This window comes from Methylomonas koyamae (genome assembly GCF_019669905.1).
Classification (GTDB): domain Bacteria; phylum Pseudomonadota; class Gammaproteobacteria; order Methylococcales; family Methylomonadaceae; genus Methylomonas; species Methylomonas koyamae.
The window spans coordinates 4126664-4242006 of sequence record NZ_AP019777.1; the positions used below are offsets into that span (position 1 = coordinate 4126664).

Consider the following 115343-nt stretch of genomic DNA (forward strand, 5'->3'; position numbering starts at 1 on the left):
TTTCGTATTTGCCCCCCGCTTCCAGCGCGGACTGGACGAATTGGTTAATCGCATCCTGGATTTGCTGAGCGGACTGGAATCCACCGCCCAACGCCATTCCCGACGCCAACATCAAAATTCCGGGTAACATTCGTTTGTTCATATTCAATCGCCATTTTTTTGACTTGCCCTAAGCTTTCAGCATAAAACGTACCAGCAAATTTCAAGTAAACCCAAGTAATGCCGCTATAATTGAGCGAACGTTATTCAGGGGGTTATATGGCCGGAGTCTTAGACGGGGTAGATCAACGAACCAAGCTAGCAGGACACAACCGATTCGAATTGCTTTTGTTCAAATTGGTCAGCCGCCAGCGATTCGGGATCAATGTGTTCAAGGTCCAGGAAGTCATTCAATGCCCCCCGCTGACCCAAATCCCCAACTCGCATTCCGTGATTTGCGGCGTAGCCCACTTGCGCGGCAAAACCATACCGGTGCTGGACCTATCGATGGCGATCGGCATGCGCCCGCTGCAACGAGACTCGGGTTGCTACGTCATCGTCACCGAATATAACCGCTCCATCCAGGGTTTTCTGGTCGGTTCGGTGGACCGGATCATTAATATCGGTTGGGAACAGGTCAAAGCCCCGCCCACAGGCACCGGCAAGGAAAGTTATCTGACCGCGGTAACCGAAATCGAAGGCGAACTGATCGAAGTCATCGACGTGGAAAAAGTCATGAAAGAGGTGATCGGCGGCCGCGAGGAGGCTTCAGCGGAAACCATAGATCAAAACGTGATGAGCCAAAACGACCATATCCTGGTCGTGGACGACTCTTCGGTCGCCAGAAACCAGGTGAAGCGGGTTTGCGAACAAATCGGCATCGAGTGCACCCTGCTGAAAGACGGCCAGGAAGCCTGGGACCATTTATGCGCATTGGTTGCGGAAGGGACCAAAATCGAACAACGCTATTCGATGATCATTTCCGACGTGGAAATGCCGCGAATGGACGGCTACACGCTAGCGACCAAAATCAAAGCCGATCCGAACATGAAACACATCTACCTGATCCTGCACACATCGTTGAGCGGCGTCTTCAATACCTCGATGGTGCAAAAAGTCGGCGCAAACGAATTTTTAGCCAAGTTCGATCCGGACTCGCTGATGCAGTCCATCCAAAAACGGCTGAGAGTCAACCACGCCGGCCACGCCTGATCAGGGTAGCGCGGAATTTGTATCCTCCATGTTGAATTCGGCCGGCACCGACAAATCCCTGGGCATCTCCGGCAACCTGTCGCCGGCCGACTACCAAGCCATTCAGCAATTCCTCAGCCAAAACTGCGGCATCGAGTTGGGCGACAGCAAGCAGTATCTGGTTAAAAGCCGATTGCAACCGTTGCTGGCCAAATTCGAACTGCCGGGCTTTGCCGATCTGGCCGCCGCCCTGCAATCCAACGCGTTCTCGGCGCAAAAGTTGAAAAGCGCCGTGATCGACGCGATGACCACCAACGAAACCTTCTGGTTTCGCGACGAACGCCAGTTTTCCGAACTGCGCGACAACGTGTTACCGCAAGTGCTGGCACAAAGAAACGGCAGCATCCGGATTTGGTCCGCCGCCTGCTCTTCCGGCCAGGAACCCTACTCCATCAGCATCTGCGGCTTGGACGCCCTACGCGCCAGCGGCAAGAACCGGGCGTTGCAAATTATCGGCACCGACATTTCCGAGGCTATCCTCGAAGAGGCCAAGCGCGCCTGCTATTCCGACGCCGCGTTATCGCGCGGCATAGACGAAGCGACCAAAGCCAAATACTTCCAGAAAAGTTACGACGGCTACCAACTAAACGAAGAAGTCACGCGCCAGGTCCGGTTTCAACAATTCAATTTGTTGAAATCCTTCGCCGCCTTGGGCCGGTTCGACGTTATTTTTTGCCGCAACGTGTTGATTTATTTCTCCGACGCCATCAAACGCGACATCCTGACCCGGATGGCCGACAGCCTGGAACCGGGCGGCTATCTGTTCCTGAGCAGTACCGAAGCCATGCCTCCCGGCATCGGCGCCTACGAAATGGTCCGTTCCGGACTCACCAATTATTTCCGCAAACCCAGCTAACGCCGCCGAATTCTTGACGGATTCGGCAACCGGCAAGTTTTTGCCGCCCACCGCCCCACACCGGTTTTTGACGCCAAAACCAAGCCCATTCAAAGCCAGACAACTGAAAATTAACTAATTTTTTTTTCAGGCACGCTTACTGCTTTTTCAGTTAAAAAACCAGTAAGGTGGCAACCATGTCAATCAATTTCGACAACGCTTTGGGCATACACCCGCAAGCCCTGGCGCTTCGCGAAAAACGCGGGGAAATTCTGGCGTCCAATCTGGCCAATGCCGACACGCCCGACTACAAGGCGCGCGACCTGGATTTCAAAGCCGTATTTCAACAAACCCTGGCCGACCGCGGCGGCGAATTAAAACGCAGCCAGAGCGGACACTTGGCCAGTCAACACCACGTGCTCGGCGCCGACCTGCTGTACCGCAATCCGCAACACGCGTCGCTGGACGGCAATACCGTGGAAGCCCACATCGAACAAGCCAAATACGCCGAAAACGCCGTGCAATACGAAGCCAGCCTGCGCTTCATCAACGACGACTTTCTAGGTTTGATGACCGCCATCAAAGGAGAATGACCATGAGCTCTTTACGCATCTTCGATGTCGCCGGCAGCGGCATGAACGCCGAGAACCTGCGCCTGAACCTGGTGGCCAGCAATATTTCCAACGCCAACAGCGTCAGCAGCAGTATCGACCAGGTTTACAAATCGCGGCAGCCGGTATTTGCCGCCGAATTGAAGAACATTATGGATAAGAACAACACCGCCAGCGGCGTCAACGTGCTGGGCGTCGTCGAAAACCAGGCACCGCCGATCATGGAATACAACCCTAACCATCCCATGGCTGACGCCACCGGCTACATCTATAAACCCAACGTCAACACCGTCGAGGAAATGGCCAACATGATGTCCGCATCGCGTTCCTACCAAAACAACGTCGAGGTGTTGAACACCGCGAAAAACCTGATTTTGCAAACCCTGAAAATGGGCCGCTGAGGTGAACCATGAGCACAAGCGCAATCGACACGTTTAACAGCCTGGGCTTGGCCACGACCGCCACCGCTTCGGCCAGCACCCAAAAACAATCGCTAGGCCAGGATCAGTTTCTGAAACTGCTGACCACGCAGCTAACCCACCAGGACCCTTTGAAACCGATGGACAACGGCGAATTTCTGGGCCAAATGGCCCAATTCAGCACCGTATCCGGCATCCAGGATTTGCAGGCGTCGTTCAAGGATTTCGCCGGTTCGATCAGTTCGAACCAGGCGCTGCAAGCCTCCGGTCTGGTCGGCCGCCGGGTGTCGGCGCCATCCACCGAAGCGCTGCTGGGCGCCGGCGGCAGCGTCTCCGGCGATTTCGAATTACCGAGCAGCTCGCCGGAAGTCACCGTGAAAATCATCGATCCGGAAACCGGCTCGACGATCAGAACCATAGACAAAGGCGCCCAGTCGGCCGGCACCACGACTTTTACCTGGGACGGCAAAGACGGCAACGGCAATCTGGCCGACCCCGGCGTCTACAAAATCGAAGCCGCCGCCAAAATCGACGGCGTCAATACCGTATTGGCTACCAACATCCAGTCGCTGGTCAAAAGCGTGACGATGGGCAGCAGCAATAGCAGCATGCAAGTCAACCTGGACGGCCTGGGTCCGGTTAAATTCAGCCAAATCAAACAGATACTGTAGGAGAAATCGACATGCCCTTTACCACAGCACTCAGCGGCCTGAACGCCGCATCCAACAATCTGGCCGTGACCGGCAACAATATCGCCAATGCCAACACCGTCGGCTTCAAAAAATCGCGTTCCGAATTCGCCGACGTTTATGCCGCCAGTCTGGGCGGGGTCAGCAGCATCACCCCCGGCGCCGGCGTCAAAGTCGCCAACGTCGCCCAGCAATTCAACCAGGGCAATTTGCAATTCACCGACAACAACCTGGATTTGGCAATCAGCGGCGAAGGCTTCTTTACGCTGGCGAAAAGCCCGACCGAAACCAACGACCTGTCCTACACCCGGGCCGGCGAATTCAAACTGAACAAAGAAGGCTATCTGGTCAACAACCAAGGCAAGGCACTGCTGGTCTACCGGCCCAATACCACGAAAGTCGAGGACGGTTTCAGTACCGGCGTCACCACGCCGGTGCAGATCAATACCCTGACCGGCTTGCCGTCGGCGACCGATACCGTCAACATGCAATTGAACCTGGACGCCCAGGACGACTTCACGCCCAGTACGCTGCCGTTCGACCCGACCGACAGCAATACCTATAACTCGCAGACCTCGACTACGGTTTACGACACCTTGGGCTCGCCGCATATTCTGACCACCTACTTCGTCAAACTCGATCCGGCTACCGCCCCGAACCCCGGCACTTCCGAATGGCTGGTCTACCACTACATGAGCGAACCGGCCACCCCCAATACCCGTACGGCGGTGCCGGTGACTTCCGGCACCCTGGGCGGCACCACGCCGGAATCGGCCAAACTGACCTTCGACTCCGGCGGCAAATTGACCGACCCGGTAGACGGCAAATTCGGCTTGTCCAGCTATGTCATCACGCCGCCGACCGGCGCCGCCGATGTCGAAATCGACACGATCAATTTTTTCGGCACCACCCAGGTCCAGCAAAAATTCAGCGTCAACGGCATGACGCAGAACGGTTTGCCGGCCGGACGCCTGACCGGCATCGACATCGACGACGAAGGCGTGATCTTCGCCCGCTTCAGTAACGGCGGCTCGCAAACCATGGGTAAAGTGGCTTTAACCCGTTTCGCCAACAATAACGGCCTGGCGAAACTGGGCGACACCTCTTGGGGCCAAAGCGCCAATTCCGGCGAACCGATTCCGGGCCAGGCCGGCGCCAACAATTTCGGTGCGATTCAGGCCGGCGCGCTGGAAAGCTCCAACGTCGACTTATCGGCGCAATTGGTGAATCTGATCGTCGCCCAACAGCATTACCAGGCCAACGCCCAGACCATCACCACCGAAAACAGCATCATGCAAACCATCTTGCAGATTCGTTAATTGAAGGAGGCCGCTCATGGACCGTAGCCTTTACATTGCGATGAACGGCGCCAAACAAACGCTGATGGCGCAATCGGCCAATGCCAATAATCTGGCGAACGCCCAGACCACCGGCTTCAAGTCCGACTTCGAGCAGTTCCGGGCCATGCCCAGCTTCGGTCCGGGTTACCCGTCGCGGGTGTATTCGATGACGGAACGCCCCGGCACCGATCTGTCGAACGGTTCGATCTACCATACCGGGCGCGAACTCGATGTCGCGGTCGAAGGCCAGGGCTGGATCGCCGTGACCGGTAAAGACGGCAAGGAAGCCTACACCCGGGCCGGCGACTTGCGGCTGACGCCGGAGGGCCTGCTGCAAACCGGCGCCGGCCTGTCGGTGCTGGGCGAAGCCGGCCAACCGATCGCGGTACCGCCGGCGCAGAAGGTGGAAATCGGCAAGGACGGCACCATAAGCATCGTGCCGCAAGGCGTCAACGCCACCAACACCGTGCTGGTGGATCGGATCAAACTGGTCAGCGCCGACCCGGCCAATCTGGAAAAATTGGAAGACGGCCTGATGCACCCGAAACAAGGCGGCGTGTTGCCGGCCGATGCCAACGTTACCTTGATCCAAGGCTCGCTGGAATCCAGCAACGTCAACGCCATGGCAGCCATGGTGGAAATGATCGAGCTGTCCAGAAGCTTCGATATGCAATCTAAGGTCATGAAAGATATAGACGAAAACGCCGCCGCCGCCGCCAAGTTAATGCAAGTGGCATAAAACCTGCTTTACTCCTGATAAGACAAAAAATCGTCAGATCAGGAGGCTGTCATGACAGAACGAGCATTATGGGTCGCAAAGTCCGGATTGGACGCCCAACAAACCCGCATGGCGGTTATTTCCAATAACCTGGCCAACGTCAACACCACCGGTTTCAAGAAAGCCAGACCGATATTCGCCGACCTGATGTACCAAAACATCCGTCAGGCCGGCGCCCAATCCACCCAGAACACCCAGTTACCGACCGGCCTCCAGCTCGGCACCGGCGTACGGACCGTCGCCACCGAGAAAATCCATACCCAGGGCAATATCTTGCAGACCGGCAACTCGCTGGACATCGCCATCAGCGGCCGCGGTTTCATCCAAATCCTGCAGCCCAACGGCGACATCAATTACACCCGCGACGGTTCGTTCAAGATGGATTCCACCGGCCAGTTGGTGACCTCCAACGGCATGCTGCTGGAGCCGGCCATCACCATCCCGCAGGACGCTCTCAGCATCACGATAGGCCAGGACGGCACGGTTTCCGTAACCCAGCCCGGCGCCGCCGCGGCCAACCAGATCGGCCAGATCCAGATCGCCGATTTCGTCAACACCGCCGGCCTGGAACCGATAGGCGACAACCTGTTCCGCGAAACCGTCGCCAGCGGTGCGCCGATTATCGGCAATCCCGGCGAAAACGAACTGGGCCAGATGATCCAAGGCTCGCTGGAGACTTCCAACGTCAACGTCGTCGAAGAGCTGGTCAATATGATCGAAACCCAGCGCGCTTACGAAATGAACTCGAAAGCCATCTCCACCACCGACCAGATGTTGTCCTTCGTCACGCAACAACTCTAATTCAGGACCAAGGCCATGAAAAACCCAACTCAGATCCAGCGGCAAACCGGCGGCAAATTTTTGCTGCTGGCGGCAACGCTAGCCATACTGACCGGTTGCGACACGCTGCCGAAACGCGACCCGGACTTTGCGCCGGTACAACCTGCCGACCTGCGCCCGCCGCAACAAAACAATGGCGCCATCTATCAGGCCGGTTACGACATGCGCTTGTTCGAAGACCACGCCGCACGCCGGGTCGGCGATATTTTGACGGTAACCTTCGACGAAAACACCAACGCCACCAAGCAAGCCAATTCCAAAGCCAGCAAGAACAGCGATATCCAGGCCAGCGGCAGCGCGCCGACCATCTTCGGTCTGGCCAGTTCCGCCCTGCTTGGCCACGACCTTGCAACTTCGCTGGATTACAGCATGGACCGCTCGACCGAGGGCAAAGGCGACTCCCGGCAAAGCAACCGTTTGACCGGCGGCATCAGCGTCACGGTGGTCGATTTGCTGCCCAACGGCAATCTGCGGGTACGCGGCGAGAAACGGGTGACGCTGAACGACGGCAGTGAGTACATCCGCCTGTCCGGCATCGTCAGGCCGATCGATATCAACGTCGCCAACACGATTCCGTCCAGCAAGGTAGCCGACGCCACCATCATGTATACCGGCGACGGCGCACTAGCCGACAGCAGCAAGCCCGGCTGGATTACCCGAATTTTGTCCAGCCCGATCTTCCCGTTCTGATCCGGCCGCCCAGGAGAAACGCCATGAAACGCTTAATTTTTCTGCTTCTGCTGCTCGGCGCCGGCCAGGCGCAAGCCGAACGCATCAAAGACATCGCCTCGATTGCCGGCGTGCGCAGCAACCAACTGGTCGGCTACGGCCTGGTGACCGGCCTGGACAAAAGCGGCGACAAAACCAAGTTCACCGGGCAAAGCCTACGCAGCATGATGGGCAAACTCGGCATGACTTTGCCGCCGGATATCGATCCGAAATCGAAAAACGTGGCTTTGGTCAGCGTCCACGCCGACCTGCCGGCCTTCGCCAAGCCCGGCCAAAAAATCGACGTCACCGTATCGTCGATGGGCGACGCCAAAAGCCTGCGCGGCGGTTCGTTATTGATGAGCCCGTTGCGTGGCGCCGACGGCAACGTCTATGCCGTGGCGCAAGGCAATCTGGTGGTGGGCGGCCTCAGTGCCGGCGGCCAGGACGGTTCCAAGGTTACGGTCAACAACCCGCTGGTCGGCCGAATCCCCAGCGGGGCGACGGTCGAGCGTATCGTACCGACCTCGTTCGACCAAAGCCCGGATATGGTGTTCAATTTGAACACGGCCGACTTTACCACCGCCCAGCGCATGGCCGATTCGATCAACAAAACCTTGGGCGCCGATACCGCGCAAACCATAGACGCCACCTCGGTCAGCGTCCGCGCCCCGGTCAACCCTGCGCAACGGGTCGGCTTCGCCTCGGTAATAGAAAACATCGAACTAGCGCCGGACGATGCGCCGGCCAAAGTGATCGTCAACTCGCGTACCGGCACCGTGATCATTAACAGCAAGGTGCGGGTGCAGCCGGCCGCGGTATCGCACGGCAGCTTGACGGTGACGATCAGCGAAAATCCGCAAGTCAGCCAGCCCAACCCGTTGTCCGGCGGCAGTACCGTGGTGACCCCGCAATCCAACGTCGAGGTCAAGGAAGATAAGAACCACATGTTCGTGTTCAATCCCGGCGTGTCGTTGGACGAAATCGTACAGGCCGTCAACGGCGTCGGTGCCGGCCCCAGCGATTTGGTGGCCATTCTGGAAGCTCTGAGATCGGCCGGTGCGCTACGCGCCGAATTGATTGTGATTTAACGCTAACCGGCACGTCGTTTTAAACCGGTTTAGGGGGGATTCGTTATGTTGAACGTAGACAGCGCCGCGGTATACACCGACTTCAATCATCTGGCGAAACTGAAACAAAGCGCCCGCGAACAATCGCCCGCCGCCGTCAAGGAAGTCGCCAAGCAATTCGAATCCTTGTTTCTAAGCATGATGATGAAGAGCATGCGCGAGGCCAAACTGGCCGACGGCATACTCGACAGCCAGCAAAGCCAGTTTTACCGCGACATGTACGACCAGCAAATGGCCATGCACCTGGCCGGCAAGCCGGGGATCGGCTTCGCCGACTTGATCGCCAAACAACTGTCGCCCAAAGCTGCGGAAGAAGACGAAAAAGATCCGAAGCTGGCCACCAACGAAGTGTTGAACCGGGCCGCCGGCACCGGCAGCGCGTCGCAACCCGACCGCCACCAGACCATTGCCGGGGCCGGCGCGAGCGACGGCGAACCGCTGGAAAATTCGGGCCTGGACAGCCTGGAACGCAGTCTGGCCATGCTGGAGCGCAGCCAGAATGCGATGGCCGACCGCTGGCAACATCTGGAAGACGACTTGCAGGCCGCAGCAAGCGCCGGCACGGAAACCTTATCGAGCAAAGAAGAGTTCATCAGCCAATTGCGCCCGCACGCCCTCGAGGCGGCCCAAGCCCTGGGCGTCGATCCCAATCTGCTGCTGGCACAAGCGGCATTGGAAACCGGCTGGGGCCAAGCCGTGATTAAAAACGGCCACGGCGAGAACAGTTTCAACCTGTTTAACATCAAAGCCGACAAATCCTGGCAAGGCAAGCAAGCCAAAGCGTTGACGCTGGAATTCGACGGCTCCAGCGCCAGGAAGGAAATGGCCGGCTTCCGCGCTTACGGCTCGTATAAACAAAGCTTCGACGATTACGTGAATTTCATCAAGAACAACCCGCGCTACAGCGAGGCCCTGAAAAAAGCCGGCAACGCCGGCCAATATATCCGCGAGCTGCAACAAGCCGGCTATGCGACCGATCCGCGCTACGCCGACAAAGTGATGAGCATCTACCACAACCAGAACGCCGCCGAAGCGGCGGCACTGCGCGACGCAGGCTAGGAGGCGATCATGTCGATGGGCATCTTGGGCACCGCACTTTCCGGTTTGACCGCGTTCCAACGCTCGCTGGAAACCACCAGCAACAACATCGCCAACGCCAATACCGACGGCTACAGCCGGCAACGGGTGGAACTCGCCACCCGGCCCGAGCAATTCAACGGCGCCGGCTACATGGGTAACGGCGTGGAAGTGGCCAACATCACCCGCAGTTACGACCAATTCATCACCAACCAGGTCCGCACCAGCGCCGCCACATTCAACGACGTCAACAGTTTTTATAAGTTGTCCGCCCAAATCGACAATATCACCGCCGACAACGCCACCGGCCTGGCACCGGCCTTGAAAAGCTTTTTCAATGCGGTGGACGACGTGTCCAACGATCCGACTTCGATCGCCGCGCGGCAAGTGATGCTGACCCAGGCCGAGTCGCTGACCCAGCAGTTCAACACCATGAACCAGCGCTTCGGCAACCTGCGCACCCAAGTCAACACCAATCTGGCCAGCGCGGTCGACGAGGTCAACGGTTACGCCAAATCGATTGCCGAACTTAACGTCAAAATCGTCGCCGACATCGGCCGCTCCACCGGCAAACAGTTGCCCAACGAACTGCTGGACCAACGCGACCAGTTGCTGACCAAAATCGCCGAGAAAGTCGACGTCAGCTATGTCGCCCAAAGCGACGGCTCGATCAACGTCTTTATCGGCAAGGGCCAATCGCTGGTGCTGGGCAATTACGCCGCCGAACTTTCGTTGCAAGGCGACGCGCTGAATGCCGACCAAAAACAATTGGTATTGAACGGCCAGGACATTTCCAACCAAATCTCCGGCGGCAGCATCTACGGCAACCTGCGCTTCCGCGACCAGGTTCTGGACCCGGCGCAACAACAGTTGGGGCTGCTGGCAACCGGCATCGCCACCGAATTCAACAACATCCACCGCAACGGCTACGATCTCAGCGGCCCGCCCGCCGCCACCGGCGTGGATTTCTTCGAGCTGGGCGCACCGAGCGTGCAAGTAAAAGGCCCTCCGGGCAATAACGCCGGCGCCGTGGCCAGCTTCGTCGCACCGACCTCGGCGGCCAATTTGGGCGCATCCTACAAACTTGAAGTAATCAGTACCGCGCCCGACCTGTTCACGCTGACCAATCTGAGCGACAACACCGCCTATACGCCGCTGAGCGCTGCCGATTTGAGCGATCCGGCACCGGCAGTGGCGGCGGCCAACGGCTTTAACATCAGTTTCAGCGGCACATTGACCATAGGCAACAGCTTTACCATCAGCCCCAGTTTCAACGCCGCGGCGAACATTAAATTGAACAGTGCGATCACTAACCCGAAACAAATTGCCGCGGCCAGCGCCGCCGATTTGCCGGGCGACAACAGTAACGCGCTGAAACTGGCCGAGCTGGAAACCAAAACCAGCATGCTGGGCAGCAAAGCCAGTTTTACCCAAGTCTATGGCCAGTTGGTGGCGGATGTCGGTTCGGAAACCCATGCGGCGTCGGTCAGCCGCGACGCCCAGGATACCTTGCTGAAACAAGCCACCAGCGCCAAGGAAAATATTTCCGGGGTAAATTTGGACGAGGAAGCCGCCAATCTGATCAAATTTCAAAATTCGTATCAGGCGGCCGCTAAAGCGGTATCGGTGGCCAATGCCATGTTCGATACCCTGATCGGGGCCTTTCGCTAGGAGATTATCATGCGTATTTCAACATCCTGGAACCATCAGTTGGGCCTGACAGCGATGCTGGACCAGCAATCCAAGCTCAACGAAACCCAATTGAAGCTGTCGTCCGGCAAAAAGTACCTGAACCCGGCCGAAAACGCCGTGGCGGCGACCAGCATGCTCAATTTCGAGCAAAACATTAAGGAAAACCAACAGTATCAAACCAACATCGGTGCGGCGCGGCAACGGTTGGGGCTGGAAGAGAGCAATTTGGCCAACGCTACCGATGTGCTGCACCGGATCCGCGAACTGACAGTACAAGCGCTGAACGACACCAACACCCAAACCAACCGTCAGCAAATCGCGATGGAAGTCGACGAGCTGAACAAACAATTGCTCAGCATCGCCAACACCAAAAACGCAAACGGCGAGTATTTGTTTTCCGGCTACGCCAGCGACCGGCCGGCCTTCACCGACACGCCGGATTACGCCTACCAGGGCGACGCCAACCAACGCCAAATCGCGATCGGCCCCAACCGGCTGGTCACCGACGGCGATCCGGGCGAGGCGGTATTCGGCACTATCCAATTGGCGCCGCTTAGCGCCGGGTCCATCGACAACGTGTTGCAGGCAGTCGCACAATTATCCAGCGATTTAAAGAGCAACACGCCGAATAAGCTTTCGCTCGACGACCTGGACCGGGCGATGGTCCGCTTCGACAACGTTCGCGCCTCAGCCGGCGCCCGCCTGAACGCGTTGGACGATCAGGAAAACCTGAATGCCGACTATATTCTGGACAATAAAGCCACCGCGTCGGACATCGGCGACCTGGACTATGCCGAGGCGCTGAGCAAATTCAACCAGCAACAGATCGCGTTGCAGGCCGCGCAACACGCATTCACCAAAGTACAAAACCTGTCGCTGTTCAATTACATTTCCTAAGCGCCGATCCGCCGGCAACCGCCGCAGCCTAGTCGAAGAAACCGGCGGCTTTCAGCTTCGCCACCAAGCGCCGGGTGAATTCGGCTTTGTCGCGCCGATCCAGATGCGCGCCGTCCGGCAATTCGAAACCGAATTCCGGATAGTCCCAACAATTGACGGTAAGCGCCGGACTATTCGCCGCAAACACGTCCCAGCCGGTCGCTCTGGGATAACGGTATTCCTCTATGGTTCTGACCAAGGCTGTGGATGGGAAATTGATAAAAGCCAGTTGAGCTCCTTTATTCTGGATTTGCCTGCCAAGACTATTGGTATAAGCGAATTGGTCGGCGCTAAATTGCACGGCGGCCGACTGCCTGAGTTTTTCGCCGACGGCTTGCTCGAACTTCTCCCGGCTATCGATCCCGTTCATGTCGAGCGGCTGGCCCAAACTACGCAACACCCGGTTGATATAAAAAGCCGGCTGTTGCACCAATTCGTAGTCGGCGTCGCGCTCGCGGTTGGCATAGGTCGTCAAATAAAACAGCCGGACCATGCCGGGAGAGGTCAGCCGCGTGAACAATACCTGCGGCGGAATTCCGCCACCGTACAACGCCAACTGCTGTTGCACCTGGCTTTTCAACAGGGTTTCCAATTTGGCCGAAACCAGATCCTTGTATTTGCGGTGGTAAAATGCCACCCATTCTTCGCCGCGGTCGTGCGGCCGGTCCGCGGCCAGTTTCCAAACGTCGCCGGACACCAACAATTTGCCGGTGATTGCCGGATCCTGCGCCATATCGGCCAGTACCGGTAAAAACTCCGACCCGTCTATCGCCAATTGCACCGGCGCCAGTCCGGTCTCGGCAGCCAATACGTCCAAATCCATGCCTAATTGCATCCTGGAGTCGCCGACCAAAATCAAGGCCTGCTTACCCAACAAAGCCGCTCTGCCGCGTTGCGCCGCCCAGAGCTCTTTGCTGTCCTGCACCGTCGGCCGAAAGCCGATTTGCCGCAGCCTGAGTTCGACCACAGCCAACAGCACAACGGCCGCCAACAAACCGAAGACAAACGCGCGCTTAGCGGCGGGATTCGGCAACCTATCGCTAGAATTGGAAATAAATGAAGGCACGGCTGTCACCGTTGGAAAATAGCACGACGGAAATCGTCAACCCGGCAATCACCGAGCCGCGGACCATGGGCGAAAATCGTTCGAACAACTGCTCCAGCCGAATTTCCCGGGCCAGAATGTGCCATACCAACATCGCCGATACGATACCGGCCACCGCGATGCGGCTGGACTGGTCCAGCACAGCGGCACCATCGCTACGCACCAACGCGGCCGCCATCGCCGCCAGGTTTTCGAAGCCCTGAGCCCGAAACGGCATCCAGGTTAACGACACCAACAAAAATGTCGCCAACATCAGCGCCAGCCTGGCGGCAGAACTTTCAGGGCGGAAACCGGCGGCGTGCTTGACGCCGTGTTCCACCGCCAACAACCCGCCATGGATGATGCCCCATAAGGCAAAAGTCCAGGCAGCGCCGTGCCACAAGCCGCCCAGAACCATGACCAACACTAAATTGAAAACGGTCCGCAATGGGCGGACGCGGTTACCGCCCAGACTGAAGTAAAGGTAATCGCGCAGCCAACTCGACAGCGAAATATGCCAGCGCCGCCAGAAATCGGAAAAGCCCAAAGCGCCGTAGGGGCAATGGAAATTGTCGGGCAGGCTGAAGCCCAAGGTCATCGCCGCACCGATGGCACACAGCGAATAGCCGGCAAAATCGAAAAATATCTGCCCGGAAAATGCCAACACCGCCAACCAGGCATCCGCCGCAGCGAAGGCTGCGGGATCGGCATAAACTCGGTCCACGACCGGCGCCAAACCGACATCGGCCAGTATGGCCTTGGCGAACACGCCAAACAAAAACAAGGTCAAGCCCCAGACGAAATGGTCGGCTGCGGTTTGCCGCGGCGTCTTGCATTGCGGTAGGAATTGCGGCGCCCTGACGATAGGGCCGGCCACCAACTGCGGAAAAAATGTCACGAACAACGAGAAGTCGAGCAAGCTGGTTTCCGCGGCGATTTTGCGTTGGTAAACGTCCAGGGTGTAGGACAGGCTTTGAAAGGTATAAAACGATATGCCGATCGGCAATACGATACCTAAAGGTTGCGGCTGGTAGCCTATTCCGAACCACGCCAAGATTTCGGCAGCGGTCTGGTTCAGGAAATCGGCATATTTAAAAAACCCCAGAAAACCCAGATTAACCAACAGGCTTAGCGCCAATAACGCCTTACGCCGCGGCTGATTCTGCGCCGCGCCGATCAGTTTGCCCAGACAAAAATCGACATTGGTCGAAATCCACAGCAACACAACGAACGGCGGGTTCCAGGCCGCGTAAAACAAATAACTGGCGATCAACAGCATCAGCTTGCGGCTGCGCCAATCCGGGATCGAGTAATACAAGGCCAGAACTACTAGCCAGAAAATCAGAAATAAAAATGAATCGAATTGCATAAAGACGTTGCTGGCCGAGGCCGGAACGGGCGGCCGCCGAAAAAGTTTCGGCTAAGAGTAGTCCATAGCCGCAAATTCGGTAGCTCGCGAGCCGAATAATCCACCCCGACCCGGTTAGCTGCCCAGCAGATTACGTCTTGCGTGCGGCGATGGCCTGGCTCAGTTGGTATACCGCCATCGCGTACAGCGGACTGTGGTTGTAGCGGGTAATCACGTAAAAGTTATGCAGACCGATCCACAAGTCCTCGCCGGTTTGCTGCTGGTAGCTAAGCAGCTTGGCCTTTTCGGCGCCGGCCAAGTGCGGCGGCAATTCGACCTGTAACTGGCGCAGTTCGGCCACGCTGACATCGGGTTTGACGCCTTTGCTCAGAGCCTGCCGATACGATTCGCCCTTGGCCGAGACCGGAAAAGCCACCGGCGCACCGGGCTGCCACTGGTTGCGCACGAAATAATTGGCAACGCTGGCGATGGCGTCGGCCGGATTGCTCCAGATATCGCGTTTGCCGTCGCCGTCGAAATCCTTGGCAAAGCTGCGGAAACTGCTGGGCATGAATTGCGGGAATCCCATCGCCCCGGCATAGGAACCCATCGGTTGCAACGGGTCCATGTGCTCTTCCCGCGCCAGCACCAGGAATTGTTCCAGCTCCTTCAGAAAAAACTCGCTGCGCGGCGGATAGGCGAAGCCGAGCGTGGCCAACGCGTCGATGACCCGGTATTTGCCGGTATGTGCGCCGTATTTGGTTTCGACGCCGATGATGGCGACGATGATTTCGGCCGGCACGCCGTACTGGCGCTCCACCGCCTGCAAGGTGGCGGCGTTGTCTTTCCAGAATTGCACGCCGCCGGCGATGCGGGCTTCGGTCATGAAGATTTCGCGGTACTGAAACCAGGGCTTACCCTCGGCCGGCTTGGACATCGCATCCAGAATCGGCTGCTGGATGTTGACGGCTTTGAACAGACTGCGCAATTCCGCTTCGTTGAAACGGTGTTGCTTGGCCATCTGTTTGACGAAAGCGTTAAAAGAGTCGGTCGGCGCGATTTCGGCGGCAACCGGGCCGATGCCGATCAGCGACAACAGCAGAACCGCGAATTTGGTTTTCATAGTCATGTCAAAGTTGGATAAAAATGGCCCGGCCACCGACCGGGCGGGCGTTATACCGGCAACAACTTCCGGTGGGTATGGATCGACATCAAAATACCGAAACCGGCCATCAATGTCACCATCGACGTGCCGCCGTAACTGACCAGCGGCAGCGGCACGCCGACCACCGGCAAAATGCCGATCACCATGCCGATGTTGACGAACACATAGACGAAAAACGTGAACGACAGGCTGCCGGCCAGCAAGCGGCAATAGGTATCCTGAGCTTGCACCGCGATGTAAAAACAGCGGCTGATCACCAGTAAATACAACAGCAGCAGGCCGACGCAGCCGAACAGGCCGAACTCCTCGGCAAATACCGCGAAGATGAAATCGGTGGAACTCTCCGGCAGAAAATCCAATTCGGCCTGGGTACTGCCCAGCCAGCCTTTGCCGTTGATACCGCCGGAGCCGATCGCAATTTTGGATTGAATGATGTGGTAACCGGTGCCCATCGGATCGGCCTCCGGATTGAACAAGGTCAACACCCGATTGCGTTGGTATTCGCGCATAAAGTGCCACAGAATCGGCGTCGACGCCGCCAGCCCGACTACCGCGCTCAGCATAAACCACCACGACAGTCCGGCAAAAAACAACACGGCCGCCCCCGAACTGGCCACCAGCAATGCCGTGCCCAAATCCGGCTGTTTGGCGATCAACAGCACCGGCACCAGCAGCAACCCGGCAGCGATCATGACATGCTTGGGTTTGGGCGGCAGCGAATGTTCGGCCAGATACCAGGCCACCATCATCGGCGCACTGATTTTGGTGAACTCGGACGGTTGAAACCTAAAAAAACCCAAATCCAGCCAGCGCTGGGCACCCATGCTGATCTGACCGATTACTGCAACGGCGATCAGCAACAACACGCACACCGAAAACAAAGCGACGGAAAAAGTCTGAAACCGGCGCGGATTGATGTGCGCCAATACCGTCATCAAGCCGATCGCCAACCCGGCACGGCTGGCATGGCGTACCAGCATTGCCACTTCCTGGCCGCCGGCGCTGTACAAGATCACGAAACTCAGTACCAAAATCATCAACAAACCGATGAATAGCGGAATATCGATATGCAATTTGCGCAGCAGGTTGCCAAGCAGCGACGGCGTTTGAAATTGTTCGTTGCGCATTTCGTGTCTCATGGCGCAGCGTCCTTGGTTTGGTTAAGGTAAGCGTCGATGATTTCGGCGGCGATAGGCGCGGCCACGGAACCGCCGTGGCCGCCATGCTCGGCGATCACCGCGACGGCAATCTGCGGGTCGTGCACCGGCGCCAAGGCGATAAACAAGGCATGGTCGCGCATTTTGAAGTCGACCGCATCCTCGTTGTATTTTTCCTCCTGCTTGACCGTGAACACCTGTGCGGTTCCGGTTTTGCCGGCGATCTGGTAATTGATATTTTTTGCGATCAATTTCGCGGTGCCGCGCGGGCTGTGAACCACGTTGGTCATGGAGCGGAGGATGTTGTCGACATTGGCCGGTTTCAACGGAATGTCGGGGACGATACGCAGTTCGGGCGGCGCGGCGTAATCCGGCGTGATGATTTCCTGCACCAGGTGCGGGTTGACCACTTTGCCGTAATTGGCCAGCGTCGCGGTGGCGCGCGCCAATTGCAGCGGGGTCACCTGGGTGTAGCCTTGGCCTATCCCGGTAATCACCGTCTCGCCGGGAAACCAGACCTGGTTGCGGTAACGCCGCTTCCATTCCTTGGACGGCATCAAGCCGTCGACCTCTCCGACTAGATCGATACCGCTTTTCTCGCCGAAGCCGAATTTATGCATGAAGCCGGACATCTTGTCGATGCCCAAAGCCATCGCCAGATCGTAAAAGTACACGTCGCAGGACTCGGTGATCGCTTCGTTCATGTCGACCATGCCGTGTCCCCATTTCTTCCAATCCCGGTATTTGTGGTCGACGTTGGGCAATTTGTAATAGCCGGGGCAAAACAGGCGGTGGCCGTAATCGATCACGCCGTACTCCAGGCCGGCCAAGGCATAAAACGGTTTCATCGTCGATCCCGGCGGATACAGGCCGCGCAAGGCCCGGTTATACAAGGGCTGGTCTTCGGAATCCTTCAACGCCTTGTAATCCTTGGCCGAAATACCGGAGACGAACGGATTCGGGTCGAAGCCGGGCCGGCTGGCGAAGACCAATACCCCGCCGGTCTTGATTTCGATCGCCACTGCCGCGCCGTTGTATTCGTGCAGCGCGTCGTAGGCGATTTTTTGCAGATCGATATCCAGCGTCAAATAAATGTTGGAGCCGGCTACCGGCTCCACCGTCGACACGGTACGCAAGGCTCGGGACTGGGCGTTGGTTTCGATTTCCTCGTAACCGGCCGTTCCCAGCAAATGGCTTTCGTAATATTTCTCGATGCCGATTTTGCCGATCTGGTCGGTGCCGCGGTACTGTTCCAGCGGCAACTTTTTCAGCTCGTCCTCGCTGATTCTGCCGACGTAGCCGACGACGTGGGCGGCCAGATCGGCGTAAGGGTAATGCCGCACCAGGCGGGCGTAGACGTCGACGCCGGGAAAATACGGCCGCACCACAGCAAATTTGGCAACGTCCTCGTCGGTCAGATTTTGCAGTAACGGCGTCGTGGTAAAGGATTTATTGCGCTTACGCAACTTTTGGAAGGCATCGATTTTTTCCTCGGAGATATTCAGCAACTGCTGCAAACGCTTCAGCGTATCGTCCAGGTCGGCGATCTGTTCCGGGATCAATTCCAGGCTGTAAGTCGGCACGTTCTCCGCCAACATCCGGCCTTTGCGGTCGTAAATGACGCCGCGGGTCGGCGGCAGCGGCGAAATTTTGATGCGGTTGTCTTTGGACAGCGTGGCGTAATGCTCGTGGCCTACCACTTGCAGGTAAACCAGGCGCACCACCAAGCCGACGATCAGGAACAATATCAAAATAAAAGCCGCGACGATGCGGCTCAAAAACAGGCGGCTTTCCGCCAACGGGTCCTTGATCGCGAATTTTCTATCCATGCCCGATCAGACGATGCGCGCCATGACCCGGATATAGCGCAGCACCACAAACACCAGCGGCCACGCCAGAGTGCCGCTCAGCACCGGATACCAAAACTCCAGCGGCAAACGGTTGCCGGCGCGCATGCTTTCCAAACCGAAAACCACGCATTGCGAACCCAACAAACAGAAAAACACCCACAGGCACTGCTGCACGATCGGAAATTGGCGCAGGCGGCGATGCTCGTTGATACTGAAATAACAGATCAACGCATAGATCAGCGCATATTGGCCCAACAAGCGGCCGGTCAGCACGTCGGCCAATAGCCCTACCGCCCAGGCGGAAAATACGCCGAAGCGCTCAGGCAGGGCGATGGCCCAGTAAATCAATACCAGCACCACCCAATCGGGGTTGAATATGTCCATCGCCGGAAACAAGGACATCACCCGCAACACCATCGCCGCGGCAACGGTCACGGCGAAATAGGAACCGGCCAACACATCAAGGCGCGCCATTGGCACTTTCCCGCGTATCCGAAACGTCCGCCGCCGGCTTGCCCGGCTCGCCCAACACTACCGGCGTCGAATGACTCCAGACGATCAAAAATTCCCGGCTTTTTTCCAGATCCGCTTTCGGCGTGGCATAAATGTTGGCGAAGGATTTGTCCGGCCGGGCTTCGAACTTGTCGACCACCGCCACCGGATAACCGGCCGGGAACACGCCGCCCAAACCCGATGTGACCAGCAAGTCGCCCGGCACGACGTCAGCGTTATTCGCCAGAAACGGCAAATGCAAGCGGTTGGGTTGGCCGGTCCCGAACGCAATGGTACGCAGGCCGTTGCGGTTGACTTGGACCGGGATGGCGTGGTCGGGGTCAGTGATCAACATTACCTCCGAGCTGGACGGCAAGGCCCGGACCACTTGGCCGACGATACCGTTGGCATCCAGCACCGGCTGTTCGGGGTGAACGCCGAACCGGGTGCCTTTGTTGACGACGACGGTATGCTCGTAAGGCGCCAGTTTGACCGAAACCAATTCGGCAACCAGCACTTGCTCGCCGAGTTGAAACGAGTTTTCCAACAGCATGCGCAGCCGGGTGTTCTCCTTCTCCAGCGCCGCCAGTTTCAATAATTTGGCATCGTTGACGAATTGCTGCTCCTTCAGGCGGCGGTTCTCTTTTTGCAGCTCGACGAACGAAATAACAGTGTCGGAAAAGGAATGGGACAAATCGACTGGCAACGAAGCCAGCGCTTGCAACGGATAGGTCAGCACGGACAGCAGCGACCGCAAGCGGCTCAGCCGCTCGCTGCGGTAATCGACTACCAGCATCGAAACGGAAACCAGCAACGCTACCAATAAACGGGTGTTAAGCGAAGGACCTTTGGCGAATAAGAGTTTGATGGCAAACCTCTAATGTCTAAACGCAACGATCAAAATCGCCGCCAACGCGTGCGGGCGTGGACCGACCCAGTCTGCGGTACACTGCCGGGCTAGATACAAGCCTATTTGGTTAAGACGGCTGGGACTAGGATTTCCCCACCGGTCCCGGAGAGAATTGTGGCGGATTTTATTCCAAAGAAAAGGCCGAGGCGCCTTTGGCGTCGAGCATTTCCAGTACCATTCCGCCGCCGCGGGCGACGCAGGTCAACGGGTCGTCGGCAATATACACCGGCAGGCCGGTTTCTTCGGAAATCAAGCGGTCTATGTCTTTTAACAGTGCGCCGCCGCCGGTCAACACAATGCCGCGGCTGGCAACGTCGGCGCCGAGTTCGGGCGGGGTCTGCTCCAATGCCACCTTGACCGCGCTGACGATGCCGGATAACGGCTCCTGCAGCGCTTCCAGAATTTCGTTGCTGTTCAGCGAAAAGCTGCGCGGCACGCCCTCGGCCAGATTGCGACCGGTGACCTGCATCTCCCGCACTTCGCTACCGGGATAGGCGGCACCGATTTCGTGTTTGATTTTCTCGGCGGTGGCTTCGCCGATCAAGGTACCGTAGTTGCGGCGCACATAGCTGATAATCGATTCGTCGAAACGGTCGCCGCCGATCCGCACCGACGCGGAATAAACGATACCGTTCAAGGAAATCACCGCCACCTCAGAGGTGCCGCCGCCGATGTCCAGCACCATGGAACCGTGCGCCGCATCGACCGGCAAGCCTGCCCCTACCGCAGCCGACATCGGCTCTTCGATCAGGTACACTTCGCGGGCGCCGGCCATCGCCGCCGACTCGCGGATCGCCCGCCGCTCGACCTGGGTCGAGCCGCAAGGTACGCAGATCAGGATGCGCGGGCTGGGCCGCAGCAATTTGTTTTCGTGTACTTTTTTGATAAAAAACCGCAGCATGCGCTCGGTCACGGCAAAGTCGGCGATCACGCCGTCTTTCAGCGGCCGAATGGCGGTGATGTTGCCGGGTGTGCGGCCCAGCATGTTTTTGGCGTCGGCGCCGATTGCGGCGATGGTTTTCTGGCCGCGAATTTTGTCTTCCTTGATTGCGACGACGGAAGGTTCATTGAGTACGATGCCCTGGCCCGGAACATAAATCAGCGTATTTGCCGTACCCAAATCGATTGACAAATCGTTGGAAAACAGGCCACGAATTCTTTTAAACATTTTGAGCAGTACCCTAAGCGCACACGGAAAATCCCGCTACTTTATCAATCAAGCGGGTATTTGAGCAAGATATAAAGTATCATAGTTTTACTAAGAAAACCTGGAGTTAGAAGAATGTCCTTAACGGCGAATGACGTTAAAAAAATCGCTCACCTGGCTAGGTTGGGCATTGCCGAACAAGACGTCGAACACTATGCAAAAGACCTGTCCGGAATCCTGGACCTGATGACCCGAATGGGCCAACTCGATACCTCCGGCATCGCGCCGATGGCGCATCCGCTGGACCAAACCCAACGCCTGCGTGCCGACCAAGTAACCGAATCCAACCAACGCGAGCATTTCCAGGCAATCGCCCCGCAAACCGAAGCCGGATTGTATCTGGCACCCAAAGTCATCGAGTAAGGACGCCCCATGCACAACAACAGTTTAAGCGAGCTGGCCGCCGGCCTGCGCGGCAAGCAATTTTCCAGCGTGGAGCTGACGCAAACCTTCCTGGCGCGGATCGATCAACATCGCAATTTAAACGCCTTCGTCACCGTTAGCGCGGAAACGGCTTTACAACAAGCCCAGGCCGCCGATCAACGCTTGGCGGCCGGCAACGCAACGGCCTTGACCGGAATCCCTATCGCCCAAAAAGACATTTTCTGCACTCTGGGCATTAAAACCAGTTGCGGCTCGAAAATGCTGGACAACTTTATCGCGCCTTACGACGCCACGGTGGTCGACAAATTCAACCAAGCCGGCGCCGTATGCCTGGGCAAATTAAACATGGACGAATTCGCGATGGGTTCGTCCAACGAAACCAGTTTCTACGGCCCGGCCCGTAACCCCTGGAACACCGATTGCGTGCCCGGCGGCTCGTCGGGCGGCTCGGCGGTCGCGGTCGCCGCGCGCTTGGCACCGGCAGTGACCGGCACCGACACCGGCGGCTCGATCCGCCAGCCGGCAGCCTTGTGCGGCATCACCGGCCTGAAACCGACCTACGGCCGGGTGTCGCGCTACGGCATGATCGCCTACGCCTCCAGCCTGGACCAGGGAGGACCGATGGCGCGCAGCGCAGAAGACGCGGCCTTGCTGTTGCAGGCCATGGCCGGTTTCGATCCCAAAGACTCGACCAGCGTCGATCAACCGGTACCGGACTACAGCGCCACGCTAAACGATAGCTTGCAAGGCTTGAAAATCGGCCTGCCGAAGCAGTTTTTCAACAGCCAGCTCGACAGCCAAATGGCGGCGACAATTCAGGCGGCTATTGCTGAGTACCAAAAACTTGGCGCCACGGTGCAGGAAGTGGACATGCCGAATCTGGAACTGGCAATTCCGGCCTACTACGTCATCGCTTCGGCCGAATGTTCCTCCAACTTGTCGCGTTACGACGGCGTACGCTTCGGTTACCGCTGCCAGAATCCGGCCGACCTGACCGATCTCTACACCCGTTCGCGCGGCGAAGCCTTCGGTGCCGAAGTCAAACGGCGGATTTTGATGGGTACCTACGCTCTCTCGGCCGGCTACTACGATGCTTATTATTTAAAGGCGCAGCAAGTACGCCGCCTGATCAGCGACGACTTCAAACGCGCGTTGAGCGAAGTGGACGTGTTGATGGGTCCGGTCACCCCCGGCACCGCGTTCAAAATCGGCGAAAAAACCAGCGACCCTATCCAAATGTATCTGGAAGACATTTACACCATCGCGATCAACCTGGCCGGTCTACCGGCACTATCGCTGCCGGCCGGTTTCATAGCCGGCTTGCCGGTCGGTTTGCAGGTGATCGGCAACTACTTCAGCGAAGCCAAATTGCTGAACATCGGCCACCGCTACCAGCAAGTGACCGGCTGGCATCTGCAAAGTCCGAAAGGTTTCGAATAACACGGGAGGCAACATGGCGCCGATCACGCAATTGTCGCAACTGGACCCCGAAGGCACTTATAGCTACGCCGATTATCTGACCTGGCAGCTCGAGGAATCGGTCGAGCTGATCCGGGGTAAAATCATGGCGATGTCGCCGGCACCAAACCGCAAACATCAGAGTGTCTCCGGCAATCTATTTCTTCATTTAGGAAACCATTTCAAACGCAAAAGTTGCCAAGTGTTTGTAGCACCCTTCGACGTCAAACTCTATGACCGCCGAAAATCCTTGCTTCAGGATCGTGAAGTTTTCAGCGTCGTGCAGCCGGATTTATGCGTTATCTGCGACAAGGAGAAGTTAACAGAACAAGGTTGCGACGGCGCGCCGGACTGGATTATCGAGATTTTGTCGCCGAGCAACAGCCGCAAGGAAGTGCGCCTGAAGTACGAACTGTATCAAGAATGTGGCGTCGGTGAATATTGGTTGGTATTCCCTTACGAACAAATCGTGCAGCAATTTGTGCTCGACGATGGCGGCAAATACCAGCTGCGCGCTTTGTATCCCGGCAACGAAACCGCCGCCCCGCACTTATTCCCCGACCTGCAAATCGATTTGAACGACGTTTTTGCCGAATAGTTTTTAAAGGAACGCAACATGAGCTCACAATGGGAGGCCGTCATCGGCCTGGAAATCCACACCCAACTCTCGACCAAATCGAAAATCTTTTCCGGCGCGGCGACCGCCTACGGCGCCGAACCCAACACCCAAGCCTGCGCGGTCGATTTGGGACTGCCCGGCGTATTGCCGGTACTCAACGAAGACGCCGTGCGCAAGGCCGTGACTTTCGGCTTAGCCATCGACGCCGAAATCGCCCCGCACTCGGTGTTCGCCCGTAAGAATTACTTCTACCCCGACTTGCCCAAAGGCTACCAGATCAGTCAGTTCGAGTTGCCCATCGTCGGCAACGGCCACCTGGACATCGAAGTCGACGGCGTCGAAAAACGCATCGGCATAACTCGCGCTCACCTGGAAGAAGACGCCGGCAAATCGCTGCACGAGGATTTCCACGGCCTGACCGGCATAGACCTCAACCGCGCCGGTACGCCGTTGCTGGAAATCGTCTCCGAGCCCGACATGCGTTCGGCGAAGGAAGCCGTGGCTTACATGCGCAAACTGCACGAACTGGTGCGCTATCTGGAAATTTGCGACGGCAACATGCAGGAAGGTTCGTTCCGCTGCGATGCCAACGTCTCGGTGCGCCCAAAAGGTCAAAAAGAGTTCGGCACCCGCGCCGAAATCAAGAACATCAACTCCTTCAAGTTCGTCGAAAAAGCCATCAATCACGAAATCGAACGCCAAATCGACGTCATCGAAGGCGGCGGCAAAGTCGTGCAGGAAACCCGTTTATACGACGCCAACAAGGACGAAACCCGCTCGATGCGCAGCAAGGAAGAAGCCAACGACTACCGCTATTTCCCCGATCCGGACCTGTTGCCGGTGGTGATCGAAGAAAACCTGAAAACCGAAATCCGCGCCACGCTGCCGGAACTGCCCGGCGCCAAGAAAAGCCGATTCATCGCGCAATACGGTATGGACGGCGAAAGCGCCGCGACCCTGACCTCATCGCGTGAATTGGCGGACTTTTACGAAAAAGTCGCCGCCGAATCAGGCGAAGCCAAATTGGCAGCCAACTGGTTGACCGGCGATGTGCTGGGCGCGTTGAACAAAGCCGGCCTGGAAATCGGCGCTTGCCCGGTCAGCGCCGAGCGTTTGGCGGGCCTGCTGAAACGTATCGCCGACAACACCATATCCGGCAAGACCGCCAAACAAGTGTTCGACAAATTGTGGAACGGCAGCGAATCGGCCGATGAGATCATCGAAAAAGAAGGCTTGAAGCAAATCACCGACACCGGTGCCATCGAAGCGATTGTCGACAAAGTCATTGCCGCCAATCCGGTGCCGGTCGAGCAATATCTGGCCGGCAAGGACAAGGCGCTAATGGCTTTGGTCGGCCAGATCATGAAGGAAACCCAGGGCAAGGCTAATCCGGCTGAAGTCAACAAAATGTTGATTGCCAAGCTGAAAAGCTAAGCGTTGCGGCTCCCCCGTTAAACAGGGGAGCCGCAGCAAAACCGCCATTCCCACTTACCCCTCGCATAATCCGGGAGCGGTCAGTGGGCCAACCCCTTATTTCGGCGTTTTACCGTACAAAGCGTAAGCGCCGAAACGCATCTGGTGCGCCCTGCCCAGCTTCTCTTTGTTAAAGTCGATCGAGAATTGCTCGGTCAACTTGTCGCCGTCCCAGCTATAAGCCTTGAAATATTGCTCGTTGTCGGCGCCTTTCTTATCCCAATTCGCCAGTAGCGACGAGGTGTAATACAAGCGTTTGCCGTCCCAGCTCGACGACACCATGTTGACCTGGGCGCCGATTTTTTGCTCGAACACTTGTTTGGGATGGAATGGGTCGCTGATGTCGAAACGGCGGGTCTTGCCATCCATGAAGGTGTTGACCCACAAGGTCTTATCGTCGCTGGAAATGGAGATATCCACCGGCAGCGGGATTTTGGCCGGTTCGCCGATATCCGCCACATCCTTAGCTTGCCATTCGCCTTTGTCGTCCTGGTAAATCAGCCAGATTTTCGAGGTCAGCGCGGTGCTGGTGAAGCAATAGTTATGGGCTTCGTCCCAAGCGCAACGGATTTCCAACGGCGCGCCCGGCACGTCGAACACTTTTTTCGGCTGACGGCTGTGTAAATCCCATTGCACGACGGTATTGCCGAAGCGTTTCATCGCCTCCTGATCGTTCAACATCTTGCCGAAATCCATCATGTAATTCGACCAGCCGGTGAACGACGAAGTCAGCATCAGGTTTTTGCGCGGCAAGGCCCGCACGTCGTAGTTATAACCATCGGCGTATTTACCGGATTTGATTGCACCTTGCAGATTGTCGTCGGTCGGCAACCAATAGGTGGCGATGTAGTCGCCGGCATTGCTGTACTCCACAATTGCAGTGCGGCCACCGTGGTCTTTGTTATTCGACAGGCCGGTGATGACCATCCGCCCCGGCAAGGCATACAAGCTGTGTGGGCCGACCACGCCGCCGCTCTTGGCGACGAAATCGGTGATGGTTTTGGTCAGTTTGGGTTTGGCCGGATCGGTCGCCACGTCGAAGATGAAGATCTTGTTGGTATCCAAACCGCCGGCCCACAGAAAGCGGCGGTCGTCGGTAAAGTCGGAATGATGCGCTTCGTTGCGGCCGCCGACCGACAGGCTGGCAACCACTTTGCCGTATTGTTTGGACTTTGGATTCACATCGACGGTGACCAGCTTGTCCTGCTCGTCGCCGACGCCTTCCGCGCCCAAAGTCCAGATGTAAACGAAATCCTCCTGGCCGGTAATTTTCGCCATGTACGGCGAGGCGCAGGTTTCGTCGGCGCTGGCGGACAAGCTGGCGCTGCCGAGCAACAGCGCGGCGGTAAAAGTGCTGAGTTTAAAGTTCATAAAGCTCTCTCCCCCGAGAAGGTGTATTGGTGGTGTAGGCCGGAATAAGCGTTAGCGTTTCCGGCAGAAATTTAAAGTGGCTGCGTCGAATAGCTTGCCGGAAACGCCTGGCGGCTGATTCCGGCCTACTGTTTGACCTGGCAAATAGGCGCGAGGCAATCTAATATCGCTCAATCGGCCGTAGTCGGATCGATCATGGTCTTGATTTCCTCGATCCGGTTGGCCGGAAACCCGCCTTGTTCGGCGTGTTCCCGAATCGCTTGTTCGTTGTCGGCGATGTAGATGCAATACACCTTGTCGCCGGTTACGTAGCTGTGCAGCCATTGAATGCGCGGCCCCATTTCGCGCAGCACGCCGCAGGATTTTTGGGAAATGCCTTGCAGCTCGGCGGGCGTCAGTTTGCCAGCACCGGGAATGTCACGTTCGATAAGATATTTGGGCATGATGATCTCCTAATAAATGACCGGTCGTCTAATTTGCCGGCGTTAAAAAATGCTGCCAGGCGGGCAGCGCATATTCTGATACATGTAGATATGCCAACGTTAGCAGAAGCATCTATCGGGAGCGACGTGCTCACTTTGTTCAGCACATCCTACGACCCTCGAATTTGACAGAGGGCCAATTATTGTTCCTTGTCAAATATTGGTGGCTTAATCGTAGCAAGAAAAGCCTCTACATCATTCTTTACCAGATCATCGAATGGCCACGGACCGCCAATAGCCTCGTTATGAACGATATTCACAAACTCTTGTAAATATTGAAAATATATTTCATCTTCTCCTTTGGCAAACTTTCCTAAAGTCGCGCCTGCAACTATTGAAGCGAGGTCATTATGAGACAGCACTTGGTTGCGTACATCGCGAAGTTGCAGGGCAAATGTATTCAACTTTTCTTCAAGTCGCTTAAGTTTTTCCAAAACATCCGGTTTCCAACCACCATAGACCATGATGTATTCGAGACTAAGCGTAATTTTACCGCTCACAACAGCGCGATCATGCAGCTTGACCACCTGTAATAGAGAATATTCCTGACTGATAATGCTTAATCTGAGTAACTCGTCGCCCGCCCATGATTTAAAAAGTTCTGGACCTCGCGGGTTGTCGTCGAACAACTCGCGGTGATTGAGCCATGTTTCGTAAGCCCATCCACATAATTTGCAAAACTCAATGATCACCGAAGCTGACAATGCGGACATCAAGAGACCTAATATTCTTTAAGCAGTAAAATAATCATCCAACAACTCCCGACAAACCTCCTGCAACGGCTCGACCGATTGCTCGACCTTCATCCTCAATAACGCCCCCTGCCAGCCGTTCAGCATCAAATCCGCCATGCTTTTCGCGGTCTTGTCGGTGCGTACCCTGCCGTCTTTCTGACCACGCTCCAAAGCAGTTTTCTGCAAATCGGCGTAGCGGCCGACCGCTTCGAGCAGGGCGTCGCGGCACAGCGGGCTGGTATCGCCAATCTCGCCCATCAGATTGCCCAGCAGGCAGCCGCCCTTGAAACCGGTTTGCGCGACTTCGTCTATCAGTTCGGCGTAATACGCCTGCAACGCCCCTAGGCCGTCCAACTCGGGGTTTTGCAAATGGCCGGACAATCGCTGGATAAACGGCTCGATGTAATGCTTGACGGCCTCGGCGGCGAATTCTTCCTTGCTGCCGAAATAGGCATAAAACGAACCCTTTGGGATTTGCACCGCCTCCAGAATTTCTTTCAAGCCGGTGGCGTGGTAGCCCTTTTCCAATAATAAGCTGACGCCCCGGTCGAGCAATTTTTCCCGCTTGATTTGTTTAGGCTTCAACATCGTCATGCTCAGATTATGCGACCGGTCGTCTAATTTGTAAATCAGTTTTTTCTAATTCTTTAATGGTCGCTACCAACGCCATCGGCAAACAGCGTCGGGCCAGGCAATTAGCGATTTTTCGGCTTCATTATGTTATGTTGCAGCTTTGTTTCCGTTTACCGATAAACCAGCCACATGAGCATCAAATCAGACCAATGGATTCGCCGCATGTCCGAGCAACACGGCATGATCGAGCCGTTTCAGGCCGGCCAGATCCGCGAATCCTCCCAGGGCCGCATTATTTCCTACGGCACCTCCAGCTACGGCTACGACGTCCGCTGCTCCAACGAATTCAAAATCTTCACCAACATCAATTCTACGATCGTCGATCCGAAAGATTTCGACGAAGCCAGCTTCGTCGACGTCAAATCCGATGTCTGCATCATTCCGCCCAATTCGTTCGCGCTGGCGCGCACCGTCGAATATTTCCGGATTCCGCGCGACGTGTTGGTGGTGTGCCTGGGCAAATCGACTTACGCCCGCTGCGGCATTATCGTTAACGTTACGCCGCTGGAGCCGGAATGGGAAGGCCACGTAACATTAGAGTTCTCGAACACCACACCGCTGCCGGCCAAAATCTACGCCAACGAAGGCGTCGCGCAAATGTTGTTTTTCGGCGGCGACGAAGTCTGCGCAACCTCGTATAAAGACAGGGGCGGCAAATACCAGGGCCAGACCGGAGTCACCCTACCCAAAGCCTGAGCGGCATCCCGCCGTTTTAACTTCACCTGGGATAACGACATGACGTCTACCAGTACATCCGAAACGCTCGACAGCTACTACTGCCAAGTCCACGACATCATTCTGCAGCGGCAGGACTGGATCAGCGGCCTGCTGCCGGCCAGCACCGCGGTCACCACCCACGGCAATTACACCGACGCCTGGGTCCGCGATAACGTTTACAGCATTCTGGCGGCCTGGGGTTTGGCTTTGGCCTACCGCAAAACGGCAGACCAGCAGGAACGCGCTTACCTGCTGGAACAGAGCGTGGTCAAGTTGATGCGCGGCTTGCTGATTGCGATGATGCGCCAGGCTGACAAAGTCGAAAAATTCAAGCACAGCCAAGACCCGCTCGATGCCTTGCACGCCAAGTACAACACCCACACCGGAGAAGTCGTGGTCGGCGACAGCGAATGGGGCCATCTGCAACTGGACGCCACCTCGCTGTTTTTGTTGATGCTGGCGCAAATGACGGCATCCGGCTTACGCATCGTGTTTACGATAGACGAAGTCAACTTCGTGCAGAATCTGGTGCACTACATCAGCCGCGCCTACCGTACCCCGGATTACGGCATTTGGGAGCGCGGCAACAAGATGAACCTCGGCATCGCCGAACTCAACGCCAGCTCGATCGGCATGGCCAAAGCCGCATTGGAGGCCATGTCCGGCTTCAATCTGTTCGGCAAGGACGGCGGCCAGACCGCCGTGATCCACGTCATCAGCGACGACATCGCCCGCAGCCGAATCACGCTGGAATCGCTACTGCCGCGGGAATCGATTTCCAAGGAAGTCGATTCGGCCGTATTGAGCGTGACCGGTTTTCCGGCCTTCGCCGTCGACAACCCGGAACTACGCGCCCGCACCGAGCGGCTGATCGTCGAGAAACTGCAAGGCCGTTACGGCTGCAAACGCTTCCTGCTCGACGGCCACCAAACCGCGATCGAAGACCACCAACGCCTGCATTACGAGCCCAGCGAATTGAAGCAATTCATGGATATCGAATGCGAATGGCCGCTGTTCTTCTGCTACCTGTTACTGAACAAGTTGTTTGCCGGCGACAGCGAAGGCGTCGGCGACTACCGGCGTAAACTGGAGGACTTGTTGGTGGAACACAACGGCCAATGGCTGTTGCCGGAACTGTATATTGTGCCGGAACATGCCATCGCCGCCGAAAAACGCCACCCGCACAGCCAAGCCCGGGTCGCCAACGAAAACGTACCGCTGGTTTGGGCGCAAAGTCTGTACATCCTCGGCGGACTGCTACAGGACGGCTTGATCGGCCTGGACGATATCGACCCATTGGGCCGTTACAAGGCAAACCGGCTCCACGCCGCCGCCACCGTGCAAATCGCTTTGTTAGCCGAAGACGACGAGGTTCGCGACGAATTGCGCGGCTTGGGCATTCCGGCGCAGACCTTGACCGAAATCGCGCCGATTCAGGTCCGCGACGCCAGCGAATTGGCGGCCGCTTACCACCAGGTCGGCCGTAACGACCGCATCGGTCTGACCGGCCGGCCGTTGCGGCAATTGCGCGCGCTGTCGACCTCCAAACTGTATTTGTTGGCCGGCGAACCGCTGCTGTTCCTGCCGCAATTCATGAGCCAGAAGGGGTTCTATCTGGCAATGGACAACCAACTGCTGATCCAACGCCTACGCATGGAGCTGACCTACCTCAGCAACCATTGCGACAGCGCGGCGCCGCCGTTGCTGGCCATCAATGTCCGCCACAATATGCTGCACAGCGCCGACCGCGAGGTGCTGTTGGATTTCATCGAGCAATTGCGTCGGGGCAAACTGGAAGGCGTCCGCGCCTCGCTGGGCTTGCTGACCGAACTGGTCGCATCGGCCGCCCGCGAACGTATCGGCCACCTGCACGATTTCAAATTCTCCGAAGCCAGTTGGGAAGAAAGCGAACGCCCTTTCGCCCAGGTTTTGCCCGACGGCGATACCAGTGCGCAAGCCATCGACAACCTGTTGGTGACCGAATGGGAAATCGGCGGCGACGACCAGTTGATCGATTTATTGCAGACCAACCCCAACCTGTACGCCCAGTTGGAAGCGCTAAGCCTGTTGTGTCAGCGCCACGGGCTGGAGTTCGATACCGGCCTGCGCAACAGCGAAGGCACACCCTGCCTGGTGCGCGACCTGCTGGAGGAAGTCTACGCCCGCGCCGGAGATTGCCACGCCTGGTATGCGGTACGCCGCTGCGCCGGCTTATTGGGAAAATACGATATCAATCTGGAGCAGGCCGCCACCGAAATGCTGGTCCGCCAACATGGCCTGACGGTGGGCCGTGCATACAGCGGCAAAGCCACATTGCGCCGGCCGACCGATTCCTGGCAAATTCTGGAAACGATCCGCACCTTCAACCCCGGCGACAGCAGCCAGCAAATCATCATCCAGGAGTTGATCATCTACCTGGGCATGCTGATCAAACTGAAACCCACGCTGTTCGCCGACACCCACACCATTCGCGTCGGCCATATCCTGCAATTGATCATCGCCCGCTACAAACGCGTGCACAGTTCTTCGCTGGACCAGGCTTTCAACGACATACTGTCGCTGCCGCCGCACCAAGTGGCGACGCTGGCACAGGAAACGCTGGAAGACTACAACAACAGCGAAAACCAGCTCGGCCAAGTAGAAACCCTGAATTACGAAGGCCCGCAGCGCGATTTGGCCGCCGCCCGCTTCCCGGAAACGATGGACCCGAAAGACCGCGCCGACGCCGAGGATTGGTATGCCTGGCGCGAGCAGCAAGGCAGCGTCGGCCGCGAGAACGAAGCGTTTTTCAGCGGTTTGTGGAGCTTACTGCACCACTGCAAGGGCTTGATGGTCGGTGAGAAATACAACAGCAAACGCCGTATCGACAGCGAAATGATGCTGGCGCAAATGACGGCCGGCGAGCAGACCTTCCGCCTGCACATCAACCATATTTTGAACAAAATTCAGGCGCCGGTGTATCGGCAATTGAGCGTGGAGGCACTGCGCGCGCTGGCCTCCATCGTCAAGGAAAATCCGGATTTGTATATCGACGATACGCTGGTCACCGACATTCTGATCGGCCACGCGGTGCGGATCAGTTGGCTACAACGGCATCCGCAATACCGCGACCACTACGAAGAATGCGTCTCGCTGGCTTGGCAGGCTTTCTACCAATTGCCGCCGCACGCGGTTGCCAATGCGATACTCGACGCCTTGATCCACCTGCTCAACAACGCCAACCCAACTGAGTGAGGACATTATGATTCTAGCCGGCGACATCGGCGGAACCAAAACGGTTCTGGCCTTAATCGAAATCCTGGGCGACGGCTCGTTGAATTGCCGGCGCGAACAAACCTTCGCCAGCGGCGAATTCGCCGACTTCGACGAGATTCTGGCTCTGTTTCTGAACGGCACGCCTGCCGTCGCCGCCGCCTGTTTCGGCATCGCCGGCCCGGTGTTGAACCAGCGCTGCCAAACCACTAACCTGCCCTGGCTGCTGGACGGCGCCGAATTGAAACGGCGCCTGGGTACTGAGCGGGTCAAGTTACTGAACGATCTGGAAGCGATGGCCATCGGCATGCTGCATTTACCGGCGCAGGATTTTATCGAGCTGAATCCCGGCGCCGAAACCCAAATCGGCAACGTGGCCGTGATCGCCGCCGGCACCGGACTCGGCGAAGCGATTTTGCATTGGGACGGCAACGCGTTCCACCCGATAGCCACCGAAGGCGGCCATTGCGATTTCGCGCCGCAGAACCCGCAGCAAGACCGCTTGCTGGCCTACTTGCGGCAAAAATATCCGGCCCACGTCAGTTGGGAACGGGTATTGTCCGGTCTCGGTTTCAGCAATATCTACGACTTTTTGGTCGATAGCCGCTTTGCCCCGCCCTGCCCGGCGGTTCCGGCCCCGGCCGACGCGGCCGGCGTAGACCGTAATGCCTTGATTTCGCGGCTGGGCGTGGACGGCGAAGACCCGGCTTGCCGGGAAACCGTGCGCCTATTCGCCGAATTGTACGGCGCCGAGACCGGCAATCTGGCGCTGAAAGCCTTCGCCACCGGCGGCATCTTCATTGGCGGCGGCATCGGCCCGAAAATCCGCCCGGTGCTGGAATCCGGCGAGTTTCTGCAGGCCTTCGTCGCCAAGGGCCGGTTTCACGCCATGTTATCCAAAGTATCGGTCAAGCTGGCGCTGAACCCGCGCACGCCGCTGTTGGGAGCCATGCACTACTACGCCGCAGGCTAAAGCCGTTTTAACAAACCGCGCATATCCTCGCCAAATCCGCCAAATCGGCTAGGCTTAAGCGATTCGTTCGCGTTAAAGGCCTAAGCCGAAGCCTGCGCCCTACCCCTTTCGCCGCCATGCTTCATTCAGAGCAGAACCCAAGCCAACTGCGCCAGTCGCTAGCCATCCTGCAGGCCGCACTCGACTCTACGGCCGACGCCATCCTGGTTATCGACGCCGCCGGGCGAGTCGCGGCGTTCAATCCGCAATTCAAACGGATTTGGGGAATAGCCGACACCAGCTTGAACGTTGGCGACTCTGCGGAATCGCTGCGTTACATTTTCGGCCAACTGAAACAAGCCGACGAATTTCTGCGCCGCGTCGACGCCATTTACCGCGAGTCGAAACTACGGCATTACCAGGAACTCGAGTTCAAAGACGGCCGCATCATAGAGAGCTACTACCAGCCGCAAATCGCCGACGGCGAGACCGTCGCCCGGGTTTGGAGTTTCCGCGACATCACCGAACAAAAAAACTCGCGCCGGCGCTTGGCCCAGCTCAGTTTCGGCATGGACCAAATGCAGGATAGCGCCTATTTGATCGCGGAAGACGCCCGCTTCCTGTACATCAACAACCAATCCTGCAAAACCTTGGGCTACAGCCACCGGGAGTTGTTGCAGATGTGCGTATTCGATATCGACCCGTTGTTTCCGAAAGCGGTTTGGAGCGAGCATTGGCTGGAATTGAAAAGCCGGCGCTCGGTAACCGTGGAAACGCTGCACCAAACTAAGAACGGCGAGATTTTGCCGGTCGAAGTGGTCGCCAATTATTTCGAATACGGCAACGTCGGCTACAACCTGGCGATCGCCCGCGACATCCGCGAACGCAAGCGGGTCGAGGAAGCCCTGCAACAAGCCGCATTGATTTACCAACACAGCAGCGAGGCGATGCTGCTGGCCGATGCCGACGACCGCATTCTGACTATCAATCCGGCATTCACCGCCATTACCGGTTACGAAGCGGACGAAGTGGTCGGCAAACACATCGGTCTGTTGAACCGGGACATTCATAGCGAGGCGATGTGGCAAGCGATCCGCAAGGACGGCCATTGGCGCGGCGAAGTGTGGGATAAACGCAAAAACGGCGAGAGTTTCGCCAAAGCCTTGACCGTCAATACCATATTCGACGCCAACCGCCAGGTCCACCGGCGCATGGCCTTGTTCTCCGACATCACCGAAAAGAAGCAGGCCGAAGGCCTGATCTGGCAGCAGGCCAACTTCGATCCGCTGACGCAATTGCCGAACCGGCGTATGTTTCACGACCGGCTCGGCCACGACATCAAAAAAGCAAAACGCGAATTCAGCCGGCTGGCGGTGTTGTTCATCGATCTGGATTTGTTCAAGGAAGTGAACGATACCCTGGGGCACGATATGGGCGACCGCTTGCTGCAGATCGCCGCCCAACGCATCGTCGCCAGCGTCCGCGAAACCGATACGGTCGCCCGGCTGGGCGGCGACGAATTTACCGTCATTCTCGGCGAGGTCGGCGACCCCAGCAACGTGGAGCGCATCGCCCGGGACCTGTTGGAGCGGATGACCGAATGCTTCGAGCTGGGCAACGAAGTCGCTTACATTTCGACCAGCATCGGCATCGCATTTTTTCCGGACGACGCCGGCGACCTGAAATCGCTGCTGAAGCATGCCGACCAAGCCATGTACGAAGCCAAACGCCTGGGCCGCAACCAATACTGTTTTTTCATTCCGGCCATGCAGGAAGCTGCCCAATCCCGGCTGCGCCTGAGCAACGATTTGCGCCATGCCGTGGCCGACGGCCAGTTCTTTTTGTGTTACCAACCTATTGTGGAATTGGCCAGCGGCCGAGTCCGCAAAGCCGAAGCGCTGATCCGCTGGAGCCACCCGCAGCGCGGCATCGTCAGCCCATCCGAATTCATCCCGATCGCCGAGGAAACCGGACTGATCTGCCAAATCGGCAACTGGACCTTTCAACAGGCCGCCAAACAACTTCTAGTCTGGCAGGCTTCGATCGACCCCGGCTTTCAAATTACCATCAATAAATCGCCGGTGCAGTTCCGCAACGAGCGCGACAGCCACCGCGACTGGCGCGACCAATTGCAAGCCCTGAATCTGGCGGGCAACAGTATCGTTATCGAAATTACCGAGGGCTTGTTGCTGGAAGCCAGCGGCAGCGTCGCCGAGCAATTATTGGCTTTCCGCGACGCCGGGATCCAGGTGTCGCTGGACGACTTCGGCACCGGTTATTCGTCGTTGTCGTATTTGAAGAAATTCGATATCGATTACATCAAGATCGACCAAAGCTTCGTCCGCAACCTGGCGGCGGGCTCCGACGACATGGCGCTGTGCGAGGCCATCATCGTCATGGCCCATAAATTGGGGATTAGGGTGGTCGCGGAGGGCATCGAGACCGGCAACCAGTGCGAATTGCTGGCAGCCGCCGGTTGCGATTACGGCCAAGGCTATTTGTTTGCCAGACCGCTGCCGGCTGCAGACTTCGAACGCCTATTGGTCGAAACGGCGAATTGAGAATGGGGCAGTAAGGCGAAACGGCGGACGCCGAATCGTCAGAAGCGCCGCCGGGCGGTTAAACCCGGCGACAGAACGGCAGGCCGATTAGTGAGCGGCCAGATAGACTTTCAACATTTCTTTATACAGATCCAGCGTGGCTTTCAACGATGCGGGGCCGTTAGCGTCGCCTTTTTCGATTTCGTCGCGCGCGACTTTCAGTTTGTCACCGGCTTTTTGGCGCAAACGCTCGGTTTGTTCGTAACGGAATTCTTTTTGCAACTGGCGTACTTCGCCCAGCGCTTTCAACACTTCGGCTTTGTCGGCGCCCTTATCCAACAAACTGACCGCTTCCTCGACTTTGGCCACGGTGCCTTCGGCAGCGGCACGTACCTTAGCGTCTCCTGCGCTGTTGGCATTGGCGGATGTGGAAACCAACGCCGCGGCGATCACCAGAAATGAAGCCAAGGTTTTTTTAACAATATTCATACGATTCCTAATCAATTGGTATTTAAGGTGTTTTCAATTACCACATTAAAACTACAAAATTGTGACTGCATATTTTAATCCGGCAGCTTGTTCAAGCAGCTCCATACTACCATGGATTTTACAAATAACGGCAACATCGAAAAACAAATTAATTACCACAAATATTTAGAGGAATATATTATCCGCCAAGCAAGCCGTTAATATGCCTGATAAAACCGGTTTCGTTGACGAAAGTGATATCGTACATTTTGGTCAATCCCTGCACCTGCTCGTCGCTAACGCCCAACACCAGCAACAAAAAATTTTCCTTCGCGATCTCCAGCCGGCGCCGCATCTTGCCGTACTTCTCGATGAAGGGCCGAAACTCGCCGGATTTGCACTCGATGAAAACCGGAATTCGGCTATTAATCAGAAAAAATACATCCACCTCGTATTTATCGTCATTGGCGAATTGAATATTAAAACTGCGCAGACAGGAAAATAGGCCTTTATTTTCGTAACAATGTTTAAGCAGTTTCATAAATACGTACCATTCCAGCCATTCGCCGTTGAAAAATCCGGCAATGGCCGGAGCGGTCTGCAAGGTTAAATATGCTCGCTTTTCATTCTTGTTATAAAAATATTTGGCGAAAAACGAAAATTCGTACAGGTTTCGGCAAAACCCGGTAATAGTTTTAATATCGTTTTGGCTATGGTTGCTTAAATTCAAAACCACCGAAGTATAGTTATTACGCTGAGCCTTCCGAATCTTGTCCAACACCTGTTGCAAAACCGGAAAATTTTCGCCCAGCTCGACGGCAACCTCATCGAAAAAGCCCTGGGTATCGAGTGCGTCGTGATCGACTTCTACCCGGATATTCTTGCGTTCGAACCATTGGATAACCGGCTTGTACTGCATGCTGTTGGTCATCACCGCAGTATTATGCAAATCCAACTCTTCGTCTTTAGGCAAATATTTCGGAACGTTGGCGGCGGCCGGCATATTCTGCGCGGATTCCAGTTCCCGGTATTTCGCCAATAAGCCGCCGTATTTATCGATCAATTTTTTGATGAAGTCGACGCTATCGTAAATAGCCGCCGCCTGTTCGCACACCGGGCATTTCACGGTTTTACCCACGTGTTCCTGAGAAACTTCTCTGAGATAACCGCAATGGTTGCAGCGCAGAATTGCCATAACTAAACCTTACCTGACGATTTCCATTTACTACCGGGGCCGAACCGGCATCCAATTAACGCCGCAACTATAGCAACAATGTCGCGAATCGGCCCATTTTCGGGGCGATTGTCGCCTTAACTGCACCGACTCGGCGGAATCCGCCAAAGACCGAATACTATCCTATTGATCTAAAACAAAAATATCGCCACAAGTTATTCCTATCCACCTGGACCGATATTTGCTGAAGTTTCACAAACGGCTGCAAAGCCGAATTCGGCACATTCCATTACAGGTGACCTATGAGCAAAATCGGCATTTTTTTCGGCACCGACACCGGCAGCACCCGGCTAGTCGCTAAAAAGATATACAGCCTGTTGGGCGAAGAACTGGCGGACAAACCGAAAAACATCAACCGCGCCAGTCCCGAGGATTTGCTGAAATACGACGCGCTGATCCTGGGCACGCCAAGCTACGGCATTGGCGATTTGCCTGGCCTGGCCGCCGGCTGCCAGGAACGCAGTTGGCGCGAATTCGTCGGCTTGCTCGACGGCCACGGCTTCGCCGGCAAACGCGTGGCCTTGTTCGGTTTGGGCCATCAGGAACGCTATGCCTCGCGCTTCGCCAGCTCTTTGATTCAACTGTATCGGGTATTCTACGGCTACGGCGCCGACATCGTAGGCCGCTGGAGCAGCGAAGGCTACCGCTTCGAACATTCCGATGCCATCGTCGACGGCGAATTCGTCGGCCTGGTACTGGACCAACGCACCCAAGCCCATTTAACCGACGAACGGCTGCGGGTCTGGCTGGCGCAAATCACGCCGCAGTTGTTGCCGGTCATGGCCGAAGCGGCATAACGATGGCGATGCACAGTACCGAAGCGCAAGCCCCGGATCTAACCCCGCTGGCCGACTGCAACCAATGCGCGTACCGGGACACGCTGCTGGCTAACGAGGGCTGCAAACCGGGCGACGTCTGCATCCTCGCCCAAAGCGGCCGCCAAATCGACCGCTTCCTGAAACGGCACCCCGGCCTGGCCGGCCACTATATCGCCGACGAGTTCTGGGAGCGTCGTGCCATCGCCGCCCGCTATCTGCCGACCAATTTGTTGCGACCGCTGCTGAACGACCCCGACGAAGCGGTGCGCCGGGTGCTAGCCTACCGGGTGCCATTGGACTGGCTGCTGGAATTGCGCCAGGATAGCGACCGCGAAGTCCGGGTCACGGTTGCCGACCGGCTGCCGGAGACCCAATTGGAATTGATGGCCGACGATCTGGACTATCTGGTGCGCGCTTACGTGGCCAAACGCTTGCCGAAAGGCCGCCTGTTCCGTTTGGTGGCCGATCCGGACACCGAAGTGCGGCGCATCGTCGCCGAACGTATCCCCAGCGTCAGCCTGGGGCTGATGGCGGAAGACAAGGAGACCAACATCCGCCGCATCGTCGCCCAACGCATGGAGATCGAGGATTTAGCCTTGCTGAGCCGGGACCCGGATTGGACCGTCCGCTATGAAGTGGCCATCCGCGCCGAAGACGACTTACTGGCGCAACTGGCGGAAGACCCGGACCCGGAAGTCAGCCAAATTGCCCGGGACCGCCTTGCCAACCAACCCGAACGGCAGGCATCCGATGAGCGCTGAATTTTTAGTTGGCTTGACCTACGCCGACCGGCTGCGCTTGGCCGGCGAGGCCAGGCACGCCGCACTGGGCCAGCTATTCGATTCCGAGCTGGCATCGCTAACCTCCCTGATGGGACCGATGAGCGACGGTCCGGAATGGCCGGCCGGCGCCGCCTGGCTGGCGGCACGGCATGGCGCCAACGCCTGCGTGATTTCCGACGGCCTGTCCGATCCGTGGGTGGAACGCTACCGGCCGGAAACCGGCCTGGGTCTGGAAGTCTTCGTCGAAAGCCCCGATTCCGGCATCTCCAGCGACAGGCCGCTCAGCGCGTTGGCGGACAGTTGGTTGTTTCCAATGGCGGCCGAAGTCAGCCATACCCTGGCCGGACATCCGGTATTGTGCGAAAAGCTGGTGGCCGGCGAACCGCTGTCGCTGGAATTCAATATCGACCACATCAAAGACGGCCGCGGCCGGGTCGGCGCACTGTTGAGCCAGGTAGCCGGCGCTGCGGCCAACGCGGCGCTGCCCGGAGGCCAAATCCAGCTGATTGCAATTACCTTGCTGACCGGCGCCGAGTTGGCTTATTTGCGCGGCAAAGGCACTGCCGCCCGCCGGGAATTGCTGGCCGGCCTGGCCGCTGTCGGCAGCGGCCATCTGTCGTTATTGCACCGGCCTTCTCTGATTTAATGCGCGAGGTAGCAAAATTGAATCCATTCGAACAATGGCTGGAACAACGCGGCTTCGCCCCGTTGTCCGAGGTAACGGTCAACGGCTGCGGCGAACACGCTGTGATTTTGGCGGCACGCGAAGGCCGCAGCGACGTGTTGGCATATCTGATCCGGGAGCGCGGCGCTGACCTCGGCGTATGCGACGCTTACGGCAACAACGCACTGTGGGCGGCCTGTTTCGCCGAATCCGCCGAGTGCGTCGCCCTGCTGCTGCAAGCCGGCATCGACATCGATTACCAAAATCCCAGCGGTTCGACAGCGCTGATTTACGCCGCCTCGGCCGGCAAACACGCTATCGTCGCACAACTGCTGGCGGCCGGCGCCAATTGGCGTCTGACCACCGCAGACGATTTCAGCGCGCTGGACCTTGCCGCCAACCGCCAGTGTTTGCAAATACTGCGCGACCTCAGCCGCGGCGTCCGCGCCGACTGAATCGAAAGGTTCACCCACGCCGGAAGCCGCAAACGCAGCAGCAGCGAATTTTCCTGCAGCCGGCCTCGACCGCCGATCATGCTAAATGCCGAAATTAACCAATTCACCGGTTAAGCGACCGCTTAGCCGCCTCGGAAACTGGCGTCTGCCGCCGGTTGGCGACGATCTTGTCGGGCAATACCGGGTTTCGCTGCCTCGGCTAGTCAAACGCATAGCGCAAGCAATTCGACCGAATTAAAACAACTCCACGTCTTGGCCGGAAAACGCTGGCATTTGCATCGAATCGGGCTTTGTCGAGTGATTCAACAATAATTTCAAACCGGAAACGCGTTTATCGAAGCGTTGCAGGCCGCTACTTTCATCGCGATCCCGGTGCAATTCCATAAACTTATGAAAAATATCGCCAATTGCCTGATTTTTCTGGGACAAGCGGCCCATCATCTGGGTAACGATGTCTTCGAATTGGACGGCGACGACGCCTTCCATGGTTAATTGATGCATCTGCTCGGTGACTTCGGTGATCTGGTGCGAGTGTTCGCGCGCTAACTTCGAAAGCGCAACCAACTCAGTACCGATCTGCATCAAATTTTCCTGGGAATCTTCGGCGATACTCAAGTCGGTATTATTTGCCAGCGTGACACTGGCGTCGATATCCGACATCGACCGCAAAATATCCGCCAGAGTGCCGCGAATTTGGTTGTTGAATTCGCTGGTATTGTGAGCCAACTTTCTAACTTCATCGGCGACAACCGCAAAGCCGCGTCCGGCTTCGCCCGCTCTAGCCGCTTCGATAGCGGCATTGAGTGCAAGCAAGTCGGTTTGCGTGGTAATCGATGTAATCTGGTTCAGCAGGCCGCTAATCCGCTCGACCTGGGTTTTCATTTGGTTAAAACTATGGGAAATACGCCGGCTGTTGTCGTTGAGTTCCTTAATTTTGCGGACGAATTCGTCGATCAGATGATTGGCTTCGCTGAAAAAACGGTGGATTCCGACTCGTTCTTGCTCCTGCTCCTGCTCACAGTTGCCGGTCATCAGCAACATCTGGTCGATTAACGTGACCAAGACCGCCTGTTGTTTTGCCGAAAGCGTTTGCAAACCGGTCAAGCTACCGTGCAATTTACCGACCGAATCTTTGATCAAATTTTTCGCCGTATCCATTTCGCTCTGGAAATCGGTGATTTTCCGACCGGCTTGGCCCAACACTTGGTCGGATAACTGCTGGTATTCGCTGATCACCGCGTCGAGTGCGGCCATACGGCTCTGTTGCTCGGAGTACCATTTGGCCCGACTCCGCGACGACAAAACGCTAGCGACGCCTAACAGCAGCATTAAAGCCAAGTAGCCATGCGGCACGAAACGGTCGGTCAGTAAATGCCATAGCTCGAATCCTATCGACATGAAAATAGCTGCGGCAGTCAATTGGAAATCGACGCGCTTGGCAATCGCGGTGGTGGACAACATCGGCATTGTTCTCGGATAGCTGAAATTGACAAACGCTTGCGCGTCAGTACGACGGCAAACGCCCTGATACAATTGTAGGCCAATTCCTAAAACATGTAGTCATTGGACTACATTAATACTGAGTACGGATTCGCTGCAATCAACGGAGCCCGTTATTTGTTGCGCTTCATCCGACGCTGAAAATCTTGGCAACGGAGCGTAAGCGATGTGAAGATTTTCAGCGAATGATTCGGTGACGCTAAACAGACAGCCCACTCGCCTTCGCGCGTAATGATCCGGGCGCTGAATCGCCCCGGTTTGATCTTGCCCAAATTTCACAGACAACCCCTAAGAGAGTAACCTCAGAGCATGAGGAGTCTTATGAAATACAACGATCAAACAGTCATTACCACTGTAAAACCTAAACGCAATAAATATACACCCCAGTTTAAAGAGCAAGCCTTGGAGCGAGTCAAGCAAGGCGGTGGCACCAAGTCCGCCAAAGATTTAGGCATAGCTCAGGCGATGCCTTATAGCAGGCAAGCCAAAAACAGCCAAACCGGTCAGCCCTTTGAAGAGCAAAAACTGCAACAGGCAGAAATCGCGCGGCTTAAACGGGCAAATGCTCGCCTGGAACAGGAAATCGCATTTTTAAAAAAGGCGGCAGCGTATTTATGCCCTATGGGTACTTTGCCAAGCAACCCCGGTCGACTGCATGGATGCAAGTGGTAGGGCAACGCACGAACAGTTGCCGAGAGGTGCGCCATAATGCAATCCCTTGAATCTGAAGTTTCAATCACCCTGATGTGTCACTGTCTTAAGGTTCGCGCAGCGACTATTATCAATGGAAAACACGCCCGACCTCGCAAAGGGCCCAATCGCAAGAAGCCATGACCGATGAGATCAAACTGGTATTTGACGATGAAAAGTCACGCGCTGGTTCGCCACGAATAGCCAAGCGCCTTAACGATGAGGGCTGGCTTTATCTAGTGGTTGTCTTGGAATTGTATTCACGCAAAGCCATCGGTTGGGCGATGGCAGAACACATGACTACCAGCCTGGTTTGCGACGCTTTGATTATGGGATTGTGACGGCGAAAGCGTTCGAAAACGCCATCGTTCATTCGGATCGGGGCAGCCGGTATCGTTCGGCAGCCTATCAAGCTCTACTCAAACAATATCAATTGATTTGTAGCATGAGCAAGATAGGCGACTGCTACGATAATGCTGCCATGGAAAGCTGGAACCACCACTTCAAGGTCGAAGCCATTCTTGGAGAACGGCTACAAACACGAGCCAAAAACAAACAACAGGTCTTCGAGTACATCGAAGTGTATTACAATCGCAAACGGCTTCATTCCAAACTGGGCTATCTGTCCACTGAAGCCTTTGAACTTAAACAAGTCTCTTAGCAATCTGTATGTGAAACGCGGGCAAGATCATTTTTTATTTAACCAATAAAAATAGACTCAATTAGTCTCAAAAAATAGTTGTTCACCAACCTGCGAAGGCCAATTCGGATTGGTTGGTATAAAATTCAGTTTCAGGTTGCTCCCAGGACAAACTGCATCATGAATCAATCTCTGGGCAAATGGAAAAATAGCGCCACTATTCCAGAGCAATCGTTTTAAATCATTAAGATAGAGATGCGATTTTCTTTTTAACAGGTTGGTGGAAAACTAAATGCCGGACACTAATTCCCCGGGAATATAACCATATTTAGTGAAAACATTGCTTGCCAACACTAAATATAGACTCAATTGGCATCAAAAATGAGTTTTTCACCAATCTGTTAAGCCACATATACAAGAACTAGTGATATTATAGTTAAATCAAAGAACGATAAGGAAAATTTGCCGTGCCGTTATCCAAACTAAATAATCCCATTTATTGGCTATGGAGAAACATCAAAGAACAATCGAAGGTGTTTCCAAAGATGTCAGACCTAAGCAACTTAGCAGACACCGCGCGTATCCGCCATATACAATGGTTACATGAGAGCGGCGATTGTCGAAACCCAGATAATCTAGCTGGCGAGTTGATGACTTCTAAAGTCCGCAAGGAATGTTTTAAACTCAACAGCGAAGCTATCGCCAAAATGCGCAAAAACCCATATTATTATTATTTGGTAGCGCGAACTAAGTTCTATGATCAACTACTCCTTAATGCGGTCGCGACTGGCGTTCACCGCATATTGATCCTTGGAGCGGGATTTGATACTCGCCTGTATCGCTTTGGTGAACAACTCGCCAAGCGGGGCATTGAAGTTGCGGAATGCGATCAACCCGACGCAGTCGAAATAAAGCAGAAACTCGCTAAACAACTCCCATATTCAGAGCGAGTTCGATATTTGAGTATAGACCTTAATAATCAGAACTCCTGGAATGGCTTGATGGATTGGCTCGATACAGAAAACACTTGTACAACGCTTATTTTTGCCGAAGGCGTGAGTCCATATGTGGACAGCTCTAAGTTTTTAAGTTTCTTGGCTAATATAGCCAGCCAGATATCCAGTGACAGCCTGCTGGCGTACGATTTCAAGCGAGTTGGAGCGAGAGACGACTTCGGAGTAACAGAAGACGTACGTTCGCCTTTTCGACTACCATTGAACAAGGAACTCATCAAGGAAAAACACACTAGTCTTGGCTTCACGCAGGTTTCGTTTATTTCATCCCTAGAGTTAATGCAGACCTATATTCCTAGCTGGGATAAGGAATTATCCCCACTATTTGATGAAGATGCGCTGCTAAAAATTAGCCGTTAACTCAAGTATAGAAATCACACTAACACCCACACCATAAACTCTATTATTTTGTTAAGCTCAACTTTAATCAAAACAAACCAATAACTTTCGCCCATAGGATTTCCTGAATAATTATAACCTTCAGCTAACTTAGACCAGCCAAGCCACCAAACCAACCGGAATCACCTAATTCAGATTTTGGATAACCAAATTTCGCCATTGAAGTCGGGCAGTTTTAAGAAAAATCATAGCTGCACTCTAAAGTGACTAAAGCATTTTATTTTTAAGCAACTGAAAATTAAGAATTTCGGTTTTAATGAATTTGCTGATATATTTATGCAATCAGGCAAGTTTAAATTAACAGATCGCAGCAAGAAGTTATTTGGCGGCAATTGACCATCATCTATTGATCAGCACATGGAGCAACCCATGAAACCATCAACTACTGTAAATAACGAAATCAATGTCGCAATATGTAGCTACAATTCGGCCGATTATTTACCTAAGCTGCTTCAGGAATTAATCACACAAAGCTGCCCGATTCCTTTTAATATTTTAGTTATTGACAATAACAGCACAGATGACACTCTTAAAGTGGTTTCCGATTTCGCTGCCGCTAGTCAAATCCCTATTCGTTACGTTCACGAGCCAAAACAAGGGATTGTTTTCGCTCGTAATAGAGCAATAGACGAAAGCTTGGCAAGCCGTTACATTATTTTCATAGACGCCGACGAACTTCCCGAAAAAGGCTGGCTACAAGCAGCAGTATTAAGCTTGAGCAATGAAAATGCTGATTGCGTAGGAGGCAAAATAAATATCTCGTTGCCTTATCACCCGAATTGGTTAAATGACGATCTCTTGCCGTTCTATGGCCAAATAGACTACGGTCAGAATTCATTTAAAATAACTGACGAATCCAAACCCATTTGGAGTGGTAACGTTGCTTACAACATGCGAATATTCCAAAATGGATTGTTGCGATTTGATAGTCGTTATAACCGCAAGGGAGAAGGCATAGGTGGTGGCTCGGATGCAATTATGTTTCAGCATTTGCTGCGAAATGATTATCATCTAATTTATGAACCCAATATGTCCATTTTACATCTAATACCGGAAAAAAAAATCAACCGCAGTTATTTCTTAAAACTGCATTTTATTGCCGGCAAGAAATTCGGCACATTCAAAGCCCCTCCTGACGGAACAAAATTATTTGGAATCCCGGGATTTATGTATTTACAATTGCTCAGTAAAATATATAAATTTTTTATTATTTATTTTAAGAAGCCCCATGCTTATATGCGCGAAGCCATGAACCTCACCTACCACCTAGGTATGATGAGATCTTTAGCTAAATTAAAAATTATTTCATAGCCGATATAATCCGAGCAACAGAATTAAAAAAGCATTTAGCGGGCGACCGACATAGCAATATTAGCATCAGGCTTTTTTATTATTTGCAAGACCGAGCTCAAGCCAAGTACAAAATCCCTTTAACAGCCTAAAAAAACAGTTGTATAGACATTATACATGCCCAAGAACCAACTATTATTATGGAATTAGGAAATATTATATGCTAGACACAGATTATCTAACGTGTCAAATATAGGAAATCAACAATCCATTAGCGTGTTTTTTGGTTTTCCATATTTGGAAAATCAGGCGACCTATTAAATTTCCAATATTACACACATTCGAAACACATAAAAAACTTCCTGATTACTTATAACCTTCAGCCAACTTAGGTCAGCCAAGCCGCCAAGCGCGCTGGAATTAGGTGGCTCATATTTTTGATAAATAAATTTTAACCGTTGAAATCGGGTATTTTTCAGACTAAACGCAGTTGTGCTCGAAAGTGATTATTGGATTCTATTCTATAACCGACTGATAATTAAGGATTTCAGTTTCAAGGAATTTGCTGCGACATGTAAGTAATCAGGAAACTTTTCAACACTTACTAAAGAGTGGATCGGCCATACCGAAACCGCAGATACATGAACAACCTTTAGTGGCCTGTTAGAAAACAGCACCCATCAATATTCAAGGACCTGGTAATGAACACCTCCCTTATTTCCGTAATCATGCCTTGTTACAATGCTGAAAATTACGTTGAGAGCGCAGTCGAAAGCGTGTTTCGGCAAACCCACGCCAATGTGGAATTAATTGTTGTTGACGACGGTTCAACTGATAAAAGTTATTCGGTTCTAACCCAATGCCAACAGAAATACCCGAATCTGAAAGTTTTTCAGCAATCGAATCAAGGCCCTTTTCCGGCCCGGAATTTGGCGCTGAAACATGCCGCCGGCGAGTTTATTGCTTTTCTTGATGCCGACGACTACTGGGCACCGAATTTCCTCGAAAAACTGTTGCAAGGTATCGAGAACAATAACGCCGATCTTAGTTATTGCGGTTGGCAAAATGTGGTTGAAGGCGGAGAAAACGGCCCGGCTTATCTGCCCCCCTCCTATGAGAAAGGCGATATTTCGCAAGCATTTCTCGCGTCTTGCCCATGGCCTATTCACGCCGCCCTGGTGCGGCGAGAAATTATCGAAAAAGCCAACGGTTTTTCGCTGCGCCGATTCAGCGCGATGGACTACGACTTATGGATCCGTATCTCGGCGATTACTCGGAATATTGTTTTAGTACCCGAAGTCTTGGCATTTTATCGCTGGCATAACCATGGTCAGATTTCGTCGATTAAGTGGCGGCAAGTGCTGGATGGCTGGCAAGTCAGAAAGGATTTTGTAACGCAAAACCCCGAATTGGTGGCCCATATTCCCCAGGAAAGGCTAGACGAGTTAGTAAACGGCAGCGTTTTTACTCAAGCGTATTCGGCTTTTTGGAAGCGAGATTTGGTTTCCTCGCAACGCTTATTTCGGGAAATTTTCAAATCCGGTATTTGGCGCTTTAAGGATTTGAAATACATCGGTTTGAGCTTCCTTCCTTATGCTGTTCTCAGCCGGATAGTTTAATCCGATTAACCCACCCTCAGCGGCTGCGTCTGCCGCTCCGGACCCAACCGCCATTCCTGGTGCGGCGTCCAGGCGGAGATCCAAGCCGACAGTTGTTCGGCCGGCATCGGCCTGGCGATACCGTAACCTTGGGCGTTGTCGCAGCCCAATTCCAGCAACAGCAAGCCATGGGCAGCACTTTCCACGCCTTCGGCGACGACGCGGCGGTTGAAGGCGGCGCTCAAGTTGATGATGCCGGCGACGATAGCCAGATCCTCCGGATCGGCCAAAATATCGCGGATGAAGGATTGGTCGATTTTCAGGGTTTCGGCCGGCAGGGCTTTCAAATAGGTCAACGACGAGTAACCGGTACCGAAATCGTCCAGCGCGAAACTGACGCCGAGTTTCTGGCATTCCCGCATCACACCGGTGACGCGGCCGATATCTTCCAGCGCGGCGGTTTCCAAAATCTCCAGTTCCAGGCAATTCGCCGCCAATTGCGGATATTGGGCAAAACCGGCTTGCAATGTGGTAACGAAATCCGCATCCAACAAATGCCGCGGCGCGATATTGACGCTGAGCGGAATATTCAGACCGCCGGCCTGCCACTGCGCGGCATGCACCAAAGCCTGGCGCAGTACCCAGTTGCCGACGGCAATAGCCAGGTCTGAGCCTTCGATGTCCGGCAGAAACGCCGCCGGCAGCAACAAGCCACGTTCGGGATGGTGCCAGCGGATCAAGGCTTCGGCGCCCAATATCCGGCCGCTGCGCATATTGACTTTGGGCTGGAAGTACAGCGCCAATTCGCCGTTGCGCAATGCCGAGCCGATCCGCGCCAGGTTGCTGCCGCGTACCGAGCAGAGCCGGTCCTGCTCGCGATCGAACAGGTGGTAACGGTTTTTACCGCCCTGTTTGGCGGTGTACATGGCCTGGTCGGCATGACGCAGCAAGGTTTCGGCATCGGCCGGGTCGGCCGGAAACAGCGTGTAACCGAGGCTGGCCGAAACGCTGACGTAATGCCCGCCGATTGCGGCCGGTTCCGCCACCCGGTCCAGCATGCGCTGCAACACGGCCTGGCATTCGTGGGCCGCATTAAAATCCAGCAACAGCAACACGAATTCGTCGCCGCCGATCCTGGCTACCGTGTCGCCGGCGCGCAAACAGTCCTTGATGCGCTGCGATATCTCGATCAGTAACTGATCGCCGACATCGTGGCCGAATTGGTCGTTGATCGGCTTGAAACCGTCCAGGTCCAGATAGCACACCGCCATGGTATTGCTGGCACGGCGGGTGTGCGCCAGGGCCTGGCTCAGGCGGTCGGCCAGCAAAACCCGATTGGGGATGCCGGTCAACGGATCGAAATGGGCGATGCGTTCCAGGTCGAGTTCGTGGTTCTTCAGCGGCGTAATGTCGGCGGAAAGGCCGATGTAGTGGTGCACCCGGCCGTGTTCGTCGCGCACGACCGAAATCGATGTCAACGCGGCGTATACCTCGCCGCTTTTACGCCGGTTCCACAACTCGCCGTTCCAGTAGCCGCTGCCGAGCAGCGAACACCACATGCTTTCGTAAAATTCGGCCGATTGCCGCCCGGATTTCAGCACGCTGGGATTTTTACCCAGGACCTCGTCCTTGCTGTAACCGGTCATTCGGCTGAACGCATTGTTGACGTCGATGATCCGGTTTTCGGCATCGGTGATCACCACGCTGTCGTGGGTATGGGCGAATACGCTGGCGGCCAAGCGCAGAGCCGCCTCGCGCCGCTGCAACTCGCGGCGTAGCCGTTCCCGTTCCAACAGGTTGCGAATCCGCAGCCGGGCGATTTCGATATTCAGCGGCTTGGTCAGGTAGTCGGCGGCGCCCAGCGCAAAACCGTGGGTCTCGGCCTCGGCATCGTTCATCGCGGTGATGAACACGACCGGAATGTCGCGTAACCGCGGATCGAGTTTCAACCGGCGGCAAGTTTCGTAGCCGTCCATGTCCGGCATCATGATGTCCAGCAGTATCAAATCCGGCGGATCGTCCTGCGCCAGCTCCAAACCCCTGGCGCCGGAGGTGGCGATCTGGATCTGGTAATCGTCCTGCAATGCCAATCCCAGCAGCGCCAGATTGGTCGGCATGTCGTCGATGGCAAGGATCTTCTGGTTATCTTTAGCCATGTGCCTAGCCAGCCTCGGAGTTTAGCGCGGCGCGAAACAGCCGCAGTTGGGCTAAAGCTTGTTCGAACTTCATATCGTTCACCGCTTGGCCAATCGCGGCAAACCGTTCCGCCGCAACCGGCGGCTCAACTTCGGCTTGCAGCCGCTGGTACTGGCCGACCGCCTGGAACATGTTCTTCACCAATAGCCGTTCCAGTTCGTCCAATTCTGCGCCAAGCTGCGGTAAATCGCGCAGCAACGCGATTTCCGCGGGCGGTATTGCCGCTGGCGGCTCCCGGCCGTTAAGCGCCGTCTCCGCCGCTGCCGCCGGCGATTCGACAGCTTGGACCGCTTCCTGAGGCACCGCTCTGCCGTTGACTCCATTCGCAAGCAGCGGGCATTCGATCGGTTCCGCCCCAATCCGAAACCAAAACCTCGAGCCCTGGCCGAGCACGCTGTCCACGCCGGCTTCGCCGCCCATTAATTCGGCAAAACGCCGCACGATGGACAGGCCCAGCCCGGTGCCGGCATAGCGTCGGGTCGAACCGGCGTCGATTTGACTGAACGGCTTGAACAGCAGGCGCTGTTGTTCCGCGCCGATGCCGACGCCGGTGTCAGCCACCGAAAACTCCAGCCGCGCGCCGGCCTTGTCACGGCCGAGTTCGCGGCCCTGCAAGGCGATTTCGCCGGAGTCGCTGAATTTAATGGCGTTGCTGACCAGATTGGACAGCATTTGCCGCAGCCGAATTTGGTCGAGTAGATAGCATTGTTCGGCCGGCCCGCGCCAGACCGCGGCCAACGTCAGATTTTTTTGGCGGGCGCTTTCGCCGAACAGCGAATGCACTTCCCGCAGAATATGGGCCGGGGCCACCGCCGCGTAATTTAATTCCAGGCGATTGGCTTCGATCTTGGATAGATCCAGCACGTCGTTCAGCAGCGTCAACAGGGTTTGGCCGGAAGACAGAATGGTGCGGGCGCACTCGCGGTGTTTTTCCGGCGAGCAGTCGGGCAGGGCCAGCAATTGCGCCATGCCGAGGATGCCGTTCAATGGGGTACGAATTTCGTGGGACATCGTTGCCAGAAAGTTGCTTTTAGCCTTGTTTGCCGCCTCGGCAACCCGGGTTTTGATCTCGTTGCTCAAAATCAAGGCCATGTGCGAAAAAAAGGGGGTCAGATAGTCGCGCATTTGCGCGCTGCCGAGCATATCGGTCATTTTGACCACGCCGATCAATTCGTTGCCGGCCAGCAACGGCATCACCCAAGTGCAAGCGACGGCCGGCGTCGAACCGCGTAGCAGGGTATGCGCCGAATCGCTGGGCTGTTCCACGAAACGGCGCTGAGCGAATACATTGGCCACCAACGGATCGTCGATTTTGCCGACCGTACGGCGCTCGCCGGCCAAATTGGCGTATTGGATCTCGCCTTCGTCCAGATAGTAGATTTCGACGTTGCTGCCGCCCAGACTGCCGCATAAAGCCATCATCAAATTTTCCAGCATGCTGTCGACGCCGGCAATCGGGTTCAACAATTCCACCATGTGCAGAATCAGATACAGGTTGGCTTTTTCTTCCGATACTTTGCGCAAGCGGGCTTCCAGGTGCTCGATGCGGTCCAGTAATGCCTGCTGGCCGGCTGGGACGGACATTAGGGTTCGGCCGCCAAACGGCGTTGAATGGCATCCGCCAGCACCAATTCCAGATGGCTCAGGTCGACGTCCTGCCAGCGTAGCGGCAAATCGACAAAGCGCGCCGCAGCCTCGGCAGCGCTGGTAAAGTCGGAGTTGCAGGGTGTGCGCAGCGCCAGAATGTATTTGTGGCTGCTGTGGAAAATCTCGCGAACAACGGCGTTATTGTTGCCGAAGCAAGCGGTGATCATCGGCTCCCAGGTCAGGGCCCAATCTTCCAACAGAAAATAGGCGCCCTGTTCCAGCTCCTGCATGAAACGCTCGTAACCGAGCAGCATGACGATGCAGTTTTGGCCATGAGTACGGCAGGTATGGTGGCCTTCCAGATAATTTTCCATCAACGGATGGCAACTGCCGTAGAACACCACGGTCTTCTCGCCCAGTTTCTCGCGCTCTTCCAGGGCTTGGTTCAATTCGGTCGACAAGCGGTTCAAATAATTGTGCAACGCCGAATTCAAGTAATGGGTGTGCACGTTCCAATGGTTCTTTTCGATCAAACGGTCCACTTCCTTGCGCAGGATACCGCAGCCAACCAAGGTTAAGGCGGGTTGCGGCTCCGGATTCAAAGTAAACGTTTTCATTGCCAACTCCCGTATTCGAAGGCAGCGGCCAACATCGCCCGGATATTGGCTTCCGGCACCGCCAATGGCATCACGCCGTTGCCGAACAAGAAATGGCCGCCGGGCTTGCCGATTTCGATGATGCGTTTGACTTCGGCCCGGGTCTGCTCCGGCGTCCAGTGGATCATGCGGATATCGTCGATCACACCGCAGCATAGCCCCCGGTTGCCGATCAAGGCTTTGGCTTCGGCCAAATCCGCAAGCGGTCCAAGATAATGCGTCGTGATTCCCAACTCGGCGAACACCAAATCGATGACTTCGTTGAACGGCGCCATGCCGCAATAATAGACAATACCTTCCACTCCACCCGGGACCAAGTCGCGCCGCATCCACGGCAGCACGCTGGCTTCGACTTGGCGGCGACCGACGAAATAAGGCGAACCGAACGGGGTGGAGTAGATCAGTACATCGGCGCCGGCGGCGCGCAAAGCGGCAATCTCCTGGTGGAAAAAATCGGAACATTTGCGCAGTAACTCGTCGCGCAAGTCGAACGGACCGAGCAAAAACAACTCCATCCATTTATCCATGCCCATCAGGATGGCGGGCAGCGTGGTCGAGGCCGTCGCATACGCGCAAATCGGATGGGTGGCGCCGACTTCGTCGGCCAATATCGACAGACATTCGCCGATCGGCTGCCAGGCTTCGGTTTGAGTGATGTCGGCCGGGATTTCGAATTTAGCGATGTCGTCCAGGCTTTTGATCACGAAGTCGGCAACATTCGGCACGCCGTCGTCCGCGAACAGGATTTCTTTACAACCCAATAGTTCGGCCTCTTTACCGACATAGTGCAAACTCCAAACATTGTCGTGGCCGTACCGCCGTTGCATGCGTAATTGGGCTTCGGCGACCGCGGCACCGTCGGCAAAATAGTTTTGCGGCCGCAGGCCCATTTCGCGGGCGCCTTGGTCGAGCAAGTTGCAAAACACCGGAATTCGCGGCGCCGGAGTGCCGTTTTGCGCGGCGGCCAATATTTGTAGCGGCGTCACGGTTTCACCTCGCGGATCAGTTCGACAATGGTTTTGGCGGCATTGACGCCGTCGGCGGCCCAGGCGTCGGCGCCGACCTTCAAATAAAGCTCGGTGTCGAAACGGTAAGGCGCGCCGCCCACCGCCAGTTTGATCCGATCTTCCAAGCCGCGCTCCTTCAGCAGCGCCCTCACCTTCAGGCTGCCGTTTTCGCCGATCGCGGTGTGTACCATCATCGCCGAAATAGCGATGACCTGCGCCTGCTCGGCCACCGCGGCATCGACGAAACGCTCGGCGCTGACGTTGGAGCCGAGATCGACGACATCGACCATCAACGACTTCAGGCAACCGGAGACGATGCGTTTACCGAGCGAATGCAGATCGCCGTAGGCGGCGCCGATCACGACCCGGCCTATCATTTCCGGCGGCTTGCTGAATTTTTCCAGCATTTTTTCGGTGACGTCCGCGGCGATCTGCGCGGTCATGAAGTGTTGGGCCAGATTGGCGTCGGGGTCTTGTTCGATGAAGGCCATCATTTGTTCGACGGCCGGAATCACCAGCTTGAACACGATGTCTTCGGCGCTGAAGCCTTCCTGCAGCGCCCGGTTGACAACGTTGAGCGCGGTTTGTTTGTCGGTTTCGAACACCGCGTCGTTGTAAGCTTGAATGTAGGCCTCAAGCATCGTGTTTACTCCGTAGCGCCGATGGGTTGCAGGCGCAAGTGGTCGATGAAGCGGTTTTCGTATTCGACAACCCCGCCGAGATTGACGACCTCGATCCGCTGCGTGATTTCGGCTTTGAATTTACCCGGCTCCGCCGCCAGCAACAGTTTCTCGCAGCCGGCCAGACTGGCGTCGGCCAGCAGCCGGAAACGCGCCGGACTCAAAACCGGCAGCAGGCCGAGACGGATGGCGGCGGACAGTTGCAAATGCCGGCCGAAACTACCGCAAATCCAGAAGCTGTCGAGGCGGGCCAAATCGAGCCCGGCGAACACCGCTAATTGTGCCATGGCCGCCGCGGTCGAAGCTTTAGCGCGCTGGAAAATGTCGATGTCGCTCGCAAAAATAGCGGTACGCGGATTGTCCGGGTCCAACCGCAAGCCCGCCGCCGGTTGCGGCGCGGCGAAACGGCCGGACGGCTTCAACAGCCCCTCCGCCAGCAGCAGCGCAACGGCATCGATAAAGCCGCTACCGCAAAAACCACGGGCCGGCGCGGCGTCTAGGGTATGTAACCGCGGGATGCCGGCGCCGGGCTCGACCCGGTGGATTGCCCCCGCCTCCGCGCCGATACCGTTACGGATGCCGACGCCTTCGAATGCCGGACCGCCCGGCACCGAAGTAGCCCATATGCGGCTGCCGTCCCACAACGCGATCTCGGTATTGGTGCCGAAATCCGCCAGCATGGCCGGAGCGGGCTGAGCGGTGATGTCGGCGGCAATCAACGCGGCCAACAGGTCCGAACCGACAAAGCCGGCCAGGGGCTGGCCAATTTCGATATCGGCATGCGGCATGCGCCAGCGCTCGCGCCAGGCGGCCGCGTCGTCCGGGATACAGGCAATCGGCGCTTGCCAATTTGCCGGATCGTATAGGCTGTCGCCGCTTGCGCCGCAAATCAGACTCAGCATCGCGGTATTGCCGACGATCAGCACTTTACCGATTTGCGCCAGAATCGGCGCGATTTCGCCCAAATCGCGGCTAAGGATGTCGCGAACACCCTCGATCACCGCCTTGCGCGCTTCGCCGGCCAGCACCCGGCTCTGTGCCGGGGCCAGGCGTTCGGCATCCAGCCGGGTCAAAACGTCGGCGCCGTGGCTAAGCTGGGGATTGATGCCGATCCGGCTGCCGATCCGGCGGCCGGTTTGCCGCTGCCATAGCGACAAGCGAATGTGGGTGGTGCCGAGATCGACCGCAACGCCGAAAGGATAATCGCCCAGCGCGGGGTTGCCTGCCGTGCACAAGCGGCAAGCGCTGTCCAGACTTTTCCATACCGACTCCGGTGCAGGATGCTCCAGAGACAACTTCGCCGGGCCGCGGGCATACAACTGGCAAGCCAGTCGCCGGCCCTGTGCCAGGTCTTCCGGCAACAGTTTTTGCCGTTCGGCCATTGTCGGCGGGTTGAAATCCCCTTCCAGAACGGTGATCAGACAGGCGCCGCAGGTCCCCAAGCCGCCGCAGGCGGCGCGGACCCGCAATTCGCCGGTATCCAGGGCGTGGCGCACCGACGTTTGCGGGCCGATTTGCAGCGTCCGCTGCCGGTCGCCGCAAACGACATCGACCGGCGATCCGGCGGCCGGCGGCCGGCTTTCGCTATTCATAGCGCGCCGGCCGGGCCGCGGACGGAAAAACGGCTCGGCGGCAAGCGCCGGCCTGGCGTTGAAAACATTTGCCTCGTCCCCCTGTAATTTGGCTATGCTCGCGTTAACCGTTGACAGCAGATGAAGACGCCATCCCGCAGCGGATTCACTTCCTGCGCCATGGCTATGCCGGAGCAACGCCATTTTAAAAACACAAACTTAGCCTTAATGTTCGGCTCCGGAGCCGTTCAGCGCGAGCGCGGTTGGCGTAACCCCGCGCGCAGCCTAAACTATCCGGGCAATGACCTATTTTAGCAAGGCAGCGCAAGCGCGCCCGATCCGTTCCGGAACGGCGGCGTTGCCGGACGCGCCAATTCAAGCGGAAGCCGATGGATTCAGCCACACCCGACCAAAACCAACGCCCCACCATTTTGCTGGTGGACGACGAACCGATCAATTTATCGGTCTTCGGCGAATTTCTGACGCGTTACTACCAGGTATTGGTGGCAACCGGCGGCCAGAGCGCGTTGAAACTGGCCAATAGCAAGGCCAAACCGGATTTGATTCTGCTGGACGTGATGATGCCGGGCATGGACGGTTACCAGGTACTGGCCGAATTGAAGGCCCAAGCCGACACCCGCGACATCCCGGTGATCTTCATCACCGCGCTGACGTCGGATCTGGAGGAAGAGCGCGGCTTGGCCTTGGGTGCGGTCGATTACATCTACAAGCCCTGCCATTTGTCGATTCTTTTGGCCCGCATCGGAACCCAACTCGAATTAAAAAAGGCCCGCGACTGGTTGCGCAACCAGAATGCCGTTTTGGAAGCGGAAGTCGAACGCCGGCAAAAGGAAAACCAGTTGGTGCAGATGCAGTTGTTGCAGTCGGAAAAGCTCGCCGCGATCGGCCAGTTGGCGGCCGGCATTGCCCACGAGATCAACAATCCGGTCGGTTTCGTCAACTCCAATCTGAATACCTTGTCCGGCTATCTGGCAGACCTGTTCTGCGTGATGGATGCCTATGCCGCCGCGCTGGCGGCCAACCAGATCGCCGAACCGGCGCGGAGCGAGTTGCAGGCGCTACTGGCGAAAAAACAGTTAACGTATTTGCGCGAGGACATTCCGGATTTGCTGGCCGAATCGCGGGAAGGTTTGGCGCGGGTGCGCGGCATCGTCCAGGACTTGAAGGATTTCGCCCATTCCGACAGCGACACCTGGGAACTCAGCGATTTGCACAAAGGCCTGGATTCGACGCTGAACATCATTTGCAACGAATTGAAATACCACTGCAAAATCGTCAAGGAATACGCCGAGATTCCGCAGATTTATTGCCTACCGTCGCAATTGAACCAGGTCTTCATGAATCTGCTGGTCAACGCCGGCCAAGCCATCGAAACCCAGGGCGTGGTCACCGTGCGCACCGGTTGCCAGGAAAACGAGGTTTGGGTCGAGATCGGCGACAACGGCAGAGGTATTGCCCCCGAGCACATCAGCCGCTTGTTCGAACCGTTCTTCACCACCAAACCGGTCGGCAAGGGCACCGGCCTGGGCTTGTCGATTTCGCGCAATATCGTCACCAAGCACGGCGGCCGGATCGAAGTGGACAGCGAGCCGGGCCGGGGCAGCCGGTTTCGGGTCTGCCTGCCGATCGCTCGGCCGCAACCGGCCTGAGCCGGATAAGCGCGGTTCGAGCAGGGAAACTTGCACGCCGCGCGTTACGTGCCAGACTATTCGTATTCCGACAGATTTCCGACGGCCGCCCGCTATGAATGCAAGTCCCGCTAAAATTTTGATCGTCGACGACGAACCCAACGTACTGAAAGCTCTCGGCCGTTTATTGAAGGCCTACGCCACGGTAACCGTGGAAAGCGCCGAGGAAGCGTTGCTGATTGCAGAGCAGCAGGCGTTCGATCTGGTGATTTCCGACTACCGGATGCCGGGCATCAATGGCATCGACTTCCTGATTCTGTTCAAACGGCTGCAACCGGATGCGATTCGGGTGGTATTGACCGGCTTTGCCGATTTGGAAGGCGCGCAGCATGCCATCAACGAGGCCGAGGTGTTCCGTTTCATCAACAAGCCGTGGAGCAATCTGGAAATCGTCCACGTCGTGGAAAGCGGGCTGGCGCATAAACGCATGCTGCTGGAAAACCGGGCGCTGGCAGACCAAGTGCGGGCCCAGCAGAAATTGCTGGCGGAAAAGGATGCGCTGATTCGCGCGCTGGAAGCCGAGGAGCCGGGGATTACCAAGGTCAATTGGGCCGCGGACGGTTCGATTATTCTGGACGACGCCGATCTGGAGTAATGCCGGCGGGGACCGCTCCTAGTGCCCCTGCCCCTGCCCCTGCCCCAGCCTGACCCGCAACACCAGGCTCTTGCCGTGCTTGCGCAAGCCGAGGATGTCTTCGACGTGTTTGTCGGTCAGAATTTGATCTTTCAGATAAAGCACGTCGTTGCATAGCACTTCCGCCGCTTCCATGCCGGCTTGCAGTTGGGTCCAGGATATTTCGATCACCGGCCGCTCGTCGTTGGCCCGGGTTTCCTCCAGTACAGCCAGAAAAGTATCGACCACCTGCGGATCGTAATGAATGCCTTTTTTCGACAGTAGCCGGGCTTTAACCTGTTCCGTGCTCATCGTGCTGCCGGTGATACTGCCGTCCAGCATCGTGATGTATTCGCGAATCACCGTCAAAATCCGGCTGCCCAGCGGTATCGCCGCCCCCGCCAGGCCGGCCGGGTAGCCGGAACCGTCGTAATATTCGTATTGGTGGGCCACCAGTTCGGCGGCGTGGTGCAGCGGCTCGATGCCGGCCAGCAATTGGTAGCCTTCCTGGGCATGATTCAAAAAACGTTTGCGTTGTTGGCCGTTCATCGAAAAATGCGGCAGCGTCAGCAAACTGTCCGGCAGGCTCATTTTGCCGATTTGCAGCAGCAAGCCGGCAAACACCACGTTTCTGACCTCCGCCGGCGGCAAACCCAGCCGCTGCGCCACTTCCTTGGCATGTTCGGCGATGTATTTGGCGTGGCCGCTCTTGATGCCGGGACGCATTTCGATGATCCTGGCGAAGGCTTTGACCGACTCGTTGTACTGCCTTTTCAACGATTCGTTGGCTTGTTCGATCACCTGCAGCGACTTTTTCAATTGCTCGGTACGCTTTTCGACTTTTTCCTCCAGGCTGGAATTGAGTTCCTTCAATTCCAGGTTCTGGCGCTGGACGATGTCGTACAGGCGTTGGCGTTCCTCGCGCAGGCGTTTTTGGTCCAGCGCGTTGTTGACCAGGATTTTCAGCTCGTTGTCTTCCCAGGGCTTGCTGCAGTAGCTGTAAATCCGGCCATTGTTGACTGCGGCGATGGTCGATTCGATATCGGCGTAACCGGTCAACAGAATCCGCACCGTGTCCGGATGGTTCTCCGCGGCCCGGCTCAAAAACTCGGCACCGTCCATCTGCGGCATGCGCATGTCGGAAATGATCAAATCGATCGCTTGGGTTCGCAGGATCTCCAGGCCGGCAGCACCGCTCTCGGCCAGGTGCACGGCGTATTCCGCCGAGCGGAACAGGCGTTTCAAGGCTTTCAGTACGTTCGGCTCGTCGTCGACGAACAGCAGTTGCGCGGTCGGGGCTTCGATATTCGCATTCATGGCAGTTAGGGCGCGAGGTTGGCGGAAGGTAGCGGCAGCAGGATTCGGAACACCGTGCCTTGGCCCGGAGCCGAATCGACCTGAATGTCGCCCTGGTGGTCTTTGACAATTTTATAGGATAGCGACAAACCCAAGCCGGTCCCCTTACCGACCGGCTTGGTGGTAAAAAACGGATCGAAAATCTTGGCTTTGACCTCGTCGCTCATGCCGCTGCCGGTGTCGGCAATCTCGACAAAAACCCGGTCGCCGCCGCGGTAGCCGGTGCGTATGGTAATTTTGCCGAAATCCGGGATGGCCTGGGCGGCGTTGACCAGCAAGTTCATGAATACCTGGTTGAGCTGGGCGCCGACGCAGGCGAAAGGCTTGACGCCGCCGTATTGTTTGACGACTTCCGCCTTGTATTTCAACTCGTTGTTGACGATGTTCAGTGTAGAGTCCAAACCGGCCTCCAGATCGAACACGGCTTGCTCCTGCCGGTCGATGCGGGAGAAATCGCGCAGGTCCTGGACGATGTTTTTGGCGCGGGTGGCACCCTCCAACGATTCCAGGACCAGGTCGGCCGCGTCCGCTTTGATGAAGTCAAGATCGACCCGTTTTTTAAAGGCGCGGAATTCGGCGGCGACCGGATCGCCCGCGGGTAAATTTTCGGCCAAGCGCTCGGCCAGAGTGGCCGCAAACGCCAATTCTCCGATGTACTCCTGCAAGGTATTCAGGTTGGAATAAATATAACCGAGCGGATTGTTGATTTCGTGGGCAACGCCGGCCGCCAACTGGCCGATCGACGCCATTTTTTCGGCCTGGACCAAATGCGTCTGCGCTTCCTGCAACTGCCGGTTAAGCTCGATTTGCTGGTTTTTTTCCCGTTCCAGGTTTTGGTTGGTTGCAGTCAGCTCCCGGGTCCGCGCCGCGACCTGCGCCTCCAGTTTCTGGTTCAGCTTGGACAATGCGGCTTCGGCCTTTTTGCGCAAGGTGATATCCATGCCGCAGCCCATCAAGCCGGCGAATTCGCCGTTGCGGCGAATGCGGGGCGCTGCGGTTTCCAGGATCCAGGTGATTTTGCTTTCCGCGCCGAGCAGGCGGTACTCGATCTTTAACTTGGTTTGTTCGCCGGCGGCCTTGCCGTAAGCGGCCATGACCTGCGCCCGGTCTTCCGGATGAATCACCCCCATCCAACGCTGTTTTTCCAGTTCGTTACGCTGCAAGCCGAAGGATTTGAACCAGAACCGGTTGCAAAATATCGGCATATGCTTGGCGTTGGTGATCCAGATCAGCGCCGGCAGATTGTCTGCCAGGTCTTTGAATCGCTCCTCGCTTTCCCGCAACGCCGAATACAGGTTGCTGTGTAGCACGTCCAGGTGTTCGCGGCGGTCGAGTTCGATCCCGGCGGCATCCACGCCCTTGTTCAAACTGATCGCCATCAGTTTGTCGGTCTTCAGAATATGGTGGCACAGCCAGTCGACCAAAAAGTCCAGCAAGTCGCGGGAAATCGCCGAACGGTCGTGCTCGGCCTCGCTCTGCACCCCGCGGATTTTGTCGACGAATTCGCGGTGTTCCTTGCTGTGTTTGGCAAACAGCTCCGGGTTGAAATCGGCGGCGGCCATCAATTCCTCTTCGTGGCGAAAATGGTAGGCGGTGTAGTCGGCCAGTTCGCCGACCGTCGCGACCATACTCTCGCTGTCGCCGCCCACCGCCACCAGTTCGTCCAGCTTGTTGATCAGCTCCACCAGCTTCTGGTGCTGGCCGTCGACGCTATCCAGGCCGACGAGCAACTGATCGTTCCAGGTCAAAATACTCATGTTCGAGATTCCGCAAACCGATTGAAAGCCGGATATTACTCGCGCACATGCTATGGCACAATGCCGGGGCCGAGTAATGTTAGGGAGACGACGCCAAAACCATGAAAATCGATACTTTCGCCGGTTTGCAAGCCTTGCTGGAATCGGCCTTTCCGAAACGCTGCCCGAATTGCGGTTACGTCTATTCCGGGCCGGAACAGTTTTTCCGCGAAACCGGCGATATGCCGAGCGGGCGCTCGTCGTTAAAGTCGTTCGTCGACGACGACGGTTCGGCCGTGGTCGAGGTGTTCCGCAATTGCCGTTGCGGCTCGACCTTGATGGACGAATTCGTTTGCCGCCGGGATATGTCCGAACCCGGCAGCCGCAGCCGCGAACAATTCCAGCGGTTGCTGCGGGATTTGACCGCCCGCGGGATTGCGGCCGAAACCGCCCGCACCGAAATCCTGAAATTCATGCTGGGCGCGCCCAACCGCTTGCGCTTGTGGCTGGAGGACGATTAAAACCCGGCCTGACCGTCGCTGACGCTGTTGAAAAACTGCTTGGCGGTGCGGCCGTTTTTAGCAGCGCGCGTATGGGCAAAATCCAAAGCCGCCTTGTGTAACACCTCGCGGTCGCCGCGGTAATCCGGGAAATAGCTGTCGACGATGTCCAGGTAGGTTTGGGTCTGCTGCGGGTAAAACGCCAGGCGCAGGCCGAAACGGTCCGACAGCGAGATTTTTTCTTCGACCGTGTCGGAATAATGCACCTCGCCGTCGACCAACAAGGTATCGAGATTGTCCCGCATCTGTTCCGGCAGCAAATGCCGCCGGTTCGAAGTCGCGTAGAACAACACGTTGTCCGGCGGCAGCTCGATCGAGCCTTCCAGCACGCTTTTCAGCGGCTTGTACAGGCTGTCGCCGGCCTCGAACGACAAGTCGTCGCAATAGATCACGAAGCGTTGCCGATGCTCGCGAATTTCGTCGACGATTTCCGGCAAGTACAACAAATCCTGTTTGTCGACTTCGATCAAGCGCAAACCTTCGTGCATGTATTCGTTCAACAGGGCTTTTACCAGCGACGACTTGCCGGTACCGCGCGCGCCCCACAACAAAACGTTGTTTGCCGGCAAGCCGGCCAGAAAACGTAGCGTATTGTCGACCAGTTGCCGCTTTTGCGGCTCGATGCCGAGCAATTGCTCCAGCCGAATCGGATCGATGTGCCGAACCGGACGCAAATATTCCTGGCGTTGGCGCCAAATGGCCGCGTAAGTGTTATTCCAATCAATCATGGTCGAATTCCGGTTTGAAGAGACGGCTGGATTGTATATTTTTTAGCCAATTTAACGCCAGTTTAGTTGCCGCGGGCCCTTGGCCGGGTTTTTAACGGCTTGCCAACAGATTTTTCCACAACTTCTGTGAACAAATCAAAATTGGATGGGTATTTTTATGCGCCCGGCCGCAGTCACCGGTAAAAATCGGCCGAAAACGGTGCGTCGCCGATCCAAGGCCGGAAATTATATAAAAAGCAGACAACTGAAAAATCGCCTTTTAAAACAAATTATTAGCTAAAAAACCCATCGATTGCCAACAGTTTTTTCCACAGATTATGTGAATATAATCGCGGCATTGTGCAAATTGCCGCCGATCAAGCGGCCGGTGCGCCGTTTTAACCGCATTTCCGCTATTAACCGGGAATTGGCCAAACAATGTCCAACCAAAAATATCTGGTTAAATACAAGTGGTTATACTAATTTTCCCGTTATTCTCAACAATGATACACACAGATTTTGTGAATAACTTTTTGTTGTGGACAACTGCACCCGCCGTCCGCAAAACCCGGCTACGGTTGAAAATCGTTCGGCCTCAGGCGAACAACAGCCGGCAGGCTGCGGATTGTTTAAAATGTCGGCCATCCACCGACCAAGCCTGGAGGACGTATGAATCTGCGAGACCTGCACTATTTGATTGCCGTGGCCGATTTGCGCAGTTTCGTGCAGGCGGCCGACCGTTGCTGCATCAGCCAGCCGACGCTGAGCACCCAAATCAAGAAACTGGAGGACGAGCTGGGGATTCAGTTATTCGAGCGCACCAATAAAAAGGTGCTGCCCACCGAATTGGGCGAGCAAATCATCGCCTCGGCCAGGCGGATTCTGAAAGAACAGCAGATAATCAAGGAGCTGGCCGCCGCCGCGCAGGACCCGTTGGCCGGCAATCTGCGGTTCGGCGCGTTCCCGACCCTGGCCTCCTATCTGTTTCCGCAACTGGTGCCGCTGATCAAGCAGGCCTTGCCGCGCATCCGCCTGATTCTGGTCGAGGAAAAAACCGAGCAATTGCTGCTGCAACTCAAAAACGGGCAAATGGATTGCGCGTTATTGGGGCTACCGGTTTACGAAGATTTTCTGGAAAGCAAGGCGGTGTTCGACGACGAATTTCTGCTGGCGGTCGCCGACGGCCATCCCCTGGCCGCCAAAACGGTTGTCGAACCACAGGATTTGGACGGCGAACATTTGCTGCTGCTGGACGAGGGCCATTGCCTGCGCGGCCACGCCTTGCAAATCTGCCAAACCGCGGGCGTCGACGAAGCACAGGACGTACGCGCCACCAGTCTGGAAACGCTCAGGCAAATGGTGCATGCGGGTACCGGCGTGACCTTGATGCCGCGCATCGCGGTGCGCCGCGAGCCGGGCATCCGCTATATACCGTTTGCGGCGCCGGTCCCCAGCAGGACGATAGGCTTGGTCTGGCGCAAGACCAGCTCCCGCGGCGAGTTGATTCGAACACTGAGCGGGCTGGTCGAGCAGGCCTCGAAACATAACCGGGCCGACCGGATTGACGCGACAGGGGCCACCTGACTGCGGCCGGTGCTAACCGGTTACCACTGCGACTCGCCGGTTTCCGGGTCGTACATTTCGTGGAAGATTTTATGGCGGTTGGCAATCAGTTCGTCGATGCTGGGCGAGTTGCTCATCGCTCTGGAGATCGCCAGTTTCATTGCCTCGTAATTGGTGCGGTACAGGTCTTTGCGGTCCAGGTTCGGGTTGTCGGCGCAGGACGGATCGATCCAGATCATCGCGATGATGCACAATTCGTTGGCCTGCAACCTTGGAATCACGCCGTCCGCCACGCTATCGATTACCGCGTCGGCCACGGCCGATTGCACCGGGCCGCCCAACAGGTTGACGTAAGCCGACGACTTGATCGTGACTTTCGGCACCATGATCGTGGCCGGGCGCACTTGCTGGTTGGTGGCGCGAATCGCGAACATCCGGGTATGGCCCGCGGTTTGGCCCATCAGATTGGCGAAGGCGTGGCCGGCCGGACCTTTGACGTCGCCGATCAGGATTTCCGGCATCGCGTCGGTGCCTTGGCCTTCGCTGGAAAATACGGTGGCTTCGCCGGTTCTAAACCAAAATGAATCTGACATGGGAAATCCTCGGAATCAATTAACAGAGCCGGCATTCTATGTCTCCGCCATCCCCTCGGCAATAGGCAGCCGGCGCGGGTCGGCCGGCCTTACTTGCGCAGGCTATCGCACGACTGGTCGATGCCGTGGGTGTCGATGTCGCAGACCGACTCCAGCCACATGGCGTTGATGATGCCGAACGCGGCGGCAAAGCCGACGCCTAAAATCCAAGCGAAATACCACATGGTTTGTTCTCCTTAGTACAGGGTGTGCGAATCTTTTAATACAGTCTGTTCGGTGACGCTGCCCCAAATCACCCGATAAACGAAACGGGTGTAGAGCAGTACGATAGGCAGAAACACGACGGTAATCCAAAATGCCAACAACAACGTGGTGTGGCTGGAGCTGGCATCCCACAAGGTCAGGCTGGAGCGCGGATCGGTTTTGGAGATCAACAAAAACGGAAATAAACCGAAGCCGACCGTCAAACCGATGCCGGCAATACCCAGCGCACTGGCCCAGAACGCCGCCATCCGCGAATCGCCGGCGCCGAGTTTCCACGCCAAAAAGATGCCGCCGAAACCGGTTGCCGGCGCCAGCCACATCCAACTGTGGCTTTGAAAATGCTGCAACCAGCCGGCGCCATGGGCGATAACAGCCTTGTGCATCGGGTTGGACGGCGCATCGGTCGCGGCCATTTGCGTGATTTCCGGCCGCTCTATCGCCAAGAACACCCAGGCGGTAATCACGGCTAACGCGACCAGCAATAACGGACCCAGCGCCGCGACGGCAGCCGTCGCCCGTTGGTGGATCGCGCCTTCGCTGCGCCATTTCAGAAACAACGCGCCATGGAACAGGGTCAACAGCAAGCCGGCGAAACCGCACAACAACGCGAACGGATGGAGCAAGGCAAAGAACGAACCGTCGTAAAACGGCCGCAGGTCTTGGTCCAAATGAAACGGCAGGCCCAGCAACAGATTGCCGACCAGCACGCCGAGCAGAATCGGCGGCAGCGTGCCGCCCAGAAACAGGCACCAATCCCAGGCGTTGCGCCAACGTGGGTCTTCGATCTTGCTGCGGTAATCGAACCCGGCCGGGCGAAAGAACAACGCGAACAATACCAGCAACATAGCCACGTACAAGCCGGAAAACAGCGTGGCATACACCGCCGGCCAAATGGCGAACACCGCGCCGCCGAGCAATACCAGCCAGACCTGGTTACCTTCCCAAGTGGCGCCGACGGTATTGATCACCACCCGGCGTTCGACGTCGGTCTTGCCGATGAACGGCAACAGCGCGCTGACGCCGAAGTCGAAGCCTTCGGTCACGGCAAAGGCAATCGCGACGACGCCGATGAATACCCACCAAATCAGACGAATCGTTTCATAATCGAACATGGTTTACTCCGGAAATTATTGGCGCGGATGGTCGTGGTGCTGGACATGGCCGCCCGGCATGGCGTGGCGGGCGTGGTCGCTGAGCTGGGCCTCGAAATAGGCATGGATGGCCTCGACCAAGGCCGGATCGGCAGTTTGGTATTCGATTTCGGCGCCGTTCGGCAATTCGCGGTATTGGTAAGCCACCTGGCCGGTCGCCGCGCTCAAGGCCTGCACGCCGGGCATATCGTCGCCGTGAATCCGGCGCGGACCGGAGAAATCGCCCCGAGCGAAACCGGCCGCCAAATGGATCAGATGCTGGCGAATCAGACCGATCTGTTCGCCGTCGCCGGCATTTTTCGCCACTACTTGCTGCACGCCGCCGCTAGCCGATTTGGTGAAGATGTGCAAGGTCTTGTCCAACGCGAACGGCATCACCTGGCTGCCGCGCTGCTGTACTTCATCCAGCCGGGCCGGATCGACCGGCGGGATGGCTAGCGCGACGTTGGCCACCGCGGCCAGGACTATGATTACTGCAATATTTTTCACCGGATTCTCCTTAATGGGCCAGCGCCGCGGATTGTTCGAAGTGGTAGCGGCCGGTATGCAAACTGCTGGGCCCCAAGCGCACGTACTTCAGCATCAGATACATCTCGATGATTAGTAGTACGGTGTAGAACAAGGCAAAACCGGCCAGACTGAACCAGAGCTGCTCGCTGCTGAGGCTGGATACGCTCATGTGGGTCGGCAATACGCCGGAGATGGTCCAGGGTTGGCGGCCGTATTCGGCGACGAACCAACCGGTTTCGGCGGCGATCCACGGCAACGGAATGCACCATACCGCCATCCGCATCAGCCAGCGTTTCTGGTCGGCGACGCGGGTGGCGCAGTAGTAAAACGACATCGCGAAGACGAACAGCATCGTGAAACCGCAGGCGACCATGATCCGGAAGGTCCAGAATAGCGGCGCCACATGGGGAATCGTGTCGTTGGCGGCTTTGGCGATCATCGCGGCGTCGGCATCGACCACCTTATCGGTGTATTTCTTCAACAACAGGCCGTAACCCAAATCGGCCTTATGCGCTTCGAACCCCGGTTTCGCGCTCAAGTCGCCGGCGCGCAGTTTCTGCAGCTCGCCATAGGCCACCATACCGCTTTCGATGCGCTGGGCGCTCTCCTTACGCAAATCCTTCAAGCCCTTGACGTCTTCGTCTATCGAGCGGGTCGCGATCAAGCCCAGCACGTACGGAATCTTGATGGCAAAATCGGTGCGTTCGTTTTGCTGGTCCGGGAAACCGAACACGGTAAAACTGGCCGGCGCCGGATGGGTTTCCCATTCCGATTCGATGGCCGCCAATTTGATTTTTTGGGTTTCGCCGGAGGTATAGCCGCTTTCGTCGCCGAGCACGATCACCGACAGCACCGAGGCCAGACCGAAGGCCGAGGCAATCGAAAACGAACGGCGGGCGAAACCGATGTCGCGTTTGTTCAACAAATACCAAGAGCTGATGCCCAACACGAACATCGAACCGGTGACATAACCGGCGGCGACGGTGTGCACGAACTTGACCTGCGCCACCGGGTTGAAAAACACGTCGGCGAAACTGGCCATCTCCATGCGTAAGGTTTCGTAATTGAACTCGGCGCCGACCGGATGCTGCATCCAGCCGTTGGCGATCAGAATCCACAGCGCCGACAGGCTGGTGCCGACCGCCAGCAGCCAAGTTACGAGCAAATGTTGCACCTTGGTCAGGCGATCCCAACCGAAGAAGAACAAGCCGACGAAGGTCGATTCCAGAAAGAACGCCATCCAGCCTTCCGCAGCCAACAACGGCCCGAAAATGTCGCCGACGTAGTGCGAGTAATAGGCCCAGTTGGTACCGAATTGAAATTCCAGCGTCAGGCCGGTGGTCACCCCCATCGCAAAATTGATGCCGAATAGCTTGCCCCAGTATTTGACCATGTCCTTATAAACTTCTTTACCGGTCATCACGTAGACCGATTCCATGATGCCGAGAAGAAAGGTCATGCCCAAGGTCAACGGCACGAACAGAAAGTGGTACAGCGCGGTCAGTCCGAACTGCATCCGGGAGAGCATGACAATATCGTCACCGAACATGGTCGGACTCCTTTATGGGTTGTGAAGAAAAATTGTGCGCCGCCGGCAAGGCAAAATGGGCGGCGATATCGGGTTTGCCGGCCGGACGCTCCTGCCAGCGGAAAATCAAAAACCACAAGCCGAACAGCAATAACACTTTCAGCAGCAGCGCGGCGCCGATCTCCCAGCGCAAACGTTGCGCCGGCGCCAAATTCGGCGGCTTAGTTGAATGCATAATCCCTCCGCGGGCCTTAGGCCTCGTCTGTCGGTTTGCGGATGATCCGGGTGGCGAGCGCCAGCAACAGTACGCCGCCGGACACCAACAAGATCCCCATATCGGCCTGGTGGTGGGCCTGAATGTCGGCGATCAGCAGTCGCGCCAGCGCGGTAATCGCGATGTAAATCAGACAGCGCACCGGCATCAGATTGGTCTTGAAGTAAATGCCGACCATCGCCCCCAATTCCAGGTAAATGAACAGCAGCAAGATGTCGCCGATTGTGGCGTGGCCTTGCAGCATCATGCCGGCATAGGCCACGACCGCAGACCAGACGATACTGGCGCCGATCACGAACAGCGCCAGATAATGGAAAGCCTCGATCAGCAGATTGCCTAACATATCAGCTCTGGCCTTACTGCGCCGGTGCCAGGCTTCGAATTGGCGCGGGTCCATTACCGCCGCCTCGGCGCAGCAAGCGGTATCCGGTTGGCAGCGACAACCTTGCCGCCGCTGCCTAGCCGTAACGTTACGCTAGCCATATCGCCTGCGTCTTACCGCTTAACCGACCAGAAAATCCCGCATCATGCCCATATCCTCGTGTTCCAGGTTATGGCAGTGGTACATGAACAGGCCTTTAAAGTCCTGGAACGGCTTGATGATGCGCACCCGCTCGCCGGGCATGACCAGAACGGTATCCTTCCAGCCGCCTTCGATGAAACCGTCTTTGACCGTGGCGTAACCGTCGCCCTCGCCCATGCCGAAGGTACGGCTCAGGATTTGGAAATATTGGCCGTGCAAATGGATCGGGTGCGCCATCGACATCATCATGCCCATGTTGCCGCCCCTGCCCATACCACCCATGCCGCCCATTTGATGATCGCTACCTTTACCTTCGCCGCCATGGTCCATGCCGCGCATCATACCCATTTTGTGGCCGCCCTCGTCCTGGCCGCCGCCGTAGTTCATGCCGCCCATGCCCATACCCATGCCGCCCATGCGCCGGCCGCCGGATTCTTCCCGGTTACCTTGGCGCATGCCTTGGGCCTTGCCGGCATCGCTGCCGTGTTCGCCGCCGGCTTTGTCGCCATGGCCGCCGCTGCCGCCATGGGCGTGGAAAATTTCCATCAGTTGCACGGTATTGAACGGAATCCGTTCGCCGGGCAGGATGTCGTTATAAGCATAGGGCCGGCCATTCAACACCATCCGCATCGGCCCTTCGGAGATGCCGATCGGCACCGGTTTATCGGGATTGGCGGTATCGTGCAGCGTGTAACGTTTGATTTGCGCCAAACTATCCGGCAGTTTCGGGCTATCGCCGACCTGGCGCGCCACTTTGATTGTAAAAATCGGGTAATCGCTGCCCATCGGCAAGGCACTGGCGTGCATGCCCATGCCGCGGCCGGCACCGTGTTCGCCGCCGCCCATACCGCCCATCATCCGCTCGGCCATTTTCGGCAACGCGCCGGAAAAAGAACGGCTGCGCAATACCAACTGTGAGCCGACCTTACGTCCGCTGAAATCCGCCCAAATATCCAAACGTTCGCCGGGGGCCAGCATCACGTAAGGTTTGTTGACGGGCACTTCCAACAAGCCGCCATCGGTACCGATGACGGTCAGCGGGGTATTGTCGTCCCAGGCCAGCTTGTAAATGCGCGCCGTTGAGCCGTTGAGGACGCGGAAACGGTAAGCCCGACTGGCAACGTCGAGCTGAAAATCGGCACGGCCGTTGACCAGGATGCGGTCGCCGTAAAACCCCATCATCCGGTCGTGCATGCCGTGCACGTATTGCAATTGGTTGTTGGCATCGAAGCGGCGGTCTTGAATCACGATAGGCACTTCGTATTCGCCGCTCGGCAGCTCCAGACGGCGTTCCTCGGCATCGTTGACCAGTATCGCCCCGGCCAAACCGTGGTAAACCTGCCTGGCGGTCGTGTTATGCGGATGCGGGTGGTAGATGTTCATGCTGGCCCGATTCAGCATCTCGAATTCGTAGACGAAAGTCTGGCCTTTGTCGATTGCATATAGCGGATGGCCGTCCATTTCCGCCGGCACGTGCAAGCCGTGCCAATGGGTGATGGTGGCTTCGTCGAGCTGGTTGTGCAGGTTGATGCGGATTTTCTGGCCCTTTTCGAAACGCATCACCGGCCCCAGGTAAGAACCCGGAATTTCGGCCAGCGTATTGGCCGGGCCTTTCACCAGTTTGGCGAAGTAGCGTTGCACCCGGGTAACTTGGCCAGGCAGAATCGCCACCTCCGACGGCCGGCAGAACAGATCCAGCTCGACATCCGGATGAAAACTGGCCGAGGCTTTGAAAGGCGCCATTTTCGGCATGTCGCCCATGTTTTCCATCGCCTGTAACCAGCCCGGCATACTGGCGTACGCCAACAAGCCAACCCCGCTTTGGGCAAAAAACTGCCGGCGCGATTTACTGAAATGATTAGACATATCCCCTCCTCGAACGGTTTTTATAGTTATGCGCCACCTTTGGGCAGGTAGCGGTTACGGAATAAACGATCCGCTATATTAGGTTAGACTAATTTTCGATTATGTTTGGCGTCGGCCAACCCCAACGGCTCCAGCGCTGCGCCGCCACGATGGATGCGCCGGCCTATCCATGCCAATAGCATGGCCGCGGCCAACCCGCCCCAGACCCGCTTTTCGCCGACAATAGCCTCCGGTTGCACAGCGGTTAGCGCAGACCGCACCTCACCGTTCAACGCCTGCGACAGCACGTAAACCGCCACCAACACGACGAACCAGCCGAAGCCGCGGCGCAATAAGGCCGCGCTGAGAAAATTCGACAGCCAGGCGCCCAAACCGCTACCGGCCACCGCGCCGACCATCACTACGGCCGTCAACGGCAAATCCAGTTCGGCGTGGTTGATATAACCGCTGAAGCCGGCCACGGCATTCATTACGATCACCAGCAACGAGGTTCCGATCGCCGCCGGCATCGGCAGGCCGACCCAAAGCGTCAGGGCCGGCACGATCAAAAAGCCGCCGCCGACGCCGACCAAACCGGTCAAGCCGCCGACCAGGGCGCCGTCGAACAGCAGCCGCAATACCGGCGTCCGCAACGGGCACATCGGTAACGGCTGCCGGCCCTGTGCCGGCTCCGCCGCCGCCTTCTTGAACATCATCGCCAAACCGGTTACCAACGTGACCAGGCCGAACAACAGCATCAACCAGTCGCCGGAAATATGGCCGGCCAGGCGGCCGCCGCCGAATGCGCCGCCCATACCGGCAATGCCGAATACGACGGCGCTTTTCCAGCAGACGTGGCCGCGCCGGGCATGCGGAATCAGCGCCATCAGGCTGGAGACGCCGACCACGACGAAAGACGTCGCAATGGCGGTCTTTGGCGCCACATTCAACACGTACACCAGCATCGGCACGGTCAGAATCGAGCCGCCGCCGCCCAGCAAGCCGAGCAGCAAGCCGATTCCAACCGCCAAACCCAGAGCGGTCAACATCTCGCCGCTCCTAACTCAACGAACCGCACGACTGGTTGGCCGGCAAGGCCTGGTCGATGAATTTCGGATAGGCCAGTTTCAGCTCGCTCATGATGGCGATGAATTCGTCGCGGGTCTTGCCGCCGCCCAAGCGCGGATTTTTCGCCATTTCCTGTTTGATCGTCGACACGGTGTTGCCGTGGTAATCGTGGCCGGGATAGACCAGAGTATCGGGCGGCAGCGTAAACAGTTTGCCGGTAATGCTGTCGTAGAGCTGGCCGGCATCGCCCTGTTGGAAATCGGTACGGCCGCTGCCGCCGATCAGCAAGGCATCGCCGGTAAATACTCGGTCGGCCATCACGTAACTGACGCAGCCGTTGGTATGGCCGGGCGTATGCCGTACTTGCAGTTGCAGATCGCCGACCTGCAACGGCACGCCGTCGGTGACCAGCAAGTCGGCGCACATCGCGCCGGCGTCGCGGTGCACCACACTTTTACTGCCGACTTTTTCCCGCAGCAGGCCGGAACCGGTGATGTGGTCGGCGTGGACGTGGGTTTCCAAGGTATAAACCAGCTGCAAATCCAAGCTTTGCAACAGATCCAGGTACAGCGGCAATTCCGATGCCACCGGATCGATCAGGCAGGCGCGGCGGGTGCGCTCGCAGCCGAGAAAATAGCTGTAGGTGGAGGTTTCGGTTTCGAAGAGTTGTCTGAAAATCATGACGCGCTCCGTTTATCGCAAAATAAGAAAGAGATACCGTTTTCATATCAAGACCCGTGCCAATTCCAATCGGCGCCTTAGATAGCACAGCACGCCATCGGCAGCCGGGTCAGGAATCGATGTAGTTAAGGCTAGACACTTGTTTTAACTAAAAAATTTCATAGCTGTGCATATCGACTCCAAACTCCGGCCGGATCAGCCGTGGTCATGGCTGGCTCCGGCAATGTTTCAATATGAAACATTGAAACAACGCTGATACACTTGAAACATCATTTGAAACAAATCCCGGTAAAGCCATGGCATTTTCCTCTCCCGTTTTCCAACGCTGGCTAACCCAGATCGGCGCCGACCATGTGTTGGAAGTGATGACCGATTTGTTCGAGTCGGGCGCGGTATTCATCGTCGATGCCAACAGCGACATCCTGTTTTGGAGCAAAGGCGCCGAACAACTATTCGGCTTGAGCGCGGCCGGAGCGGTCGGCAAACCCTGCAACACGGCGCTGAACTGCGATAACGGTAACGACCCGTGCAACCTGGCCCAACTCGGCATCGTCAAAGCCCAAGCGGTGCGCATCCGCCGGCCGGACGGGACTGCGCTGGAGTGCTACCGGACCGCCAAAGCCTTTTACGACAACGCCGGCAACTTCGCCGGCGCCATCGAATATTTGCAACCGCAAAACCCGGAAGCGGGGGCGTTACCGCCCGCCGGGGAAAGTTTCCACGGTATCCTGACCCGCGACCCGAAAATGCAGGAGGCGATCCAGATCATCCGCAACGTCGCGGCGACCGAAGCCACCGTGCTGATCCGCGGCGAATCGGGCACCGGCAAGGAAATGGTGGCGCACGCTCTGCACTTGGAAAGCCCGCGCCATTACCAGCCGTTTCTGGCAATCAACTGCGCGGCGTTGACGCCTAGCCTGCTGGAAAGCGAATTGTTCGGCCATGTCAAAGGCGCGTTTACCGGCGCGGTGCGCAACCATGCCGGCCTGTTTCAGCGCGCCAACGGCGGCACCTTGTTTCTGGACGAAATCGCCGAGCTGCCGCTGGAACTGCAAGCCAAATTGTTGCGGGTGTTGCAGGAACGCAATTTCATTCCGGTCGGCGGCGACCGCCCGGTCAGCGTCGACGTCCGTATCATCGCCGCCACCCACCGCTCGTTAAGAGAAGAAGCCAAAGCCGGCCGCTTCCGCGAAGATTTGATGTACCGGCTGCGAGTGGTGCCGATCTTCTTGCCGCCGTTGCGCGAGCGGCGCCAGGACATCGGCTTGCTGCTGCAACATTTGATCAACCGCCATAATTTGCAGGGACACCGTTACGTCGACCGGATTGCGCCGGAAGCGATGCGTTTGCTGCTGGACTACCCGTGGCCCGGCAATGTCAGAGAATTGAATAACGTGGTCGAATACGCCTATGCGGTCGGCCGCGGCGGCGAACTGGGTATCGCCGACCTACCGCCGGAATTCCGCGAACCGGTCCGCTCGCACCTACCGCCGCCGGTGAGTCGGCTATCCCGAGCGCAGCCGGCCGACGAGGCCGAATTAATCCGCCAAGCGTTGCAAGCCGGCGCCGGCAATCTCGAACAAGCCGCGCAATACGCCGGCATGAGTCGCGCCACCTTTTGGCGGAAACGCAAAAAACACGGTTTGTAAACGGCGGCGCCGGCGAGGCCGCATGCCAATATTTGGACCGGCGCCGGCCTGTGGTATAGTCGATAAGCCTGCACTGTCCATATGGGCAATATTGCGATGCGGATGGGCTGGGTATAGTGCGGAACAGCTTGAAACCAAAGGCGTTCCGAGCCTGATTCAAGCCACGCCGCGGCGAATGCGGCGCATGGCGCAAATGCATGGAGATTCGGCCGATTGGGCGATCGAGCACTTGCAATGTATACGGTAGCTGGAAGCTTGGAGGATGAGGCTTCATCCTTTTCCGGCCGGGTTTTAAAAAAGCCCAGTCTCAGCAATACAGAACGAGAATTTTATGAACTTGAACCGCCTCGCCCCGATGGCATTGTTGCTGGCCTTGATTGCCGGCCCCACTGCCGCCGACCAGCCGACTCCGGCCAATCTGGCCCAAATCCGCCAAACCGCAGCCGATTTCGAACACGGCCGCATCGTTAAACAAGACTACCGCCAAGCCTTCGACATGTATTGCAAGGCCGCACTGCAAGGCGACGCCGAGTCGGCTTACAGTATCGGCTTCATGTATTTCAACGGCCGCGGCGTCGCCCGCAGCCTGGCCCTGGCCAGCCACTGGTTTAAACAAGCCGCCGACCGCGGCGATGCCCACGCCCAAAAAATGCTGGCCCGCTTCGCCGACGCCATCCCGAGCAGCGATCCTGCCTGCCTGCCGCCGCCGGTGGAACCCGAAATCAAACTGGTCGCCGCACCAAATCCGAACCGGGAGCTGGTGGAAAGCTGGGTCAAGCAAATCGCCCCGGTCTACAGCATCGACCCGGCTTTGGTCATGGCGGTGATTCAAGCCGAATCGGCCTTCAACCCCAGTGCCTTATCCAATAAAAACGCTCAAGGCCTGATGCAACTGATTCCGGCCACCGCCGAACGTTTCGGCGTCAAAGACAGCTTCAATCCGATTCAAAACATCAAAGGCGGCACCGCCTATCTGCATTGGCTGTTACGCCATTTCGAAGGCAAAGTCGATCTAGTCTTGGCCGCCTACAATGCCGGCGAGGGCGCCGTCGAGCGCTACCAGGGCATACCGCCTTACCAGGAAACCCGTAACTACGTGAAGCAAATCCTGGCTTCCTACCAAAAACCAACGCATCCAGTGCCGCCGGAAGCGTTGCAAACCAAACTGACCATCGAACAAAAAACCTGATATTGCCGCGAGCCGGCCGCCGATTTCGGCTAACGGCGGCTACTATGCGACTGTTTGTAGCGCTCCACGCTGGCCATGATTTCCTGCCGGGCGTCTTCCACACCGCCCCAACCATCCACGCTGACCCATTTCCCCTCTTCCAGGTCTTTGTAATGCTGGAAGAAATGGGTGATTTTGGCTAACTTGTCCGGCTGTAGGTCACGATAGTCGCTGACATGGTTGTAAAACGGCGTCAGGCGCGGCATAGGCACCGCCAGCAATTTCGGATCGGGGCCGGCCTCGTCTATCATCTTCAGAATGCCGACCGGGCGGCAGTTGATCACGCAGCCGCTCAACAGCGGCGCCGGGGTGATGATCATCACGTCCACCGGGTCGCCGTCCTCGGACAAGGTCTGCGGGATATAACCGTAATTGCAGGGATATTGCATCGCGGTACCCATGAAGCGGTCTACCGTCAAGGCGCCGGTGTGTTTGTCCACTTCGTATTTGACCGGGTCGCTGAACGCCGGGATTTCGATAACGACGTTAATTTCGTAAGGAATATTGCCGCCGGCGGCGACTTGCATGAATGACATCAAATCCTCTTTGAGTAAGCTGGAAACGCTGTCATTATAGCCGCCGTTACCGTTGCAACAGGATTATTCGAGTGATAGGCAGTCTGGAAAAAATGAGCAGCGCGCTGGCCAGCCCGGTGCAATACCTCTTGCCGGTTGGCGCACAACAACTCCCGTTAAATCCGCTGCTCGGCAAAACTTTGACGCTGCGCCATACCGGCCTTATCTTTTGCGTGCATTGCGGCAACAAAACCAACAAAAGCTTCAACCAAGGTTATTGCTACCCCTGCTTCATCAAACTGGCGCAATGCGATATGTGCATCATGAAGCCGGAAACCTGCCACTACGCCGCCGGCACCTGCCGCGAACCGAGTTGGGGCGAAGAATTTTGTTTCCAACCCCACATCGTCTACCTGGCCAATTCTTCCGGCATCAAAGTCGGCATCACCCGCCGCTCGCAAATCCCGACCCGCTGGATCGACCAGGGCGCGGTGCAAGCCATCCCGGTATTCGAAGTCGCCTCCCGCCACTTGTCCGGACTGATCGAAGTCGCGCTGGCCCAACACGTCAGCGACAAGACCAGTTGGCAGCAAATGTTGAAAAACAACACCGTCGAACTCGATTTGCCGGCAATACGGGACGAATTGCTCGGCAAATGCCACGCCGAACTGGCCGCAATTGCCGAACGCTTCGCCGAACAGCCGCCAACCTTGCTCAGCGATGCCGAAGCGCTAAACCTGAATTATCCGGTGCTGGAATACCCGACCAAAGTCAAATCCTTCAACCTGGACAAAGACCCGACCGTAACCGGCACCTTACTCGGCATCAAAGGCCAATACCTGATTTTCGACAACGGCGTCATCAACATCCGCAAATATGCCGGCTACGAAATCGAAGCCGTAGCTTGACCTCAACCCGCCACTAGATTTTTGCTTGGCGCAATTGGCAACGCATTGACTGTTACCAACGGCAGGTTCGGCCGGAGCGAACCCGGAAATCATCATCAATCGGATGCATGGCTCTCGATTAATTAATGTCATTTAACACCGGTTTCACGATCTCGTATGTTATGGCTCAACCCATTAACTTACGGAGACGCCGATGAACCGGTTAACCCTGTCCTGCGCTGCTCTGCTGATTACGGCCCTTGAGGTCTCGGCGGACGGCAACTCTCATTTTGATGTATTCGCCAACCTCGATACCGGCCCCGGCAATGTCACAGCAACAGCCAGCGGCCGGATCATTATGAGCCAACATCAGTTTTATCAGCCGCAATACACGGTGGTGGAATACAAGGATCAAACCTTGCTGCCTTTTCCGAATAAGGAAATGTCCGCAGCCGATTCGACGGCGCCGATCAAACTCGACTCGGTGCTGGGTATCCGCTCCGATAGCAACGGTATCGTCTGGATGCTGGACAACGGCATGCGCAGCGGGGTGACACCCAAGCTGGTCGGCTGGAATACCAAAACCAACAAGCTGCAGCGGCTGATTTACCTGCCGGCCCCGATTGCCCCGAAAGATGCGTTCGTTAACGACTTTGCGTTGGATACCCACCACAATCATGCCTTCATCAGTGACCCGGCGGGTGGCGCCAATGCCGGCTTGATCGTGGTCAACTTGTCGACCGGCGCGGCGCGGCGGGTGCTGGAAGGTCATAAAAGCGTGGTGCCGGAAAACGTCGATTTGGTCATCGACAATGTGCCGATTCAGGTGAAGACTCCGACCGGCGAGTTAGTGAAACCGCATATTGGTGTGAATCCCATTACCGAGGATTTGGCCAACGAATGGGTCTATTTCGGCCCGATGCACGGCCTCAGCCTTTACCGGATTAAAGCGGCGGATTTGATCAACGAGTCGTTAACGCCTGAAGAACTCGCAAAGCAGGTGGAACGCTACAGCGACAAGCCGATTTCGGACGGCATCAGCATTGATGAAAACAACAATATTTATCTGGGGGACTTGGCGAATAATGCGATTGGTGTGATCGCGCCTAACCGACAGTACCGGCAATTGGCGCAGTGTCCAAGGCTGTCATGGGTCGACTCGTTTAGTTTTGGTGCCAACGGCCAACTCTATGCTGTGGTGAATCGCTTGCATCGTTCGGCCACACTGAACGGCGGCGACAACCAATCCAAACCGCCTTACTTCCTGTTGAAGGTCAAAGCCTTAGCCGCAGGCCTGCCAGGACGTTAAAGACTGATTTGGGATGCGCTTATTTTCCGGCCTATGCTGTTGATTTGTTCACGCAACCAACCGTGGGCCGGGTCTTTTTCCCATAAGGGATGCCAAATCATCGCCAAATCGTAGTCCGGCAAACTGACCGGCACCGGTAACACTTGCAGCGGCACCAGTTTCTGGAATGCCACGGCCAAGCGATAAGGCAAAGACAAAATCATATGGGTCTGGGCCACGATCAAGGGTGCCGATAGAAAATGCGGCACGATGAAATTGATACGCCGCTCCAGGCCCAACTCGGTCAATTTCTCGTCGATTACCCCCAATTTATCGCCGGTTCGGGAGATCAGCATGTGTGTCGCCGCCAAATAGTCTTCCAGCGACGGCGCGGCTTGGATGCTGGGGTGATCCTGCCTGACCACGCAAGCCATGCGATCCATGAATAAATGTTCGCAGTGCAAATGCGCCGGCGGATTCAGTACCGAGGCAAAGCCCAACACCACATCCAGACTGCCGTTTTCCAGCTGCGCCAACGGAAAAGCAGACTCCGTGCGTTTGACATGAATATCCACGCCCGGCGCCGTTTGTTCAATCAATTTCGACAGCTCCGGCAAGATCAAAAACTCCATGTAATCGGTCGCGGCGATGGTGAAACGGCGCTGACTGGATGCTGGATCGAAGGCTTGCGGTGTCTCGAGTAGCCGTTCCATTTCCTGCAACAGACCGCGGACCGGCTCCACCAAGGCCAGCGCCAGCGCGGTCGGCTGCATGCCGGCAGGCGATTTAACTAAGACCGGATCGTTCAATTGCTGCCGCAAGCGATGCAAGGTATGGCTCATCGCCGACTGCGTGACGAACATGCATTCCGCCGCGCGGGTGACATTGCGCTCCCGCATCAAAACATCGAAAGCCAGCAACAGGTTTAAGTCGAAAGTGCGTAGGTTGGCCATGTGGATGTTCCTCAATGAATTCTAAGGATATCGTTGAAAATAACTTCCCGCAGGCCGGGTACATCGTTCCCATGCTTCGCGTACCCACAGGGCATAAATGGGAATGTAGCCTGAACCACTCTGCGGTTCGGGACGCTAGAGCATCCCAGAGCAGGTTCCCTCGCAGAGCATCACTGCCACTAAGTTAAGAATAAACACGTCGTTCCGGCAGGGATTGCCGGAACCCAGAAGCCAAGGACGGCGAAGGCCTTTCACATCCTTGTGAACTGGATACCGGCAATCCATGCCGGTATGACGGCTTAACTTAATGGCAGTGACGCAGAGCAGGGGAACCATCAGTGAAATCGGCTGCATACTAAACAAAATCGCTGCTGGCCGGTATGAACAGTCTTGATGATGACGAATGAAATTTCACCATTTCACAGCCAAGCCGTTTCTCCCTACCTTATACCCCGAGCGCGTCGTCCAAGCCTACAAGGTTTAACTCCCCCCAAGGGTAGCTTTTCGGTTGGCGGCGCGCCCAACTACTCAATGGCGATTGCCGTTTACTGAAACACATTACGGGGGATTCTTACCATGTCCGCACAAATTCCAATTTCAACATTCAAACCTTATCGGGGCGAAAAAGCCCGCTTGGCCAGGGCTTACGATTATCTGATCCTGGTGCTGGCCCTATTCTTATTCATCGGATCGTTCCATCTCCATTTCGCACTGACCGTCGGCGACTGGGATTTCTGGGTCGATTGGAAAGATCGGCAATGGTGGCCTTTGGTGACACCGTTGATCGGTATTACCTTTCCAGCCGCCGTACAGGCGGTATTGTGGGATAAATTCCGACTGCCTTTGGGGGCCACGCTGTGCGTTGCCGCCTTGTTGCTGGGCACTTGGGTCACGCGTGTGTTTGCCTATCACTACTGGAATTTCTTCCCCATCAACATGGTGTTGCCGGCCACCATGGTGCCGGGCGCATTGGTATTGGATACCTTGTTGATGCTGACCAACAGCCTGACCATCACCTCGATTTTTGGCGGCGGCGCGTTTGCCTTGTTGTTCTACCCCACCAACTGGCCGATTTTCGGCATGTTCCACCAAGCGGTCGATTACCACAACAGCCAGCTTTCGGTGGCCGACGTGTTCGGTTTCCAATACATCCGCACCGGCATGCCGGAATACCTGCGCATCATCGAACGCGGTACCTTGCGCACCTATGGTCAGTACGCGACGCCATTGTCGGCATTTTGTTCGGCATTGTTGTGCTCGTTGATGTATCCGCTGTGGTGGAAAATCGGCAAATTGTTCGCTGATACCCGTTATCTGAAAAGCATTTAAGGAGCACAGTCATGAAATCACTTTTTAAACCTTGGCTGTTGGCAGTGCTTTGCATAAACGTATTGTCGATATTTGCGGTACCCACTGCGCAGGCGCATGGCGAAAAAGCACTGGAGCCGTTCATCAGGATGCGCACCATCCAGTGGTACGACGTGCAATGGTCCACGCAAAAATTCAACGTCAACGATGAAGTCAGCGTCAGCGGCAAGTTTCATGTCGCCGAAGACTGGCCGATCAGTGTGCCGAAACCGGAAGCCAGCTTCTTGAATATCTCCACCCCAGGACCGGTATTGATTCGTACCGAGCGCTACCTGAACGGTAAACCTTGGACCAACTCGGTGGCCCTGGAGCCGGGTGGCGACTACGAGTTCAAGGTGGTCATGAAAGGCCGTTTGCCTGGCCATTATCACATTCACCCGTTTTTTAATTTAAAAGACGCCGGTCAGGTCATGGGGCCTGGGGTGTGGCTGGACATTGGCGGCGATCCCGCCGACTTTAGCAATACCATTCAAACCATCAACGGTGAAATGATCGACATGGAAAGCTTCGGCTTTGCCAATGGTGTGTTTTGGCATCTGTTCTGGGGCGCGTTGGCGGCTGCCTGGTTGTTGTGGTGGGTGCGCCGTCCCTTGTTCATCAGCCGCTACCGCATGCTGGATGCCGGTTTGGAACATGAACTGATCACCGATCAGGACAAAACCATCGCCAAGGCCGTGTTAGTGGGCGTGCCGGTATTGGTGTTGGCGCTGAATGCTGTCACCGCCAACCAGTACCCGGACGCCATCCCATTACAAGCGGGCTTGGATAGGATTTTGCCTCTGCCGGCGCAAGTCAATGCCGGCATGGTCAATGTCGACACGCTAAAAGCCGAATACAACGTGGCGCAACGCGCGATGCGGTTGGAGTTTAGTATCGACAATCGTAGCCAAGGCGCGGTCAGGATCGGCCAATTTTCCAGTTCCAACGTGCATTTCATGAACGCTGACTTAGCGAGTGTCAACAGCAAGCCCGGCAAGGATGACGTCAGTAATAACGGTCTGATCCTGAGTGACAACACACCTATCGCCCCCGGCGAACAACGCACCGTCACCGTAGAAGTGCGCGATGCGGCCTGGGAATCGGAAAAGCTGGATGGGCTGATCAAAGATGCGGACAGCCGGCTGGGTGGCTTGCTGTTTCTTTACGACGACGTGATGGGAAAACGCTATATATCGAGCATTTCCGCCGCCGTCATTCCCAAATTCAATTAATTCAGGAGCACACATCATGGCTACCACGACAGAACACGTGAGCTTAAGCAGCGAAAACCCCAAATCATTGCCTTGGTATTTGACCGACTTACCCAAATATTTAAAAGGCTTTGGCTTTTTAACCGTTATGTACATCAGTTTACGCCTGTATCAGGGCGCTTTTGCCATAGCACACGGTTTGGATTCCTCGGAGCCGGCGTTCGAACAATACTGGATGCGGCTGTTTTATATCGAACTGGCGGTGATTGCCGCCGTCGCCAGCGGCTTTTGGGGTTACTTATGGACCACGCGCGACCGCAATCTGGATCAACTGGCACCCAAGGAAGAAATTCGCCGTTATTTCACGTTGACGATGTGGATCAGTATTTACACCTTTGCGGTGTATTGGGCGGGCAGTTATTTTGCCGAACAGGACAACTCCTGGCATCAGGTGGCAATCCGCGACACGCCGTTTACCGCCAATCACATCATCGAGTTCTATTTTAACTTCCCGTTGTACGTGATTTTGGGCGGTTGTGCCTGGCTGTACGCCAGAACCCGCTTGCCCTTGTACGCCAAAGGCATTTCGTTGCCGTTGACCTTGGCGGTGTTCGGACCCTTCATGATCTTGGTCAGCGTCGGATTCAACGAATGGGGACATACCTTTTGGTTTAGAGAGGAGTTCTTCGCCGCGCCGATTCATTGGGGCTTTGTGATTGGGGTTTGGTTTGCGTTGGGCGTTGGTGGGATCTTGCTGCAAGGTGTGACTCGGCTGATCGAGCTCATGGACAAAATCGAAGACGCCGAATAGGTCTGCTTACTACCTTAGTCCGTGTTCCTGCGCGCCAATTGCTCTGTAATGTAATGATAAATAAGGGATAATTGGCGTTTATTTTTTCACCCTAACTGCTCATGAGTCGCTTCAAACTGAAAGCTTCAAAAAAGGAATTCACCTCGTATGCCGGGCTGGCCTTGGTCGGGCAATGCCTGGACATCATCAATGTTGAAGCGGTGGTTGATGGACGGATACCGGTCTCGCAAGGTATCAAGACTTCGGACGTGGTCAAATCAGCGACCGCCCTGCTCAGCATCGGCAAGAGCGATTTCGAGGCGATCGAGCCGTTTCGGGAAGACCGGTTTTTCAAGCAGGCGCTCAACCTGCGTAAAGTGCCGGGCAGCGTCTGGTTGCGGCAACGACTGGACCGCGTCAGTGATGCGTTGCGGGAGCCGTTGGACGAGATGTCGATGCGCTTGATTGAACGCTCCGACGCGCCGATCACACCGCACAAAGGGTACGTCTGCCTGGACATAGACACCTTTGTGATGGATCAAAGCGGCAGCAAGAAGGAAGAGGTCAGTCGTACCTATCAGGGTGTGGACGGGTATACGCCGGTAGCGGCCTATCTGGGCAACGAAGGCTGGTGCGTGGGTTTGGAGCTACGGCCTGGACGTTGGCATTCGTCACTGGAGATTGAGTATTTTCTGGAACGGCTGTTGCCGCGCGTCGAACGTCTGGTGCCCGTTGATCAAGCCGTGCTGATGCGCAAGGATTCGGGTTTCGATAGCGCCAAGTTATTGTTTGCAGCGGCGGCTGAAAAAGACCGCTGGGCGGCTCTGGGTCGGCAGTTCGAGTATTTGGTGAAATGGAACCCACGTCGCCAGGACAAAGATAGCTGGATTGCGCAAGCCGAGGCGCTCGGCGCCTTCATTGAGAAGCGTCCGGGCAAGCGCGAAGCGCTGTTCTCGATGAACGTCGAACGCCGCTTTGGCAAACAAACCCGCCGCTTCCGCCTAGTGATACGCCTGATCGAACGTACCATCAGCAAACACGGGCAACACCTGCTGTTACCGGACATCGAACTGGAAGGCTGGTGGACCAGTTTGGACGACGAGGAAGCGATGGTCATCGAACGCTATCGCGACCACGGTACCCATGAGCAATTCCACTCCGAGTTCAAAACCGACCTCGATCTGGAACGTCTACCGTCTGGCAAGTTTGACACCAACGACGCCATCCTGCGTCTCGGCATGCTGGCATACAATTGTTTGCGACTGCTCGGACAACTGGGCTTGCTCGGTGACTTGGCGCCGATCCGGCATCCAGCCAAGCGGCGGCGGATCAAAACAGTGTTACAGGAAATCATGTATCGTGCCGGGCAAGTCATACACAAAGCCAGACAGTGGTGGCTGGATTTGGGGCAGGCGTCGCCGGTTGCCCGGTTATTTGAATATCTGCAGCAACGCCTGGTGGTTCAGCCACCTGCCGCGACGGGATAAACGACGCCGCAAACCCGATGTTTCATGAACGCCCCTCCTTGCCGATAAGGCCGGGCCGTCAGGTGTTTGTCCATGCCCTGTCAAAGGGGCAGAAAATGCGCTGATGAAAGGCAACGCTAGATTTTTTTTGAGAAACACATCGCTAGTAGGACGATAAAAACAACGCAAGCCGGATCGGGTATCGAGAAAATGCGCCCCTTGCGCACTCAGGGCCGTTTAAGCTGGCGTGAGCACGGATTCAGGTACTATTCACCCGGCCCTTAAATACCCTCAATTCGTCATTCCCGCGAAAGCGGGAATCCATTGCATCCAATGGGCTCCCGCTTTCGCGGGAGCGACGATATTTAATGGCCGGGACAATAATCATTAATCGCTTCCCGTTTGGGCGGGGACAGTTTTAAGGTTAAGCCGTTCGTGGTCGACTGCATGGATGCAGGAGGTAGAGCAACGCAGGAGCAGTTGCCGAGAGCCTGTCGAACCACAATCGGCTCTTGTGCCCGTTGGATATAACCGTCCACCCTTCGACAAGCTCAGGGCGAACGGTTAAGCCTTTATATGTCCCGCTTTAAACGCAAAGCCTGACTATTAAACCCACACGACCATGTTTCAATCCAAGTCCGATGTCGCCATGCCAAAGAGTCACACTGATTCAGTTCACTATGCCTGGGTCGTACTCGCGGTCACCTTTCTTTGCTTGTTTATGGCATCGGCACTGCGCTCCGTTCCAGGAATCATCATGCTGTCCCTGGAACAGGAGTTTGCCTGGAACCGGGAAACCATTAGCGGCGCCATTTCACTCAACCTGCTGTTATTTGGCCTTGCCGGGCCATTTTTAGGCCGATTGATGGATGTCTACGGCGCTAAACGGATCAGCGTTATCACCTTGATTTTGTCGGTGGCGGGTGCCGGCGGCAGCGTTTTTATGCAGGAATCCTGGCAACTGTATTTGCTGTGGGGATTGCTGATTGGCGCAGGCTCCGGCGGCACTTCCATGATTATGGGCTCGGCGTTGATCAATCGCTGGTTCCATAAACACCGGGGGCTGGCGTTAGGCATATTGGGCGCTGCTTTCTCCTCCGGCCAGTTAGTATTCACCCCGGTGTTAATGCAGATCAATGTGCATGAAGGTTGGCGTGCGGCGACGCTGTTTATCGCCGTGGGCTTAGGCCTGGTGGCTTTACCGTTGGTGCTGAAATTTTTAAGAGACGATCCCGCATCAAAAGGTCTGTCGGCCTATGGGGAGCGTAGCGTTCATCGAACAATGCTCAAGCCTGATCAAAATCCCATGCGCGCGGCCATGCGCAGTCCGCAATTCTGGTTGTTGGCTGCGAGTTTTGGCATTTGCGGGTTAACCACCTCGGGGCTTTTTCAGACGCATCTGATTCCGCACGGCATCGAACATGGCTTTACCGAAATGACCATGGCCATGTCCTTAGGCGTCATGGGCGCGGCCGATGTGTTCGGCACCATTTTATCCGGTTGGTTATGCGACCGGTACGGCAAGCGCTGGCCGCTGGCGTTTTATTACCTCGTCAGAGGCGCGACCCTAATCGTTCTGCCCAGCATCGATAGCACCGGACAATTAATGTTGTTCTCGATTATTTACGGCATGAATTGGTTGTCCACGATTCCGGCAACCTCGGCCTTGACCGCCGATTTGTTCGGAAAACAAAACGTTGGCGTGGTATTCGGCTGGATCTGCTTCGCGCATCAAATCGGAGCCGCCATTGCCGCCTACAGCGCCGGGTACGTCCATAGTCTGATGGGTGACTACCACCTGGCTTTTGTGGCCTCGGGCCTATTCGCTTTTGTCGCTACCGGCATCGTTGTTTTTATAAAAGAACCGCAAACTGTTCGTTTTTAATTTAATTTTGGAGGAATAACATGCCCCTAGTTCGAATATCGTTAATGAAGCAAGAAAATAAAGAGTTCGGGAGAAAGATTGGCAAAATTGTTCATCAAGAAATGGTGCGCACAATCAATGTACCCGAAAAAGATTGTTTTCAGGTTATTACCGAACATGATAATAATTCTTTAATTTACGATTCCAATTATCTTGGTATACATCGCAGCGATGGCATCATCTTTATCCAAATAACCTTGAATGAAGGCAGAGGTGTCGATTTAAAGAAATCACTTTATAAAAACATCGCCGATAGTCTACATAATCAGCTAGATATACGCAGAGAAGATGTCTTAATAAGCCTCGTTGAAGTCAAAAAGGAAAACTGGTCGTTCGGGAATGGCATTGCGCAGTATGCTTAATAAGCGGTCAATACTTCTGCGCTTCATTAATCTGATTAAATGTTTTTAACAAAATTAGGAGACTATTATGTCAATCGATATGTATCAAGCATCAATACAAGTTTTTATCAAAATGCTGGGCAATTTATCGAAAATACTTGATAAAGCCGCAACCCATGCCGAAGCGAAAAAAATTGATCCATCGGTCTTAATAAATTACCGTTTGGCCCCCGATATGTTTCCGCTCAGCAAACAAGTTCAAATTGCAACGGATATGGTCAAAGGCTGTGCCGCCCGCTTGGCGGGATTAGAGATTCCACGCTATGAAGACAATGAAAGCACATTTGCCGATTTGCAGGCTCGTATATCCAAAACCATCGCTTTTATCCAAGATGTAACCCCGGAACAAATAAATGGTACTGAGAACCTTGCTATTAATTTCAAGATTGGCGGCACCGAGAAAAGCTTTATCGGTCTTCCATACTTGCTGGATTTTGTCCTGCCAAATTTTTATTTCCACATCACGATGACCTACGCAATCCTTCGGCATAATGGGGTTGAATTGGGGAAATCGGACTTTTTGGGGGTGGATTAATTCCGCGTTTGAATTATCCATGTCTTTTGTTTTCCATAGGCAGAATTGGTTGTTTTGCCTATGGTGATTCTATCCGCTGTCGTTATGGGAAATCCCTTCGTAAAAAAATCGAACCTTATGAGGAATGATCGCGCTTCCATAAATCAACAACCCACCCTGGCCTGAAATTTTTATAGATGCGCAGCTCGTAGGATGCGGTGAACAATGTGAACCGCATCAATCGCGAACGATGTAGTTCGTGCCTCACCGCATCCTACGGTCCTTGCTGTATGCCTGGTTTGGAACCTATAACCCTCGATCAAAGGCTAATTGCATAATAGATGTAGGGTAACTGTGGGAGACGCTTGTAAAGACTAAATGATCAAGCAATACCACGTTTGCGCTTTAAGACCAATCCGGCCAGTGCGGAGCCGAACAGCCACAAGCTAGCAGGTAAAGGCACTGCGGTAATCGAGTAATGGTCAAGCACACCCGTTGCGGCAGGCTCCGATGAATTACGATTTCTAATTCTAATCGCGGCAAAACTGGGCGATAAATCCAGATCGAGAATGCCGGCGTAGTCCTGATTTTCAATGTGCGTTGCGGTAAAAGAATCTGCTGAAAACAGTACTAAAACCATAAAGTTGGTGGCTGAGTTGTCGTCGGCGATATGTGTGTCGCTTATGTCAGCCGTATCGTAGATACCCGGATTAATCCGACCTTGCAGGCCGACGCTATTGATCATCGCCTGTGTCAGTTCAAGATCGTTTTCAAAATGTACTTCAATTTTGTCGTTGCCTTGCTTGGCTACTCCGCCATTGACGGCTATTGAAGATGAGGCGTTGTTTAAATAGGTTAGCTCTATACGGGGAGTAGATACGTTGGGAGGCGTTTGGTAGGCGCTTAAATCAGGGGTGTCCGGATTAAGGGTAAACTGCCCGGAAAATGTATCGCCGATGTGATAGCTGGTTGATTCTGTAATCAAATGCCCGCCGAAACTAAATTGCACAGCAGCATTAGCGGCGCTGGAAAATAAGTAAACGGCTAACAAGCCGTACAGTTTTTTCATGGACTTTTCCTTATTTAAAGTAGATGACGATTAAGATTTGCAGCAGTCTGTCTAGCGCCAAGACTCTGCACAAGGCTTATCATTGCTGGCCTTCAATACATAATTTTGGACAATAGGCTTGATAAGTAACAGGAAGCCAGGGGTCAGGTCTTGCAAATCAAGCACTGATGCTACCACGAACGACAGACCTGGCCGTAGGGTGGATAAGCGAAGCGCCATCCACCATAGAAACGCAAATAGGTAGATGGCGCTCGCTTATCCACCCTACAACTTTTATTATTTGAATGGCTGATAAATTTTAAACCGACATTCAAGATAAATACACACTTCCGCCTTGGGTCCTAACAAGACGATCAAGCTCTAATCAACCACGCCATGAGATATCAGGAAATCAAATTCCAACCACTTGATCGAGTTCAATGATAAAGACTGTCGGCCATCATTCCAACCTCATTCTGCCAATAGCCTTTTTATTGCCACATCACGACGAACTACGCCACTGTGACGCTCAGCATCAGAACGCCAACCAGTCCCGCACCTTTCCATATGCGATTTATAGCGGCCTGTGGCGTTATCAAAATACGGCGCATGTTATTCACATTGAAAACAATCAGGACGGCGTAGCTAGACGTGGCGCGGACTTGCCGGTTTGCGTCGCCGCGAAGAGTTCGGACCTGTGAGCGTCGTATCGGTCCCAGTGTCTGGCGTCAGCCAGGGAGGGCCAGGTGACCAGCTCGCCTTGGTCGAAACCAGCCAGCGCGGCATCGACAAGATGCTCGGTAGTCATCACCGCTTCTTCTGGAAACGCGCTCAGTGGCATCCCGGCGGTATCCCAAAGTTCGGTGGCTGTGGCGGCAGGCAACACCACTTGAACCTTAATCCCGGTATCTGCCAATTCTTGCTGTAGACCGCGACTGAAATTGAGCACGAACGCTTTCGTGCCGCTGTATACCGAGCTCACCGGAAACGCATGAACAGCCAATACCGAGGCGATATTGATAATGACACCTTCGTTGCGTGCCTTGAACGCAGGCAACACGGCATGCGTCAATCGCGTCAGCGCCGTGATATTCAACGCGATCTGCGACAAGGAGTCTTTCACTGGCGCTTCAGTCACAGGGCTCAGTCTGGCTATGCCGGCATTGTTGACCAATAGACTGATAGCGGGATTGGCAGCGAGAACGGCTTCAAGACTCGCGAGATCTGTTTCGTTCTCAAGATCGGCCACCCGCGTTTCGGCCTTGATGCCGTAAGCCTGCTCTAGTTTGGCGGCAAGATTTTGTAAGCGGTCGCCGCGCCGGGCGACCAGCAACAGGTCGTATCCGCGTTGAGCTAGACGATCGGCGTAAACTGATCCGATACCGGAAGAAGCACCTGTTACAACAGCGATTTTTTTAGATGAAGTCATGGTTTTTTACCTTTGGAAGTGTTTGAAAAATGTGGAGCTTGGGTTGTCTTTTGTTCACAGCATCTTGACGACGACTTTCCCCCTAGAACGCCCCTGGGCGAGGTAGGCTAGCGCATCTTTGGCTTCCTCGAACGGAAACACCTTGTCGATCACAGGCTTGATACGCTCTGCTTCGAGGAGTTTGCCGATGTCGCCGAGTTGATCGCCATCGGGACGCACGAACAGAAATGAGTAAGTGACTGCCCGTTTTCTGGCAAGCCTCATGATCTTGCGGCTCATCAGCCCAAATACGAACCTGAGGACGAAATTCAAGCGCTTGGCATCCGCAAACGCCGCATCCAGCGGCCCGATCAAAGAGACGATCTTGCCTCCCGGCTTGAGAATTCCGACGGATTTCTCGAGCTCGGCTCCCTTGAGCGTGCCAAGCACTACATCGTAGCCGCCCAGCACTTTCTCAAAATCTTGCTTCTTGTAATCGACGACTTCGTCCGCACCCAGGCTGCGTACCAGTTCAACGTTGCCGGTGCTGGTGGTGGTTGCCACCGTGGCGCCAAGGTGCTTTGCCAACTGGATCGCAAACGTGCCAATCCCGCCGGACCCTGCCGGGATGAACACCTTCTGGCCGGCCCGAAGATTGGCGCGCTCCTTCAGCGCTTGCCAGGAGGTAAGCCCGACCATCGGAATGGATGCGGCCTGCACGAAATCCAGATTGGCTGGCTTCAGTGCTGCGGCGCTCTCCGGCACCACCGCGAATTCGGCAAGCGACCCTGTGCCAAGGTCGAAGATACTGGCGAAGACGGCATCGCCCGGCTTGAAGCGCGTTACGCGGCTGCCGACCTCAACCACCACGCCCGCCAGATCGCTGCCCAGTGTGGCTGGCAACTGGAAATGCAGAACAGGCTTGAACATCCCGGTTGGAATCATGTTGTCGATCGGGTTCAGGCCCGCGGCGTGGACTTTTACCAGCAATTCGTCAGCCTTCGGTGTGGGGCGAGAAATGTCGGAAAAACCGATCTCGGGCGACTTGCTATAGCGTTTGAAGGTGAGGGCTTTCATGGTTAAGGTGCTATTCACAAAAAATTCCTTGTTGCTAAGTTCAGACTAAATCGTTGTTGATCCGCATAAAGCGGAAGCAGTTGTGGCGCAGGCTAGGGGGCGTTCGCCGACGACATGCACCTGGGCCCATACTTCGATATTGACCGGTTTGGGCTCGGGTATTTCGTTTCCATAACGATGGACGACGAACGCCTTCATGACATTTGTGGTTTTTTTATTGCGTCTAGCCGCAGATCTTTTCGAAGCCCTGCATCCAATACGCGAGCAGGCGCAAATCGGCGTAGCAAGCTCAAGCGCCTAGCAAGACCACCCGCCGTATATCGGAGCCTCGGGCGAGCAGCTCTGGCTGCTTTAAGCACCACATCGGCCACCACTTCCGGCTCGTCGGCAATAGCCATCACTTCCTCCAACACCTTGTCCAAGACCGCGCGGGTTTCGTGATACTCCGCAAGCTGCGAATCGGCCGCCAGCAGGTTCGCGTCAAACTTCGTCTTTGTGTATGCGGGCTCGATGACAGAGACGCGGATGCCTCTGGAACGTAACTCGTGATCGAGCGATTCCGAATAGCCTTCGATCGCGTGCTTGCTCGCGGCATAAATCGCCATATACGGCATCGGCAATACGCCAAGCACGGAGCCAATGTTGATGATGCGGCCGCTGCCTTGGCGCCGCATATGGGGGGTAACGGCACGAGTCATGCGGACGATACCGAAGAAGTTTGTATCGAAAACCGACTGGGACTGTTCGATCGAACTCTCTTCCGCGCCAGCAGGCGCAACCCCGAAACCTGCGTTGTTCACAAGCAGGTCAATGCGTCCTTCCCGTTGCATCACCTCGCTAACGGCAGCTTCGACGGAGATATCGCTAGTCACGTCGAGAGACAGCATCTGAAAAGAACGTTGACCCGTTTGGACGGCGCCCCGTCTGCTGGTGCCATAGACCTTGTAGCCAGCCGCGGTCAACCGCAGAGCGGTTGCTTCGCCTATGCCCGAGGATGCGCCAGTGACCAACGCGACACTAATATTTTGCTTAATACTCATAATTCAAATCTCCTTACCGGGTGGATTGTCTATCGCCTAAGTGTTACTATCATTTTGGAAGTAATGTTACTACCAATTTGAAAGCAAGTCACTACCAAAATTGTATGAACGATAAAAATATTTGTGATGACCCTTGTCCAATCGCTCGTTGCTTGGCTTTTCTTGGCGACGCATGGAGTCTTTTGATCCTGCGGGACGCCCATTTCGGCCTCACCCGCTTTGACCAGTTTCGGAAAAACCTTGGCATCGGACCTGCGATCCTGACCCGAAGATTGGCGGCTCTGACAGCGGAAGGATTATTGGAAAAAAGGCTTTATTCTGAACGTCCGCCGCGCGAGGAGTATGTGTTGACTGCCGCTGGCCGCGATTTTCTGCCGGTGCTGTTCACGATTGGTGCCTGGGGACGTAAATATCGCGGCGAGGGCCGGCTGGTGCGCATCTTGGATGCCGAAACGGGGACGGAAATCAGACCGGTGCTTGTGGACGAGGTCACCGGGATAAAGATCGGGGATCGGCCGATACGCGTAGTCGAGCCGGATTTGGCAGAGTCGGGCAGTAACGGCATATCGTGCCCGGCTGCTTCCATGGCCGGAGCGGAATAACCGAACCACTGTTGTGGAAGCTATATACGCAGCATCGTGTCCAAACTAGGCTCGGATGGTTTAACGCTTTTTTTTCAGCGTTGAGTTCTGCGTTGTTGAGTGTTGTCGGCTATACGAAAGGGTAAGAGGGCTGTTTCTCAAATCCGCCAAGCGATTAGGTTTCGACGATGCACACTCTCTGCGTAATCCCGCACAGCAAGGTGTACGGAATCGTATCGGCGTGGCGGGCGATTTCCTCGACCGGCAGGCCGTTGCCCCACAGCGTGACCGGGTCGCCGGGCTGGGCGTCGGGTAGGTCGTTCAGGTCGACGGTGATCATGTCCATCGATACCCGGCCGATCAGCGGCACCCGGCGGCCGTTGACCAACACCGGCGCGCCGCTGCGGGTGGCGCGGTGGTAGCCGTCGCCGTAACCTATCGACACCACGCCCAAACGGGTGGCGCTGCGGCAGGTCCAGGTACCGCTGTAGCCCACGCTTTCGCCGGCGGCAAGGTCTTTAACCGCAATCAAGCGCGAATGCAGACTCATGGCCGGTTTCAAGCCGAAATCGGCGCCGGTTTTGCCGGCGAACGGCGAGCAACCGTACAGCATCAGACCCGGCCTGACCCAATCGCCGCCTCTGTCCTGAGCGGCGCCGGAGCGGACGCTGGGCCAGCCGATGATACCGGCCGAGTTGGCGATACTGCGTTGGCCCGGATAATCTTTGACGGCGTCGTTGAACAAATCGATCTGGCGCCGGGTTTTGTCGTCCAACAGATCGTCGGCGTTGGCGAAATGGGTGATCAAGTTGATCGGCTGTTCGACCGCCGCGCAGGCCAGCAAGGCCTGGTAGGCGGCAGCAAAATCGTGGGCCTTAAAACCCAAGCGGTTCATGCCGGTGTCCAGCTTCAGCCAGACCGCCAGCTTGATGGCGCGGTCGGGTTGCTGTTGCAGAATGGCGATTTGTTGCGGCGCGTGGATCACCGCGGCCAGCCGGTATTTCAGTAACTGCTGCAATTCGTCGGCGCAGACGAAGCCCTGCAACACGGTAATCGGCTGCTCGAAGCCGGCCTGGCGCAAGCGGGCACCTTCGTCGACCCTGGCGACGGCAAAACCGTCGGCCTGTTCCAGCGCCGCCGCGACCCGGTCCATACCGTGGCCGTAAGCGTTGGCCTTGATCACCGCCATGATTTTGTTGTCGGGCGCGTAGCGCTTGACTTGTTCCAGGTTATGCCGCACTGCATCCAGATCCAAGCGCACATAAGCCGGCGGCATCATTCGTAATCCTCCGGGCCGTCGTAAATCCCGGCGAAATTCTCGAACCGGGTGTATTGGCCGAGGAAGGTCAGCCGCACCGTGCCGAGCGGGCCGTTCCGTTGCTTGCCGATGATGACTTCGGCAATGCCTTTGTCCGGGCTGTCTTCGTGGTAAACCTCGTCGCGGTACACGAAGATAATCAAGTCGGCATCCTGCTCGATCGCGCCGGACTCGCGTAGATCGGACATCACCGGCCGTTTGTTGGGCCGCTGCTCCAGATTCCGGTTGAGCTGCGACAGCGCGATGACCGGCACGTTGAGTTCTTTCGCCAAGGCCTTCAAGCCGCGCGAGATGTCGGAAATCTGCTGCACCCGGTTATCGCCGCTGGCCGGCGATTGCATCAACTGCAAGTAATCGATCACGATCAGGCCGAGCTGGCCGTGTTCGCGAGTCAGGCGGCGGGCGCGGGAACGCACCTCGGTTGGCGTCAGCGCCGGGGTGTCGTCGATGAACATCTTGGTTTCGGCCAATAAATTGATCGCCGAAGTCAAACGCGGCCAGTCGTCGTCGTCCAGCTTGCCGGTTCTGACTTTATGCTGGTCGATGCGGCCCAACGACGACATCATCCGCATCGCCAGCGCCTCTCCCGGCATCTCCATACTGAACACCGCCACCGGCATGCCGCTCTTCAAGGCCACGTTTTCGGCCATGTTCATCGCAATCGTGGTTTTGCCCATCGACGGCCGGCCGGCGACGATGATCAAATCGGACGGTTGCAGGCCGGAGGTTTTCTCGTCCAGGTCGGTAAAGCCGGTGCTGGCGCCGGTGATGTCGCCATCCTGCTCGTACAACATTTCGATTTTGTCGACCGCCTTGGCCAACAGCGATTTGATCGAATTGAACCCGCCCTGCCCCTTCTGCCGCTGTTCGGCGATTTCGAATACTTTGCGCTCGGCGTTTTCCAGCAATTCGGCGGTTTCCCGGCCTTCGGTACTGAACGCCGAATCGGAAATTTCGGTGCCGACGTGGATCAGTTGCCGCAACACCGAACGGTCACGGACGATGTTAGCGTAAGCCACAATGTTGGCGGCGCTGGGGGTATCCCGCGCCAGCGTGCTCAGATAAGCCAGACCGCCGACATCCTGCAACTCGCCGGTGGTTTCCAGCACCTCTGAGATCGTGACGACATCGAACGGGTCCTGGCGCTCGGCCAATTCGGCGATGGCGCGAAAAATCAAACGGTGGTCGCGGCGGTAGAAATCGTTCTCGCCGACTTTATCGGCGACGGAGTCCCAAGTCTGGTTGTCCAGCAACAAACCGCCCAACACCGATTGCTCGGCTTGAATCGAATGCGGCGGAACTTTCAGAGACTCTACGGTTTGATCGGGCAGGAAATAAAGGTCTTCGGACATCGGCTCGGCGCGAATCGGCAGGGTAAATCGGAGCCGCATTATACCCGGATTTACGCCGGCTCCGGCCGGCAAGCGCCGGCGGATTTATTCCGGACAGAATTCGCCTTGGGCCAGATGGTAATAGTCTTCGGCGTCGGCTTTTAGCTTTTCCACCACGCCGGCGTCCAGCACGCCGTCGGCAACCCGGCGTTCCAGGTAGGCGACGATTTCCGCCAGCGGCATGCCGACCCGGTAAGGCCTCGATTGGGCTAAAGCCTGAAAAATATCGGCGACGCTGATAATGCGGCACTCCAGCGGCAACGCCGTTGCCGCGGTTTTGAACGGATAACCTTCGCCGCGCAGGTTTTCATGGTGCAGTCCGGCCCACTCCGGAATTTTCGAATCGACGAATACCCGCTGCAGAATCCGGTAGGTGTCGTAACTGTGGCGCTGCATGCAGGCCCGCTCTTCCGCAGTCAGGCTGCCGGGCTTGTCGATAATGTCTTCCGATACCCGCAATTTACCGATGTCGTGCAGCAAACCGGCGATTTCGACTTGCTCCAGGTTGGCGCCGTCGATACCGAAGGACTGCGCCAGCCGGCGGGCGATTTGCGCTACCCGCTCCGAATGCAGCTCGGTGTAGGGGCTTTTGGCGTCGACCACCCGCGAGAACAACCGGGCAATCTCGCGCAAATCGGGATAAGGCAACGTCTCCAGCGGCACGTGGTTACCCAGATTGCGCAAATCCTCGTCCAGATAATCCGGGTCCATCGCCAGCCAGAACGCCTGGCTCTGCGCCAAATCGGCGAACGCATCCAGTAACTCCGGACAAAACAGGCTGCCGGAATAACTTTGCAGCCGCTCGACAATCTTCGGTGCGGCAATCAGAATTTGTTCGCTGGCCAGATAAGGCGCCTGCAGCACGTCGATGCGGTCGGCCAGGAACAGCAGATTGGCACGCAGCCGGGTTCTGGCGGACAGCGCCGTTTGCTGCAACTTTTCCCAGCGGGTATGGTGGTAGCGGATCTCCTCCGCCAGATGGCTGAGCGGCGGACAGGCGCGCAGATATTCCTCGCCGCGCTGGCAGTGCGCTTCGGCGCCGTCCCATTCCAACGACTCGGTCAGGTGCCGGTGTTCGCGAATCTTGGCCACGCCGCAATCGTGCAACATGCCGGCCTGCAGAATACTGAGCCTATCCTCCGCCGACCAGGCCAATTTTCCGGCAATATGCCACGCCATCATCGCCACCCGCTTGCCGTGTTTGACTTCGTCGATACCGACCAAATCCAGCGCGCAGGTCAGCGCAATGATCGCACGGTGTAAATCGATGTGTTGGCTGTCCATAGGTAAGAGTCCCAAGGTTAGAGTTATCATGCGAGCCGCCGCCGGCCTAGCACTTCCAGTGCGCCGGTTTCATGTCCGTTGGCTGCGATGTTAATGCAGTTTAGCGGAGCCGGCAAAGCCCGCCGGACGTTATCCGCCGAATGCGTCACAGCTTATGTCGGCCGCAGCGCCAAGCCCTGAGCCGCCGGGCTGCAATAGACCGCGGCGAGCCGAACAGGCACAATAACCGGCTTAGTCCAATCTTGCTATCCGCCATGCTCGCACTTCTGGTCCGCTTTTCGATTCGCTATTCCGGCATCGTCGTTACGCTGGCGCTGCTGCTGTTCGGTTACGGCAGCTACCGCTTCGCCAACGCCGGCCTGGATATTTTCCCGGAATTCGCCCCGAAACAGGTCATCATTCAAACCGAAGCGCCGGGCTTGGCCGCCGAACAAGTGGAAGTGCTGGTGACCCAGCAAATCGAAAACTCGATCAGCGGCTTGATCGGCCTGCAAACGCTGCGCTCGCAGTCGATTCAGGGACTATCCATCGTCACCGCCAACTTTTCGGAACGCAGCGACGTTTACCGTAACCGGCAATTGGTCAGCGAACGCCTGAACAGCCTGGGCCAGCGTTTGCCGGCCGGCGTCGGCACGCCGCTGGCGATACCGCTGTCGTCGTCGTCCGCTACCGTGTTGACGCTAGGCGTCAGCTCGGAAACCAAATCGCTGATGGATCTGCGCAGCCTGGTCGACTGGAGCCTGGTGCCGCGCCTGCTGGCGGTGCCCGGCGTGGCCGACGTCAACGTGTTCGGCGGCGATATCCAGCAGTTGCAAGTGCAACTGCAACCGGCCGCGCTGCAACGCTTCAATCTGGCGATCGAGGATGTGGTTGCCGCGGCGGCCGGCGCGGCCGAGATGAACGGTGCCGGCTTCATCGAAAACGCCAATCAGCGTTTTACCTTGCAGATCAGCGGCCAGCCGGCCAATCCCGAGCAATTCAAACAGTTGGTGGTCAAGCGCCAGGACGGCATGAACGTGACGCTGGCCGACGTTGCCGACATTCGCTACGGCGCGGAACCGCCGATCGGCGCGGCGCAGATCATGGGCAAACCGGGCATCGTGCTGATGGTGATCGGCCAGTACGGCGCCAATACCTTGTCGGTGTCGCGCCAAGTGGAATCGGTACTGGCAGGCTTTGAACCGATATTCCAACAACAGAATATCGGGTTTTACCCGCACCTGTTTCGGCCGGCGGATTATATCGAGACCTCGTTGCATAACCTGTCCGGCCATTTGCTGCTCGGCGGCCTGTTCGTGCTGGCCGTGCTCTACCTGTTTTTGTTCGACTTGCGCAGCGCGTTGATCGCCGCCACGGCGATTCCGCTGTCGTTGTTGAGCGCCGCAGTGGTGCTGCTGGAATGCGGCGTGAATCTCAACATCATGGTGTTGGGCGGTCTGGCGATTGCCTTGGGCGAAGTGGTCGACGACGCCATCATCGACACCGAGAACATCTTCCGCCGCCTGCGCGAAAACCGGGCGAAGCTGTTTCCGGACAGCACCGCGGAAGTGGTTTACCAGGCTTCGCTGGAAGTGCGCAGCTCCGTGGTTTACGCCAGCTTTATCGTCGCGCTGGTGTTCGTGCCGCTGCTGACGCTGGACGGCGTCAGCGGCCGGCTGTTCGCCCCGCTCGGCGCGTCCTACATTCTGGCGATTTTGATGTCGCTGCTGGTGGCGTTGACGCTGACGCCGGCGTTGTGCCACCTGCTGTTCAAAGCCAATTTGCCGGACGATAGCGATCCGCCGTTGTTGCGTTGGCTGAAACCGCTATACGCCAAACAATTGCTGTGGGCGATCCGCCATTTCAAAGCCGTGGCCTTGGCCGGCGCGGTCGCGTGCCTGATCGGCATCGCCGCCTTCCTGCAACTGAACCACAAATTTCTGCCGGAACTGCGCGAGGGCCACTTCATCGTCCATACCGCCAGCGTGCCCGGCACTTCGTTGCCGGAATCGATCCGGGTCGGCAGCCTGTTGACCGAACGGCTGACGGCAGTCGCCGGCGTGGAATCGGTGTCGCAATGGGCCGGCCGCGCCGAACGCGGCGCCGATACGTACGGCAGCCATTACAGCGAATACGAAGTGCGTTTGCATCCCCTTTCCGGCCCCGAGCAGCAACGCGTGTTGGACGAAATCCGCGCCATTCTGGACAGTTTTCCCGGTATCCATTACGAGGCCAACACCTTCCTGACCGAGCGGGTCGACGAAACCATTTCCGGCTACACCGCGCCGGTCGTGGTCAATATTTACGGCAACGATCTGGCGGAGCTGGACGCCAAGGCGCAACAACTGGCGGCGCTGATCGAAACCATGCCCGGCGCCGAAGATGTGCAATTGCGCTCGCCGCCGGCCACCAGCTTGCTGCAAGTGCAACTCGACCCGGAGCGGCTGAAATTCCGCGGCATCAGCCCGGCGCAAGTGATGGCGGCATTGCAAACCGCCTACGAGGGCCGCATCGTCGGCAAGAATCTGCAGGGCAACCGGATTTTCAACGTGGCGGTATCGCTACCGCCGGACTGGCGCAGCCGGCCGGATTCCTTGGCGCAACTACCGCTGAAGAACGCCGAGGGCCAGCGCGTGCTGCTGGGCGAAGTGGCCGAAGTCCGCCACGGCGAAGGCCGCTACAACATCCTGCACCAGGGCGCGCAACGGATTCAGACCGTGACCTGCAAAGTCGAAGGCCGCGACATGGACGCCTTCATGGCCGAACTTAAGCAACGGGTGCAAACCGAATTGAACTGGCGCGACGGCAGTTATCCCGAATTCATCGGCGCGGCGCTGGAACAAGCCAAGGCCCGCGAAACCTTGCTGGTCCACGCCTTGCTGGCCGACGCCGGCGTCTTGATTTTCGTGTTTATCGCATTCGGCAGCCTGCGCCATATGCTGTTGACCTTATTGAATCTGCCGTTTGCGCTGCTGGGCGGCGTCGCCGCGGTCGTGGCGACCGACGCCACGCTGTCGGTCGGCTCGTTCGTCGGCTTCGTCACCTTGTTCGGCATCACCGTACGCAACTGCATCATGCTGATTTCGCATTACCGGCATCTGATCGAATTCGAAGGCCAGGAATGGTGCACCGCGACGCTGATCCGCGGCGCCCAGGAACGGCTGCCGGCCATTCTGATGACGGCCTTGGTCACCGCATTGGCGATGCTGCCGATCGCAATCGGCAGCGATAATCCGGGTAGAGAAATCATGGGGCCGATGGCGGCCATCATTATCGGCGGCCTGGCATCGTCGACGGTACTGAACCTATTGCTGTTGCCGGCGATTTTGCAGCGCTACGGCCGTTTCAATGTCGAACTGGCCGGCAGCAACGCCGCTAACTGATACCGGCTGCCGCGGCGATCAGCGCTTGGCCCAAGGCCAGACCGCCGTCGTTGGCCGGATAACGTTGCGGCAGCAACACGGTTTTGCCGTGGCGGCGCAGGCCTTGGGCCACGCCTTCCAGCAGCAAGCGGTTTTGGAACACCCCGCCGCTCAACACCACGCGCTCGGCCCCGGTTTCCCGGCCCAGTTGCAACAAGGTTTCGATGCTGGCCGCGATCAGGCTGTGGTGGATACGGGCGGCGATCACGGCAGTGTCGGTGCCGTTGGCCAAATCGGTCAACACCGCCTGCCACAAACCGCGCCAAGTCAAGACCTGCTTTCCTTCCATTTCGCTCACCTGCCAAGCCTGCGGATAGGCGGTTTCGCCGGCAAACGCAGGCGCTGCCAAATTCTCCAGCGCAATCGCCGCCTGGCCTTCGTAATCGGCTCGCTCGGCGTGCAAATCCAGAGCGGCAGCGAAGGCGTCGAACCAGCGGCCTACCGAACTGCACGGCGGCGCGTTCAGATTTTTGGCGATCATCGTCTCCAGGGTGGTCAGCGGCTTGTTGGCTAGCCGTTTAAACAGCGGCAACTCACCGTATTCCGTCTGTAACGCTCCCCAATCGAAATACTGCCTGAGCTGGGCGTAGGCATTGCGCCAGGGTTCGCGCATCGCCTGGCTGCCGCCGGGCAAGGCAATCGGCTGGAAATGCGCCAAGCGGGTAAAGCCGCGGTAGTCGCCCAACAAAAACTCACCGCCCCACAGCTCGCCGTTCTCGCCCATGCCCAGTCCGTCGAAAATCGCCGCCAATACCGGCGGCGCGCCCAGCGCCACGCCGTGTTCGGCCAGACAGGCGGCCAAGTGGGCGTGGTGATGTTGCACGCTTAGGCAGGCTAAGCCTTCCGCCGCCGCCAAGCTTTGGCCGTATTGCGTGGATAGATAGCCGGGATGGCGGTCCACGGCGACTATTAAGCCGGGCCTATTGCTTAGCGGCGTTCCGTCCGCACCGTTCAGGGCATTAAGGCTGGGTTTGTCGCAGTCCGCGGTGGAGCGCCCTTCGATCGGCCCAAAGCGAGCGGTATGCGCGGGCCGGGTTAGTAACTCTAGCCGAAACCCGTGCAAGTCCCGGTACAACGCGATAGCGTGGCGGTAATCGGCTTGTACCGCGGCATTTTCCAAGTCGCCGACGTGCTGGCCGAACACGGCTTGGCCGTTTTTGAGTAGGCAAAAGCTGTTTTTCAACTCGCCCCCCATCGCCAACACATTGGCGGCCGGCTCGAAACCGGGCGGCAGCGGCAGAGCCTGCGGCGCATAACCTCGCGCCCGGCGCAGCAGGCGAATCTCGCCGTCCATCAGCCGCGCCACCGAATCGTCCAGCCGGTTGACGATGTCGCGCTGGTGCAGCAGAAAATAATCGGCGATGCCAAGCAGTTTTTGCAGGGCCTCGTCGTTATCGGTGCATTGCGGCTCGTCGCTAACGTTGCCGGAAGTCAGTACGATGGGGTTGTCCAATTCCGTCATCAGCAGCGTATGCAGCGGCGTATAAGGCAGCATGAAGCCGAGTTTATCGTCGCCCGGCGCGACCCCGGCGGCCAACGGTTCGCCGGCTGCACGCAGCAAGACGATGGGCGCGGCTTTGTCTTGCAAGGCCTGGGTCTCGGTGGGGGCAGCGACGGCGAAGCGGCTCAGCATGGCCAGGTCGCGGGCCATCAGCGCGAAAGGTTTGGCGTAGCGGCGTTTGCGTTGGCGCAACAGGTCTACCGCCTGTGCGTTGGTCGCGTCGCAGGCCAGATGAAAGCCGCCCAGACCTTTGATGGCGACGATGCGGCCTTGCCGAATCAGTTCTGCGGTTTGCCCAATAGTGTCGGCAGCGGCGGCCGCGGTTTCCAAGTCCCGCGCCGCTGCCGTTACGTGAAGCTCGCGGCTATTCGCCTCCCGCTTTGCAAAAGAGGGGTTGGGGGAGATTGTTCGAATAAATCCCGCTCCATCCCCTTTATGTCCTTCGGGTAGTTTTTCCAAAGGGGAAAATAAGCTCGATTGCTTGGCGGATGCGTTCCGCTGCGTTTCAAGGCGACGTGTGGAAACGATATCGCCTTGCGCATCCGCCAACCACAACCTCGGCCCGCAAACCGGACAGCAATTGGCCTGGGCATGAAAGCGGCGGTCCGCTGGATCGTCGTATTCGCGTTGGCAATCCGGGCACATCGCGAACGCCGCCATGCTGGTGTTGGCGCGGTCGTAAGGTACGGCGCGAACGATGGACAGGCGCGGCCCGCAGTGGGTGCAGTTGGCGAAGGGGTAACGGTAGCGGCGGTTGTTGGGGTCGGCGATTTCGGCCAGACAATCCGGGCAAGTGGCGGCGTCGGCGGCGATGGGGGTGGCGATACCGTCTCGCCGGCTGGCGACGATGCGGAACTCGGCATGATCGGCTTCGGCCAATTCTGCGCATTCCAACGCATCCAACTTAGCCAGCGGCGGCAGTTCGCGCGGAATCTGGGCGACAAAAGCCTGCAAAGCCTCAGCGTTGCCGAAGGCATGAATCATCACGCCTTCGCCGTCGTTCCATACCTCGCCGGTCAAACCGAAGCGGCGGGCCAGATGCCAAATCGTCGGCCGAAAGCCGACGCCCTGCACCACGCCGCGGGCGCGGATCGCCAGCCCCGGCATCAGCAGATGCGCGGCAACTGCTCGCCGACCGGCCAATCGACGATGCGCCGGCCACCGAAAGCGGTAATCATTTGCACGAAATGATGCGGGTCGGCCACGACTTGGCCAATGATGGCGGCGTCGCGGCCCAAGGGGTGGTTGCGCATCGCCGCCAGCAAAGTCTCGGCGGCTGCGGCGTCGCAGATGCACACCAGCTTGCCTTCGTTGGCGACATACAGCGGATCGAGGCCGAGGATTTCGCAAGCCGCCTTGACCTCGGCCTTGACCGGAATCGCCGCCTCGTCGATCACGATACCGACCCCGGACTGGCCGGCCAGTTCGTTCAACACCGCCGCCAAGCCGCCGCGGGTCGGATCGCGCAAGCAGCGGATAGATTGCGGTGCCGCGGCCACCATATCGGCAACCATGCCGTGCAAGGCGGCCGAGTCGGAGATTATGCTGGTCTCGAATTGCAAATTCTCGCGGCTGGCCATAATCGCCACGCCGTGGTCGCCGATGCTGCCGCTGAGCAAAATTGCGCAACCGGCTGCGGCGCGGTCGCCGGAAATCTCGACGCCGTCCGGGACGATGCCGACGCCGGTGGTGGTGATGAACACCCCGTCACCCTTGCCGCGCTCCACCACCTTGGTGTCGCCGGTCACAATCGGCACGCCGGCTTTATTCGCCGCCGCGGCCATACTGACGACGATGCGCTCCAGGTCGGCCAATGGCAGGCCTTCTTCCAAAATAAAAGCCGCTGCCAGATATAGCGGCCTGGCACCGGACATCGCCACATCGTTCAAGGTGCCGTGCACCGCCAGCGAACCGATGTCGCCGCCCGGAAAAAACAGCGGCGAAATCACATGGCCGTCGGTACTGATCGCCAGACGCCCGGCTGGCACGTTGAACAAGGCCTGGTCGTTGCGCCGATTCAGCAAGTCGTTGTCGAAATGCTTAATAAACAACCGGTCGATCAACTGCGCCATCGCCCGGCCGCCACCGCCGTGGGTGAGATCGACTTGGCCGGAGTTGAGGTTTAGAGAGTGGCGGTAAGACATGGGGTTAAAAAGCCGATTATCGGAAAGAATTCAGGAAATGGCTGCAACCACATCGAAAACATCACTTAGGCTTGCAGCTTAAGTAACTCTTCAATACTCAAGCCAATATCTTTAGCGATCTGCCGAAGCAAAATCGGCGAAATATCACGCCCTGCATGAAACGGCACCGTCGTACATCTGCCATCGGGATGGCGAAATTGTTTATGCGAACCTCGTTGCCGAGCCTCGGTGAATCCCAATAGTTCAAGCAAAACGACAACTTCGCGAGGTTTAAGAACAGGTATGTTTCCCATGTTTAAGCGACGACTACATTTTGAGTGCCGATAAATTCGGCTTCCAGTATCGGCTCGCCATCTTCAAGCAACATTTCAATCACTTCCCGAAGATTTTTATTCAGTTCATCCAACGACTCCGCTTGGCTATGCGCGCCTGCAAATCCAGGAATGAAGCCTACGTATAATCCGGTATCGTGGCATTTTTCTATGATTGCTGTGTAGGTTTTCATATTGGTCAAACCCCTTTGAATATTGGCTAAAAATCGAAACTGATTTTATTTTTAAACTTAGTAATGGAATTTCTTCATAAACTGCCCAGAAAAAAAATTCACATGCATTACTCTTTGAAAAACTCTGATAGCTCAAGGCCGAACTTCACAGAACACCTCTTTATTTGTTGCTAAGTGCCCACCTATGATGACACGACAATTTGAGCCACAAAAATATATGCGATGCATACCCTACTTCGCTTTTTCATAAAACTCATCATGCCCGCGATTACGCTTCGCTAATCGCGGCTACGCGGGCTGGCAATATCCAGTTGAGATTTATTGCTCGACTTCTGATGTCGTTTTAATTTTTGGTTTTTCTTTTGAGACCGCGATAGTACTGAGTGTCTTATTGGCGAGTTCTCTGATTTGTTCAGTGAATCCAGGAACTAACTTTATTGCTTGTTTCACTGTGTCGGAGGAAGCAAGCTCATGCCACGGGCTGCCATGAGTTTGTGTTTCTACTAGACGAAGAGGTATTTCATCAAGGCGAGTCAGCGCAGATGCAAGGAGACGTTCCTCCATGTCATTGTCAAACCTAGACGCCTCTCTCCTGAAACCCTCATATGCCCGAGCGATTGATGCTTTGTAAGCATAATCCTCAGCTAGCCTGAATCGCTGACCAATTTGCTTGGTTGCCAGCCACGCAAACCATACAGGCGCACCTATTGAAATTAATGACAACAACAAATTAAGAGCTATTACCTCACTAGATGCATTTGGTGACTCAATTAAGCTTGAAAGCGAATGAAGCTGCTTTGATCCAAAGAAGCTACCTAAACCAAGCGCAAAAATTAAACCTGTGGTCCAAATCCAGGTGGTTTTATTTAAGGCGTTTGATCGTTCGTTAAAAGCAGCAGCAAGGCCTACGCTGGTTGCTGCAGCGTAGGCAGTTTCGCAGCGTTCAAGTACGGCTTTCGCGTCATCAGAGCACTGACTCAATGATTTTTCGGCCCCTTCAATATTTTGCCGGATGTCGGTAATTCTTCCATGTTCAGTAGTTGAATCTTGAACCAATTCTTTAATTGCTTGCCGGGCTTCTTGCAATGACTCTAAATCCGTAGGAAGTTGTTCGGCTGCGTTGTAAGCTTGCTCGATCCTCTCCACCATTGATTTAAGTGAGGCTGTACGAGGTTCAAGTCCGTTTAACCTAGCTTCCAAGCTACGAAGCTGATTCGATAGTTTTTTTAATTTAATGATCGCATCTGCGTGGCCATCTGGATTTAATACAGGTGCCAGAGCTTTACGAAGTCCATTTAGCGTAAAAATATAAGCAGGAACACCTTGAGCGGCATTACCCCAGATATTCGGTATTGTGTTCTGACTTAGAAAAAGTAGGCGACGCCCGTAATCGCTAATATATTGCTCATGGCTACCTAGATCATCTGCCGATTGAGTATCCAGAATATCGATAATTGACTGCGCTTCGTCAATTAATTCATCTCGAGTTAGTCCGGGAAAAGTCCAATTTCCATGGGCAGGCCCAAATGGTTCATTGTTTGGGATTGTTGTGCGTATTTGAGTAACGATGGTTTCTAAATGCTGTTTAATTACTATCAGTGATTGATGCATTGAGTTCTCCGTGCAAAATGTACTTATCTTCCAAGCGTGTAATTATTAAAAACTTATAGGACATCGGATGTGCTGAGCGAAAGCGCATCGCTCGCGGACGAGATCATCGCGAACGATGCGCCTCACGTTGTTCGGCACATCCTACAATTTGGCCAATCTTTGCATAAAGCCCTTGTCTGCCAAGTATTATCTGTCTCCGAACAAGATAAGCGAATGCGTTTTAAGGTGCTTTACGCGAATAATACTCCCCATGTTATTCGCCACATCCAAAAATAAGCTCATTTGTTGCCAAATGATATACAATTCAAAAAAGTATATTTTATCGAGAACTCTAACATGCAAGTCGCCAAATGGGGTAATAGTTTAGCGGTTCGTCTGCCGGCCGCCGTGGTCGAAGCCTTGCAACTGAAGGAAGGCGACGATGTCGAGATTCAGATTGCCGGCGCACGGCTGTTCGAAATCGAAAAAAAAGCCAGTAATCTGGAACTGCTGGGCAGGTTACGCAAATTCCGTGGCCGCATGCCAGCGGATTTCAAGTTCGATCGCTTGGAAGCGAATGAAGACCGCTAAAGCATTTTTCGACAGCAACGTGCTGCTGTATTTGCTGTCAGCCGACGATACCAAGGCAAACCGAGCCGAAGCCTTGCTTGCCGACGGCGGCGCGATCAGCGTGCAAGTGTTGAACGAGTTTACCTCGGTCGCTACGCGCAAATTCAAAATGTCATATGCCGAAGTCCGAGAAGCCTTAGAAGTCGTCAAAGCGATCTGTCAAATCGATCCGCTTAGCGTCGATATCCACGAACGCGGCCTGGACATCGCCGAACGTTACGGTTTTTCCTGGTACGACAGCCTGATCGTCGCTGCGGCGTTGGTGGCCCAATGCGAGTGCTTGTATTCGGAAGACCTGCAGCACGGCCAAGTCGTCGACAATCAATTGCGCATCGTCAATCCGTTTATCGACCTCACCGTTTAGGCTCCATGGTTGGATACGAAACACCGCTTGCTTAATCACACTATTAAGCACACCATTGACATCCTAAATTAACTGCCGGGAATAACCATGTCGCACATTAGCGCCAACGATTTAAAAACCAAAGGTATCGCTGCTATCGAGGCGGCGCTGGCCGAGGCACCGGAAGCAGTGGTGTCGGTGCGCGGCAAGGAGCGTTTTGTGGTGATGGACATCGCCCATTACCACTATTTGCGCGAATGCGAACTGGATGCAGCGCTGGCGCAAACCCGCGCGGATTTGGCGGCCGGCCGCTTCACGCAGGAGTCGCCGGAAGCGCATTTGGCGCGGCTGGACAAACTGTAATGGCGTATACCTTGGTTTTTACCGAGCAATACGATAAAAAAGCCGCACGCTTTATCAAACGCCATCCGGCACTACGGCAACCGTATTTAAAGACCTTGCAGTTACTGGAAGCCAATCCGTTTCACCCGTCGCTCCGTTTGCATCCGCTGCAAGGCAAGTTGGCTGGGCTCCATTCGGTTTCCATCAATTTGTCTTACCGCATTACCCTGGAATTATTGATCGAAGACGGTCGCATCATTCCAATCAATATTGGCGATCACGACGCGGTTTATTAAGCGGCTGTTAGTCTGCCGACGGTCAAGGCCTTGCAACTGAAGGAAGAGGCATGATCTGCGTACTACTGCTTACCTCTGTAGTTAACCATCCAACGTGAATTACGCATCGTCAACCCGTTTTGCGATCTGCCCGGCTAACGATTTCTAGCCCTCTTAGCCCAAGGCCTCAAGGATTACAGTAATTGCAATGTCCGGCCGAGGCGAATTGCCGTTCGCGCACGACCGACATTTGATGGCCGCAGCGCGGGCAGCGATGGATATCGGCTTTGACTTCCGCCGTCGCTTGCCCGCAATCCTCGCAAGGCAGACCGCGCACGACGCCGGACGCGGCAAAACCGGGTGCGGCGCAGGCAGGACAGCGCGACAGCAGCTTTTCGGCCAAGGCTTCGGCGGCGCGGCGGATATTCTGCATTCGGGTCGGATTGGCGAAGGCGCGCATATCGGTTTCGATAAAAGCCTGGCGCTCGGGCGAAGACGCTAGCGCCCAGTCCAGCGCTTGTTCTAGCTGGTCCCAAGCCGATATGCCCTTGCGAAACTCGGGGTGGTCTTGATGACCCGGCCGCACAATCAGGTAGTGTTCCGGAAAGCCGGCGGCCAGCGCGAAAAGCTCGGCTTGCTCCCAATTGCTTACGGTTTGGTGGGCAAAATTGGTGGCACCCGACGCGGTGGCGACCACTTCTATCCCCAGGCGGTCGTCGATCCACACCAGCAATTCCAGATTGTGCGGCAACATGAACGTGACCGGGTCCGGTCCGAAAGCGCCCTCGCTGGCCAGGCCAATGGGTAGGCCAGCAAGCTCCATACCGATTCGGGCCTTGCTGCGCGCCGCCTCGAGCTGGCTGCCGGCACGGGCGATATCGCGGGTGAATGTCCCTAGCCGGTCGGTATCGTAGCCGTCGACATGCTCGATTTGGCACGCTAACCGGCTATTCAGCACGTCGGCCAACGGCGTTTGTTTGCCGTGCTGGGTCAACAGGGCTACGCGCTGTCCGCAATAATCGCTTTCGATAGCATTCGATAGCGGCATGACGGCTCTCCAGATTCCCAATCAAACACCGGCCAACAGCGGAAACAGCTCCGTCATCCCGCCGGCGATGAATTCAACGGCGATGGAGCTGAGCAACAGTCCCATAACCCGCGTCACCAGGTTCATGCCGGTTTGGCCCATGATGGCGACGATACGCGGCGCCAGCAACAGAAACAGCAACACGATACTGCTGACGGCGACTATCACTCCGCTGAACAGCAAATAATGATTCAACGACAAATCGCGGTGGGCGTAAACGATGGTCGTGCTGATCGCGCCCGGCCCCGCCAGCAACGGGATGGCCAGCGGCACCACCGCCACCGAAGCCTTGTCCTGCGACTCGGCGTCTTCTTCCGGGGTATGCCGCGAGCGGTCGTCGCTGGCCCGTAGCATCGACATCCCCATCAGCAATAGCAACAGGCCGCCGGCCACGCGAAATGCCGGCAGGCCGATACCGAAAAAACCCAGAATCGGCTCTCCGGCCAGCAATGCGGTCAACAGCACCAGCGTCACCGCAAAGGCGGCGGTGATAGCCGTCTGCCGACGTTCGGCCGGCGTTTTGCGCTGGGTCAACGACAGATAAACCGGCATCGCGGTGATCGGATTCACCACCGATATCAAGCCGGCAAACAGTTGGAAGAATTCGTGCCAATTCATTAGGTTTTCCTGGCTGATTCGGGGTTCATTCGACAATCACGCCGGCCGCTACGGTATGCAACGACACCGGATCGATCACGATAAAGCTGCCGGTGGTGCGATTGCTGCCGTAGGCATCGGCGAGCACCGGTTGATGCAGTTTTAATCGGGCGCGGACGATGTCGTTCATCTGTGCCGTATCCGGCGCCGCCTGCTGCGCTAAGCTATTGACGTCGACCCGGTAGCTCAGCTCTTCGAACAAGGCATTGACGCTGCGGGTCGCGTGCTTGATCAGATACTTACGCCGCATGTCCAGCGGCTGCTCGGATAGCCAGCAGATATCCGCGGTCAAGCTCTTGGCGATGCGCGGCAATTGCTGCGGATCGCACAACATATCGCCGCGGGAAATATCGATCTCGCGGTCCAGCGCCACCACCACGGAGCGGTCGGCGCCGGCTTCGGCCAAGTCGCGCTCGGCCACGCTCAAGCGCGCGACCCGAGCCCGCTGTCCGTTCGGCATCACCGCCACTTCGTCGCCCAGCCGCAGCCGGCCGGAGGCCAGCATACCTTGGTAGCCGCGAAACTCCGTTGCGGTTTCGCCGTCGGCGCCGTTGCCCAGCATGACCCGCACTACCCGCTGCACCGGCAGCCGCAACGGGGCGTCCGCGGCATCGCGTCTGGCCGGGCTGGATTGCAGATGTTCGAGCAAACAGGGGCCGCTGTACCAGGGGATGGCCTCGGCGCGGGTGGCGACATTGGTCCCGTTCAACGCCGACAGCGGAATCGCCTGCACATGATGCCGACCCAAGCGGCCGACGAAAGTGTTGAAGTCGTCGACGATGGCTTGGTACACAGTCGGCTGCCAATCGACCAGGTCCATCTTATTCACTGCCAGCACCAGCTCGCGGATACCGAGTAAATGTGCCAGATAGGCGTGGCGACGGGTTTGGGTAACGACGCCCTTGCGGGCATCGACCAGCAGAATCGCCAGATCGGCGCCGGAGGCGGCGGTCACCATGTTGCGGGTGTATTGCTCGTGGCCGGGGGCGTCGCCGATGATGAATTTGCGCCGCGCCGTGGCGAAGTAGCGGTAGGCCACGTCGATGGTGATGCCTTGCTCGCGCTCGGCGATCAGGCCGTCGGTCAGCAGCGACCAATCGATGGCCGCCAGCCCGCGCTTTTGCGATGTGGCCCGGATCGAAGCCAGTTGGTCGGCGGCGACGTTGCCGGTGTCGTGCAGCAGGCGGCCGATCAGCGTGCTTTTGCCGTCGTCGACGCTGCCGGCGGTAATGAAACGGAGCAGGCCGGTCGGGCGAGCCGTCGATTCCGCTCCATGATCGAAGCTGTCGGCGCTTGAATTTAGCATTGCGTTCATCAGAAATACCCCTCTTTTTTGCGTTGTTCCATGGCCGCCTCCGAGGCGCGGTCGTCCAGGCGCGTGGCGCCGCGCTCTGTCAGCAGGCATTGCGCAGTTTCGGCGATGATGTCGGCGACGTTGCTCGCCGTCGATGCCACCGGTGCGGTACAGGAAATGTCGCCGACCGTGCGGAAGCGGCAACTGACCGTTTCCACGGTATCGCCGGGATTGGCCGGCGTTAGATGCGTCACCGGCACCAGAATGTCGCCGCGGCGCACCACCTGTCGCGGGTGGGCGAAGTACAGTTCCGGCAATTCGATGTCCTCGCGCTGGATGTATTGCCAGACGTCGAGCTCGGTCCAGTTCGAAATCGGAAACACGCGCAGATGGTCGCCCAGCGCGACGCGGGTGTTGTACAGAGACCATAGCTCGGGCCGCTGATTTTTCGGCTCCCACTGGCCGAATTCGTCGCGCACGCTGACGATGCGCTCCTTGGCCCGCGCTTTTTCCTCGTCGCGACGAGCGCCGCCGAAACAGGCGTCGAAGCCGAATTCGGCAATCGCTTCCATCAAGGTCACCGCTTGGTGGGCGTTGCGCGATTCCAACGCATGCCGCAAGCGTACCGAGCCTTTGCGAATCGAATCTTCGACGCTGCGCACGTGCAACCGGCAGCCGTAGCGCTCGGCCATGCGGTCGCGGTAGGCAATCACCTCGGCGTAATTGTGGCCGGTGTCGATATGCAGCAGCGCACAGCCGATGCGTTCCGGATAAAACGCTTTGTAGGCCAGATGCAGCAGTACGGCCGAATCCTTGCCGCCGGAGAACAGCAACACCGGATGGCGGCATTCCGCCGCTACTTCGCGCAGGATGAACAGCGCCTCGGCTTCCAGCAAATCCAAATGATCGGCGGCGGCCGGATCGAGCCGCTCGCAGGTTGATACATTCATCTCAAAACTCCTCGCGGTCTATAGAAACCGGCTGCCAATAATGCGGACCGGCATAGCGATAGCAGCAGCCCTGATTGGGATCGATGCGCAACAGATGCAACCAACGGTTTTCCACCAACTGCCGCACCCCGGCTTGGTGCTCCAGAACCTGCTCGATCATCGCCGCCGGCGCTTCGATAAACACGCTCAAACGCAGCGGCTCGTGCCGCAGGTTCCGCCCGTCGTGCAGCGACTGCCAGGGCAGGCCGGTACGCAGGTCGCCGCCGTTGCCCTCCAGGATGCCCAGGGTGCCGACCACATTGTGCAAGACCTTGTTGCCGCTACCGAAACGCCGGTTGTCGACGCTGGAGGCGTAATACTGCAAGTTAATCCAACTGGCGACGACCATAGGTGCCGTCATGATCAGGTTCAGAATTGCGCCGTCGCCATCCTGGCGATAGTCGTAGTTGTGCAAGAACGCCCGGCCGTCGAATCGGGCGCTAAGGCTACGTTGCCGCGGTGCGGCGACGAACGCGGCATTACCCGCCAAACCCCATTCCGGCCGGACCTGGGCCCAATCGCGGCTGCGTTGCGCCATAGCCTTTAGCAAGCCGGCGGCATTGCCCACGGCCAGGCCCAACCCCGGCGCCCGTTCCCGCCGCGCCAACTGCGAGGCGTGCTCCAGCCAGTCTTGCAGTTGGGCCAGATCGGCGCTGAAGAAATGCGGCACTTGCTCCAGATCGAACAAGCTGACCGTATCGGTGGCGGTATCGTGCAGGCCGGCGATGAACCAGGTTTCTTTGGGGATAAGCAGCCCTTGGCCGGCCAGACCGGCCCGCACCTCGCGATCGTTGAGCACGGCGGCAGCGACGCGGGCGGTGGCTTCGCCGCTATGGCCGCCACAGGCGCCGCAATCCAGGCCGGCGGCATACGGGTTGTTGACGGTGCTGCTGCCGTGGCCGCAAAGCAATACCAAGCGGGCGAAGCGGTCGGTCAGGCTCATGCCCTGCAGTGCCTTGCGGGCCAGTTCGATGCGTTCGCCGAGGGCGATGCCGGTTTCCACCACCGCGCCTTTGGCGATCAAACGGCCGCGCTGGCGGGTGATGACCGGACCGATCCGGCCCAACACGGCTCGGTCCAGCCCGGCACTGCCCGGTTTGGCTACCGTTCGGGTCAAGCCCAGGCTGTCGCTGAGCAACTTGCCGGCAAAGCTCAAACCGGAAATCTCGACGTAGGAAAAACAGGACACCGCCGAATGTTTGAAGCCTTTCCATAGCCGCTGCAACCGTTTGTGCAGCCAGCGTTTTTCCAGAATTTTGCGCAAATCGCCGACGTCGGCATCGGCGACGCTTTCGCGGATCCGGTATTTAGGCTGCAACAGCACCGGGCACTGCGCTTGGCCGCGATGATGGCCAAGGCCGATATATTCGATCGGAAAACCGAAAAAGCCGGCAAATCCCAGCGTTTCGATCTCTCCGGACACGGCCTCCAACGCCCGCCGATACACTTCGGAGCGAACATCGATACAAAACACCGCCTGTAACGCTTTACCGGCCGCTGGCTCTACAGCGGCAACCGCCGGCGACGCAGCCAATTGCCGCAGCAACCCGCGCTGCGTCGCCAGTTCATAAGCCGTCTGCAACACATGGCGAATCTCGGTCGCGCGGCCGGCCTCGGCCGCCGCCTGCGCCTGAGTTTGCCAAATATGCTGCCAGGCCTCTATGTCCGCCGGCCCGGCAACGCCGACGAGCAAGGCGTGCTCGTAAGCCAGGCGTATCGCCAACAATTCGAGCATTGCCGCACCGGCTTGCTCCGGCTGGCCGTGCCAGTTTTTCTGGCGCAGCCAGGCACTCCAGCCCGCTATCGTCAGCAATTGCCGATAGCAAAAATCCGCCCAGCGTTCGGCCGGGATGCCGATAGCGGCGACAATCTGCGCGACGGCCTCGAAAGGTTTGTCCGGCAGGCCGGCGACATAGCGGCGGAAGCCGGAAATACCGGCCAGTTCCGGCGTGCGGTCGAAAGCCGCGGCCCGGCGCCAAGCCGCATACAACGGCCGGTCGCGCCACGGCATGCGCCAGGAGGCTTGCCCCTCGTCGAAATAGGCGGCACACCATTTCGAGATTTCGTCGGTGACGAAGGCGGCCCAGCGGCTGCCGTACGCCGCGTCCAAATGATCGGCCAGCGTCGGCCAACGCGGCGGTTCCGGGTCTGCCGGAGCCGGCCGCGCGTCGTGCAACTCGGCCAGACACTGTTCCAAGGCCATGCCGCTGCCGGTCAGTGCCAGCGCCTGTCCGATATCGGCGGTCCGTATCCGGCCGCGCCGGTATTGTTCGGCGTAGAACCGGGTCGGCATCAGCATGTCGCCGGCACCGGACTCGGCGGCCAATGTGCAGGCATCGGCAAACGCGCGTTCGCTCAACCCCAGAAACGGATTGACCGCGACGAAATGCTGTAGCGGCCACAGCGGTGCAATCCGGCTGCAGGCACTCTGAATCGCTGCGGTTAGCTCGGCCGCCGGCAAGCCATAATTCGGGGCAGAGCGGCCGCTAACCGCGGCGGCCGAGTCGGTTGTAACTTTCAATGGCGATAAGGCTGAGTTCATTGCGGCATTCCTCCCGGTTGGCGATGGTCGAAGCGGTGCGATTTGGGCCAACAGCGATCGAGCACACGGTTGGCTATCGTGCTGATGTAAAAACCGTTGTAGAGATGAACGTAGGCCGCTTGCCAGATCCTGGGTGCGGCCGGACCGGGATACTGAATCTGCAACATCAAGATCGCGAAAAACCCGGCCAGTACCACGCTGAGCAACAGGCCGTCGAACAGGCTGTCGACCGGCATCGGCCCGGCCACTTCGCCGCGCAGCAGCCCCAGAAAGCCGGCTTGCAGCGCGAAATACAGCAGGCTGGTGCCGGCGGCGATCGATACGGCTCTGAGGATTTGGCCGGGGCCGGCGTGATGGGCCAAAGCGTTCCAAAGCAGGTAGGTCAAAGCCATTTGCAAAATGGCGCCCAACAGGACGATACCGGGCTCTTCGGCCGGGTGCAGCCCGAACAGGCCGGCAGCGCCCGCGGTTAAGGCCAAGGCCGCCAGAAACGCCAACAGCAGTTCGCCGGGATGGCGGTTGTCGCGCAGCGGCGGCGCCCAAGCGGCGCGGGCGATGTCGACCACACTGCCGCTGGAGAGAAAGGCGTGCGCTTTATAAAGGGCGTGGGCCACGATATGCAGCAGCGCCGAGGAAAAGGCGCCCAAACCGCATTGCAGCATCATGAAACCCATCTGGCCGACGGTGGAAAACGCCAGCGACTTTTTGACACTGGTTTGGGTCAGCATCGCCAGCGATCCGAACAAGGCGGTGAAAGTGCCGATCACGGCCAGCATATGCAGCGCGGCGGGGGCTTGCACCAGGATGTGGCTCATCCGAATCACCAGAAAGCCGCCGGCGTTGATGATGCCGGCGTGCATCAACGCCGAAACCGGGGTCGGCGTTTCCATCACTTCCGGCAACCAGCTATGAAACGGAAATTGTGCGGATTTCATGACTGCACCCACGATCAGCGCAAAGCTGGCGGCAGTCACGGTCGCACCATGCTCGGCAGCCGTTTCGGCGGTAAACAAGGCACCGAACTCCAAGGTACCGAAGGCGCGATACAGGCAGACGCCGGCCAATATCAAGGCAATGTCGCCCAACCGGCTGACCAGGAACTTTTTGCGGGCGGCGATCCGGGCGCCCGGCCGTTCCGGATAAAACAGCAATAACCGGTGCAGGCACAGGCTGGTCACGATCCAGGCCAGCACGAAAACGGCGAAATGTCCGGCAATCACCAGTATCGAAACCGCGGCGACCGTCCAGCACAGCCATTGCAAGAAGCGGCGCTGGTCCGGATCGCCGTCCAGATAATTGCCGGAATAACGGATGACGACGGCGCCGATAAAGGCAACCAAAGTCAGCATTACCGCCGACAGGCGGTCGATGTAGAGCGGGACGCCGACCACGCTTCCCTCGAATTTGCCGAGCGCAAATATGCCGACCGCGCAAATCGCAGCGCTGACGAAGGCAGCGGCGGCAAGCGCGGCGCAAACCGCTGCGCTGGTGCGCGCCTTTGCCAAAACCCAGGCCGTAGCGGCCAACCCGGCGCAAATCAGTTGGGCCGGGGCGGCGAGCGCGGTGTATGCCAACCAAGCGCTCATAGCCGGCCTCCTGCCGTAACGGCACGGCGGTGAGCTGGGTGTTGCCGATTGGCGTTATTGCTATCGCGGCTGGTGCTACACATGACGATCTCCTTGGCAGTGGTCGGTGAGATGCCATGCTAGCAATCGGCCATTAATTCATCCAATATATGTACTTAATAGAAACGTTCTGTTTTGTTAATGAAAAATGGCCAGTCTGAATTATCACCACCTGCGTTATTTCTGGATGATCGCCAACGAAAGCAACCTGACCCGCGCGGCCGAGCGGCTGCACGTGTCGCAGTCGGCGCTGAGTATCCAATTGCGCCAACTCGAAGAGTCGCTAGGGCAAAAATTGTTCGAGCGCGAAGGCAAGCGCCTGCAACTGACCGAAGCCGGGCGGATAGCGCTGGATTACGCCAACGCTATTTTTCGCACCGGCGACGAGTTGATCAGTTTGATGCACGGCCGCTCGGCCGGCGAACGCCAACTGTTACGGATCGGTGCGGTTTCGACCTTGTCGCGCAACTTCCAACTGGAATTGGTGCGCTCCTGGGTGCAGCGCAGCGACGTCGAGTTAGTGCTGCACTCCGGCAGCTTGCGCGAATTGCTGCTGCAAATGCACGCGCATACCCTGGATCTGGTGTTGTCCAACCGGCCGGCACCGCGCGACGCCCAAGCCAATTGGCATTGCCATCTGTTGGACGAGCAGCCGGTCAGCCTGGTCGGCAAACCCGATGGTGCCGCCGCGCCGTTTCGGTTTCCGCAGGATTTGAACGCCAGACCGCTGTTGTTGCCCAGCATCGAGAGCGAAATTCGCGGCGCTTTCGATTTCATGCTGGAGCAAGCCGGCGTGCGGCCCATCGTGGTGGCGGAAGTGGACGACATGGCGATGTTGCGCTTGTTGGCGCGCGAATCGGACCATTTGGCCCTGGTGCCGCCGGTGGTCGTGCTGGATGAATTGCGCCAGGGCCTGTTGGTGGAGCATTACCGCATCGCCGACCTTCGCGAACGCTTTTACGCGATCACGCCCAGCCGGCGCTTTCCGAATGCTTTGCTGAAAGAGTTGTTGACCAAGGCAAGCTGATAACCGCGCGGCTAGCGAGCTTACCCCCG

108 protein-coding genes (1 of these 108 cut by a window edge) are annotated in these 115343 nt (G+C 56.7%); 53 read left to right on the plus strand and 55 right to left on the minus strand.

Annotated elements, in window-relative coordinates:
- Positions 1–142 carry the beginning of a flagellar basal body P-ring formation chaperone FlgA gene (gene flgA / locus MKFW12EY_RS18585; RefSeq protein ID WP_054760597.1) on the minus strand. The gene continues 548 nt to the left of window position 1, outside the view, so only the first 142 of its 690 coding nucleotides appear in the window; it begins with the start codon at positions 140–142; its stop codon lies beyond the left edge, outside the window.
- A gap of 185 nt (positions 143–327) precedes the next feature.
- Between flgA and MKFW12EY_RS18590 the strand changes: the two genes are divergently transcribed.
- The 13 genes from MKFW12EY_RS18590 to flgL all read left to right on the plus strand — a co-directional run bounded on the left by MKFW12EY_RS18590 (position 328) and on the right by flgL (position 12246).
- Positions 328–1191, plus strand: coding sequence for a chemotaxis protein CheV (locus tag MKFW12EY_RS18590; protein WP_245006354.1), 864 nt, complete (start codon positions 328–330; stop codon positions 1189–1191).
- A 28-nt stretch (positions 1192–1219) separates the two neighbouring features.
- A complete protein-coding gene (locus MKFW12EY_RS18595; protein WP_054760595.1) occupies positions 1220–2086 on the plus strand; it encodes a CheR family methyltransferase in 867 nt (288 codons plus the stop codon).
- Between the two features lie 176 nt (positions 2087–2262).
- Positions 2263–2658, plus strand: coding sequence for a flagellar basal body rod protein FlgB (gene flgB / locus MKFW12EY_RS18600; protein WP_054760593.1), 396 nt, complete (start codon positions 2263–2265; stop codon positions 2656–2658).
- Positions 2659–2660: 2 nt separating this feature from the next.
- A complete protein-coding gene (gene flgC, locus MKFW12EY_RS18605; protein ID WP_064022779.1) occupies positions 2661–3077 on the plus strand; it encodes a flagellar basal body rod protein FlgC in 417 nt (138 codons plus the stop codon).
- 8 nt (positions 3078–3085) lie between these two features.
- A complete protein-coding gene (locus tag MKFW12EY_RS18610; RefSeq protein WP_054760591.1) occupies positions 3086–3766 on the plus strand; it encodes a flagellar hook assembly protein FlgD in 681 nt (226 codons plus the stop codon).
- Between the two features lie 11 nt (positions 3767–3777).
- A complete protein-coding gene (gene flgE, locus MKFW12EY_RS18615; protein WP_054760588.1) occupies positions 3778–5103 on the plus strand; it encodes a flagellar hook protein FlgE in 1326 nt (441 codons plus the stop codon).
- A gap of 16 nt (positions 5104–5119) precedes the next feature.
- Positions 5120–5863: a flagellar basal-body rod protein FlgF gene (flgF, locus tag MKFW12EY_RS18620; RefSeq protein WP_064022781.1), complete on the plus strand. Its 744-nt coding sequence runs from the start codon at positions 5120–5122 to the stop codon at positions 5861–5863.
- A 51-nt stretch (positions 5864–5914) separates the two neighbouring features.
- On the plus strand, positions 5915–6703 hold the full coding sequence (gene flgG / locus MKFW12EY_RS18625) for a flagellar basal-body rod protein FlgG (RefSeq protein WP_054760586.1): 789 nt from the start codon (positions 5915–5917) through the stop codon (positions 6701–6703).
- Positions 6704–6718: 15 nt separating this feature from the next.
- The gene (gene flgH, locus MKFW12EY_RS18630; RefSeq protein ID WP_221053541.1) at positions 6719–7432 is read left to right on the plus strand and encodes a flagellar basal body L-ring protein FlgH; all 714 of its coding nucleotides are present in this window, start codon (positions 6719–6721) and stop codon (positions 7430–7432) included.
- Between the two features lie 23 nt (positions 7433–7455).
- A complete protein-coding gene (locus MKFW12EY_RS18635) occupies positions 7456–8541 on the plus strand; it encodes a flagellar basal body P-ring protein FlgI (protein ID WP_064022782.1) in 1086 nt (361 codons plus the stop codon).
- A 45-nt stretch (positions 8542–8586) separates the two neighbouring features.
- A complete protein-coding gene (gene flgJ / locus MKFW12EY_RS18640) occupies positions 8587–9639 on the plus strand; it encodes a flagellar assembly peptidoglycan hydrolase FlgJ (protein ID WP_054760584.1) in 1053 nt (350 codons plus the stop codon).
- Between the two features lie 9 nt (positions 9640–9648).
- Positions 9649–11328, plus strand: a complete 1680-nt coding sequence (flgK, locus tag MKFW12EY_RS18645) for a flagellar hook-associated protein FlgK (RefSeq protein WP_054760582.1) — start codon at positions 9649–9651, stop codon at positions 11326–11328.
- Positions 11329–11337: 9 nt separating this feature from the next.
- Entirely contained in the window at positions 11338–12246 is a 909-nt protein-coding gene (gene flgL / locus MKFW12EY_RS18650; RefSeq protein ID WP_054760580.1) for a flagellar hook-associated protein FlgL, read from the plus strand.
- A gap of 28 nt (positions 12247–12274) precedes the next feature.
- On the opposite strand, the gene MKFW12EY_RS18655 is transcribed toward flgL, so the two are convergent.
- From MKFW12EY_RS18655 to MKFW12EY_RS18690, 8 genes are all read right to left on the minus strand, one after another.
- Positions 12275–13351: a hypothetical protein gene (locus tag MKFW12EY_RS18655; protein ID WP_221053542.1), complete on the minus strand. Its 1077-nt coding sequence runs from the start codon at positions 13349–13351 to the stop codon at positions 12275–12277.
- Positions 13326–14738, minus strand: coding sequence for an MBOAT family O-acyltransferase (locus MKFW12EY_RS18660; RefSeq protein WP_221053543.1), 1413 nt, complete (start codon positions 14736–14738; stop codon positions 13326–13328). The genes MKFW12EY_RS18655 and MKFW12EY_RS18660 overlap by 26 nt, the downstream gene beginning before the upstream one ends.
- 130 nt (positions 14739–14868) lie before the next feature.
- Positions 14869–15840 (minus strand): lytic murein transglycosylase B, encoded by a 972-nt coding sequence (gene mltB / locus MKFW12EY_RS18665; protein WP_342394021.1) that lies wholly within the window; start codon positions 15838–15840, stop codon positions 14869–14871.
- 50 nt (positions 15841–15890) lie between these two features.
- On the minus strand, positions 15891–17021 hold the full coding sequence (rodA, locus tag MKFW12EY_RS18670; RefSeq protein ID WP_054760572.1) for a rod shape-determining protein RodA: 1131 nt from the start codon (positions 17019–17021) through the stop codon (positions 15891–15893).
- Positions 17018–18868 (minus strand): penicillin-binding protein 2, encoded by a 1851-nt coding sequence (mrdA, locus tag MKFW12EY_RS18675; protein WP_064022790.1) that lies wholly within the window; start codon positions 18866–18868, stop codon positions 17018–17020. Before mrdA ends, rodA begins: the two co-directional genes overlap by 4 nt.
- A 6-nt stretch (positions 18869–18874) precedes the next feature.
- The gene (gene mreD, locus MKFW12EY_RS18680; RefSeq protein ID WP_054760570.1) at positions 18875–19363 is read right to left on the minus strand and encodes a rod shape-determining protein MreD; all 489 of its coding nucleotides are present in this window, start codon (positions 19361–19363) and stop codon (positions 18875–18877) included.
- Positions 19350–20249, minus strand: coding sequence for a rod shape-determining protein MreC (mreC, locus tag MKFW12EY_RS18685; RefSeq protein ID WP_082409741.1), 900 nt, complete (start codon positions 20247–20249; stop codon positions 19350–19352). Before mreC ends, mreD begins: the two co-directional genes overlap by 14 nt.
- 166 nt (positions 20250–20415) lie before the next feature.
- The gene (locus MKFW12EY_RS18690; RefSeq protein ID WP_054760567.1) at positions 20416–21459 is read right to left on the minus strand and encodes a rod shape-determining protein; all 1044 of its coding nucleotides are present in this window, start codon (positions 21457–21459) and stop codon (positions 20416–20418) included.
- Between the two features lie 114 nt (positions 21460–21573).
- Between MKFW12EY_RS18690 and gatC the strand changes: the two genes are divergently transcribed.
- The 4 genes from gatC to gatB are packed head-to-tail and all read left to right on the plus strand — an operon-like array spanning position 21574 to position 25393.
- Positions 21574–21861 (plus strand): Asp-tRNA(Asn)/Glu-tRNA(Gln) amidotransferase subunit GatC, encoded by a 288-nt coding sequence (gene gatC, locus MKFW12EY_RS18695; protein WP_054760565.1) that lies wholly within the window; start codon positions 21574–21576, stop codon positions 21859–21861.
- Positions 21862–21870: 9 nt separating this feature from the next.
- Entirely contained in the window at positions 21871–23322 is a 1452-nt protein-coding gene (gatA, locus tag MKFW12EY_RS18700) for an Asp-tRNA(Asn)/Glu-tRNA(Gln) amidotransferase subunit GatA (RefSeq protein WP_221053545.1), read from the plus strand.
- 13 nt (positions 23323–23335) lie between these two features.
- Positions 23336–23938 carry a Uma2 family endonuclease gene (locus MKFW12EY_RS18705; RefSeq protein WP_221053546.1) on the plus strand — a complete coding sequence of 201 codons (603 nt, stop codon included), beginning with the start codon at positions 23336–23338 and terminating at the stop codon, positions 23936–23938.
- Between the two features lie 18 nt (positions 23939–23956).
- A complete protein-coding gene (gatB, locus tag MKFW12EY_RS18710) occupies positions 23957–25393 on the plus strand; it encodes an Asp-tRNA(Asn)/Glu-tRNA(Gln) amidotransferase subunit GatB (RefSeq protein ID WP_054761072.1) in 1437 nt (478 codons plus the stop codon).
- A 96-nt stretch (positions 25394–25489) separates the two neighbouring features.
- Here gatB and mtoX read toward each other — a convergent pair whose 3' ends face one another.
- The 4 genes from mtoX to MKFW12EY_RS18730 form a co-directional block, all read right to left on the minus strand.
- Positions 25490–26803 (minus strand): methanethiol oxidase, encoded by a 1314-nt coding sequence (gene mtoX, locus MKFW12EY_RS18715; protein ID WP_054761074.1) that lies wholly within the window; start codon positions 26801–26803, stop codon positions 25490–25492.
- 170 nt (positions 26804–26973) lie between these two features.
- Entirely contained in the window at positions 26974–27246 is a 273-nt protein-coding gene (locus MKFW12EY_RS18720; protein ID WP_054761076.1) for a DUF4242 domain-containing protein, read from the minus strand.
- A 179-nt stretch (positions 27247–27425) separates the two neighbouring features.
- The gene (locus tag MKFW12EY_RS18725; RefSeq protein WP_157199327.1) at positions 27426–27998 is read right to left on the minus strand and encodes an AbiU2 domain-containing protein; all 573 of its coding nucleotides are present in this window, start codon (positions 27996–27998) and stop codon (positions 27426–27428) included.
- An 18-nt stretch (positions 27999–28016) separates the two neighbouring features.
- Complete coding sequence (locus MKFW12EY_RS18730; protein WP_221053547.1) at positions 28017–28613, minus strand: TetR/AcrR family transcriptional regulator; 597 nt, start codon at positions 28611–28613, stop codon at positions 28017–28019.
- Between the two features lie 168 nt (positions 28614–28781).
- Here MKFW12EY_RS18730 and dcd point away from each other — a divergent pair, with 168 nt between their 5' ends.
- The 4 genes from dcd (at position 28782) to MKFW12EY_RS18750 (ending at position 36134) form a co-directional block, all read left to right on the plus strand.
- The gene (gene dcd / locus MKFW12EY_RS18735) at positions 28782–29348 is read left to right on the plus strand and encodes a dCTP deaminase (RefSeq protein ID WP_054761080.1); all 567 of its coding nucleotides are present in this window, start codon (positions 28782–28784) and stop codon (positions 29346–29348) included.
- Positions 29349–29387: 39 nt separating this feature from the next.
- Positions 29388–32603, plus strand: coding sequence for a phosphorylase b kinase regulatory subunit alpha/beta (locus MKFW12EY_RS18740; RefSeq protein ID WP_221053548.1), 3216 nt, complete (start codon positions 29388–29390; stop codon positions 32601–32603).
- Between the two features lie 7 nt (positions 32604–32610).
- The gene (glk, locus tag MKFW12EY_RS18745; protein ID WP_054761083.1) at positions 32611–33594 is read left to right on the plus strand and encodes a glucokinase; all 984 of its coding nucleotides are present in this window, start codon (positions 32611–32613) and stop codon (positions 33592–33594) included.
- Between the two features lie 116 nt (positions 33595–33710).
- Positions 33711–36134, plus strand: coding sequence for a sensor domain-containing protein (locus MKFW12EY_RS18750; protein WP_221053549.1), 2424 nt, complete (start codon positions 33711–33713; stop codon positions 36132–36134).
- An 87-nt stretch (positions 36135–36221) separates the two neighbouring features.
- Here the strand turns inward: MKFW12EY_RS18750 and MKFW12EY_RS18755 are convergent, their stop codons facing one another.
- Positions 36222–36602 (minus strand): porin family protein, encoded by a 381-nt coding sequence (locus tag MKFW12EY_RS18755; protein ID WP_054761091.1) that lies wholly within the window; start codon positions 36600–36602, stop codon positions 36222–36224.
- A 178-nt stretch (positions 36603–36780) separates the two neighbouring features.
- Complete coding sequence (locus MKFW12EY_RS18760; RefSeq protein ID WP_054761094.1) at positions 36781–37776, minus strand: hypothetical protein; 996 nt, start codon at positions 37774–37776, stop codon at positions 36781–36783.
- 281 nt (positions 37777–38057) lie between these two features.
- On the opposite strand from MKFW12EY_RS18760, the gene MKFW12EY_RS18765 reads away from it, so the two are divergent.
- The 4 genes from MKFW12EY_RS18765 to MKFW12EY_RS18780 are packed head-to-tail and all read left to right on the plus strand — an operon-like array spanning position 38058 to position 40534.
- The gene (locus tag MKFW12EY_RS18765; RefSeq protein WP_221053550.1) at positions 38058–38612 is read left to right on the plus strand and encodes a flavodoxin; all 555 of its coding nucleotides are present in this window, start codon (positions 38058–38060) and stop codon (positions 38610–38612) included.
- A gap of 2 nt (positions 38613–38614) precedes the next feature.
- On the plus strand, positions 38615–39394 hold the full coding sequence (locus MKFW12EY_RS18770) for a 4Fe4S-binding leucine-rich repeat protein (protein ID WP_245006355.1): 780 nt from the start codon (positions 38615–38617) through the stop codon (positions 39392–39394).
- Positions 39384–40061 (plus strand): hypothetical protein, encoded by a 678-nt coding sequence (locus MKFW12EY_RS18775; RefSeq protein WP_054761096.1) that lies wholly within the window; start codon positions 39384–39386, stop codon positions 40059–40061. Before MKFW12EY_RS18770 ends, MKFW12EY_RS18775 begins: the two co-directional genes overlap by 11 nt.
- 17 nt (positions 40062–40078) lie before the next feature.
- Positions 40079–40534 carry an ankyrin repeat domain-containing protein gene (locus MKFW12EY_RS18780; RefSeq protein ID WP_054761126.1) on the plus strand — a complete coding sequence of 152 codons (456 nt, stop codon included), beginning with the start codon at positions 40079–40081 and terminating at the stop codon, positions 40532–40534.
- A gap of 234 nt (positions 40535–40768) precedes the next feature.
- On the opposite strand, the gene MKFW12EY_RS18785 is transcribed toward MKFW12EY_RS18780, so the two are convergent.
- The gene (locus MKFW12EY_RS18785; protein ID WP_221053551.1) at positions 40769–41995 is read right to left on the minus strand and encodes a methyl-accepting chemotaxis protein; all 1227 of its coding nucleotides are present in this window, start codon (positions 41993–41995) and stop codon (positions 40769–40771) included.
- Between the two features lie 360 nt (positions 41996–42355).
- Here MKFW12EY_RS18785 and MKFW12EY_RS18790 point away from each other — a divergent pair, with 360 nt between their 5' ends.
- From MKFW12EY_RS18790 to MKFW12EY_RS18815, 6 genes are all read left to right on the plus strand, one after another.
- Positions 42356–42706 carry a transposase gene (locus tag MKFW12EY_RS18790; protein WP_157199329.1) on the plus strand — a complete coding sequence of 117 codons (351 nt, stop codon included), beginning with the start codon at positions 42356–42358 and terminating at the stop codon, positions 42704–42706.
- Positions 42707–42864: 158 nt separating this feature from the next.
- Complete coding sequence (locus MKFW12EY_RS18795) at positions 42865–43065, plus strand: DDE-type integrase/transposase/recombinase (protein ID WP_221053552.1); 201 nt, start codon at positions 42865–42867, stop codon at positions 43063–43065.
- The gene (locus tag MKFW12EY_RS18800) at positions 43038–43385 is read left to right on the plus strand and encodes an IS3 family transposase (protein ID WP_221053553.1); all 348 of its coding nucleotides are present in this window, start codon (positions 43038–43040) and stop codon (positions 43383–43385) included. The genes MKFW12EY_RS18795 and MKFW12EY_RS18800 overlap by 28 nt, the downstream gene beginning before the upstream one ends.
- Before the next feature lie 446 nt (positions 43386–43831).
- Positions 43832–44737, plus strand: coding sequence for a class I SAM-dependent methyltransferase (locus tag MKFW12EY_RS18805; protein ID WP_157199330.1), 906 nt, complete (start codon positions 43832–43834; stop codon positions 44735–44737).
- A gap of 408 nt (positions 44738–45145) precedes the next feature.
- Positions 45146–46087: a glycosyltransferase gene (locus MKFW12EY_RS18810; RefSeq protein WP_221053554.1), complete on the plus strand. Its 942-nt coding sequence runs from the start codon at positions 45146–45148 to the stop codon at positions 46085–46087.
- 680 nt (positions 46088–46767) lie between these two features.
- On the plus strand, positions 46768–47685 hold the full coding sequence (locus MKFW12EY_RS18815) for a glycosyltransferase family 2 protein (RefSeq protein WP_221053555.1): 918 nt from the start codon (positions 46768–46770) through the stop codon (positions 47683–47685).
- A 5-nt stretch (positions 47686–47690) separates the two neighbouring features.
- Here MKFW12EY_RS18815 and MKFW12EY_RS18820 read toward each other — a convergent pair whose 3' ends face one another.
- The 6 genes from MKFW12EY_RS18820 to MKFW12EY_RS18845 are packed head-to-tail and all read right to left on the minus strand — an operon-like array spanning position 47691 to position 55382.
- Positions 47691–49820: a putative bifunctional diguanylate cyclase/phosphodiesterase gene (locus MKFW12EY_RS18820; protein ID WP_221053556.1), complete on the minus strand. Its 2130-nt coding sequence runs from the start codon at positions 49818–49820 to the stop codon at positions 47691–47693.
- Positions 49821–49824: 4 nt separating this feature from the next.
- Complete coding sequence (locus MKFW12EY_RS18825; protein ID WP_221053557.1) at positions 49825–51444, minus strand: sensor histidine kinase; 1620 nt, start codon at positions 51442–51444, stop codon at positions 49825–49827.
- Positions 51444–52064, minus strand: coding sequence for a DUF1638 domain-containing protein (locus MKFW12EY_RS18830; protein WP_054761112.1), 621 nt, complete (start codon positions 52062–52064; stop codon positions 51444–51446). Before MKFW12EY_RS18830 ends, MKFW12EY_RS18825 begins: the two co-directional genes overlap by 1 nt.
- Complete coding sequence (locus MKFW12EY_RS18835; RefSeq protein ID WP_221053558.1) at positions 52061–53089, minus strand: uroporphyrinogen decarboxylase family protein; 1029 nt, start codon at positions 53087–53089, stop codon at positions 52061–52063. The genes MKFW12EY_RS18830 and MKFW12EY_RS18835 overlap by 4 nt, the downstream gene beginning before the upstream one ends.
- The gene (locus MKFW12EY_RS18840) at positions 53086–53751 is read right to left on the minus strand and encodes a cobalamin B12-binding domain-containing protein (RefSeq protein ID WP_221053559.1); all 666 of its coding nucleotides are present in this window, start codon (positions 53749–53751) and stop codon (positions 53086–53088) included. Before MKFW12EY_RS18840 ends, MKFW12EY_RS18835 begins: the two co-directional genes overlap by 4 nt.
- Before the next feature lie 5 nt (positions 53752–53756).
- Positions 53757–55382, minus strand: a complete 1626-nt coding sequence (locus tag MKFW12EY_RS18845; RefSeq protein WP_221053560.1) for an ASKHA domain-containing protein — start codon at positions 55380–55382, stop codon at positions 53757–53759.
- A 368-nt stretch (positions 55383–55750) separates the two neighbouring features.
- On the opposite strand from MKFW12EY_RS18845, the gene MKFW12EY_RS18850 reads away from it, so the two are divergent.
- Positions 55751–57031 (plus strand): ATP-binding protein, encoded by a 1281-nt coding sequence (locus MKFW12EY_RS18850; RefSeq protein WP_221053561.1) that lies wholly within the window; start codon positions 55751–55753, stop codon positions 57029–57031.
- A 94-nt stretch (positions 57032–57125) separates the two neighbouring features.
- Positions 57126–57665, plus strand: a complete 540-nt coding sequence (locus MKFW12EY_RS18855; protein WP_054761711.1) for a response regulator — start codon at positions 57126–57128, stop codon at positions 57663–57665.
- Between the two features lie 18 nt (positions 57666–57683).
- Here MKFW12EY_RS18855 and nosR read toward each other — a convergent pair whose 3' ends face one another.
- A complete protein-coding gene (gene nosR, locus MKFW12EY_RS18860) occupies positions 57684–59000 on the minus strand; it encodes a response regulator c-di-GMP phosphodiesterase, NosR family (RefSeq protein ID WP_221053562.1) in 1317 nt (438 codons plus the stop codon).
- Positions 59001–59005: 5 nt separating this feature from the next.
- On the minus strand, positions 59006–60796 hold the full coding sequence (locus MKFW12EY_RS18865; protein ID WP_054761709.1) for a bacteriohemerythrin: 1791 nt from the start codon (positions 60794–60796) through the stop codon (positions 59006–59008).
- Positions 60797–60897: 101 nt separating this feature from the next.
- On the opposite strand from MKFW12EY_RS18865, the gene MKFW12EY_RS18870 reads away from it, so the two are divergent.
- The gene (locus MKFW12EY_RS18870) at positions 60898–61296 is read left to right on the plus strand and encodes a hypothetical protein (protein WP_054761708.1); all 399 of its coding nucleotides are present in this window, start codon (positions 60898–60900) and stop codon (positions 61294–61296) included.
- Here the strand turns inward: MKFW12EY_RS18870 and MKFW12EY_RS18875 are convergent.
- Positions 61293–62063 carry an ATP-binding protein gene (locus tag MKFW12EY_RS18875; protein ID WP_221053563.1) on the minus strand — a complete coding sequence of 257 codons (771 nt, stop codon included), beginning with the start codon at positions 62061–62063 and terminating at the stop codon, positions 61293–61295. The two genes, MKFW12EY_RS18870 and MKFW12EY_RS18875, sit on opposite strands and share 4 nt — an antisense overlap.
- A gap of 648 nt (positions 62064–62711) precedes the next feature.
- On the opposite strand from MKFW12EY_RS18875, the gene MKFW12EY_RS18880 reads away from it, so the two are divergent.
- Complete coding sequence (locus MKFW12EY_RS18880) at positions 62712–63626, plus strand: LysR substrate-binding domain-containing protein (RefSeq protein WP_054761705.1); 915 nt, start codon at positions 62712–62714, stop codon at positions 63624–63626.
- Between the two features lie 20 nt (positions 63627–63646).
- Here the strand turns inward: MKFW12EY_RS18880 and fae are convergent, their stop codons facing one another.
- The 10 genes from fae to MKFW12EY_RS18930 form a co-directional block, all read right to left on the minus strand.
- On the minus strand, positions 63647–64198 hold the full coding sequence (fae, locus tag MKFW12EY_RS18885) for a formaldehyde-activating enzyme (RefSeq protein ID WP_054761704.1): 552 nt from the start codon (positions 64196–64198) through the stop codon (positions 63647–63649).
- 89 nt (positions 64199–64287) lie between these two features.
- On the minus strand, positions 64288–64422 hold the full coding sequence (cydX, locus tag MKFW12EY_RS18890; RefSeq protein WP_064022825.1) for a cytochrome bd-I oxidase subunit CydX: 135 nt from the start codon (positions 64420–64422) through the stop codon (positions 64288–64290).
- A gap of 12 nt (positions 64423–64434) precedes the next feature.
- Positions 64435–65574: a cytochrome d ubiquinol oxidase subunit II gene (gene cydB, locus MKFW12EY_RS18895; RefSeq protein ID WP_064022826.1), complete on the minus strand. Its 1140-nt coding sequence runs from the start codon at positions 65572–65574 to the stop codon at positions 64435–64437.
- 15 nt (positions 65575–65589) lie between these two features.
- A complete protein-coding gene (locus tag MKFW12EY_RS18900) occupies positions 65590–66102 on the minus strand; it encodes a hypothetical protein (RefSeq protein WP_054761701.1) in 513 nt (170 codons plus the stop codon).
- 10 nt (positions 66103–66112) lie between these two features.
- Positions 66113–67672: a cytochrome ubiquinol oxidase subunit I gene (locus tag MKFW12EY_RS18905; RefSeq protein WP_221053564.1), complete on the minus strand. Its 1560-nt coding sequence runs from the start codon at positions 67670–67672 to the stop codon at positions 66113–66115.
- Complete coding sequence (locus tag MKFW12EY_RS18910; RefSeq protein WP_054761700.1) at positions 67662–67886, minus strand: hypothetical protein; 225 nt, start codon at positions 67884–67886, stop codon at positions 67662–67664. The genes MKFW12EY_RS18905 and MKFW12EY_RS18910 overlap by 11 nt, the downstream gene beginning before the upstream one ends.
- A 16-nt stretch (positions 67887–67902) precedes the next feature.
- A complete protein-coding gene (locus MKFW12EY_RS18915) occupies positions 67903–68322 on the minus strand; it encodes a phosphate-starvation-inducible protein PsiE (protein WP_054761698.1) in 420 nt (139 codons plus the stop codon).
- Between the two features lie 105 nt (positions 68323–68427).
- Positions 68428–70314 (minus strand): multicopper oxidase family protein, encoded by a 1887-nt coding sequence (locus MKFW12EY_RS18920; RefSeq protein WP_221053565.1) that lies wholly within the window; start codon positions 70312–70314, stop codon positions 68428–68430.
- An 83-nt stretch (positions 70315–70397) separates the two neighbouring features.
- Positions 70398–71342: a sulfite exporter TauE/SafE family protein gene (locus tag MKFW12EY_RS18925; protein ID WP_221053566.1), complete on the minus strand. Its 945-nt coding sequence runs from the start codon at positions 71340–71342 to the stop codon at positions 70398–70400.
- 10 nt (positions 71343–71352) lie between these two features.
- Positions 71353–72042 (minus strand): MBL fold metallo-hydrolase, encoded by a 690-nt coding sequence (locus MKFW12EY_RS18930; protein WP_221053567.1) that lies wholly within the window; start codon positions 72040–72042, stop codon positions 71353–71355.
- Between the two features lie 296 nt (positions 72043–72338).
- On the opposite strand from MKFW12EY_RS18930, the gene MKFW12EY_RS18935 reads away from it, so the two are divergent.
- Together MKFW12EY_RS18935 and MKFW12EY_RS18940 are read left to right on the plus strand one after the other, a co-directional pair.
- Complete coding sequence (locus MKFW12EY_RS18935) at positions 72339–73691, plus strand: sigma-54 interaction domain-containing protein (protein ID WP_221053568.1); 1353 nt, start codon at positions 72339–72341, stop codon at positions 73689–73691.
- A gap of 331 nt (positions 73692–74022) precedes the next feature.
- Positions 74023–74880 (plus strand): transglycosylase SLT domain-containing protein, encoded by an 858-nt coding sequence (locus MKFW12EY_RS18940; protein ID WP_082877562.1) that lies wholly within the window; start codon positions 74023–74025, stop codon positions 74878–74880.
- 29 nt (positions 74881–74909) lie between these two features.
- Here the strand turns inward: MKFW12EY_RS18940 and ppa are convergent, their stop codons facing one another.
- Positions 74910–75455 (minus strand): inorganic diphosphatase, encoded by a 546-nt coding sequence (gene ppa / locus MKFW12EY_RS18945; RefSeq protein ID WP_054761696.1) that lies wholly within the window; start codon positions 75453–75455, stop codon positions 74910–74912.
- A gap of 71 nt (positions 75456–75526) precedes the next feature.
- On the opposite strand from ppa, the gene MKFW12EY_RS18950 reads away from it, so the two are divergent.
- Positions 75527–76342, plus strand: coding sequence for a DUF2797 domain-containing protein (locus MKFW12EY_RS18950; protein WP_082409819.1), 816 nt, complete (start codon positions 75527–75529; stop codon positions 76340–76342).
- A gap of 193 nt (positions 76343–76535) precedes the next feature.
- A complete protein-coding gene (locus MKFW12EY_RS18955) occupies positions 76536–77630 on the plus strand; it encodes an L-dopachrome tautomerase-related protein (protein ID WP_054761695.1) in 1095 nt (364 codons plus the stop codon).
- Here the strand turns inward: MKFW12EY_RS18955 and MKFW12EY_RS18960 are convergent.
- Positions 77627–78562 (minus strand): LysR family transcriptional regulator, encoded by a 936-nt coding sequence (locus MKFW12EY_RS18960; protein WP_054761694.1) that lies wholly within the window; start codon positions 78560–78562, stop codon positions 77627–77629. The genes MKFW12EY_RS18955 and MKFW12EY_RS18960 overlap by 4 nt on opposite strands.
- Before the next feature lie 576 nt (positions 78563–79138).
- On the opposite strand from MKFW12EY_RS18960, the gene amoA reads away from it, so the two are divergent.
- The 7 genes from amoA to MKFW12EY_RS18995 all read left to right on the plus strand — a co-directional run bounded on the left by amoA (position 79139) and on the right by MKFW12EY_RS18995 (position 86236).
- Positions 79139–79891, plus strand: coding sequence for a bacterial ammonia monooxygenase, subunit AmoA (gene amoA, locus MKFW12EY_RS18965; RefSeq protein WP_054761692.1), 753 nt, complete (start codon positions 79139–79141; stop codon positions 79889–79891).
- Between the two features lie 11 nt (positions 79892–79902).
- Entirely contained in the window at positions 79903–81141 is a 1239-nt protein-coding gene (gene amoB, locus MKFW12EY_RS18970; protein ID WP_054761690.1) for a bacterial ammonia monooxygenase, subunit AmoB, read from the plus strand.
- A gap of 16 nt (positions 81142–81157) precedes the next feature.
- On the plus strand, positions 81158–81931 hold the full coding sequence (gene amoC / locus MKFW12EY_RS18975; RefSeq protein ID WP_221053569.1) for a bacterial ammonia monooxygenase, subunit AmoC: 774 nt from the start codon (positions 81158–81160) through the stop codon (positions 81929–81931).
- A 101-nt stretch (positions 81932–82032) separates the two neighbouring features.
- A complete protein-coding gene (locus tag MKFW12EY_RS18980; protein ID WP_221053570.1) occupies positions 82033–83397 on the plus strand; it encodes an IS1380 family transposase in 1365 nt (454 codons plus the stop codon).
- 601 nt (positions 83398–83998) lie between these two features.
- Positions 83999–85261, plus strand: a complete 1263-nt coding sequence (locus MKFW12EY_RS18985) for an MFS transporter (protein ID WP_054762051.1) — start codon at positions 83999–84001, stop codon at positions 85259–85261.
- Between the two features lie 20 nt (positions 85262–85281).
- Complete coding sequence (locus tag MKFW12EY_RS18990) at positions 85282–85662, plus strand: tautomerase family protein (RefSeq protein ID WP_054762053.1); 381 nt, start codon at positions 85282–85284, stop codon at positions 85660–85662.
- Positions 85663–85729: 67 nt separating this feature from the next.
- Positions 85730–86236 (plus strand): DUF1993 domain-containing protein, encoded by a 507-nt coding sequence (locus MKFW12EY_RS18995; RefSeq protein ID WP_221053572.1) that lies wholly within the window; start codon positions 85730–85732, stop codon positions 86234–86236.
- Positions 86237–86597: 361 nt separating this feature from the next.
- On the opposite strand, the gene MKFW12EY_RS19000 is transcribed toward MKFW12EY_RS18995, so the two are convergent.
- The 4 genes from MKFW12EY_RS19000 to MKFW12EY_RS19015 all read right to left on the minus strand — a co-directional run bounded on the left by MKFW12EY_RS19000 (position 86598) and on the right by MKFW12EY_RS19015 (position 90788).
- Complete coding sequence (locus MKFW12EY_RS19000; RefSeq protein ID WP_157199404.1) at positions 86598–87284, minus strand: PEP-CTERM sorting domain-containing protein; 687 nt, start codon at positions 87282–87284, stop codon at positions 86598–86600.
- Between the two features lie 610 nt (positions 87285–87894).
- Positions 87895–88692, minus strand: coding sequence for an SDR family NAD(P)-dependent oxidoreductase (locus tag MKFW12EY_RS19005; protein WP_054762058.1), 798 nt, complete (start codon positions 88690–88692; stop codon positions 87895–87897).
- A gap of 54 nt (positions 88693–88746) precedes the next feature.
- On the minus strand, positions 88747–89766 hold the full coding sequence (locus MKFW12EY_RS19010) for an NADP-dependent oxidoreductase (RefSeq protein WP_221053573.1): 1020 nt from the start codon (positions 89764–89766) through the stop codon (positions 88747–88749).
- Between the two features lie 176 nt (positions 89767–89942).
- The gene (locus MKFW12EY_RS19015) at positions 89943–90788 is read right to left on the minus strand and encodes an oxidoreductase (RefSeq protein WP_054762060.1); all 846 of its coding nucleotides are present in this window, start codon (positions 90786–90788) and stop codon (positions 89943–89945) included.
- Between the two features lie 104 nt (positions 90789–90892).
- On the opposite strand from MKFW12EY_RS19015, the gene MKFW12EY_RS19020 reads away from it, so the two are divergent.
- Positions 90893–91390 carry a winged helix-turn-helix transcriptional regulator gene (locus MKFW12EY_RS19020; RefSeq protein ID WP_054762063.1) on the plus strand — a complete coding sequence of 166 codons (498 nt, stop codon included), beginning with the start codon at positions 90893–90895 and terminating at the stop codon, positions 91388–91390.
- Positions 91391–91544: 154 nt separating this feature from the next.
- On the opposite strand, the gene alr is transcribed toward MKFW12EY_RS19020, so the two are convergent.
- From alr to MKFW12EY_RS19035, 3 genes are all read right to left on the minus strand, one after another.
- Positions 91545–92648, minus strand: coding sequence for an alanine racemase (gene alr, locus MKFW12EY_RS19025; protein ID WP_054762064.1), 1104 nt, complete (start codon positions 92646–92648; stop codon positions 91545–91547).
- Positions 92645–94039: a replicative DNA helicase gene (dnaB, locus tag MKFW12EY_RS19030; RefSeq protein WP_054762085.1), complete on the minus strand. Its 1395-nt coding sequence runs from the start codon at positions 94037–94039 to the stop codon at positions 92645–92647. The genes alr and dnaB overlap by 4 nt, the downstream gene beginning before the upstream one ends.
- 84 nt (positions 94040–94123) lie before the next feature.
- Positions 94124–95392: an HD-GYP domain-containing protein gene (locus tag MKFW12EY_RS19035; protein ID WP_245006356.1), complete on the minus strand. Its 1269-nt coding sequence runs from the start codon at positions 95390–95392 to the stop codon at positions 94124–94126.
- A 224-nt stretch (positions 95393–95616) separates the two neighbouring features.
- On the opposite strand from MKFW12EY_RS19035, the gene MKFW12EY_RS19040 reads away from it, so the two are divergent.
- Positions 95617–98724, plus strand: coding sequence for an efflux RND transporter permease subunit (locus MKFW12EY_RS19040; RefSeq protein WP_054762068.1), 3108 nt, complete (start codon positions 95617–95619; stop codon positions 98722–98724).
- Here the strand turns inward: MKFW12EY_RS19040 and MKFW12EY_RS19045 are convergent.
- The 5 genes from MKFW12EY_RS19045 to MKFW12EY_RS19065 all read right to left on the minus strand — a co-directional run bounded on the left by MKFW12EY_RS19045 (position 98717) and on the right by MKFW12EY_RS19065 (position 104524).
- Positions 98717–101371 carry a carbamoyltransferase HypF gene (locus MKFW12EY_RS19045; RefSeq protein WP_054762087.1) on the minus strand — a complete coding sequence of 885 codons (2655 nt, stop codon included), beginning with the start codon at positions 101369–101371 and terminating at the stop codon, positions 98717–98719. The genes MKFW12EY_RS19040 and MKFW12EY_RS19045 overlap by 8 nt on opposite strands.
- Positions 101371–102408, minus strand: coding sequence for a hydrogenase expression/formation protein HypE (hypE, locus tag MKFW12EY_RS19050; RefSeq protein WP_221053574.1), 1038 nt, complete (start codon positions 102406–102408; stop codon positions 101371–101373). Before hypE ends, MKFW12EY_RS19045 begins: the two co-directional genes overlap by 1 nt.
- 65 nt (positions 102409–102473) lie before the next feature.
- Positions 102474–102701 (minus strand): type II toxin-antitoxin system HicA family toxin, encoded by a 228-nt coding sequence (locus MKFW12EY_RS19055; protein ID WP_054762071.1) that lies wholly within the window; start codon positions 102699–102701, stop codon positions 102474–102476.
- A 2-nt stretch (positions 102702–102703) separates the two neighbouring features.
- Complete coding sequence (locus MKFW12EY_RS19060; RefSeq protein ID WP_054762073.1) at positions 102704–102913, minus strand: type II toxin-antitoxin system HicB family antitoxin; 210 nt, start codon at positions 102911–102913, stop codon at positions 102704–102706.
- A 318-nt stretch (positions 102914–103231) separates the two neighbouring features.
- Positions 103232–104524, minus strand: coding sequence for an AAA family ATPase (locus MKFW12EY_RS19065; RefSeq protein WP_054762075.1), 1293 nt, complete (start codon positions 104522–104524; stop codon positions 103232–103234).
- A 336-nt stretch (positions 104525–104860) separates the two neighbouring features.
- Between MKFW12EY_RS19065 and MKFW12EY_RS19070 the strand changes: the two genes are divergently transcribed.
- From MKFW12EY_RS19070 to MKFW12EY_RS19085, 4 genes are all read left to right on the plus strand, one after another.
- Positions 104861–105094, plus strand: coding sequence for an AbrB/MazE/SpoVT family DNA-binding domain-containing protein (locus MKFW12EY_RS19070; protein WP_054762089.1), 234 nt, complete (start codon positions 104861–104863; stop codon positions 105092–105094).
- Positions 105081–105497 carry a PIN domain-containing protein gene (locus tag MKFW12EY_RS19075; protein WP_054762077.1) on the plus strand — a complete coding sequence of 139 codons (417 nt, stop codon included), beginning with the start codon at positions 105081–105083 and terminating at the stop codon, positions 105495–105497. Before MKFW12EY_RS19070 ends, MKFW12EY_RS19075 begins: the two co-directional genes overlap by 14 nt.
- An 87-nt stretch (positions 105498–105584) precedes the next feature.
- Positions 105585–105839 carry a prevent-host-death protein gene (locus tag MKFW12EY_RS19080; RefSeq protein WP_054762078.1) on the plus strand — a complete coding sequence of 85 codons (255 nt, stop codon included), beginning with the start codon at positions 105585–105587 and terminating at the stop codon, positions 105837–105839.
- Positions 105839–106114, plus strand: a complete 276-nt coding sequence (locus tag MKFW12EY_RS19085; protein ID WP_054762080.1) for a type II toxin-antitoxin system RelE/ParE family toxin — start codon at positions 105839–105841, stop codon at positions 106112–106114. Before MKFW12EY_RS19080 ends, MKFW12EY_RS19085 begins: the two co-directional genes overlap by 1 nt.
- Positions 106115–106280: 166 nt before the next feature.
- Here the strand turns inward: MKFW12EY_RS19085 and MKFW12EY_RS19090 are convergent, their stop codons facing one another.
- The 6 genes from MKFW12EY_RS19090 to MKFW12EY_RS19115 are packed head-to-tail and all read right to left on the minus strand — an operon-like array spanning position 106281 to position 114248.
- Entirely contained in the window at positions 106281–107141 is an 861-nt protein-coding gene (locus tag MKFW12EY_RS19090; RefSeq protein WP_054762081.1) for a DUF6671 family protein, read from the minus strand.
- 21 nt (positions 107142–107162) lie between these two features.
- A complete protein-coding gene (locus MKFW12EY_RS19095; protein WP_054762092.1) occupies positions 107163–107798 on the minus strand; it encodes a YchE family NAAT transporter in 636 nt (211 codons plus the stop codon).
- Between the two features lie 25 nt (positions 107799–107823).
- The gene (locus tag MKFW12EY_RS19100) at positions 107824–109152 is read right to left on the minus strand and encodes a sulfate adenylyltransferase subunit 1 (RefSeq protein ID WP_245006357.1); all 1329 of its coding nucleotides are present in this window, start codon (positions 109150–109152) and stop codon (positions 107824–107826) included.
- A complete protein-coding gene (gene cysD, locus MKFW12EY_RS19105; RefSeq protein WP_054763774.1) occupies positions 109152–110081 on the minus strand; it encodes a sulfate adenylyltransferase subunit CysD in 930 nt (309 codons plus the stop codon). Before cysD ends, MKFW12EY_RS19100 begins: the two co-directional genes overlap by 1 nt.
- 1 nt (position 110082) lies before the next feature.
- A complete protein-coding gene (locus MKFW12EY_RS19110) occupies positions 110083–112662 on the minus strand; it encodes a YbcC family protein (protein WP_221053575.1) in 2580 nt (859 codons plus the stop codon).
- Positions 112659–114248, minus strand: coding sequence for a proton-conducting transporter transmembrane domain-containing protein (locus tag MKFW12EY_RS19115; RefSeq protein WP_221053576.1), 1590 nt, complete (start codon positions 114246–114248; stop codon positions 112659–112661). Before MKFW12EY_RS19115 ends, MKFW12EY_RS19110 begins: the two co-directional genes overlap by 4 nt.
- A 187-nt stretch (positions 114249–114435) precedes the next feature.
- Here MKFW12EY_RS19115 and MKFW12EY_RS19120 point away from each other — a divergent pair, with 187 nt between their 5' ends.
- A complete protein-coding gene (locus MKFW12EY_RS19120; RefSeq protein ID WP_054763402.1) occupies positions 114436–115314 on the plus strand; it encodes a LysR family transcriptional regulator in 879 nt (292 codons plus the stop codon).
- Positions 115315–115343: the final 29 nt, after the last annotated feature.

Bases quoted from the DNA above. Each gene is read 5' to 3' on its own strand.
- MKFW12EY_RS19075 (WP_054762077.1), top strand. From the start codon at position 105,081: ATGAAGACCGCTAAAGCATTTTTCGACAGCAACGTGCTGCTGTATTTG.
- MKFW12EY_RS19090 (WP_054762081.1), bottom strand. From the start codon at position 107,141: ATGCCGCTATCGAATGCTATCGAAAGCGATTATTGCGGACAGCGCGTA.
- MKFW12EY_RS19045 (WP_054762087.1), bottom strand. From the start codon at position 101,371: ATGCCGGGGCTGGCGATCCGCGCCCGCGGCGTGGTGCAGGGCGTCGGC.
- MKFW12EY_RS18725 (WP_157199327.1), bottom strand. From the start codon at position 27,998: ATGTCCGCATTGTCAGCTTCGGTGATCATTGAGTTTTGCAAATTATGT.
- MKFW12EY_RS18740 (WP_221053548.1), top strand. From the start codon at position 29,388: ATGACGTCTACCAGTACATCCGAAACGCTCGACAGCTACTACTGCCAA.
- MKFW12EY_RS18775 (WP_054761096.1), top strand. From the start codon at position 39,384: ATGAGCGCTGAATTTTTAGTTGGCTTGACCTACGCCGACCGGCTGCGC.
- MKFW12EY_RS19020 (WP_054762063.1), top strand. From the start codon at position 90,893: ATGAACGATAAAAATATTTGTGATGACCCTTGTCCAATCGCTCGTTGC.
- MKFW12EY_RS18955 (WP_054761695.1), top strand. From the start codon at position 76,536: ATGAACCGGTTAACCCTGTCCTGCGCTGCTCTGCTGATTACGGCCCTT.
- MKFW12EY_RS18610 (WP_054760591.1), top strand. From the start codon at position 3,086: ATGAGCACAAGCGCAATCGACACGTTTAACAGCCTGGGCTTGGCCACG.
- MKFW12EY_RS18795 (WP_221053552.1), top strand. From the start codon at position 42,865: ATGACCGATGAGATCAAACTGGTATTTGACGATGAAAAGTCACGCGCT.
- flgE (WP_054760588.1), top strand. From the start codon at position 3,778: ATGCCCTTTACCACAGCACTCAGCGGCCTGAACGCCGCATCCAACAAT.
- MKFW12EY_RS18925 (WP_221053566.1), bottom strand. From the start codon at position 71,342: ATGTTGACCGCTCTGGGTTTGGCGGTTGGAATCGGCTTGCTGCTCGGC.
- MKFW12EY_RS18910 (WP_054761700.1), bottom strand. From the start codon at position 67,886: ATGCATTCAACTAAGCCGCCGAATTTGGCGCCGGCGCAACGTTTGCGC.
- MKFW12EY_RS19070 (WP_054762089.1), top strand. From the start codon at position 104,861: ATGCAAGTCGCCAAATGGGGTAATAGTTTAGCGGTTCGTCTGCCGGCC.
- MKFW12EY_RS19120 (WP_054763402.1), top strand. From the start codon at position 114,436: ATGGCCAGTCTGAATTATCACCACCTGCGTTATTTCTGGATGATCGCC.
- MKFW12EY_RS18690 (WP_054760567.1), bottom strand. From the start codon at position 21,459: ATGTTTAAAAGAATTCGTGGCCTGTTTTCCAACGATTTGTCAATCGAT.
- flgG (WP_054760586.1), top strand. From the start codon at position 5,915: ATGACAGAACGAGCATTATGGGTCGCAAAGTCCGGATTGGACGCCCAA.
- amoA (WP_054761692.1), top strand. From the start codon at position 79,139: ATGTCCGCACAAATTCCAATTTCAACATTCAAACCTTATCGGGGCGAA.
- MKFW12EY_RS18730 (WP_221053547.1), bottom strand. From the start codon at position 28,613: ATGACGATGTTGAAGCCTAAACAAATCAAGCGGGAAAAATTGCTCGAC.
- flgB (WP_054760593.1), top strand. From the start codon at position 2,263: ATGTCAATCAATTTCGACAACGCTTTGGGCATACACCCGCAAGCCCTG.
- MKFW12EY_RS19100 (WP_245006357.1), bottom strand. From the start codon at position 109,152: ATGAACGCAATGCTAAATTCAAGCGCCGACAGCTTCGATCATGGAGCG.
- MKFW12EY_RS19110 (WP_221053575.1), bottom strand. From the start codon at position 112,662: ATGAACTCAGCCTTATCGCCATTGAAAGTTACAACCGACTCGGCCGCC.
- rodA (WP_054760572.1), bottom strand. From the start codon at position 17,021: ATGAGACACGAAATGCGCAACGAACAATTTCAAACGCCGTCGCTGCTT.
- gatC (WP_054760565.1), top strand. From the start codon at position 21,574: ATGTCCTTAACGGCGAATGACGTTAAAAAAATCGCTCACCTGGCTAGG.
- MKFW12EY_RS18635 (WP_064022782.1), top strand. From the start codon at position 7,456: ATGAAACGCTTAATTTTTCTGCTTCTGCTGCTCGGCGCCGGCCAGGCG.
- MKFW12EY_RS19085 (WP_054762080.1), top strand. From the start codon at position 105,839: ATGGCGTATACCTTGGTTTTTACCGAGCAATACGATAAAAAAGCCGCA.
- MKFW12EY_RS19035 (WP_245006356.1), bottom strand. From the start codon at position 95,392: ATGATAACTCTAACCTTGGGACTCTTACCTATGGACAGCCAACACATC.
- MKFW12EY_RS18820 (WP_221053556.1), bottom strand. From the start codon at position 49,820: ATGGCTAAAGATAACCAGAAGATCCTTGCCATCGACGACATGCCGACC.
- amoB (WP_054761690.1), top strand. From the start codon at position 79,903: ATGAAATCACTTTTTAAACCTTGGCTGTTGGCAGTGCTTTGCATAAAC.
- MKFW12EY_RS18815 (WP_221053555.1), top strand. From the start codon at position 46,768: ATGAACACCTCCCTTATTTCCGTAATCATGCCTTGTTACAATGCTGAA.
- MKFW12EY_RS19040 (WP_054762068.1), top strand. From the start codon at position 95,617: ATGCTCGCACTTCTGGTCCGCTTTTCGATTCGCTATTCCGGCATCGTC.
- MKFW12EY_RS18985 (WP_054762051.1), top strand. From the start codon at position 83,999: ATGTTTCAATCCAAGTCCGATGTCGCCATGCCAAAGAGTCACACTGAT.
- MKFW12EY_RS18960 (WP_054761694.1), bottom strand. From the start codon at position 78,562: ATGGCCAACCTACGCACTTTCGACTTAAACCTGTTGCTGGCTTTCGAT.
- nosR (WP_221053562.1), bottom strand. From the start codon at position 59,000: ATGAATGCGAATATCGAAGCCCCGACCGCGCAACTGCTGTTCGTCGAC.
- mreD (WP_054760570.1), bottom strand. From the start codon at position 19,363: ATGGCGCGCCTTGATGTGTTGGCCGGTTCCTATTTCGCCGTGACCGTT.
- ppa (WP_054761696.1), bottom strand. From the start codon at position 75,455: ATGTCATTCATGCAAGTCGCCGCCGGCGGCAATATTCCTTACGAAATT.
- gatA (WP_221053545.1), top strand. From the start codon at position 21,871: ATGCACAACAACAGTTTAAGCGAGCTGGCCGCCGGCCTGCGCGGCAAG.
- MKFW12EY_RS18935 (WP_221053568.1), top strand. From the start codon at position 72,339: ATGGCATTTTCCTCTCCCGTTTTCCAACGCTGGCTAACCCAGATCGGC.
- MKFW12EY_RS18930 (WP_221053567.1), bottom strand. From the start codon at position 72,042: ATGATTTTCAGACAACTCTTCGAAACCGAAACCTCCACCTACAGCTAT.
- MKFW12EY_RS19060 (WP_054762073.1), bottom strand. From the start codon at position 102,913: ATGAAAACCTACACAGCAATCATAGAAAAATGCCACGATACCGGATTA.
- MKFW12EY_RS18880 (WP_054761705.1), top strand. From the start codon at position 62,712: ATGAATCTGCGAGACCTGCACTATTTGATTGCCGTGGCCGATTTGCGC.
- flgK (WP_054760582.1), top strand. From the start codon at position 9,649: ATGTCGATGGGCATCTTGGGCACCGCACTTTCCGGTTTGACCGCGTTC.
- MKFW12EY_RS18765 (WP_221053550.1), top strand. From the start codon at position 38,058: ATGAGCAAAATCGGCATTTTTTTCGGCACCGACACCGGCAGCACCCGG.
- MKFW12EY_RS18790 (WP_157199329.1), top strand. From the start codon at position 42,356: ATGAAATACAACGATCAAACAGTCATTACCACTGTAAAACCTAAACGC.
- MKFW12EY_RS18825 (WP_221053557.1), bottom strand. From the start codon at position 51,444: ATGTCCGTCCCAGCCGGCCAGCAGGCATTACTGGACCGCATCGAGCAC.
- MKFW12EY_RS18870 (WP_054761708.1), top strand. From the start codon at position 60,898: ATGAAAATCGATACTTTCGCCGGTTTGCAAGCCTTGCTGGAATCGGCC.
- MKFW12EY_RS18845 (WP_221053560.1), bottom strand. From the start codon at position 55,382: ATGAATAGCGAAAGCCGGCCGCCGGCCGCCGGATCGCCGGTCGATGTC.
- MKFW12EY_RS18940 (WP_082877562.1), top strand. From the start codon at position 74,023: ATGAACTTGAACCGCCTCGCCCCGATGGCATTGTTGCTGGCCTTGATT.
- MKFW12EY_RS18750 (WP_221053549.1), top strand. From the start codon at position 33,711: ATGCTTCATTCAGAGCAGAACCCAAGCCAACTGCGCCAGTCGCTAGCC.
- flgC (WP_064022779.1), top strand. From the start codon at position 2,661: ATGAGCTCTTTACGCATCTTCGATGTCGCCGGCAGCGGCATGAACGCC.
- MKFW12EY_RS19000 (WP_157199404.1), bottom strand. From the start codon at position 87,284: ATGAAAAAACTGTACGGCTTGTTAGCCGTTTACTTATTTTCCAGCGCC.
- MKFW12EY_RS19080 (WP_054762078.1), top strand. From the start codon at position 105,585: ATGTCGCACATTAGCGCCAACGATTTAAAAACCAAAGGTATCGCTGCT.
- MKFW12EY_RS18990 (WP_054762053.1), top strand. From the start codon at position 85,282: ATGCCCCTAGTTCGAATATCGTTAATGAAGCAAGAAAATAAAGAGTTC.
- MKFW12EY_RS18875 (WP_221053563.1), bottom strand. From the start codon at position 62,063: ATGATTGATTGGAATAACACTTACGCGGCCATTTGGCGCCAACGCCAG.
- MKFW12EY_RS19015 (WP_054762060.1), bottom strand. From the start codon at position 90,788: ATGAGTATTAAGCAAAATATTAGTGTCGCGTTGGTCACTGGCGCATCC.
- dnaB (WP_054762085.1), bottom strand. From the start codon at position 94,039: ATGTCCGAAGACCTTTATTTCCTGCCCGATCAAACCGTAGAGTCTCTG.
- MKFW12EY_RS18705 (WP_221053546.1), top strand. From the start codon at position 23,336: ATGGCGCCGATCACGCAATTGTCGCAACTGGACCCCGAAGGCACTTAT.
- MKFW12EY_RS18855 (WP_054761711.1), top strand. From the start codon at position 57,126: ATGAATGCAAGTCCCGCTAAAATTTTGATCGTCGACGACGAACCCAAC.
- flgF (WP_064022781.1), top strand. From the start codon at position 5,120: ATGGACCGTAGCCTTTACATTGCGATGAACGGCGCCAAACAAACGCTG.
- flgL (WP_054760580.1), top strand. From the start codon at position 11,338: ATGCGTATTTCAACATCCTGGAACCATCAGTTGGGCCTGACAGCGATG.
- MKFW12EY_RS18980 (WP_221053570.1), top strand. From the start codon at position 82,033: ATGAGTCGCTTCAAACTGAAAGCTTCAAAAAAGGAATTCACCTCGTAT.
- MKFW12EY_RS18595 (WP_054760595.1), top strand. From the start codon at position 1,220: ATGTTGAATTCGGCCGGCACCGACAAATCCCTGGGCATCTCCGGCAAC.
- cydX (WP_064022825.1), bottom strand. From the start codon at position 64,422: ATGTGGTATTTCGCTTGGATTTTAGGCGTCGGCTTTGCCGCCGCGTTC.
- MKFW12EY_RS18770 (WP_245006355.1), top strand. From the start codon at position 38,615: ATGGCGATGCACAGTACCGAAGCGCAAGCCCCGGATCTAACCCCGCTG.
- MKFW12EY_RS18865 (WP_054761709.1), bottom strand. From the start codon at position 60,796: ATGAGTATTTTGACCTGGAACGATCAGTTGCTCGTCGGCCTGGATAGC.
- MKFW12EY_RS19115 (WP_221053576.1), bottom strand. From the start codon at position 114,248: ATGAGCGCTTGGTTGGCATACACCGCGCTCGCCGCCCCGGCCCAACTG.
- MKFW12EY_RS18810 (WP_221053554.1), top strand. From the start codon at position 45,146: ATGAAACCATCAACTACTGTAAATAACGAAATCAATGTCGCAATATGT.
- dcd (WP_054761080.1), top strand. From the start codon at position 28,782: ATGAGCATCAAATCAGACCAATGGATTCGCCGCATGTCCGAGCAACAC.
- MKFW12EY_RS18660 (WP_221053543.1), bottom strand. From the start codon at position 14,738: ATGCAATTCGATTCATTTTTATTTCTGATTTTCTGGCTAGTAGTTCTG.
- alr (WP_054762064.1), bottom strand. From the start codon at position 92,648: ATGATGCCGCCGGCTTATGTGCGCTTGGATCTGGATGCAGTGCGGCAT.
- MKFW12EY_RS18840 (WP_221053559.1), bottom strand. From the start codon at position 53,751: ATGCTTGAGGCCTACATTCAAGCTTACAACGACGCGGTGTTCGAAACC.
- MKFW12EY_RS18920 (WP_221053565.1), bottom strand. From the start codon at position 70,314: ATGTCTAATCATTTCAGTAAATCGCGCCGGCAGTTTTTTGCCCAAAGC.
- MKFW12EY_RS18755 (WP_054761091.1), bottom strand. From the start codon at position 36,602: ATGAATATTGTTAAAAAAACCTTGGCTTCATTTCTGGTGATCGCCGCG.
- MKFW12EY_RS18830 (WP_054761112.1), bottom strand. From the start codon at position 52,064: ATGAAAACGTTTACTTTGAATCCGGAGCCGCAACCCGCCTTAACCTTG.
- mtoX (WP_054761074.1), bottom strand. From the start codon at position 26,803: ATGAACTTTAAACTCAGCACTTTTACCGCCGCGCTGTTGCTCGGCAGC.
- gatB (WP_054761072.1), top strand. From the start codon at position 23,957: ATGAGCTCACAATGGGAGGCCGTCATCGGCCTGGAAATCCACACCCAA.
- flgJ (WP_054760584.1), top strand. From the start codon at position 8,587: ATGTTGAACGTAGACAGCGCCGCGGTATACACCGACTTCAATCATCTG.
- MKFW12EY_RS18760 (WP_054761094.1), bottom strand. From the start codon at position 37,776: ATGGCAATTCTGCGCTGCAACCATTGCGGTTATCTCAGAGAAGTTTCT.
- hypE (WP_221053574.1), bottom strand. From the start codon at position 102,408: ATGTCTTACCGCCACTCTCTAAACCTCAACTCCGGCCAAGTCGATCTC.
- MKFW12EY_RS19095 (WP_054762092.1), bottom strand. From the start codon at position 107,798: ATGAATTGGCACGAATTCTTCCAACTGTTTGCCGGCTTGATATCGGTG.
- MKFW12EY_RS18905 (WP_221053564.1), bottom strand. From the start codon at position 67,672: ATGTTCGGTGACGATATTGTCATGCTCTCCCGGATGCAGTTCGGACTG.
- amoC (WP_221053569.1), top strand. From the start codon at position 81,158: ATGGCTACCACGACAGAACACGTGAGCTTAAGCAGCGAAAACCCCAAA.
- MKFW12EY_RS18720 (WP_054761076.1), bottom strand. From the start codon at position 27,246: ATGCCCAAATATCTTATCGAACGTGACATTCCCGGTGCTGGCAAACTG.
- mrdA (WP_064022790.1), bottom strand. From the start codon at position 18,868: ATGGATAGAAAATTCGCGATCAAGGACCCGTTGGCGGAAAGCCGCCTG.
- cysD (WP_054763774.1), bottom strand. From the start codon at position 110,081: ATGAATGTATCAACCTGCGAGCGGCTCGATCCGGCCGCCGCCGATCAT.
- MKFW12EY_RS19065 (WP_054762075.1), bottom strand. From the start codon at position 104,524: ATGCATCAATCACTGATAGTAATTAAACAGCATTTAGAAACCATCGTT.
- MKFW12EY_RS18785 (WP_221053551.1), bottom strand. From the start codon at position 41,995: ATGTTGTCCACCACCGCGATTGCCAAGCGCGTCGATTTCCAATTGACT.
- mltB (WP_342394021.1), bottom strand. From the start codon at position 15,840: ATGAAAACCAAATTCGCGGTTCTGCTGTTGTCGCTGATCGGCATCGGC.
- MKFW12EY_RS18850 (WP_221053561.1), top strand. From the start codon at position 55,751: ATGGATTCAGCCACACCCGACCAAAACCAACGCCCCACCATTTTGCTG.
- flgH (WP_221053541.1), top strand. From the start codon at position 6,719: ATGAAAAACCCAACTCAGATCCAGCGGCAAACCGGCGGCAAATTTTTG.
- cydB (WP_064022826.1), bottom strand. From the start codon at position 65,574: ATGTTCGATTATGAAACGATTCGTCTGATTTGGTGGGTATTCATCGGC.
- MKFW12EY_RS18915 (WP_054761698.1), bottom strand. From the start codon at position 68,322: ATGGACCCGCGCCAATTCGAAGCCTGGCACCGGCGCAGTAAGGCCAGA.
- MKFW12EY_RS19055 (WP_054762071.1), bottom strand. From the start codon at position 102,701: ATGGGAAACATACCTGTTCTTAAACCTCGCGAAGTTGTCGTTTTGCTT.
- MKFW12EY_RS19005 (WP_054762058.1), bottom strand. From the start codon at position 88,692: ATGACTTCATCTAAAAAAATCGCTGTTGTAACAGGTGCTTCTTCCGGT.
- MKFW12EY_RS18995 (WP_221053572.1), top strand. From the start codon at position 85,730: ATGTCAATCGATATGTATCAAGCATCAATACAAGTTTTTATCAAAATG.
- fae (WP_054761704.1), bottom strand. From the start codon at position 64,198: ATGTCAGATTCATTTTGGTTTAGAACCGGCGAAGCCACCGTATTTTCC.
- glk (WP_054761083.1), top strand. From the start codon at position 32,611: ATGATTCTAGCCGGCGACATCGGCGGAACCAAAACGGTTCTGGCCTTA.